The following is a 110,223-nucleotide window of genomic DNA, read 5'->3' as shown; positions in this document are numbered from 1 at the left end:
ATGAGCATGAAGATCGGATTTATCGGACTGGGCAACATGGGCGCGCCTATGGCGACCAACCTCGCCAAAGCGGGCCACGAGGTGACGGGCTTTGACGTCGCGGGCACCACGGCAGAGGGCGTGCGCGTTGCAGACAACCTTGAAGCCGCCGTGGCGGGCATGGACGCGGTGATCACAATGCTGCCCAACGGGTCGATCCTGCGGCAAGTGGCGGCGCAGGCGATCCCCCATATGGCGCAGGGCACGCTGTTCATCGACTGTTCCACCGTGGATGTGGAAAGCGCGAAAAACACCGCGCAAGCTGCTGAAGACGCAGGAATAATGTCCGTTGACGCCCCCGTGTCTGGCGGTATCGGCGGGGCATCTGGCGGCACGCTGACCTTTATGGCCGGCGGGTCGACGCAAGCCTTTGCCAAGGCCAAGCCCCTGTTCGACATCATGGGGCAAAAGGCGGTGCATTGCGGCGATGCCGGTGCGGGGCAAGCGGCGAAGATTTGCAACAACATGATCCTCGGCGTCACCATGATCGCCACCTGCGAGGCCTTTGCACTGGCCGACAAACTGGGGTTGGACCGGCAGAAGATGTTCGACGTGGTCAGCACCTCGTCCGGCTATAGCTGGTCGATGAACGCCTATTGCCCCGCCCCCGGTGTTGGCCCCACCTCGCCCGCAGACAATGGCTATACGCCGGGCTTCGCGGCGGAGCTGATGCTCAAGGATCTTGGGCTGTCGCAGCAGGCAGCAGAGATGGCAGATGCAGACACCCCGATGGGAGAGCTCGCCCGCGCGCTCTATGCGCAATTCGTCGAGAACGAAGACGGAAACGGCAAGGATTTCTCTGCTATGCTGCCCCGTTTCGAAACCCGCGGCCGCAACGGCTGACACGGAAAAGCAAGCGGGTTCCCGCCGTCTCGTCCCAGCGACGGAAACCCGCGCGCCGTTCGTTTGTTACTGTATCGACACTGTAACGGAGAACGAGCATGAAAACCCTTACCCTCGCCGCAAGCGCCTTCGCCGTGCTGGCCTTCAGCCCGGCCGTTCAGGCGGCCTCTGCCTCCTATGGCGCGTCGGGGCATTACGATGTCGCGGCACCACAGGTGATCTTGGCCAAGCATGATAAGCACGATGACAAAAAGCATCAAAAGCAGCACAAGAAAGCTGTTAAAGAATACAAAAAGGCGATCAAGAAACACGAGAAGCAGCACAGCGACAACGGGCGTCATCTTGCCAAAGGGCATGACAAGCACCACCACGCCAAAGGCGACAAGCTGACGCGCTACGTCGTGATCGAACAGCCCCACCGGCATGGGCTGACCCGCTACAACCGCTATGTTCAGGACGACGGCTATGTCTATGCCGTGGACCCGCAAACCAACGACGTACTGGCGCTGATCGGTCTGGCATCGCGCCTTCTAAACTAGACTGCACCGCGAAATCCTAAGATTTCATGAAAAATGCCCCGCCTGAATAGGACGGGGCATTTTTATGTCTACCGCAGTGTTGGAAATGCTATTCGGCAGCAACCTTACGCGGGGCGAGCATCGGCTTGAGGTAGTGGCCGGTATAGCTCCCCTCGACCTCGGCAACCTGTTCAGGCGTGCCGGTTGCAACCACCTGCCCGCCGCCATCGCCGCCTTCTGGACCAATGTCGATGATATGGTCCGCGGTCTTGATGACATCGAGGTTGTGTTCAATGACGACCACAGTATTGCCCTGATCCACCAGCTCGTGCAGCACCTCTAGCAGTTTGCGCACGTCTTCAAAATGCAGACCCGTGGTCGGTTCATCCAGGATATACAGCGTCCGCCCCGTAGAGCGTTTGCTGAGCTCTTTCGACAGTTTGACGCGCTGCGCCTCCCCGCCCGACAGTGTCGTCGCCTGCTGACCCACCTTGATGTAGCCCAAGCCCACACGCATCAGTGCATCCATTTTTTCGCGGATGCTGGGGACCGCCTGGAAGAAGCTCTGCGCATCCTCGACAGTCATATCCAGCACGTCAGCGATGGACTTACCCTTGAACTTCACCTCAAGCGTTTCGCGGTTATAGCGCTGGCCTTTGCAGGTTTCACATTCGACATAGACATCCGGCAGGAAGTGCATCTCGATCTTGATCACACCGTCGCCCTGACAGGCCTCGCAGCGTCCGCCCTTGACGTTAAAGCTGAAACGTCCGGGCCTGTACCCGCGCGCCTTGGCTTCGGGCAGACCGGCGAACCAGTCGCGGATCGGGGTGAAGGCACCGGTATAGGTCGCCGGATTCGACCGCGGCGTGCGCCCGATGGCGCGCTGGTCAATGTCGATCACCTTGTCCAGATGCTCCAATCCCTTGATGGTCTCGCACGGCGCGGGCGTCTGGCGCGCCCCGTTCAGGTTCATCGACGCAGTCTTGAACAAGGTCTCGATCGTCAGGGTCGACTTCCCGCCGCCGGACACACCCGTCACGCAGACGAATTTGCCCAGTGGATAGTCGACCGTGACATTCTGGAGGTTGTTCCCCGTCGCCTTGACCACGCGGATTTTCTTTTTGTTGCCCTTGCGCCGTTTCGCGGGCACCGCGATCTCGCGTTTGCCGGTAAGGTATTGCCCTGTCAGCGAATTCGGATCATTCGCGACCTCTTGCGATGTCCCGTGGCTGACCACCTGCCCGCCGTGCACACCGGCCCCCGGCCCGATATCAAACACATAATCCGCCTCGCGGATCGCTTCTTCGTCATGTTCAACGACGATGACCGTATTGCCCTGATCCCGCAGGTTTTTCAGGGTCTGGAGCAAGCGGTCATTATCGCGCTGGTGCAAGCCGATGGACGGTTCGTCAAGCACGTAAAGCACCCCTGTCAGCCCCGACCCGATCTGCGACGCAAGCCGAATACGTTGGCTTTCCCCCCCGCTGAGCGTCCCGCTAGAGCGTGCCAGCGTCAGATATTCCAACCCGACATTGTTCAGGAATCCCAGACGTTCGCGAATTTCCTTGAGGATCGCGCGCGCGATTTCGTTCTTCTGAACGGTCAGATAATCGGGCACTTTGGTGCACCAGTCAAAAGCTTCGCGGATCGACATTTCAACGACTTGTCCGGCATGCAGCAGCGTATCGCTATCGCCATCCGACGGGCCGATCTTGACAGCAAGCGCTTCTGGCCGCAGGCGGTAGCCGTTGCAGGTGCCACAGGGGCGGTTGTTCTGGTAGCGTTCGAATTCTTCGCGGATCCAGTTGCTATCCGTCTCGCGGTAGCGGCGCTCCATATTGGGGATCACCCCTTCGAACACGCGGCTGACCTCGTACACACGGCCGCCTTCGTCATAGCGGAACTTGATCTCTTCCTTGCCGGAGCCATGCAGGAACACCTGCTGCACCTTCTCGGGCAGGTCTTTCCACCGCGTATTTTCACTAAATTGATAGTGTTTTGCGATGGCTTCGATCGTTTGCTTGAAATACGGGGACTTACCCTTGCGCCACGGGGCCAGCGCACCGTCATAGACCTTGAGGTTCTGGTCGGGCACCACAAGGCGTTCATCAAAAAACAACTCCTTGCCCAGACCATCACAAGACGGACAGGCACCGAAAGGAGCGTTGAATGAAAACAGACGCGGCTCGATCTCGGGGATCGTGAAGCCGCTGACAGGACAGGCGAATTTTTCGCTGAAGGTATGACGCTCGGGCTCGCCCTCGGTCGGGGCGGTTTCCAGCACGGCGATCCCATCGGCCAGATCAAGCGCTGTGCGCAGGGAATCCGCCAAGCGCGTCTCTAGCCCCTCGCGGACCACGATACGGTCGACAACCACGTCGATGTCATGGCGGAACTTCTTGTCCAGCGTGGGCGGCTCGTCCAATTCGTAGAAGTCGCCGTTCACTTTTACCCGCTGAAAGCCCTGCTTGCGCAGCTCAAGAAACTCTTTGCGGTACTCGCCCTTCCGGTCCCGAATGATCGGGGCCAACAGGTAGGCGCGCGTGCCTTCGGGCATGGTCATCACGCGATCAACCATATCCTGCACCTGCTGCGCCTCGATCGGCTTGCCGGTCGCGGGGGAATAGGGCGTGCCGACGCGCGCGAAAAGCAGGCGCATATAGTCATAAATCTCGGTGACCGTCCCCACGGTAGAGCGGGGGTTTTTCGACGTGGTCTTCTGTTCAATCGAAATCGCTGGCGACAGGCCGCTGATGTGATCCACATCGGGTTTCTGCATCATATCAAGGAATTGCCGCGCATAGGCGCTGAGCGATTCCACATAGCGCCGCTGCCCTTCGGCATAGATCGTATCAAACGCGAGGCTCGATTTACCCGATCCGGAAAGCCCGGTAATCACAACCAGCTTGTCGCGCGGAATATCCACGTCGATGTTCTTTAGATTGTGTTCGCGCGCGCCGCGCACTTCGATGTTCTTTAGCTCAGCCATATCGGACCCCCGTTAACGCTTAGTACATAGGTGCGTGCTACGGATTCTCCAACGAAAAAATAAGAACACAAGGGGAACGACATTATCGCGGCGCATTTTGGGCTACCATTACGACGGCAAACGCCCGGCAACATTGAATTTGTCACCGGGCGTTGCAAAGATCAGGACCCCGCTATGCGCGGGCAAAGGCTACATATGAATAACGCGTCCGTAAGCATCCAGCACGGATTCATGCATCATTTCTGACAAGGTCGGGTGCGGGAAGACGGTGTTCATCAGGTCTTCTTCGGTGGTCTCAAGCTGACGCCCCACGACATAGCCCTGGATCAGCTCGGTCACCTCGGCACCCACCATATGCGCGCCAAGCAATTCGCCTGTTTTTGCGTCAAAGACGGTTTTGATCATCCCTTCGGGCTCACCAAGGGCAATCGCCTTGCCATTCCCGATGAAGGGGAAGCGACCCACCTTAACGTCAAAGCCAAGCTCTTTCGCCTTGGCTTCCGTATACCCGACGGATGCGACCTGCGGGTGACAATAGGTGCAGCCGGCGATGGATTCCGGTTTGACCGGGTGCGCGTGTTGACCCGCGATCAGTTCGGCGACCATCACCCCCTCGTGCGAGGCTTTATGCGCCAACCAAGGAGCACCGGCGATGTCACCGATGGCATACAGCCCCTCGACGCCGGTCCGGCAATATTCATCGGTCACGACATGGGTCCGATCAATTTTCACGCCCAGATCCTCCAGCCCAAGATCCTCGACATTGCCGACGATACCCACGGCGGAGATCACCGTGTCAAACTCATGCTTGGTCACCTTGCCGCCCGTTTCGATATGGGCAGTCACCTTGTCATCAGCACGGTCCAGTTGTTTGACAACGGCCTTCTGCATGATCTTCATGCCCTGTTTTTCGAACTGCTTTTTCGCGAATTTGCTGATCTCTTCATCCTCGACGGGAAGGATACGATCCATCACCTCGACAACAGTCGTGTCTGCGCCCAAGGTATTGTAAAAGCTTGCGAATTCGATACCGATCGCGCCAGACCCGATCACCAGCAGCTTTTTCGGCATATGGGGCGGCTGCAAGGCATCCTTGTACATCCACACGCGTTTCCCGTCTGCTTCCAGACCTGGCAGGTTGCGTGCCCGCGCACCGGTCGCCAGTACGATATTCTTGGCGGTCAGCGTCTCTTCCCCGTCTTTCGACTTAACCGACACTTTACCTTTGCCCGCTAACGTCGCCGCGCCCATGAAGACCGAGACTTTGTTCTTTTTCATCAAATGCCCGATACCGCCGGACAGCTGCCCCGCAACCTTGCGCGACCGTTTGACAACTGCCTCCAGATCATAGTCGATATTGTCTGCCTTCAGGCCAAACTCGCTTGCGCGCTGCATCAGGTGGAAGACTTCCGAAGACCGCAAAAGCGCTTTGGTCGGGATACAGCCCCAGTTAAGACAAATGCCGCCTAGATGCTCACGCTCTACAATGGCGACCGAAAGCCCCAGTTGCGCCCCCCGGATGGCCGCAACATAGCCCCCCGGCCCCGCACCAATCACGATCAGATCAAAGGATTTCGCAGCCATTATGCAACCTCGCAGCACGTATTGAAATTTAGTTTAGTGGTAAACTATCTCGCGGGCGTCAGCAACTCGGAGAATTCCGATCCAGGATCAAACTGCCGGACTCGCACTTACGTGAGTGTCCGCAGCGTATAGGCATACCCCCCGTCGTCAAGATATTCGGTTTCAGCGGCGGTGCTTCGCCGACCCAAGGCGTTGTTGCGATACGGAAATCTGCCGAATTGCCGGATCACCTTCCGATGTGCGCGCGCATGCCGAAGCGTCTCCTCGGCCTCGGGCATACGGTCAACGACCAGCCGAACGCAGTGATCCTGATCGGTCAGACTTTCTGAATGCATGAACGGAAGGTAAAAAAATTGCCGTTCAGGCGGCGCGATGAGCCTATCCCATTCGTTGCGCACAGCGGTTTGAGCCGCCCGCAAGGCCCGCAGATCCGTCGAAAACGCCGTCCCCTGCCCGCGAAACATATTGCGCGGAAACTGATCCGCCAGAATGAGATAGGCCAAAGTGCCTTTCGCATCGGTCAGCCAATGGTCCAACCGATGGGTCCCGATGAGCGACCAGGTGTCCAGAAACTGTGACCGGATCGCGGAATCGAGGTCATCATCCACCGCATACCATCCCGCAGGCCCAGTTTCCTCCAGCCAGAACCGACGTACGTCCTCAGGCGTTTTCATAGCCTTGCCTCCTTTGACCACAGAAAAGATTAAACTTTTCTAATTTCATTAGACACAAGATGTAACGAATTAGCAAAACGTCTAGGTCGGCTCCGCTTCGGCGGTTTGTTCGCTCTCGATCGCGTATTCCTGCGCCAGTTCGACCGCGACGGTCGTCGCAGCGGGGTAAATCGGGATGTAGTTACCCGTTTCATCCGCAGGAATGGCCGGACGCACCGTCGCGCGGTAGGACGCGTAGACCGCCAAAGCAAAGAACAGAACCGCCGTGAACAGGTAGAACCCGCCCGGCCCGAGCGCGGTGCCCATCATCCAGCCGGTGATCACCGGACCCAGAATAGCGCCCAACCCGTTAATAAAGATCATGCCGCCGGATGCCGCGGCCATATCCTCGGGTTCAAGGAAGTCGTTCGTGTGCGCAATAAGAAGAGAATACAATGGGTTAGACATGCCACCTACGACAAAGGCGGTCAGCAGCAACACGCTAAAGTTATGCCCCAGCAACATGCCGATGACAGACCCGATACCCCCAATGATGGAGGTGATAACGATCAAAAGGCGACGGTCCATCCGGTCCGAAACCCAGCCGATCGGGTATTGCAAAACCACCGAACCCACGAAAAATGTCGCAACGAAGATCGAAATCTGCGCCACGGTCAGCCCGGCTTCGGCACCGTAGACTGAGGCCATCCCGAACTGCGCCGAAAAGACCCCGCCCAACAAGAACATGCCGACACACCCCAAGGGCGAGAAGCCGGCCAATTCGCGCAAGCTCATCGGTTTGGTGGTGTCAAATGCGGGCGTCGGGCTGATCGACAGCAAAATTGGCGTCACCGCCACACTGACCAATACCGACGGAATAACGAACAGGACAAAGCCTGAAGGGTCCGCGGTGAGCAAAAGCGCTTGCGCAATAACGATGCCAAAGGTTTGCACGATCATATACAATGACAGCGCCTGCCCCCGGTTTTCGTTCGTCGCGGCGTTGTTGAGCCAGCTTTCTGCTGTCACGTAAACCGCAGAAAAACAAAAGCCGATCAACACGCGGCCCACGGACCAGACAGCGACGTTCGGGAAGGTCGGATACAAGATCATGACAGCCGAGATCATCGACGCCAGCGCCGCAAAGACCCGCACGTGACCGACGCGCCGGATCATACCCGGTGCCATACGCGAGCCGCCCAAAAAGCCCACGAAATATGCCGACATCACGATCGACATTTCGAAGGTCGAAAATGCCTCGATCCCGCCGCGAATCCCCAAGAGCGTACCTTGCATGCCGTTGCCCACCATCAGCAAACACATGCCCAACAAAAGCGCCCATGCGCTGCTCAGTACCTGAAACATCTTACGAATCCTTTAACGCGATCAGCCCCCTCCCTGACGGCGATCCCAAGAGGTGTCACCCCCCCGAACGACATTCAGGCGTTTATTTGCGTCTTTGGAAAGAGCAGCGACGCATCGCCATAGGAGAAAAACCGATAATTCGATTCAATCGCGTGATTGTAAATCTTTTGTATAGTTTTCTGCCCCATCAATGCCGAAACCAGCATCATAAGGGTCGACTTCGGAAGATGGAAATTCGTCATCAACGCGTCTGCGACATTGAATTCAAAACCGGGGGTAATGAAAATATCGGTATCCCCTTCCCAGGGTTGGATATTCCCGGACCGCGCAGCGGTCTCGACCAGCCGCAAGGCAGTGGTCCCAACGGGTATGACCCGCCCACCAGCAGCTTTGGTGGCGGAGATTTCGGCAGCTGCCTGCGCGCTCACCTGCCCCCACTCGCTGTGCATTTTATGGTCAGCAATGTCATCGACCTTCACAGGCAGAAACGTCCCCGCGCCCACATGCAAGGTGACGTGGCTAAAGCGCACCCCCATCTCGGCGAGCTGATCCAGAAGCGGCTGATCAAAGTGGAGCGACGCCGTAGGCGCGGCCACTGCGCCCGCATTCTTGGCAAAAACGGTTTGATAATCCGTCATGTCCTGCGCGTCTGCCGGACGCTTGCCCGCAATATAGGGCGGCAATGGCATCGCACCGGCATCATTCAGCGCGGCGTCAAAATCGTCGCCGCTGCAGTTGAACCGCAGTCGACCCTGCCCATCCTCGACGCCAACCAAACGGGCAGAAAGATCGGCGCTGAAGACGACCGTCTCGTCAATCTTGAGCTTTTTCAACGGCTTGATCAGCGCTGTCCAGTCCGCATCGCCCCGTGGCTCCAGCAAGGTTACTTCGATACGCGCCTGTACCGGACCCTGTGCGCTGTCCCGGTGGCGAAGCCCCGACAACCGCGCCGGAATGACCCTTGTGTCATTCAGCACCAGCCGATCCCCGGGACGCAACCAATCGCTCATATTGGCGACAGTCGTGTCAGTGATATGATCCCCCTGCGCAACGAGCATCTTGGCCGACGTACGGGGGACCGCAGGGCGCGTCGCGATCAAACGCTCGGGCAGTTCAAAATCGAAGTCACTGAGTTTCATACGCGCCCGTTAGCGCCCCTCAAAGCGTTGAGCAACAGGTTTTTGTGGCGCGGGGGTGGCAGCCCCCCCATCCTGAGCGGGCGTCGTGCGAGGGGCGCTGCGAAAAATATCCCGCATCGCACCGGGCACAAACCCCGACAGCGGGTTCACCGAGACAGACGGGTTCTGCACCGTCCCGCCGATAGAGTAGTTGAAGCCCAAAAGCCCCTCGCCCTTACGGGTCAGAAAACTGGCTATTCCGTTCAACATATATACAGGAGAGATCACACCCTGCAGCGCCATCTGGCCGGTGTCAGTGGCAAAAAACCCATCCATAGAAATCCCAAGCGACGCCCCCGTCGCGCTGGCTTGGGTCAGGTTGACGCGATTGGAAGACAGGCGGAAATCAGCTTCGACCGTGTCAAAATATATCCCGTCCCCGTTCAACTCGTTGATCAGGCCGACCACGGAGACTGCGTTCACCAGCGCTGCAATCGTCGGGGCGTCCTTGATACGAACGTCTTTAATCTCTGCATGACCGTCGAAAGCCCCGCCCGATCCGGCGGGTACCAGGGTCAACGAAAGCGCGCCGCCGTGGACTTGTTGTGCAATGTTGGCAGACCTCAAAACGTCACCAGCATCGGTTGCCGTCAATTGCACCGCGCTACGACCATCCTTGGGTACGACGCGACCAGAAACCGGCGCGCCCCCGTTCAAGGCTGCCGTGAACCGTCCATCAAGGCCACGCGCGACGTTAAATTCGCCCTGCATTCCTGTCAGGGCAATCTTATCCGTGACCTGCAACCTATCCAGCGACAGCAACATCGGCGGGCTCGCGACCCCGCTAGGCTTGCTTTTTCCGAGCTCCGCCGTGCGCAAATCAAGACGGCCGCCTTTCACGACCAGCTGCACCGGGCGACCTGCCCCCTGCCCGATCAGATCCACAGGCACATCCAGCCAGTTCCCAACCTGCAATCGGTGAAATTGCAATCTGTCCAACGCACCACTTGGGTGCAATGTGACATCTCCTTGCGCCGACAGCCCCGCGGCGCTGATCTTCAAGGTATCGACGTCTGGAACCGGCCCAAGCCGCCCCGATATCTCCAACGTGCCCGTCTGGGATCGCGCTTTGGTCCAGCCGATCTGTGGAACGGTGATGCGCAAACCCCGCAGATCCGATGTGACAGAAAAATCAGGGGGTTGGCCTTTAACCAGATCCATCGCGAACCACGCCCGCCCTTCACCTGCGATCGTATCAGGGGGCAGCGCGATCTTGAAAGTCTCGAGCGTTTTGGCGTTCAGCGCAATATCCGCCCTGACACTGCTCGCAGCGCCCGGCTTCCCGAAGGGTTGGGACCATTCGCCGTCAAAGGGAACGCCGTCCAGCTCGCCCTCGCCCTTGATCGTCAGGCCGCTGTTGGACGCGTTCAATGTCAGCTGGTCGGCGCGCAGCGCGCGATCTTTGACCAGACGGTCGCTTTGAAATTCCGCCAGCGTTCCGTTGATGTCGAAGATCGTCAGCTTCGGGTCAGAGCCTTTTTTCATCGGAAAGGACAAAGTGCCCGCCAACTGGGCCCGTGCATCGACGACGTCAACCGGCAGATTGGCCTTGTCCATCGCCTGCAACGGGGGCCGGTTCAACAGCGCCAGGACCGAGGTGATGTCCGCATCGGCGCGCAACCGAACGATGCCGGGCGGGCCGTCCTTGACCGTGACATCCGGCATGATGAACGAAGACCCATTTACCGACACAGGCGTCTCGTCGGGCGGTGTGATCACCCCGGTATCCACGCTGACAACAAAGCGGTTGCGCGAAAGGCTCGCATGACCGCTGCCGTCGGTGATATTCGGCATGGTGCGCAAAAATCGAACCTCGGCACCCTGAAAATCAAAGTCGAGGTATGCTTGCGGTGCCGCGCCCGGCTTCAAACGAAAGGCAAGGTCAACATCGCTCAACGCGCCGGCGTAGATATTTTCGTCCACCCACTTGCGGGTCTTTGGTTTGACGTTTTCTGGCCAAAGCTCAAGCAGGCGCGCTGGTTTCAACGCGTTCAACCCCGCATCCAGCGCAACTTGCCACCCCTGCGGCCCAGCCCGCAAATCCCCCGACAGGTTCAACGTCGTCCCCCCATCAACGATATCCATACGGCCGACGGACATGTGAAACGGGTTGAACGTGATTTTGGCATCCAGGTCGGCACCCTCAATCGAAACCGGGGCGTCATAAATATCGGCAGGGTCAGCCACCAGATCGCGCAGACGGACCTGTGCGACCAGTTCGCCAAGTTTGCCGCTGTCATCAATACCCAGGCTTGCGGCCCCCTCGATCCGGCCCGACACCCATTTGCTTTCGACCGAAAGCTCGTCAAAACGCAGCAGACGCTGATCTGGATCATAGCTGAAATAGCTGCGGGCCCCGTCAAAGGGGATCGGCGTAGCACGTTCATTAGGCTGAACCACCCCGGCCCCGATTTGCAGCGTCGCGTTCAGCGGCTCGAAGGTGCCGTCCTCGTCAAGGCTGCTGCGCACCGAACCGGAGATAGACGCGCGCAGCACTTTCAACCAAGCAAAGGCAGGGTTCTGCACCGCAATGTCACCCGCGCTCACGCCATCGAAATTCACGCCGAACTGCGACGCGGTATCGCCGATTTTGCTGCTGTAGTTGGCAGAAAGCGTGGCCACATCCGCCCCTCCACCCAAAACGGCGAGCTCGGCCGTCATCCGCAGGTTATCGCCTTCGCGGTCCAGCAACAGCCGCCCGCCATCCACCGTCCACATCCTGTCGGACTGCAGATCGGTGTAGCGCAAGGTCAGGGCGCGCAGCTCTATCGACCGCAGCCGCGACAGCGCCTTCGTCTCGAACACCGTATCAAGCTGGCCGATCAACTGCGGCATCGTGGCCGCCCGCCGCTCTGCCGGGGCAGTCCCGCTCGCCGCGCTCAGCGCGACGCGGCCATCCTTGTCGCGCCGCAGGTTGGCCACAACCCCGGACATGGCAATATCGCGCGGCTGCACATCGCCCGCCAGCAGGCCTTGAATGGAAAAACTGGCCCGCACTTCACGGAAGGCGGCAAAGCTAACCCCTTGGGGGTTGGTGATATTCACGTCGCGCAGCCGAACGCGCGGCCGCCACCCTTCGTCCACGATCAGCACCATCTCTCCAAAGCCGATCCGCGCAAGCGGCATATCTTTGGCAAACCGCTCTTCGATGCGCGTCTCGAGCCATTCCGGCACGACAATAGGGCTGCGGATCATATAGATGGCAACCCCTGCGATGGTGGCAACAATCAGCGAAATAACCAGCAGCGACCATTTGGTGGCTTGCCAAAGTCGTCTCCGCTTGGGGGTACGGGGGGCTGCGCGGGTGTTGGGCATGGGCGTCCGGTTTTTAGGGCGGCTTGGGGTTTAAGTTTCGCCAAGCCCGACTAGTATGACAGTGCAGACAACGGCTTCCAATACATAAGAAAGTGACCCATGCCAGAGATTTCCCAACCTGCACCAGACTTTACGCTTCCTGTGACGGGGGGTGGCGAAATTTCGCTCTCCGATCTGCGGGGCAAGGCTGTGGTTTTGTATTTCTACCCCCGTGACGACACGCCGGGCTGCACCAAGGAGGCCGTGGGGTTCTCCGAACATCTTGAAGCATTTGCCGACGCCGGTGCCGTGGTTTTTGGCGTGTCCCGTGACACGATGGCAAAACACGACCGTTTTGCGGCCAAACATGCCCTGACGGTTCCCCTACTGGCCGATATCGATGGGGCCGTGACCGAAGCCTATGGCGTCTGGGTCGAAAAGAATATGTACGGCAAAAAGTCCATGGGGATCGAACGCGCCACCTATCTGATTGATGCGAGCGGCAATATCGCCCGCATCTGGCGCAAGGTAAAAGTCGCCGGTCACGTGGAAGAGGTACTGGACGCGGTGCGCGCCCTATGATCGCGCTGGCCCAAATGGCGGAAAACGTGCTGCGCACTGCGGATGGCCGTGAAAAAACTGCGCTTTCTCACAAGTACGCGGCCGAGTGGCGGGCTGCCCGCGCCGCAGGCGAGGCACCGGAAATCGGCACGTCAAACCCGCCGTTGCGCCCCGCCCGCCCCGACAAGCCAGAACTTTTGTCGCCCCGCGATGTGCCCCACCGCAAGCCCGGATCGCCCGAAGGGCGCATCGCCTTGCTGCACGCCGTGGCCCATATCGAATTGAACGCGGTTGATCTGCACTGGGATATTATTGCGCGCTTTACCGATGTTAAAATGCCCACGGGATTTTACGATGATTGGGTCAGCGCCGCCGACGATGAATCCAAACATTTCAATCTGATGTGCGATTGTCTTGAAGCTTTGGGCAGCCACTACGGGGCCTTGCCCGCCCATGCTGGTATGTGGCGCGCTGCCGAGGATACGGTGGATGATTTCATGGGGCGTCTCGCCGTTGTGCCTATGGTGCTTGAGGCGCGCGGGCTCGATGTGACGCCCAATATGATTCAGGTGTTCAAAAGCGCCAAGGCCACGCAGGCCGTCGACGCGCTTGAGGTGATTTACGCCGAAGAGGTCGCGCATGTGGCCTATGGGTCAAAGTGGTTTCACTTCCTGTGCGGGCGCCACGAGCTTGACCCGAAAGAGGCGTTCCACGATCTGGTGCGCACCTACTTTCACGGTGTTCTCAAGCCCCCGTTCAACGAAGAGAAGCGGGCAGAGGCCGGGATTCCACCTGATTTTTACTGGCCGTTGACCGAGAGTGTTTAAAATATTCGCCCTTCAAACCGTTGAATCGGCAATTTATTGCCAAATTTGTCGTTAAACTTTCATTAACCGCCGGTGGGAAAGTCTGAAGGGTTGCCCGACGGACCCCCACTGGCTAAGCACGGCGGGTGACAATCAGCGCGCGGTGGGGGCCTTGCGTGCTGTGACAGGGACGGAACAAGGATACCACGCGTGCGGACAAGGTTTGCGATCAAAATTCATTCGGCGCTTGAACGGTTTTTCCCCGAACGCCGCGTTTTTCTGAAATCCGATACCGACACACGCTTTATCCGCCTGCGCCCCGTTACCCAGCTTTTCGTCTTCACCGGGGCCTCCTTGTTTGTGGCCTGGTCGATCGTCGCCACCGCGGTGATCCTGATGGACAGCATCGGGTCGGGCAATTTTCGTGAACAAGCCAAACGCGACCAACGTACCTATCAGGCCCGGTTGAGCGATCTTTCAGCGCAGCGCAATGGGCGCGCGGAAGAGGCCGTCGCCGCGCAGGAGCGGTTTAACGCCGCGCTGAAGCAGATTTCGGTCATGCAGTCCGAGCTGCTGCAATCCGAGACGCGCCGCCGCGAGCTTGAGACCGGCATCGAAGTCATTCAAAGCACCCTGCGCGACACGATGAAAGACCGCGAAGCTGCGCGCACCCAGGTCGCCGAACTGGAAGGGGCCGCCGCCGGCGAAGGTAAAGCGACACGCGCCGCCAACGGGTCCTCCGCCCCGATTTCCCTGCTGGCAGAGGCGCTTGAGCGTACCGCCGCCGAACGCGATCAAGTGGTGATTGATGCGCAAGACGCGCTGATCCAGGCGGATGAACTGAACCAGAAGCTGGCCTTGATGCGCGAACAGAACGACGCGATTTTCCGCCAGCTTGAAGAGGCGATGACCGTTTCTGTTGCCCCGCTTGATAAAATGTTCCGCAGCGCGGGCATGCCGACCGACCGGATGCTGGCCACAGTGCGCCGTGGTTATTCCGGTCAGGGTGGCCCGCTGATGCCGTTAAGCTTTTCCACACGGGGGGAGGCTCCTTCCCCCGACACCCTGCGCGCCAACCGTCTGCTTGGCCAGATGGACAAGCTGAACATGTACCGCATTGCCGCGCAACAAGCGCCCTTTGCGAACCCACTGAAATCCTCCTTCCGCTTCAGCAGCCCGTTCGGCTACCGCCGCGATCCCAAAACGGGGGGCCGCCGGATGCACAGCGGGACAGATTTCGCCGCCGGTATGGGCACGCCCATCCACTCCACCGCCGAAGGGGTTGTGACCCACGCGGGCTGGAGCTCTGGCTACGGGCGACTGGTTAAAATCCAACATGAATTCGGGGTCGAGACACGTTACGCACACATGTCTAAATTGCGCGTAAAAGTCGGCCAAAGGGTATCGCGCGGACAGCGGATAGGTGATATGGGAACATCAGGACGGTCTACTGGTGTCCACCTGCATTACGAAGTCCGTGTCGGTGGCAAGGCTGTAAATCCAATGATCTTTATCAAGGCTGCAAACGATGTTTTCTAAAAGCAAAATCAATGATCCCGCTCCTAAGTCCGACGCAGACACGTCCAGCACCGCTGCACCGTCATCCTCTGCACCGGCTGCGCCCAAGCAAAGCGAATTCAAGGCCAGCGCGCCCAAGGCAAAACCACCTGCCTCCGTGCTGTCCTCCGATCTGCACATCACCGGCAACTTGAAAACAACCGGCGACATCCAGGTTGAAGGCACCGTGGAAGGCGACATTCGCGCCCATCTGCTGACCATCGGCGAAACCGCGACCATCAAAGGCGAAGTGATCGCCGATGACGTTGTGATCAACGGCCGTATCGTGGGCCGCGTGCGCGGTCTGAAAGTCCGCCTGACATCGACCGCCCGCGTCGAAGGCGACATCATCCACAAGACCATCGCCATCGAATCCGGTGCGCATTTCGAAGGCTCCGTCCAACGTCAGGACGACCCGCTGAACCCCGGCGCGAAATCCGCCCCTGCGCAAAAGCCGAACCCCGCGTCCTGATCGGACAAGGGTGATGAATGTGAAAGGGCGTCGCACTGTTGCGACGCCCTTTTTCGTTGTGATATCAAAATCTTCGGTTGCGAAGTGCTGCGCGACCAAAGCGGGGCAAAGGCGCAAGCACCCCTGCCCTTCGCGATGATTATTCGGTCACCTTGACCTCGACCATACGGTCGGGCGTGCCGGTGACAGCACCGTTACCGCCGGTCCCGCGCTTGATCGCGTCCAGCACGTCCAGCCCTTCGGTGACTTTGCCCACAACGGTGTATTGCCCGTTCAGGAAGTGCCCCTGGTCAAACATGATAAAGAACTGCGAGTTCGCGGAATCCGGGCTCTGGCTGCGAGCCATGCCGACGACACCGCGGTCAAAGGGGATGTCCGAGAATTCGGCAGGCAGGTCAGGCAGGTCGGAACCGCCCATGCCCGCGCGGCCTGTGTCCCCACCAGCCTTGCCAAATTCAACGTCACCGGTCTGCGCCATGAACCCGTCGATCACGCGGTGAAATACCACGCCATCGTAGGCCCCTGCTTCGGCCAGCTCTTTCAGCCGTGCCACATGCGCGGGGGCCACATCTTCGGCCAGATCGATCTTGATGGTGCCTTGCGCTTCGCCATCCACGGTGATCGCCAGACCATCCGCAAAAGCCGCCCCTGCCATCACGGCAGAGGCAACGCCTGCTGCAATCAGATTACGCATCAGCGGCAACCTTGACGCTGATCATCCGATCAGGGTTCGCTGGCGGCTCGCCACGGGTGATCGCGTCGACATGCTCCATCCCCGAGATGACCTGACCGTAAACGGTGTACTGACCGTTCAAGAAGTCGTTGTCTTTGAAGTTGATGAAGAATTGGCTGTTTGCGCTATCGGGGTTGGCGGAACGCGCGGCACCGATGCTGCCACGAGCGTGCGGCACTTTGGAGAATTCGGCTGGCAGGTTCGGCATGTCCGACCCACCGGTCCCCGCGGCGCGCAGGTTGAAATTGTCTTCCATGTTGCCGTTGGCCACGTCGCCTGTCTGCGCCATGAACCCTTCGATCACGCGGTGAAAGGCCACGTTGTCGTATTTACCAGCGCGGGCCAGTTCCTTCATACGCTCTACGTGTTTGGGGGCCACATCAGGCAACAGCTGGATGGTGACAGTGCCGCCCTTCAGTTCCATCAGGATCGTGTTTTCGGGGTCTTTGATCTCGGCCATGCCGGTCTCCTTTAAGAATTTCGTTGGCAATTACCTAGGACGTGCAAGCGCAATTGCCAAGCGGGTCCATTGACCCTGACGGCAATAACGGCAAAACACGACGGGAATTGTGGTTTTACACGAGGGACAAGATGGGCTGGAAAGCATTGGATGACATGGACCTGCGCGGCAAGCGGGTTCTGGTGCGCGTGGATATCAACGTGCCGGTTGAAAACGGCAAGGTAACGGACGACACCCGCATCCAGCGGATCATCCCCACCCTGCGCGACATTCTGGAACAGGGTGGCACCCCTGTGTTGCTGGCGCATTTTGGCCGCCCCAAGGGCAAACGCGTGCAGGATCTGAGCCTGCGTGTCGTCCTCCCCGCGCTGGAGGATGCCTTGGGCCGCAAAGTCGTGCTGGCCGAAACGCTCGAGGCCGCCGAGGCGGGCACCGAAGAGATCAACGCCGCCGATGTATTGCTGCTCGAAAACATCCGTTTCTATCCGGGCGAGACCGAGAACGACCCCGATTTTGCCAAACGTCTGGCCGGTTTGGGCGACATCTATTGCAATGATGCTTTCTCTGCCGCGCACCGCGCCCATGCGTCGACCGAAGGGGTCGCGCGGCTCTTGCCCTCTTGTGCGGGCCGCTTGATGCAGGCCGAGCTTTCGGCGCTTGAAGCCGCGCTGGCCACTCCGAAACGCCCCGTCGGCGCGGTGGTGGGCGGTGCCAAAGTATCGACCAAGATCGAGCTGTTGGAAAACCTCGTGAACCGGCTGGATCTGTTGGTGATCGGGGGCGGCATGGCCAATACGTTTCTGGGCGCACAAGGCGCAGATCTGGGCAAGTCCCTGTCTGAACCCGAGTTTTACGACACCGCCAAGGATATTCTGGCACAGGCCGAAAAGGCCGGCTGCCGCGTCTTGCTGCCCGTAGATGGGCTTGTCGCGCGGGAATTCGCCGCCCATGCCGCGCATGAGGTCGCAGCCCTTGGGGCCGATACCGTACTGGCAGCGGACCAGATGGTACTGGACGCAGGCCCGAAGACGGTTGAACTGGTCAAAGACGCGTTTGACGGCCTGAAAACCCTGATCTGGAACGGCCCCATGGGCGCGTTCGAGATCGCCCCCTTCGACACCGCAACCGTCGCCGCGGCCAAGGCAGCGGCTGCGCTGACACGCGACGGCGCGCTGATCTCGGTGGCGGGCGGTGGCGACACCGTGGCCGCGTTGAACCAGGCAGGTGCGGCGGAGGATTTCACCTATATCTCCACCGCGGGCGGTGCCTTTCTCGAATGGATGGAAGGCAAGACCCTCCCCGGCGTCGCCGCGCTGGACGCCTGACCTTATCCCCCGCCAGTCGCGGCACAGCGATGCGACTGGCGGGAAAGATATGCGACATCCTTGCCCAACCCCCTAAAAAGATGAACATTTTCTTGCCAATCGCAAGACGGGGGATTCCCTTCGCGAATCACCTGTGTCATACTGGGAGAACGTCCACTAAGAGACGATTAAAGGCAGATACATGAACCGCAGCAGCAAACCCGCTTTTGGCACTCTCTTGTTTTTCGCGATCGCCTTCGCGCTGAGCCTCTATTTCGCTTTCGCGGCGATTCAGGGCAACTACGGCCTGTTCCGCCGCGCCGAGATCGTGGCCGAAACTCAGGATCTGCGGGTACAGCTTGCACAGGTGCAGATCGATGTGGCGCGGATGGAGAACCTGACCCATCGTCTGTCTGACGAATATCTTGATCTCGACCTGCTGGACGAACAGACCCGCAAGGTGCTGGGGATGATCCGCGCCGATGAAATCGTGATCCGCTGATACCCGCGCATCATCCGGCATAGTCCCCCGCAGCGTCATAAAAAATTCACGTCCCGCCAGCAGGGTATTGCGTGACCTGTAAATGCCTCTCGCCATCATTGCTCGAATCCGATAAGAGATAGTTTAACGCTAAACTATTTTGCGCGTGCGCGGGACAAACTACGGAGGAATTGCCCCATGGCTGCCCAGAAACCGACGAAAAAGACAAACGCCAGCGCCGAAGAGCTCAAGGCCTATTACCGCGATATGCTGCTGATCCGGCGGTTCGAGGAAAAAGCGGGCCAGCTCTACGGCATGGGGCTGATCGGTGGTTTTTGCCACCTTTATATCGGACAAGAAGCGGTGGTCGTCGGGCTTGAAGCCACGGCCAAGGACGGCGACAGCCGCATCACCACCTACCGCGACCACGGGCATATGCTGGCCTGCGGCATGAACCCCGACGGGGTGATGGCCGAACTCACCGGCCGCGAAGGCGGCTATTCCCGCGGTAAGGGCGGGTCTATGCATATGTTCTCTAAGGAAAAGAAATTCTACGGCGGCCACGGCATCGTGGGCGCGAACGTGCCCCTTGGCGCGGGCATCGCCTTTGCGGACAAGTATAAGGGCAACGACAACGTTACCTTTACCTATTTCGGGGATGGTGCCGCGAACCAGGGTCAGGTCTACGAGACGTTCAACATGGCCGCCCTGTGGAAACTGCCGGTGATTTTCATCATCGAAAACAACCAATACGCCATGGGCACCTCGCAGCAGCGCTCTACCTCCAGCGCTGAAATCTGGGAACGCGGCAAGGCTTTCGGCATCCCCGGCGAAGCGGTGGACGGCATGGATGTGCTGGCGGTCAAGGACGCGGGCGAACGCGCGGTGAAACACTGCCGCTCGGGCGACGGCCCCTATATTCTGGAAATCAAGACATACCGCTACCGCGGGCATTCCATGTCGGACCCGGCCAAATACCGGACCCGCGAAGAAGTGCAGAAAATGCGCGACGAACGCGACCCCATCGAACAGGTGCGCAACATCCTGCTGGAACATAAACACGCCAGCGAGGACGATCTGAAAGCGATCGACAAAGAGATTAAGGAAATCGTTAACGCAAGCGCGGAGTTTGCCAAAGAAAGCCCCGAACCCGCGGCGGAAGAGCTTTGGACAGATATCTACGCAACCGAAGTCCCACAGGAGGCTTGAACCATGGCAATCGAAATTCTCATGCCCGCACTGAGCCCCACAATGGAAGAAGGCACGCTTGCCAAATGGCTGGTCAAAGAGGGCGACACCGTGTCCTCGGGTGACATCATGGCCGAGATCGAAACCGACAAGGCCACGATGGAATTCGAAGCCGTCGACGAAGGCACCATCGGCAAGATCCTGATCGACGCCGGCACCGAAGGCGTCAAGGTTAACACCCCCATTGCCGTGCTGCTGGAAGAAGGCGAAGACGCCTCTGACATCGACAGCGCCTCCAGCGCCGCACCGGCGGAACAGACCAAAGCCGACGACAGCGACGACGCCAAATCCGACAAAGCGCCCGCCGCCGCCAAGCCCGACGCCGAGGCCCCGAAAGCCCCAGAAACCGACACCACCCCCGACTGGCCCGAAGGCACCAAGCTGAAACAGCAGACCGTACGCGAGGCCCTGCGCGACGCCATGGCCGAAGAAATGCGCCGTGACGATGACGTGTTCCTGATGGGCGAGGAAGTCGCCGAATACGAAGGCGCCTATAAAATTTCCCAAGGCTTGCTGGACGAATTCGGGGCCAAGCGGATCATCGACACGCCGATCACCGAACACGGGTTCGCCGGTATCGGTGTGGGTGCCGCCTTTGGCGGGCTGCGCCCCATCGTCGAATTCATGACCTGGAACTTTGCCATGCAGGCGATCGACCACATCCTGAACTCCGCCGCGAAAACGCTTTATATGTCCGGCGGTCAGATGGGCGCGCCAATGGTCTTCCGTGGGCCAAACGGTGCCGCTGCCCGCGTCGGCGCGCAGCACAGCCAGGATTACGCCGCGTGGTACATGCAGATCCCCGGCCTCAAGGTGGCGATGCCCTATTCTGCCTCCGATGCCAAAGGCTTGATGAAAACCGCGATCCGCGACCCCAACCCCGTCGTTTTCCTTGAAAATGAAATCATGTACGGCAAATCCTTCGATGTGCCCGATGTCGAGGATTATACCGTCCCCTTCGGCAAGGCCCGCATCTGGCGCGAGGGCACGGATGTCACGATCGTCAGCTTTGGCATCGGCATGACCTATGCGCTGGAAGCCGCTGAAAAGCTGGCCGAAGAAGGCATCGACGCCGAAGTCATCGACCTGCGCACCCTGCGCCCGATGGACACCGCCAGCATCATCAAGTCGGTGATGAAGACCAACCGCCTTGTCACCGTCGAAGAGGGCTGGCCACAAGGCTCCGTCGGGAACTACATCTCAAGCGTGATCATGCAGGAAGCCTTTGACTATCTGGATGCGCCGGTGATCAACTGCACCGGCAAAGATGTGCCCATGCCCTATGCCGCAAACCTCGAAAAACTGGCGCTTGTCACCACGGACGAGGTTATCGCGGCGGTCAAAAAAGTCACCTACAAGTAAGGAGCGGTTCACATGCCCATAGAAATCCTCATGCCCGCCCTCAGCCCCACGATGGAAGAAGGCACGCTGGCGAAATGGCTTGTCTCCGAAGGGGATAGCGTCTCCTCCGGGGATATCCTGTGCGAGATTGAAACCGACAAGGCGACGATGGAATTCGAAGCCGTCGACGAAGGCACAATCGGCAAGATCCTGATCGGTGACGGCAGCGAAGGCGTCAAGGTGAATACCCCCATCGCCGTGCTGCTGGAAGAGGGCGAAGAGGCGTCGGACATTGACAGCGCCTCTGCCCCGGCTGCCAAGGGCAGCGCCAAAGAAGATGCTCCCGACCAGGACGCGGCCCCTGAAAAAGGCTACGGCCGCGGCGAAAGCGACGCCAACGACACAAGCACATCCGTCCCCGCCGCGCCCAAGGGCAGTGACGGCAAACGGCTGTTTGTGACACCGCTGGCCCGTCGCATCGCGGCAGACAAAGGCGTGGACCTGACCGAACTCTCCGGCTCTGGCCCGCATGGTCGCATCATCAAAGCAGATGTGGAGGCAGCCTCCGCCGGTAGCGCCAAAGCCAAACCGGCCGAAAGCACGCAAACCGCCAGCGCCCCCGCGACCACAGCGGCCCCTGCTGCGGGCCCTTCCGCCGACGCCGTGATGAAAATCTACGAAGGCCGCGCGTTCGAGGAAATCTCCCTCAACGGCATGCGCAAGACCATCGCCGCGCGCCTGACCGAAGCCAAACAGTCGATCCCGCATTTCTACCTGCGCCGCGATATCGAACTCGACGCGCTGCTGAAGTTCCGCGGTGAGCTGAACAAACAACTCGAAGCCCGCGACGTGAAGCTGTCGGTCAATGACTTCATCATCAAGGCCTGTGCGCTGGCGCTGCAAACCGTATCTGACGCCAATGCCGTCTGGGCCGGTGATCGCATCCTCAAGCTCAAGCCCTCGGATGTGGCCGTCGCCGTGGCCATCGAGGGCGGCCTGTTCACGCCTGTGCTGAAAGACGCCGAGATGAAATCGCTCTCGACCCTCTCGGCCGAGATGAAAGACCTCGCCACCCGTGCACGCGACCGCAAGCTTGCGCCGCATGAATATCAGGGCGGCAGCTTCGCCATCTCGAACCTCGGCATGTTCGGGATCGACAACTTCGATGCGGTCATCAACCCACCCCATGGCGCGATTTTGGCCGTCGGTGCGGGCGTCAAGAAACCCGTCGTCGGCAAGGACGGGGAGCTCGCCATCGCCACGGTCATGTCCGTCACCCTCTCTGTCGATCACCGCGTCATCGACGGTGCCTTGGGCGCGCAGCTGCTCAGCGCCATCAAGGACAATCTCGAAAACCCCATGATGATGCTGGCGTAACCCCTCTTCCAAATGGGTCCAAATCCTCGGGGGTCCGGGGGCAGACAGCCCCCGGCCTCACAAAAAAAAGGCCGGCCCCTATGACGGGTCCGGCCTTTTCACATCTCGACTAAGGCGCGCGACCTCAATCCCCTAGCATTACATATTAATATCGCCTTGCGGCCCCAGCATGTGATCCATCAGGACCGACGGCTGATCACAGCCCGCCTCCCCCACGACCCGCGCAGGGATGCCCGCGACGGTCTTGCAGGGCGGCACGGATTCAAGCACGACAGACCCCGCCGCAATGCGCGAGCAATGCCCGATAGAAATATTACCCAACACTTTCGCCCCCGCGCCGATCAGCACGCCGTTGCCAATCTTCGGGTGACGGTCCTGCTCTTCCTTGCCCGTCCCGCCCAAAGTGACCGAGTGCAGCATCGACACGTTGTCGCCCACGACCGCGGTTTCGCCAATCACGACGGAATGGGCGTGGTCGATCATGATCCCCTTGCCGATCGTCGCGGCGGGGTGGATATCGACGCCAAAAATCTCGCTCACGCGCATCTGTACGAAATAGGCCAGATCCCGTTTACCTTGTTTCCACAGGTGATGGCCCACACGGTAGGCCTGCACGGCCTGATAGCCTTTGAAATACAGGATCGGTTGCAACAGCCGGTGGCAGGCAGGGTCACGCTCGTAAATCGCCACCAGATCGGCACGTGCCGCCTTGATCAGGTCGGGATCACTGGCAAAGGCCTCCTCCACCATCTCATGGACCACCATCATCGACATTTCGTTCGAGGCCAGCTTCGCCGCGATACGGTAGGATAGCGCTTTCTCGATGGATTTATGGTGCAGAATCGTGGCGTGGACAAAACCGCCAATCAGCGGCTCATCGCGGACAGCATTCTGTGCTTCCGTTTGGATCTGATCCCAAACCGGATCCACCGTGGCGATATTCGTGCGTGCATTTGCCATAAGACCATCCTTCTTTGTCCCCACGATATAGCAGGTTCCGCCCAAGTGCCAAACGCAAAGCCGAGGGGTTACACGCGCAGTTTATCACAAATTGATCTCGCCAAACAGCGCGGGCCCCGCCCCGTATAGCGCAGAAACCTGCGCAACACTGATCAACGCAGGCCCCACCGCCCCGTCACCTGCGCGCATTTGGGCGGTATAGGTCCAGCTTGCGCGGTCCACGAGCTCTTCGCGCAGGACAACACCGTTTTGCAGGATACGCAGCTGATATTGCTCGCTTTCCTCGGCCAGTGGCACATCGAACTCCGTCCACCCGTCGCCATTGATCCGCGTCCGGCGTATCCAGCTAAACCGCAACGCCCCCGCCTCTTCTGTTATTCGCAGGTGGCAGGGCCGATAGGGGCGCAGCCCGTTGCCGTCAAAGCTCTCGGTTTTTTGAACGTAACTTGGGTCGTTTAGCGGGCGGCCCGCAGGCCCGATGCGATAGGTCTGCGCGATCCGCAACAGGTTCGGGCTCAGCTCGATCTGGCGAGGGATTGAATTGAGCAGCACAAACTGCGATCCCGCTGGCCAGACATCCGGCATCACCCCATCCGACCCCGCTTGCCCGCGGAGCCGGTCGCGCAGAAGATAGGTTTGCGGGGCGATCAGATCGGCCCGCGCGAACTGGAACACCTCCCACCGGTCGGCAGAGCCGTCGCCGATAGCCGCCAGATTGGCTCCGCCCAGTAGATCGGCCTCATCAACACTCTCTAACACGCCGCTGGTCAGCATGACCTGCAGCGCCTGCCCGCGATCCACCACACCGGGGCGCGCATGGGCCATGTCGTTTTGCGTGACCCCCATTGTCGCGCGCAGGGGCATCAGAGTGTTCAACCTGAAATTCGTTTCCCCGCCAGAGGCATAGACCGCGACGTTGCCCGGCCATTGCCGTGCGGTGGCCGCAATATGCGGCGCATGGGGCACCTCGTCACCGCGCAGCAGCGGCAGGTCCAGAAACAGCGCGTTCACCGGTACGGGCGCGACAAAGGGTTTCAACGCGACCAATTCGTCATCGAAGGGCGCGGGGTCATAGACCTCGGGCTCGATCCGCACGGCGTCGATCAAAGACATCTCCCCCATCTCGACCCGATCCACGCGGTACAGCGCCTCCCCCTCGCCATCGTCTGGCGGCAAGGCAATCACATCACCCGCGCCGACATCCATCATCGACGGCGGCAAGGCCAGACGCACCCCTTCGCGTGCCACACGCGCCTCTGTCAGCCAGCGTTCAGCTGTCTGGTGCCCCTCCGCCCGAGTGAGCGCCATATTGAACTCTGACATCGCCACCGCATGGGTCGCGTCGTCAGGCAAGATCGCCTCTTCCGCGATCACCTCGTAATCCCCATCCGCCTGCACAAACCGCAAACGCAGACGCCCCGAAAGTTCTGCCTCTGCCTCACGGGACTGTTCCACCGGTGCCTCCAGATCACCCGAAACAGCCAACGTCTCTCTGTTCAGTGGCACGGCATCCAATCCGTCCCGCATGATGAAACGCAACACCCCGTCGCGTTCCACCGCATCAAAGCCATAGCGCAGCATCAACGGCTGCAACGCCGCGCGCGCATCGGCCACCTCGTCCACCACATAGCCGCGGACATAGCCATACAGCCCAGAGGTATCGAAATCGTTAACGCCAGCACGACGGCAGATCGCCGCCACGAGCTCTGACAAGGGCAGCGCCGCACTGCGGCCGTTCAGCCAATGCCCACGGGCGTAATTTCGACCATCGCTCCACAGCGCGCGATTATTGGGAAAGAAAGGATAGGGCCGCGTGTCCCAGGCCCAAACAAAGGCGCGGGTCATATCCACCATCGGCCCGCCATAGGCCGCCGAGATCGGATTATGCGCCGGATCCCGCCAATGATCCGCCACGGCACGCAGATATTGCATCTGCATCAACTCATCCCGCGCGCCCGATGAATAGCGCGGCAAACTGCTTTCAGAGCTTTTGAGGTCAAGAAACTTGTTCGGCTGGTTGGTCCCCTTGTCCACCGCCGCGCAGCCGTATTCCGTAAACCAGATGGGCTTGGACCCGGGCTGCCAGCCTGTCGGCTCCGCTGCGCGCACGCCGCCAATACGATTGTGGTGCAGGTTCTCCCACCAGCCGCGCAGGTCCTTGTAACGGTAAACCCAAGGCTCCCCATGGGTGCCATCGGTGATCGGCGTACGGAGTTGCGCCGCGCGCGCCTCGGGCGAATGGTAATACCAGTCAAACCCTTCGCCCCCCGCAACATTACTTGCCAGATAGTCCAACGCATAAATGCTGTCGCTATGCTGCGCGTCCAGATGATCTGTACCGTCGCGCCAATCGGACAGCGGCATATAATTGTCGATGCCGATGAAATCGATAGTGTCGTCGGCCCACAGCGGATCAAGGTGAAAGAATACATCGCCGCTGCCATCCTGCGGGTGATAGCCGAAATATTCGGACCAATCCGCAGCATAGCTGATCTTGGTGCCCGCGCCCAAAAGCAGCCGCGCCTCTGCGGCCAGCGCGCGAAACGCCTGCACCGCCACAAAGCTGTTCCCCGCCCCGCGGATCTGCGTCAGCCCGCGCATCTCGGTGCCGATGCAAAAGGCCTCTACCCCGCCTGCGGCTTTGCACAGGGCGGCATAATGCAGGATGAACCGCGACATCGACCATTCCTGTGGACCGGAATAGACCACCTGCCCGCCCGCAACGGTAAAATCCGCCGCCGTGACCGTGCCAAAGAACGCCGCTACCTCGTTATGCGCGCTCAGCGTCCCGTCAGAGCTGCCCGCCCGACCCGGCGCTTTCGCCAGCGTGATCCGCCCCCGCCAAGGCAGCTTGGGCTGGGCGCCGGCATCGCTATAGGGGTCGGGCAAGCCATTCCCTTCTAGCTGGTCCATCAGGATGAACGGGTAGAACATCACCGCCTTGCCCGTCGCCTGAATGGCATGAATCGCCTCAATCACCGCGGCATCTGCGGGGGTGCCACCATAGACCGGACGGTCGTCCTCGCGGGCGATCACCTCGGCGGTGCCGCGGGTCAGACCAGCCACCTGCCACGGCATGTTTTCGCCCTCGTCCTCGGCGCTTTCCACCTTGGGGCGCAGGCGGCATTCTCCGCAACGCAGATCATCGCCGAACCACGAGACGACCAGCGACGCGGCAGCCAGCTGCGGCAGGTCCTGCGTGGCGTCCTCAAGCGCGGCGGCGAAATCACTGCGCCCGTCGGGGGTAGAGACATTGGCGCTCCACCGGCCACCCTGTCCGTCGGTATAATGCACCGGAGTCGTCGCTAACGCGTATTCCCCTGTGCCGGGAATCAGCGCGACACCTTTGACCCCATGGGTGACACTGATGTCGGCGGCAGGCGCATCCGGTTCCTCTGCGCGCAGCACCTCGAAGGAAAACTGCGGCACTCGGTTGCCAAAGGGCCCCAGCCCGAGGTTCTCCATCACCACATAGGCCGTGCCACGATAGGCCGGCACCGCATCCGCCCCCTCGATCGCGGCAATCGTCGGGTCGGGCAGTTGATCGCGCGTCCCGCGATAAACCGCCATATTCAGCGCGTGGGCCGAGATTTCCTCCCCATCCGCCCAGATCCGGCCAATGCTGGTGATCTCCCCTTCGCACAGGGCGATGGCGAGGCTGACGCTATAGCTGTATTCCGTCGTCTGCGGGGTCGAGGGCGCGCCCTTGCCACCGCCGCCGCCCGTCACTGTCGTCGTCTCGGCGAAATCCGAGGCCCAGATCACCTGTCCCCCGACACGCATCCGGCCGTAGACCTGCGCAATCGCCGCGCCCTCGCCCGCCTGGGTCAGACGAAAGCGATCGACCTTGCCGGTCTCGACCGCCTGCGCCCCTTGCCCCAGCAGCCGCTGGTCGATCACACGGCCAAGGGTCGCCCCCACGGCACGCCCAATGGCGACCGAAGACAAGCCCGCCATTGTGCCCCCGACAGAGCCGCCAATCGCCGCACCTGCGGTTGAAAGAAGTATCGTCGCCATCAGATCGCCTCCGCCGGGAATTCAAAACGCGCCACAATGCGCCTGCGCCACGGCAGGCTCAGCGGGCTTTCCGTCACCCCATGCCCGCTGTAGCCGTGGATAAAGCTCGCCTGCGCGCCGACCTCTGCCGCCACGCCCAGATGTTTCGCCACCGCCCCGCTGCGCATCCGGAACAGCAGCACGTCGCCGGGGGCCTCATCGATCAGGACCTTGGGCGAGAGGTGACGCAGCGCAGCACGCCAAAGCTGCTCGTCCCCCTGTGGTTCTGACCAGTCCATTGAATAGGAAGGGATCGCCTCCGGCTCCTCCCCCACCACCTCGCGCCAGATACCGCGCAACAGGCCAAGGCAGTCACAGCCCGCCCCCTTGCGCGCCGCCTGATGCACGTAGGGCGTACCGATCCATCCCCGCGCCGCAGCCACCACGGCGGTCCCGCGCGCGCTCATCTCAGCGACCCGCCGGTATTGCTGCCCGAGGATTTCGGCACCGCCATCATCCAATCCGCGCTCGGTACATCAGGAAAGCCCTGAAAGTTCAGCAGGTTGTTGAACTTCAGCCGACAGGTGGTGTGGCGTTTGTCGCAGCCTGCCACCAGTCTCAGCCGTTGCCCGGCGGTGATTGTACCGCGGATCGGCTCCCAGAGCTCGACCTCGCGCCCCCCCTCCAGCACCCGGTCGTGTTTGATCACACCCCAAAGCCCCGCCGCAGGGCCGTCCAGCACCTCAAGCCGCCCCCGCGCGAACCATGCGTCGTCAAACCCGTTGATCCCCTCCCAACGGAACACCCGCCCGTCCTCGTTCTCCTGCGTCGCGAGTGTCACGGCATAGCCCGCCGTCGCCAGATCAAACCCGCAGGCCGCATCCCCCAGCACCGCGGTGCAGGGCTTCTGAAACACCCGCCCCAAGGGCCGGTTCAACGCCTCGGTCAACCCGCGCAGTTCTGCGCGAAAGGCACCGCCCGCGCGCTGCATCTCGCCAATCGTGCCGCGAAAGATCATGCAGCGGGCGGTCACATCGGCCCAGTTCACCCGCCAGCAGCACACCTCCGCCCCGTCAAAGCGCCCCTGCTCGATCTCGTCCTCGCGGATCGCGTCATCGCTCAGCGCGCCCAGCGCCTCTGTGTTATCCACCGACAACCCCGTGCTCTGCGCCAAGGCCCGCGCACTCAGCCCGCTATCCGCACGAAACGCCAACCCGTCAAAGCCGAGCGGCTGATCATGGTCGGTAAACGCCAGCGTCACCCCGTCCCGCCGCCGGATTGCCCACGCCGTGCACAGCGTCGTCAGACCCCTGCGCGCATGCGCCAACACCGCGTCTTTGCCCGCCCCGCTCATACCCGCACCTCGATCACAGGCACATCCGGCACCTGCCCCGCCTGAAAGCTGGCAACGCTGACCAGAATGCGATCCGTGTCAAAGCGGACAGGCACGTCGAATTCGAACCCCGCCGACACCTGCATTTCGGGGTCCGGCGCATGGGCGAAACGGATGACGCCCGTACTCAGGTCAACCTCATAGTCGCACCCCTCTTGCAGGGCGTCCTGCTCTATCCCCACGCGCACGGTTCCGGCAACCGGCTTGGTGATCGGCCTGACGTAGCTATGTCCACCCGAGCTATAGGTCTTGACCAGTTGATAGTCCGTCCGCACACCATCCCCGAAACCAAGGCTCTGATCCTCGAACGTGACCCAGACCGAAGAGGCACAGGATTTGAAATCCGCCCAATCCTTCCAGCGAAACCCGTACATCTGCCCCATACGCGCCTCGAAGAACCCCGTGAGCGCTTGGACATCGTCGATAGAGCGCATGCCCAGCCCCGCATCATACACACGGCGTGAATGGGCCCAGGGGGTGTTGCGCTCCTCATACCCGTTGGCGAGCGTCACCACATCGGTACGGCGTTGCGGCCCCCCAAGGGATCCAAAGCTCAGGCTAGGTGGAAATCTGACATCATGAAAATTCATCGGCTTGCTCCCCTAGCGGTTACGGTTGCCAGTGTTCAGCGCGCGGCTCAGCTGAGCGGCGATCTGGCTTTGACTGCGTTGGAATCCCTGCACATCAGGGGTGGTGATGTTCATGACCACGGTCGTCCCGCCGCTCGCTCCCCCTTTGACACCCAGCTTTCCGTCCGGCCCCCGTGCCAAGGGCATGATCGCCTCCGGTCCGGCCTCGCCCATCAGCCCCATCCCCCCGCGCATGCCAAAGCCAGTGGCGGTGCTGACAATCCCCCCTTGAGCAAAAGGCATCACACGTCCCTGAGAAAACGGGGCCCCATCGGCAAAGGGGAGTATTCCCTGCACCAGTGATCCCACACCTTGACTGATCAGCCCGCCGACGTGATCGGACACCGGCTTCATCGCCGCGTTATAAGTCGTGTTCACCATCGACCGCGCCACAGTGGACAGGGCATCCGACAGCTTCATCCCGTCAAACGCGACACCATCAAAGGCCCTGCGCAATCCACGGCTCAGCCCTTTCTCCAACGTCGCGACATCCTTGCCTGTCGCGGCCAATGCGCTGCGCATACGGCGCAGTTCGGCATCGAAACCGGCCACCAGCGTGGCCGTCGCGCCAAGCGTCTCATTCAACCGCTCTGCGCCATCCTCGAGCCCCTCGAATATATCATCCTGTGCCATCAGTCTTCCTCTCTCTGCCTATCGGGATAAGCCGCCATCAAGGCTGCCAATCCCTCCCCCAACAGCGGAGCCCGCCCCGCCTCGCTCCCCAGCATCAGTTGCAGCTCTGCCGGCGTGAGCGCCCAGAATGCGTCGGGCGTCAGCGACAATCCCCTCAGCCCCGCCCGCAGGAGCGCGGCCCAGTCCATCCCCCGCGCGGTCTCTGTCGTGGTCTTCTTGGGTGGCACGCTCATACCGGCACGACAAAGGCACGCGCCAAAAGCTCTGCGGCGGCCTGAGAGGCGGCAACCGGCCCGCCCTCGATCTCGGCCTGCGCAAGCGTCTCGGCGCTCACCTCGGTCCCCCCTGCACGAAGCCCCGCGGCCAACAGCAACAGCACATCCCGACTGCTGAACCGATGCCCCTCGAACCGCTCGACCAAAGCCACCAGCGACGGCTCCTCCAGCGCGTCCTCCAGCTCGGCTAAAGCCCCCAGGGTCAGCCGTGCCACGCGCCGCTGACCGTTCACCACCAGCGCCACATCCCCTCGCCACCGGTTCACCATGATCAGACCCCGCCCTCGGGTGCGTCTGCCATATCCGCGGTAAAGCTCAGCTGCCCCGCGGATTGCAGGCTCAGCTCATAGGTCGCCTCCCCATTCAGCGACCCGCCATACTCAATGGCCGCCACCTGGAACGGCCCCTCGATAATACCGAAGCTGGGGATCACGATCTGGAAATCCGGCGTCAGCCCGTCAAAAAACAACTGTCGTGCACGTTCATCCGTGCCCGCATCGCGAAACACCCCCGACCCGCTGATTGCGGCAGACCGGACGCCCGCACCCGCCAGCAGCTCCCGCCAGCCCCCCTCACTGTCAAGCGAGGTCACCTCAACCGGCTCCGCGTTAAAGCTCACCCGCGTCGCACGCAGCCCCGCGATCGTTTCGAACTGACCATCGCTCGTCATGTCCACCTTGACCAAAAGATCTTTGCCCGCTTGAACAGCCATATCCACTCTCCTGTTAATTTCCTGAAACTTCGGCTCAGCCGTCCTGAACCCGCGCCCTGAACCGCATCTCTATCTGGCGGCGCGCATCCGCCCCGACCTGTCGTGCGACGGCCCGCTCGAACCGCAAGCTCACCAGCCGCCCGCGGCTCAGGCCAAACTGCCCACCGACCAGCGCATCACTCACCGCAGCGGCCACCTGTTTCGCGGGGGCGAACCCCGCATGATGCGTGACGACAAGAACCGTGAACCGATGCTCCGCCCCGCCGCCCGTCCTGTCAGAGGCATCGCGCACCACTTCGGACCCCAGCTGCACATACAGCGCTGGCACCTCCCCCGCAGGAGCCGCATCAAAAACCGCATCGCCCACAAGCGCCGTGATCTCCTGATCTGTGCTCAACACGCCAAAGACCGCCTGTTGCAGGGCAAACCCCATGCCATAGCTCATACCGCCACCTCCTCATGGGTCAGGCAGGCCAGATACCGCCCTTGTGCGTCCTGCTCGACCACCGACTGGATCTGATAGACCCGTGTGCCCTCGCGAAAGCGCTGCTGCGGCAAGGGGCGCGCGGGATCGCCCACTGGCGCACCGCGTACCGTCACCACATAGACCCCGCGGCTCACCGCAATGCCGCCACGCCCCAAACGCCGGCCCCGCCGCGCCGTGACATCCGCCCAGAGATCCCCCACACGCACCCAGCTCCGGCTCTCTCCGCCCGCGCCATCAGGCTGAGGCACCTGCGCCTCCAACACCAAGCGGCGGCTCAACGACAGTCGGCTCATGCGCGTGCCCCCAAGCCGATCCGCAGTGGGCGGTAGCGCTCGATCAGGCTGCTCACCCCAAAGGGCATGCAGCCATCCCCAAGGCGGGTCTCGTGGCGGTATTCATAGTAATGCGCCGCCAGCATCAGCACGGCCTGCTGCAAATCCGCGGGCACAGCGCCCCAGCTTTCCCCAAGCCCCGCCTCGAACAAGACCTCCACCGACCCTTGCGGCGGAATGAACGGCAGCATCGCCCCTGATGGCTTCAGCAGCGGAGCCTGCATATCGCGCACCAGCCAATAGCGCTGCGGCTCGATCACCGTCTCCATCGCATCCCGCGCCACCACGGTGACGCTCACGATCTGCCGGACCGGCCCCACGGGCAAAGCCTGCGCCTGCGGGTCCGCCCACTCTTGCACGGTCATGGTAAACAACCGCGAGATCAGCGCCTTACCTGTGCGCGCCTCAATCGCGGCAATGGCGGCACGCAAAAAGCTCTCCAAAACGGGCTCTTGTACGGTTTCGGTGCCAAAACCGCTGCCCATCCGCAAATGCGCCTTGAACGGCTCTAGCGGAAGATCGGCCTCCGCCACCCCTGTCTCTTCGATCAACATCTCATCGCTCCAAATCTAGCCCGCCAAAGCCCCCCGAACGCGCACCCCGACTGCATCGCTCGGTCGGAGGCAGCAGCTAGGCAATGCACCCGGCGCATCACGGCGCGCCCGGGGGATGGGGCCAGCCACCGCCAGCCCCCCTATTCGACCCCGCGCCTTAGGCGGTGCCGAATTTCAGCAGCTTGATCGCGGCAAAGTCGCTCACGTCGCCGCCCACCCGTTTGGTGGCATAGAACAGCACATGCGGCTTGGCGCTGAAGGGATCGCGCAGGATCCGCAGGTCGGGCCGCTCTGCTACGGTGTAACCGGCGGCAAAATCACCGAAGGCGACCGAGAATGAATCCGCCGCCACATCGGGCATGTCCTCGGCCACCAGCACCGGATAGCCCATCAGCCGCGCGGGCTGGCCCTGCGTCATCCCGTCAGACCACAAAAACCGCCCGTCCAGATCCTTAAGCTTGCGCACGATCCCTGCCGTCTTCGAGCTCATCACAAAACTCGCCTGCGCGCGGTACTGCGCCCCAAGCGCATAGACCAGATCAACCACCGCATCCGCCGTGATCTCGCCTGCGACGCCGGTGGGCACATAGCCCAGATTGCCCCACTCCCAGATCACATTGTCGACCGTGGCATGGGCCAGAAACCCCTTGGGCTTGTCGATCCCGTCCCCGTGGATAAAGGCCGCGGCCTCTGCCCGCGAGAATTTGTCGGCGATGCGCCCCGCCAACCAGGCTTCGATGTCAAAGGCACTGTCATCCAGCAACCGCTGCGAAGCTTTGGGCAGCGCGCTCAGCTCGTGCAGCGGGATGGTAATACGGTCGATCTGCGGCGTGTCGGTCTCGGACACGGCCCCCGTTTCTGTCGCCCAACCGGCACCCACATCCGCATGATCCACCAGCACGTCGTAAGAGGTCGCCTCGACCTGCACCACCGACGCAATCGCCCGGATAGAGGCCGTGGCATTCAACACCGACTTCACCCGATCCGAGGTCTGCGGGTCCACCAGATAGCCACCATCCGAATTCACCGCCGCCGACAGCGCCTTGCTCTCCAGCTCAAGCCCGCGCAACCCGTCGTCGTCGCCGTTGCGGATATAGGCATGCAGCGCCTTCTGATGCGGCGCACCGCTGTCCACAGCCCCAGCCAATGGTGTGCGCGCCGGCAAAGTCATCTTTCGATCCAACATAGTCATTCGCTCTTCTGTTTGTTGCAACTTGGTCGTCATCTCGTCCTGAAACCCTTTGAAATCCTGCACAAATCCACCCACCGCGCGGCGCATCTCCTCGACCGCGCCTTGGGGCTCGGTGCCCATGTCATCCTCGTGTCGTTCCATCCGCTTACCCTCCGTTCCGTTTGAAATTTTGCCGCGCCTCGTCAAAGACACCGGCCATGCCGCGCAAGACGTCTCCGATGGCGATGAAATCCCCCTTGGCCGCGATCCGCGCCGTGGGGAGCATGGGAAACGTCACCAGCGACACCTCCCATAGGTCCAGGGTCTGCAGCACCCGCTGACCCGCGTCATTCTTGGCCGCCCGCTGCGTGCGATAGCCGATGCTAAGGCCATCAATCGCCCCGGCCTCGATCAAGGCCGCCGCCTCGCGGCCCCGCGCCACACTGTCCAGCAGCCGCCCCTTGACCCATAGGCCGCGCGCATCCTCGCGCAGCTCGTCCCACACGCCGATGGGCTGTGCCGGATCATGCTGCCACAGCATCTTGATCCGACGCCCCGCGGCCTCCGCCGCCGCCAGCGAGGCGCCATAAGCCCCCCGTGCCACCAGATCACCACCCTGATCGACCCGCCCGAACAGGCTGGCATAGCCGCTGATCTCGGTGCCGCCCTCCACCACAAGCCCCTCGTCGAAACGCGCGAACTTATGCTCCAACCCAGCGCCCATATGGGGCAAACCTCTCCCGTTCTCCGACCCGAGGCCGAAGCGCATGCCATCTTCCATGACACCCTCCCTTGCGTTCAAATTGCTACGGCGCGACCACCAGAAACGACTGTACCGCCTGCGCCAAAATCACCGCGACCACACCATAGACGGTCAACCACAACCGCCGCTCCAGCCGCTCCATCATCTCCTCCAGCCGGTCGAGCCGCTGCAAAAGATTCTCGTGGTGGATCGCGCTCACCCTCTCATGCGCCTGCAACCGCAACCCCGGCGCACATTCAAACCGGTCATATCCCATCTCCTCAACCATCCGCCGCCACCGCTGGCAGCCCCAACAAAGACCGCTTTTCCGCCTGCGTCAGAAAATCCGCCCCCGCCACCCGCGCCCATTGCGCGTCACGCTCCTGCGCCAGGGCGGGCACCTGATCCAGATCGGGCTTCAACGTCACTGCCTCATGGGTGAACCCCGCCAGCCACGCACCAAGTGCGGCCGCAACCCGCGTGGCCAAAGGCAGGACCGTCAGCCGGTAGAACGCCCGATGCGCCTCCTGATAATTGGCATAGGTCGCATCCCCCGCGATCCCCAGCAGCATCGGCGGCACCCCAAAAGCCAGCGCCACTTCCCGCGCCGCCGCCTCCTTGGTGCGGTGAAACTCCATGTCCGAGGGCGAAAACCCCATCGGCTTCCAATCCAACCCGCCTTCCAGCAGCATCGGCCGCCCCGCATTGCGCGCGCCTTGATGGTGGCTCTCCATCTCGCTGACCAAACGGTCATACTGATCATCGCTCAGCTTGCCCTGCCCCTCGGTCCCCCGGTAGACAATCGCCCCCGATGGCCGCGCCGCATTGTCCAGCAAGGCCTTGCTCCAGCGCGAAGCCGCGCCGTGCACATCCAAGGCCATCGCCGCCGCCTGCAACGGGCTGAACCCATAATGGTCATCCTGCGGGTGGAAATTCTTGATGTGACAGATCGCGGCCGTATCCCCGGCCACGTCAAACCGATGCTTGCGCCCGCCGACGGCATATTCATAGGCCACCGGCCAGCCATCCGCCCCCGGCACCACCGACATGCGATCCGACCGTAAGACATGCAGCTCCACCGGCACTGGACCCGCGCCAACCGCCTCGATATAGCCGTTGCCCGTCAACAACAGCTGCGCATAAAGCGCCTCCAGCAGCTCCGCACGCCCCTGCGCCCCATTGGGCCGTGCCACCAGATCCAGCAGCGGATGCGCCTCGAACCGTTGCGCGGCATCCTGCAACACCAGCGGCAGGGCCGCCGCGGCCTCCGCAATCAGCTTCACCGACCGAAACCCCACAGGGTTGCCGCAAAACCCGCTGCGCGTCAGGCTGACCACATCGCGCGGGCTCCAGGCCACGCGCCCGCTGGTCTGAACCGCAACGACAGGCCCCGTGGCAGAGGCTTTCTTCTCCGCAACCACCTCAACCGCCCCCCGTTTGAGAAAATCAAAAACCATGCCGCTGCTCTCCCTGCTCATTGACCGCCCCATGAAGATCTCACCAATCCCTTAACGCCGCCCGACCAGAGCGCACGCCCCGCCCGCAACAGCGCTTCATTTTGCCCGTTAAACTCTCCCCGAAGGGCCGCTCTCCTCCGCAACGCGCTCACAATCCACGCACCCCGGGCATCCGCCACTGTGCCGCAGGTTCTATCATCAGCTCATGCAGCGCCCAGACCAGCGCATCGACGCGGTCCGGCGATCCGCCACCCTCGTAGCCCCGCGCTGTCATCCGGCACATCTGGTCCTCCAGCGCGTCCAGCCCCGCCACATGCCCCACGCGCCCCTGCTCATAAAGGGCCGCCACAGGCTCCGCCCGCGCGACCTTGCCACGGCTGGCATGGACCGATTTGACCGGCACCAATGGGTCGACCTGACGCAAGACCTCCGCCACCATCTGCCCGCCCTGATTGACCTCGGCGACAAGGCGATCTGCGCCATCGCGCTGATCGCCGCGCGCGCCCAGCCTGACGGGGTCGCCCCCTGCACCGTGCAATCGGCCAGCACCACGGCGCGCCAATCCTGCGGCGGGCCTTGGGTTTGCGCGCCCACCACCACGATCCCGCATTCATCCGACCCCGCGCCGGCGGTGGTGGCAGGGTCCAACCCCACGACGATCCGGTCCAACAGCGGCACATCCCGCACCCGCCCGGCCTCGATCCGCTCGGATGTCCACAGCGCCCCTTCCGCATCGGCCAGCAGCACACCGTCCAGTTCCTGTCGGCCCAGTCGTGTCCCGCGATAGCGCGCCCGCACCTCTTCGAGGAAAGAGCCCGCAAGGTTCGCGGCATTCGCCTCTGTCGGGGCATGGGTGGTCACGGTCGACGGCGACGCCAGCAGGTTTTTCAATACGCCGACATTGCGCGGAGTCGTGGTCACGCAGACCCGCGGGTCCTCCCCCAGCCGCAAAGCGAACTGCAATTGGTCCCACGTCTCTTCCGCCTTCTTCCACTTGGCCAACTCATCCACCCAGGCCGCGTCAAACTGCGGCCCGCGCAACCCCTCGGGATCATGCGCCGTATGCACCGTCGCCACGGCCCCATTGGGCCAGACCAACCGCTTGCGCGTCGCCTCCCAATCCGGTCGCCGGTCGGCGGGCGAGCACGCCAATATCCCGCTGTCGCCAAAGATCATCACCTCGCGCACCTGCTCGATCGTCTCTCCCACCAGCGCCACGCGGCGACAGCGCCCCGCATCCAAGGGCCGCGACCCTTCGACCTGCGCGCGCACCCATTCCGCCCCCGCACGCGTCTTGCCCGCACCGCGCCCGCCCATGATCACCCAGGACCGCCAGTCGCCTTCGGGGGGCAGCTGATGCGGCATGGCCCAGAACTCGAACAAAAAAGGGAGAGCCAAAAGCTCTCCCTCCTCCAGATCATTCAGGAACCGGTCTTGCACCGCAACATCGGCGGAGCCGATCCAGCTTGCACCCGATGTCAGCCCGCGCCCTTTCCATGTCCAGCGCGTATCCCCCTCGGGCAATGCCCGCTTGTCTGTTTCTGCACTCATTCAGATAGGTCTCCACCTTGACGCAGGTCGCCACCATGCCACTGGCCTTACCCAATGCCTTCGACGCTGCTGTTTCGTTTACTTCCTCCCCGGATCGGGCCTGTTCGCGCAGGCTCTCTATCTCGCGGCGCAAATCGCGGATCGCGACCTGCAACGCCTGAAGCTGCTCTTCGCTGGCAGCAATTTCCTGTTCCGGGGTATTCATCGTCATCTTGCTCTTACCTCTCGTTTTGGACCTCCAACCCGAGCAGACACGAAAAAACGGCCACCGGAACTTAATCCGGGGCCGTTTGCCCATGTCTTCTAGCATGGACGTGTTTCTATTTCAGAGCGGACGCAAAGTCAAGGAAAACAAGGTTACCAAAACCTTCCAAGCCCTTACGATGGTTAACAAATTCCTAACTTAACCCAAATCCGCGCCCGCTCTGACGCTTAGTTTCCGCCCGTCGACGCACTGCCCGCCGCTTCCGCGCCACGCTCCGCCTCGATCTGGCGCCAGCGCGCGACATTGGCGTTATGCTCTTCCAATGTCTCGGCAAAAGCGTGACCGCCGGTGCCATCAGCAACAAAGAAAACATAGTCCTCGCTGGCCGGTTGTGCCGCAGCCATCAGGCTCGCACGTCCGGGGTTCGCAATGGGCGTCGGTGGCAGCGCGTCAATGACGTAGGTGTTGAACGGAGTCTCCTTGCGCAGCTCACTGCGGCGCAGACCACGCCCCAAGACGCCCTGCCCGTTGGTGATCCCGTAGATCACGGTCGGGTCCGTCTGCAGACGCATGCCCTGATTCAAACGGTTGACGAAAACGCTCGCCACCTGTTCGCGCTCTTCCGGTACGCCGGTTTCCTTCTCGACGATAGAGGCAAGGATCAACAGTTCCTCAGGCGTCTCGACAGGCAGCCCCGGATCGCGAGCCTCCCAGGCTTCGGCCAGACGCTGTTCTTGTGCCGCGGCCATACGCGTCAGGATTTCGGCACGGTCGTCCCCTTCCGAGACCTCATAGCTGTCGGGGGCCAAGGATCCCTCCGCAGGCACCGCCGCGATCTCGCCTGACAGCAGGTCAATGGCTTTCAACGCCTCGGCCACCTGCCAGCTTGTCACGCCCTCTGCCATCGCGATGCGGAACCGCGTGTCGGCCTTCGCCTTGGTCTGGGTATAGACCTCTGGCACCTCATCCTCACCGGGGGTGAATTCGGCACGCTCGACGAAACGGCTTGTTACGGGGTCCAGTTCACGCACCTGCGTGCTGATGCGGTTCACACCGATGCGGTAGACAACTTCGGTACCGCAGGTGCTTGCCCCGCCGCGTGTCACCGTGTCCACGATCTCTTTCATCGAGGCTTCGGGCTGGATCAGAAAGCTCCCCGCCTTCAGGTCGCGGGTCTTTTCCTCATACTCCGCCCCAAGACGGAAGATCGCAGCCGAGCTTACGGCCTCTTGCGTAGCAAGATCATCGCCCACGGCACGCATGTTCGACCCGCGCTCCACCTGCAGGCAGATCGCCTGCGACAGCGGACCGGGGGCATCATACTGCCCCCGCCCCCACAGGATAATCCCGCCTAACAAAAACAAGCCTAAAATCAGAAACGTAACAGCGTTAGACGCGATATGACGCCACATTAGGATGCTTTCCCGAAGATCACGCTCGCGTTGGTGCCACCAAAGCCGAAAGAGTTGCTCAGCGCGACATCAATCTTGCGCTCGACCTTCTTGTTCGGGGCCAGGTCGATCTTGGTTTCAACCGCAGGATTGTCGAGGTTGATGGTCGGTGGGGCAACCTGATCGCGGATCGCGAGGATAGAGAAGATCGCCTCGATCGCGCCAGCAGCCCCCAACAGGTGACCGGTGGCGGATTTCGTCGACGACATGGTAACCGTCTCAACCGCGTCGCCCAGCATCCGCTCGACCGCGCCCAGTTCGATCACATCAGCCATGGTCGATGTGCCATGCGCGTTGATATAGTCGATGTCTTTTGGCTCCAGCCCGGCACCACGCAGGGCGTTGCGCATGGACCGTTCGGCCCCGTCGCCATCCTCGGCAGGGGCGGTGATGTGATAGGCATCGCCTGACAGACCATAGCCCAGCACCTCGGCATAGATCTTGGCCCCACGGGCCTTGGCGTGTTCGTATTCTTCCAGCACGACAATACCCGCGCCCTCGCCCATGACGAAACCGTCACGATCCGCGTCATAGGGGCGGCTTGCCTTGGTGGGGTCGTCGCCCCGCTTGGTGGACAGCGCTTTACAGGCGTTGAAGCCCGCCATGCCGATCTCGCAAATCGCGGCCTCGGCCCCGCCGGCAATCATCACATCCGCGTCGCCATGCTGGATCAGACGGCTTGCGTCACCAATCGCATGGGCACCGGTGGAACAGGCGGTCACGACCGAATGGTTCGGGCCGCGGAATCCATAGCGAATCGATACCTGACCCGAGATCAGGTTGATCAGCGCGCCGGGCACAAAGAACGGGCTCACGCGGCGCGGGCCTTTCTCGTGCATCATCACGGCAGTGTTCGCGATAGAGTTCAGGCCCCCGATGCCCGACCCGATCAAGACGCCGGTGCGTTCCAGATCTTCGCGGTCCGTGGGCATCCAGCCGGAATCCTCGACCGCTTGCTGTGCTGCGGCCATGCCGAACAGGATAAAGGTATCCACTTTGCGCTGTTCTTTCGGCTCCATATACTTGTCGCCGTTAAAGGTACCATCCGTACCGTCGCCAAGCGGCACTTCGCAGGCGTATTGAGTGACCAGCTTGCTGGGATCGAAGCCCGTGATCTTGCCCGCCCCGGACTGACCATCCAAAATTCTGGACCAGCTGGCCTCCACGCCATCGGCCAACGGAGTTACCAATCCCAAACCTGTCACTACTACTCTGCGCATATCCAAGCCCCTTGGTGTTTCTTTGCGTTGACCGGCTATACCTTGCCGAGACCGTAAATTTCAAGACGCGAAGCGCCCAAGCCACGGTCAGACCGGCGGGCCTTTGCGCGTCATCAGACGTATCTTGTCGCCGTCAAGCTCTATGTCGCGCAGCGCGGTATATCCCAGGGTCTCGGCCAGACGCAGCGACGATGCATTCGCCACGGCGATCATGCACACCGTGCGCCCCGTCACCACGCGATCGAACCAGTCATGCGCCGCGCGCGCGGCTTCCAGCCCCAGCCCCGTGCCCTGCGCTTCGGGGGCCAGCACCCAGCCGGCCTCGGGAAAGGGATCGAAATCGTCGCCAAACCCGCGGGAACCAAAGAAAAACCCGACCTGACCTTCCATCTCGCGGGTGCCGCGCGACTGGATCGCCCATTGACCAAACCCGACAATCTGCCAATGGCCCGCGTTGCGCAGAAACGCATCCCAGCTTTCGGCCTTGGGTTTGGGCTTGCCGGTAATATGGGTCACCACGGCGGGCGTGGCCCAGATGTCAGCATAACGGGGGAAGTCTTCGGCCCGCATGGCGCGCAGGGTGAGACGGGCGGTATTGATGGTCGGTACTGATCGCGACATGTGGTGAATTACCTTCACGCTTGAATTTCTGTCACCGTCAGTGTCACGCCGCAGCCCGCGCAACACAAGTGACGCGCGGTCCCCCCAAGCAAAAACGGCGCCCTTCCGCTAGGAAGAACGCCGTTCTCTAAATCTCGTGCCGCCGCGACGCCTATGGGGCTGCGGCTGGCGAAAACGTCTTAGGACGCTTCTTTGATGAACTTGACCGCGTCGCCGAAGGTCTGGATGTTCTCGGCTGCGTCATCGGGGATCTCGATGCCGAACTCTTCTTCGAACGCCATAACCAGCTCAACAGTGTCGAGGCTGTCTGCGCCAAGATCGTCGATGAACGATGCGTTCTCAACAACTTTGTCTTCTTCAACACCCAGGTGCTCTACAACGATCTTCTTTACGCGGTCTGCGACGTCGCTCATATTCAGTCCTCATTCATTCGGGCAATCCTGCCCTCTTATGTTTCCGTCAGAACCTTGTGTGGTCCGTATGGATCGTGCCCCGAGGGGCGGCTATGGCCCTTGTTGTCACAAGGTAAGGGGGGCAATCAAGCCTCCCTATGATGGATTCTGCGCCCCATTTAGCACAAGACGCAGATTTGGCAAACGCTTTGCAGCGCAGGGTCACAACATGGCCATGCCGCCGTTCACATGCAAGGTGGTTCCGGTAACATAGGCGGCTTCCGCACTCGCCAGATAGACAACAGCCGACGCGATTTCGGATGCTTCGCCCATACGGCCCGCAGGGATTTGCCCCATGATTCCCGCCTTTTGGTCGTCGGTCAGCTTGTCAGTCATTGCCGTGGTAATGAAACCGGGGGCGACCGCGTTCACGGTGATCCCGCGGCTGGCAACCTCATAGGCAAGTGATTTGGACATGCCCACCATACCGGCCTTGGACGCGGCATAGTTCGCCTGACCGGGGTTACCGGTGGCCCCGACCACGCTCGAGATATTCACGATCCGGCCCCAACGCGCCTTCATCATGCCGCGCATCACGCCTTTGCACAGCTTGAACGTCGCGGTCAGGTTGACGTTCAGGACCGAATTCCATTCATCATCCGACATGCGCATGAACAGGTTGTCGCGGGTGATGCCGGCGTTATTGACCAGAATATCAACCGATCCCATCGCTTCGGCCGCCTGTTTGGGCAGCGCGTCAACGGCGTCCATATCGCTCAGGTTACAGGGCAGCACATGGGCGCGCTCGCCCAGTTCGGCGGCCAGCGCCTCAAGAGGTTCGGTGCGGGTGCCGGACAGGCCCACGGTCGCGCCACGGGCATGCAGGCTGCGCGCGATTTCCGCGCCGATACCACCCGAAGCCCCGGTGACCAGCGCATTTTTTCCAGTAAGATCAAACATATGTAATTCCTTTCGCAGCCTGTCTCAGGCCGTTTTCACGGCAGCGGCATCGGCAGCGGTGCCGATGTTCACGCAGGTGATTTCCTTGTTGATGCGGCGGATCATGCCGGACAGCGCCTTGCCCGCGCCGATTTCCCAGACCTCGGTCACGCCCTGCGCGCCCATCCATTCAACCGACGACATCCAGCGCACCTGACCGGTGACCTGCTCGATCAGCAGCTTGCGGATCTGTTCGGGATCGGTGACCGCCTCGGCCACCACATTCGCCACAACGGGCACGGCAGGGGCGTTCATTGTCACATCCGCCAGCGCACCGGCCATCTCTTCTGCGGCGGGGGCCATCAGGGCACAGTGGAACGGGGCGGACACAGGCAAGAGCAGCGCACGCTTGGCGCCAGCCGCTTTCGCCAGATCAATCGCGCGTTCAACGGCCGCCTTGCTGCCCGAAACGACATTCTGCGCCGGATCGTTCTGGTTGGCGACCTGACAGACCTCGCCCTGTGCGGCCTCTGCGGCGACGGCCTCGGCCTGCTCAAAGCTCAGCCCCAGAAGGGCCGCCATAGCGCCCTGCCCCACGGGCACAGCCGCCTGCATCGCGCGCCCCCGGATGCGCAGCAACCGCGCCGTATCGGCAAGCGAGAATGTCCCCGCCGCGCATAGGGCCGCATATTCACCCAGCGAATGACCCGCGACATAGGCCGCCTTATCGACGGTAACGCCTTCGGCCTTCAACGCCGCCATCGCCGCCATTGATGTCGCCATCAGCGCAGGCTGCGCGTTCTGTGTCAGCGTCAGCTCGTCCGCGTCGCCTTCCCAGATCAGCGTCGACAGCTTTTCGCCCAAGGCTTCGTCCACCTCGTCAAACACGGCCTTTGCCGCCGGATAGGCGTCGGCCAGATCGCGGCCCATACCGATGGTTTGCGCGCCTTGGCCCGGATATACGAATGCAATGGTCATAAAGTCCCCCGAATTTGCGTTTCCAGCGCTTTAGCGCGTGGGTGGCCGTCAAACAAGCCTGCACGGCGACTGTGCGCTGATCCGCATTGGTCCCCAAGCCCCGTTGCAGTATGGAGAAACCACCCCATTTCGCGACGGAGCACCCAGATGGCCTTAACCAATACCTCAATCCGCTACGGCGGGGTGACCAAGTTCCTTCACTGGCTCACCGCCCTGCTGATCCTCACGCTGATCGCCCTTGGCCTTTATGCCAGCGATCTGCCCCACGATACGCAAGCGGCGCTGACCCGCAAAGCGTGGCTGTTCTCGCTGCACAAAACACTGGGCGTGACGGTCTTCTTTGTCGCCCTTGCCCGCATCATCTGGGCCTATACCCAACCCAAACCGGGGCTGCTGAACGCGGATCACCGCCTTGAAAGCTGGCTGGCGGAAACGGTGCATTGGGTGCTGTATGGGTCGCTGGTGATCGTCCCGCTGGCCGGCTGGATCAACCACGCCGCCGCCTCTGGCTTTGCGCCGATCTGGTGGCCGCTGGGGCAGTCGCTGCCGTTTATCCCCAAGAACACAACAGTAGAACACGCCTTTGGCGCGCTGCACGTCATCTCGGGCAAACTGCTGATCGGCGCGTTGATCCTGCATATCGCCGGCGCGGTGAAGCACCACGTTGTGGACCGCGATTCGACCCTGCGGCGGATGCTGCCGGGCGAAGCCATCGTCGGCCCGCTACCTGCGCAGCACCACTCTGCCGCGCCGGTGATCACCGCCACTGTCGTCTGGGTCGCCGCGATTGCGGTCGGGCTGGGCCTTGGCTTGGGCCAACAAAGCGATCAACCCGCCCCGACCGAAACCGCCGCGCTAGAGGATGTCGCCTCCGACTGGCAGGTGCAGGATGGGACCATCGCGCTAGAGGTCACGCAGTTCGGGTCCGTCGTGGCTGGCAGCTTTGCCGACTGGACATCCGCGATCACATTTGACGACACCGTACAATCCGGCAAAGCGGGCGACGTAACGACCACGGTCGCGATCCCGTCGCTGAGCCTCGGGTCGGTGACAGATCAGGCGATGGGGGCCGATTTCTTCAACAGCGAGGCCTTCCCCACCGCGATTTTTCAGGCTGATATCAATGCCACCGCCGACGGCTATGTCGCAGCGGGCAGCCTGACGATCAAGGATCAGACGATGCCGATCGACCTGCCTTTCACCCTGACGTTGCAGGGCGACACTGCCCGGATGACAGGCTCCACCACGCTGGACCGCCGCAACTTCGGCATCGGGGAAACGGTGACGGACGAAAGCACGCTGGCCTTTAGCGTCACGGTGAATATCGACCTCACCGCCACACGCGGGCAGTAATCCCGCCCTATAAACGCAAAAACGCCGGGGTTCTGCCCCGGCGTTCTCGTTTCTTAATAAACGGTGGAAAGCTTACTCAGCCTTCATCGCTTCGATAGAGATGTTCACTTGCACTTCGTCGCTGACGAACGGCGCGAACTGACCAAGGTTAAAATCGGTGCGTGTGACCGTGGTCGTCGCGTCGAAACCGGCCCAAGGCTTCTTGGCCATCGGATGCTCGCCCATCTGGTTCAGCTTGGCATCCAGCACTACGGATTTGGTTACGTCGTTCATGGTCAGATCACCGGTGATCAACGCGGTCTTTTCACCTGTGACCTCGATACCGGTCGATTCAAACGTCACCATGTCGCCATCTTCGGCACCAAAGAAATCAGCGGTCATGAAGTGTTCGGTGCGAGGCTCCCAGCCGGTGATCATGTCTTTGACCGGGAAAGATACGGACACAGAGGAGTTCGCGGGCTCTGCCTCGTCCAGCATGATTTCACCGTCAAAACCGCTGAACATCGACGTGGTGGTCGAGAACCCAAGGTGGTTATAGGTGAAAACGATCTGGCTGTGGCTTGCGTCCAGCACATATTTCTCGGCGGCGAAAGCAGAGGTGGCACCCAGTGTCAGGGCGGTGGCAAGAAGGACAGACTTCATGTTCATTGGAATACTCCTGTTGGCGTTTGTCTGCACCATACATGAAGCATTTCAGCATTTCAGCAACCCAGCAGCGTTCAACAGTTAGTGCGCATTGGCGAACAGTCGCCCGTCAGACTTGCGATAAACACGCACATAACGACCAAGCTACGATCAGATCGCCTGACCCGAGTCGCGCAGGCTAAAGGTCAGGTTATCGACCACGCGGCGCTCTGCGATATGGACATCAACGATGAAATTGCCGCGCCCGTCCCAGAAGTGAAAGTTGCGGCCCACACGCTCCACCCGTCCCAGATCGCCAAAACTGCAGCGTTGCAGCACCCGTTGCGCCCCCATCGTGCGCGGACGCACCAAACGCAGCTCGCGCCGCAGCGTGTCGATCTGGATCTCGGGCAGCGCGGGCTTTTGCCCCGACAGCAAAAGGCTTGCCCCCAACATCACAGACAACGCCGACAGCCCGACCTTGAACAGCATCACATCTGACCCAAAGTTCGACCCCGGCGTCAGCCACAACCCCGACGCCGCCAGTACCAAGGCCGCCCCCAACAACCGCTGGACGCTGCGCACCACCGCCCGAGAGCCATCTACCATCCCGGCCTGTGCCGAAAACTGAAGACTATCCGCCGAGAAATTCGTAACTGCGCCCATTGCTCTGATAAACCTTGCTTAACCGTGTGATCTCCCCTTCAGTTCTCGTATGGGTTCATGACGAAAAAGAGGCGCGACCGTGATCGAAGTGGTACTTTTCAAAGGATCATCCGCCCCAAATCGATAGACGCCCGTGCCATAGCGCCAACGCACCCTTGCCCTGCCTGCAAAACCGTGTATATCGGCCCTTCGTTTTGCATCATCTTTTGAACCGCGCAGACTCTCGTGGTGGGGCCGCAAAACGCAAATGCCCTGCCTATGAAATGCGCCTTGATATAAATAGGAGTGCACATGCCGCTTTATGAGCATGTTATGATTGCGCGTCAGGACTTGTCCAACACGCAAGCAGAAGGCCTTATCGAACATTTTGGCACAGTTTTGGCTGACAACGACGGCAAGCTCGTCGACAGCGAATACTGGGGCGTCAAAACGATGGCCTACAAGATCAACAAAAACCGCAAGGGCCACTATGCCTTCCTGCGTTCGGACGCACCAGCGACCGCCGTACAGGAAATGGAACGCCTGATGCGTTTGCATGATGACGTGATGCGCGTTCTGACCATCAAAGTTGATGAGCACAAAGAGCTGCCATCGGTTCAGATGCAGAAACGTGACGAACGCCCCGAGCGTGGCGAACGCCGCGAACGTCGTTGATCATCAGCTTGCAATAAAGGACATAAACCATGGCCGCTAAACCATTTTTCCGCCGTCGTAAGGTCTGCCCCTTCTCGGGCGACAACGCACCGGCAATCGATTACAAAGACACACGTCTTCTGCAGCGCTACATCTCTGAGCGCGGCAAAATCGTTCCTTCCCGCATCACCGCAGTCTCCGCGAAAAAGCAGCGTGAATTGGCCCGTGCCATCAAACGCGCCCGCTTCCTCGCCCTGCTGCCCTACGCCGTTAAGTAAGGAGAAAGCACATGCAAGTTATCCTTCTGGAACGTGTGGCCAAACTGGGCCAAATGGGCGAAGTCGTGGACGTAAAGCCCGGCTACGCACGCAACTTCCTGCTGCCCCAAGGCAAAGCGCTGTCGGCTTCCAAAGCCAACATCGAAGCCTTTGAAGGTCAGAAAGCCCAGCTTGAGGCACAAAACCTCGAGACCAAAAAAGAAGCCGAAGCGTTGTCCGACAAGCTTAACGGTCAGCAGTTCATCGTCATCCGCTCCGCCTCCGATTCGGGTGCGCTTTACGGTTCGGTTACGACCCGTGACGCGGCAGACGTTGCTACAGCCGAAGGCTTCACCATCGACCGCAAACAGGTCGTTCTGGGCAGCCCTATCAAAGACCTGGGCCTGCATGACGTCACCGTCATCCTGCACCCCGAAGTCGAAGCCACCATTCAGCTGAACGTTGCACGTTCCCCTGAAGAGGCCGAGCTTCAGGCCGCAGGCAAGTCGATCCAGGAACTGGCCGCAGAAGAAGAAGCTGCAGCCGAATTCGAGATCTCTGAACTGTTCGACGATATCGGCTCCGCCGCATCCGACGACGACGATCTGGCAGAAGCTGTCGAGAAAACAGACGAAGACGAAGCGCAAGCCTAAGCCTTCCGATCTGATTCCAAATGAAACGCCGCCGCTGACCTCTCAGCGGCGGCGTTTTTCATTGCGCGATCGGCAATATGCCGCCCTGTGCTAAGCGACCCTCTGCCCATCCGGCGCTGCCCTTGTTGCGCGGTGCCCCCGGCGTTGTAAGCATTTGGCTCCCGTCAACGATGCGAGTCACCCGCATGATCGCCCTCACACGTCGTTCCCTTTGCCAGATGTTGCTTTGCACACCTGCCCTCTCTGCCTGCGCCAGTACCGCACCAGAGCCCGCCCCCGCGCCCCGCAAGCTGCCGCTCTATCCCAACGAGACGCCCGAGCTGCGCGGGCTGATCAACAAATGGGCCGACCACTACGAAGTCCCCCGCCCGTTGGTCCACCGTCTTGCCATCCGTGAAAGCACCCACCGTCCAGAGGCCCGCAATGGGCCCTACTTCGGCCTGCTGCAAATCCTGCCCGCCACCGCACGCGGCATGGGGTTTCGCGGCGATGCCGGCGATCTTCTCGATCCTGATGTAAACTTGAAATACGGCGTCAAATACCTGCGCGGCGCTTGGCTGCTGTCTGATGGCGATCACGCCACAGCAATCAAATGGTACGCCCGCGGCTATTATTACGAGGCCAAACGGCGCGGTATGCTGGTCGAAACCGGTCTGCGCAAAGGCTGAGCCCCCTAAGGCGCGCCGCGCTGCCCCATGGGCGCAGGCGTGCCTCTCTCAGATCCAGTCGAGGTTCACCTGTCGCGCAGGGTATTTCGCAGCAAAGGTTTCGCGCAGCGCGCGGAACCTCGGTCTGAGATCCGCGAACTTGCGCTCATGGGTTTCCACGACCAAGCACCTGATCCCCTTGATCAAATCCGCTGCATCCATCGCCTCAAGCAGATCAAGCTCCGCGCCTTCGATGTCCATCTTCACAAAAGCGATCTCGCCGCGTTTATCGATTTCAGCCCTGATGATTTCCAGAAAATTGAGCAATGCGACATCGACATAATTGTCTGCGTCAATCGTACGACCGCCGTCGACGATTGTGCTTTTGACCGATGCCCCCTTCATATTGTCGTCAAAATTCGCGGCCCGCATCAGCCGCACAGTGCCCGAGCTGGCCCCAACCGCCGCGTTGACAAGACGCACGTTCGCGCGGTCTTTCACAGCCGTCGTGAGCTGTTCAAACGCATAAGGGTCGGGTTCATAGCTGATCACCTCGGCGCCTGTGTCGGCCAACAAACGGGTCACGACACCCACATTGGCCCCGCAGTCCATCGCCAGATCGCCAGGCTTCAGCATCGCCGTCACCCCCTTGAGAAAGCCCATCGCCTCGGCCTGACGCAGGTTCCGCTTCGCACGCCGGCGGGCTTTGCGCTCCTCCTCGGTCAGGGGGGTCTTTGCTCTCGCGGCGCGGCGCGCCCTGTTGCTGACTTGATCTGACATGTGTCTACCACCCTCCCCTTGACCGGAACTGCCGCATTTTGCTGCACTAAAACGGATAACTCCCCAGCCGTCTAACGAAAAAAGCCGCCCCAAACGGGACGGCTTTGATCTTCGTGATACAGAAAAAGGGGAAAGACTTATTCGTCTTCCAGCTCTTCCACGGCTTTCTGCAGGTCTTCTTTCGACACTTCTTTCTCGTTCAATGTCGCCTGTTCAAACACGTGATCAACGACTTTGTCTTCGAACAAAGGTGCGCGCATCTGCTGTTGCATCTGCTGGTTTTGCTGAACGAATTCAAAGAACTGACGTTCCTGACCCGGGTACTGACGTGCCTGGTTCATGATCGCTTGCGTCATTTCCGCGTCGGTGACCTGAACTTCGGCTTTCTGACCCAGCTCGGCCAGCAGCAGGCCAAGACGCACGCGGCGCTCGGCGAGCTTCTTGTGCTCGTCTGTGGTTTCGATTTCCGGGTGATCATGGCCCTGAACATCAGGGTTGTCTTCGTGCCACAGCTGGTGCGCGATCTGGCCTGCTTCGGCTTCGACCAGCGACGGCGGCAGGTCAAAGCTGACCAGCTTGTCCAGCTCGTCCAGCAGACCGCGTTTCATGACAGCGCGCGACGCACCGGCATATTCCGCTTCCAGACGCTCTGCGATCTGGGATTTCAGCGCAGCCAGATCTTCTGCACCGAATTTCTTGGCCAGCTCGTCGTCCACTTTCGCGGCAACAGGCTTTTTCACTTCTTTAACCTTGCACTCGAACACGGCTTCTTTGCCGGCGAGGTGAGGCGCTTGGTAATCTTCCGGGAAGGAAACCGTTACGTCTTTCTCGTCGCCTGCTACAACACCGACCAGCTGCTCTTCGAAACCGGGGATGAAGGAGTTGGAGCCCAGGACCAGCGGGTAATCTTCTGCCGCGCCGCCTTCAAAGGCTTCGCCGTCTACTTTGCCGAGGAAATCGAATGTGATCTGGTCGCCGTCTTCTGCCTTGGCACCCTCTTCGCGGGCTTCAAAGTCCTGTGCGGTCTCTGCCAGGTTGGCCAGCGCTTCCTCAACGGCGGCGTCATCGGCTTTGACAACCATTTTTTCCAGCGTGATGGACGACAGGTCGACTTCTGGGATCTCGGGCAGTGCTTCGTAGGTCATGGTGACCTCGACGTCGTCGCCTTCTTTCCAGTCTTCATTCGCCATTTTAACATCGGGCTGCATCGCAGGGCGATCGCCGGACTTTTCAAAATGCTCTTGCATGGCGCCATCAATGCTTTCCTGCATTGCTTCGCCCATAACCTTTTGGCCGAACTGCTTTTTCAGCAGCGCCATTGGGACTTTACCTTTGCGGAAACCCTTCATCTCGACTTCGGGCTGCGCTTCGGCCAGCTTTTCGTTGACCTTGGCCTCCAGCTCAGCTGCTGTCACAGTGATGGCATAGCCGCGTTTCAGACCTTCGTTCAGCGTCTCGTTGACCTGCATGTTTGCTCCATAGGGTAAGGCCGCGCATTGCGGGGCGCGGGCGGAAAAATTTCCGCTCTTCTATTGGGGCCTGCGCTTGGGCGCAAGCGGATTTGGCGGCGGGGTCCCGTGGGACGGGGCGAATTGCCCCCTGCCCCCGCGTACCGATGGCACTAAACGTCTCGCGCGGCGACCAGTGGGCGCATAATCAGCCCCCCGAGGCACCGCATCCGGCTCAGGACATGCCAAGCGCTTCTTTGTACATCTCAAGCACGGCTTCTTCTTCGGCGATATCATCGGCTTCACGCTTGCGCAGAGCGATTATCTTGCGCAGCACCTTGGTGTCGTAACCACGGGATTTCGCTTCGGCCATGACCTCTTTTTGCTGTTCGGCGAGGTCTTTCTTCTCGGCGTCCAGCCGTTCGATCCGCTCTACGAACTGGCGCAGCTCATTCGCGGTCACGCGATATGTGGCATCACCGATGGCGTCTTGGGATTCGGGATTGGTGGCACTGTCGCTCATCTGGGGCGTCCTATGTCTTGAATGGGTCAGCGCATTGACTACCCGCGTGCCTGCGCTGCCGCAAGCCACTCTTGCCCATTGGGCGGAATTCGGATAGCTCGCGGCCTATGGAAAATGCATCTCTTTCACTCTTTGACGTCCTGATCTGGGCGGGCGCGGCGATCTCCTTTGTAGGGTTGGTCGGGCTTGTCTGGTGTATCCTGCGCGTGGCCCGTGCCAAACGCGCGGCCCTGCCCGAAGAAGAGATGCGGATCGTCCTGCAAAAAGTGCTGCCGATGAACCTTGGCGCATTGCTGCTGTCGGTGATCGGGCTGATGATGGTCGTAGTCGGTATCATCCTCGGCTAAGGCAGGTGACGGCCACTTTCTGCCCCTGTCTCTATAGATAACAAGCGCCCGGAGACCGACACTGCGTCAACCTCGCGCTTGCGGCTTGCCACACATTCAGCATTCATTATATGTTTTCCCGACACCCGCCGCTTACGGCGGTACGAAAGGGCGATATAGCATATGATTGAAGCAGATTGGATTTGGGGCCTGATTGGCGGGCTGATGATTGGCAGCGGCGCTGCGGTCTACCTGTTGGGCAACGGCCGCATCATGGGGGCCAGCGGCATTATCGGCGGGCTGGTGGACGGATCGGCGCGCGGCGCTTGGGCCGAACGCGGCAGTTTTCTGGCGGCGCTGATCATCTTCCCTGCGGTGATCGCAGTCTTTGCCCCCATCCCTGCGACCACCAACCTGACAGAGAACCTGTGGCTGGTCGGCGCGGCCGGTCTTCTGGTCGGGCTGGGCACGCGCATCGGCAATGGCTGCACCTCGGGTCACGGGGTCTGCGGCATTTCGCGGCTGAGCCCACGCGGTATCGTTGCCACGCTCGTTTATATCGCGGCAGGCGCGCTGATGGTTGTCGCCCTGCGCGCCTTGGTCGGAGGGGTCTGAGATGCGCAATATGCTTGCCGCCCTCGCCGGGGCCTTGTTTGGCACCGGGCTATATCTGTCGGGCATGACCGATACCCAAAAGGTCCAGGGGTTTCTGGATTTCTTCGGGGATTGGGATCCGACACTCGCCTTTGTTATGGGCGGGGCCATTTTGCCGATGGCGGTCGCTTGGGCGCTGACCCGTGGGCGGCGGCCCGTGGTGGGCGGTGATTTCCCCGAACGCCCCGACCCGCGGCTGGACCGCAAGCTGATCGTGGGGGCCGTGCTCTTTGGCGCGGGCTGGGGGCTGGTCGGGCTTTGCCCGGGGCCTGCGCTGGCGTCGCTTGGCTTTGGCGGCTTGGGCGGCCTGATTTTTCTGATCACCATGCTGGCGGGTATGATGATCGCCCCCAAAGCGCGGCGGATACTAGACACAACGCGGGCGGCTGGATAAGTCAAACTATGGATATTCGTCAAATCACCCCCCGCTTCTTTGCTGCCCCTCAGATCGACCCCTCCGATATGGAGGCGATCAAAGAGGCTGGCGTTACCTTGATCCTGTGCAACCGTCCCGACGCGGAAGTGCCCCCCAGCCATCAGCATGCCGCCATCCAGGCCGCGGCAGAGGCGGCTGGCCTGCGCTTTGCGGTGCAAGAGCTGACGCACCAAACGATGACCCCAGATGTCATTGCCCGTAACCGCGAGATCGGCGTGGCGCAGGACGAGGTTGTTTTGGCCTATTGCGCCTCGGGCACACGGTCGACCATCGCTTGGGCCTTGGGTCAGGCAGGCGAACAACCGGCAGACGCGCTGATTGAGGCCGCACGGGCCGGTGGCTACGACCTAAGCCACATGCGCGGCGTGCTCAGCGCCCCCTACGCGTAACCGCAACGCGCCACCGGTCAACGCGCCACGGGTCGATCCGCCAAGGATCAGGCCAACCGCGCCGTTGCGGAAGCCATACCAACGGATAGCGCCAAGACGGCGCTGTCTCCCCGCATCTGATGTCACCGGCATCATTTGACGAAACTCACATCCCTTACCCCATCGCACGCCACCTTCACTGCCATTTCACCCCTATGAAATGACGCAGAGAGGTTACGATTCCCTTTAAAGAACCGAAAAAATCGCGCTAGGCCCCGCTCTGCGCCAACGGCAGTTCAACCCGAAAACCGGTGCCCGACACCTCGGTAAGATACGAGATATCCCCCTGTAAACGTTTGATAATCTCGCGGCATATCGCCAGTCCCAGACCGGCCCCCTCGCCGCCCTGCCCGGGCAAACGACTAAATTTTTCGAAAATCAATTCCTGCGAGGCAGCATCGATCCCCGCGCCATTGTCGATCAGGTCCACAATGATGCGCTGCCCCCGCCGGTGGGCGCGGATTGACAGCTGCGGGTCTTCGGCAACGCAATATTTCTGCGCATTTGTGATAAGGTTGATGAAAACCTGCACCAGTCGGTCCAGATCCGTCTCCAACATCACCTCCTCCCCCGGCAGATCGCGGTCGATGGTGATCGCGCGGGTATTGGCGGCGCGCGCTGTGGTCACGGCCTGATCCAGCACATCGCGCAGCGACCCGCGCTGACGGTTCAACGACACCTCGCCGTTTTCCAGCACAGACAGGTCCAGCAGGTCGTCCAGCAACCGCGTCAGCCGGATGGTTTCGGAGTGGATGATCGAGGCATAGCGCGTCTTTTCTTCGGGCCCGAGCCCTTGGGCGTCGCGCAGAATCTCGGAGAACGACCGGATAGAGGTCATGGGCGTGCGCAATTCATGGCTGATCTGGCTCAGAAAACTGTCTTTCTGATGCGACAGTTGCGTCAGCTTGTCATTGGCGCGCCGCAGCTTCGCGGCGGTATCGGTCAGCTCGCGCGATTTGATTTCAAGCTGGCTTGAATACTCCAGCATCTGCGCCGATTCGTCCGCCACCGCCAGCAGATCCTGCACCGAGACAGAGGCACCGCCGACCAGCTGCGACACCATCGCATGGGCCGTCGCCGCCCCGACCGAGGCCGCCAATTCACGCTCCAGCGCCTGAACAAAACGCGGCGTTGGCTCTGGCAAACCATCCGATTTTTCCTGCAACTGGGCTTGCGCGCGGAAAAATCCCTGCGCCTCGGCGGGGCCCAAAATCCGCTGCGCCATGATCATCAGATCCTCGCTGGCCGCGACGGACGCGCTCCACCCGCGGGCGGCGGTGGAATGGTCGAAGATATTGACAAATTGCGCGCCTTGCAGCCGCTCGACAGGGGCCGGAAAGCTGAACAGGGACACGGCGACAAAGACCAGCGCATTGAGCGAAAGGCTCCAGATCACTGCGTGAACAGTGGGGTCCAAACCGTTGATTCCAAACAAGGCTTCGGGGCGCAGCCAGATCATACCGAACAGCCCGTCCTGAAAGGTCGCAACCGATAGCGCCGCGCCTGCGCCAAAGCTGGGCAAGAGCATCGTATAGACCCAGATCGCAAAGCCCACGCTTAGCCCGCAGACGGCCCCCGTGCGCGTGGCTCCGCGCCAGAAGATTCCGCCCAGCAACACCGGCAGGAACTGCGCGACCCCCCCGAAAGAGATCGTCCCGATCGCCGCCAACGCACCGCCGCCGCCCGACAGCCGGTAATAGAAATACCCCAGCGAGATGATCAGCAGGATCGACAGCCGCCGCGACAGGATCACCACATGACGCACATCACCCGATTGCTGCACCGAGTTCTGCCCGTAGGTGAGCCAGATCGGCATGACGATATGGTTGCTCACCATTGTCGACAGCGCCAGAGTCGCCACGATCACCATCGACGTGGCCGAGGAAAAGCCCCCCAGAAAGGCAAACATCGCAAGGCTGTTTTGCCCTTGGCTGAGCGGCAGGCTCAGCACGAACAGATCGGGATTCGACCCTTCGGGCAGCAGGTCCAGCCCGACCACGGCAATCGGCACGACAAACAGGCTCATCAGCATGAGATACAGCGGGAAGGCCCAGCTGGCGGTTTGCAGGTGACGTTCGTCGTCATTCTCCACCACCAGCACCTGAAACATCCGCGGCAGGCAGATGAAGGCGGCAGCGGCGAGCAGCGTCAGCGCGGCCCAACGGCCGCCCTCGACCTGCCATTGACCAAGGGCCGACCGGTCGATCTGCGCCAGCGCCTGATCGACGCCGCCCGCCAGCCCCCAGACCACGAAAACGCCGACGGCCAGTAGGGCCAGCAGCTTGACCACCGCCTCGACAGCGATGGCGATGACCACGCCGTGGTGGCGTTCATTCACGTTGAGATTGCGGGTGCCGAAGAGCACGGTGAATAGCGCCAGCCCCACCGCGACCCAAAAGGCCGCCTGTGCGGAATTCAGCGGGTCGCTGCCCGGTGTCACCCCCGGCTCGGCGCTGGCAAAGATCGACAGGGACAGGGTAACCGATTGAAGTTGCAGCGCGATATAGGGCGTCACCCCGATCACCGCCATGATGGTGACCAAGATCGCCAGCAGGTTCGACTTGCCGTAGCGCGAGGAAATCAGATCCGCGACAGAGGTCACCCGATGCGACCGCCCGATGCGCACCAACCGCCGCAGCACCCACCACCAGCCGATCATCACCAGCGACGGGCCAAGGTAGATCGTCACAAACTCCAACCCCGACCGTGCGGCATAGCCAACGGCACCGTAAAAGGTCCAGGCGGTGCAATAGATCGACAGCGACAGCGTATAGACCAGCGGAGAGCGTAACAGCCAGTCGCCCCGCCCCCGTGCCGCCGCACGCTCTGCCGCGAAGGCCACGGCAAAGAGCCCGACCACATACAGCAGACAGACCGCGACCAACTGGTTCAGTGACACCATCAGTCTTGCGCTTCCTGGGCAATCTGCCGCGCCGTGCGCCGCCAGAGCAGAAAGCACAAGACGATGCCCGCCAGCCAGACGCCAAAGACATAGCGCAGCGCGTGCGACATGGGCACGGCCGCGCCGACGGGGGCATCCTGCACAGGCCAGAGCAGCGGCACCATCCAGAAGGCCAGCACCAGCAAGGGCAGCAGCCGGACGGCATCCATCATGCGGCGAAACCGGTAGCTGCGCCGTTCCAGAAACAGCGGCGAGCCGGGGGGCTTGCTCATGCTTTTGCGGTGCCTGCGGCGGTCAGATCGCGCACGGCTGCCAGCATATCGGCGTTGGAAAACGGTTTGGTCATAAACCGGCTGACCCCGGCCTCTAGCGCGATTTCGCGGTCGCGGGTCTGACCGCGGGCGGTCAGCATCAGGATCGGCAGATCGGCCAGCGCGGCATCCGCACGCAGTTCCTTCAGGATTTCGAAACCGCTTTTGCCCGGCAGCATCACATCCAGCATCACCAGATCGGGGCTGGCGTTGCGGATCACCTCCACGGCTGTCGCGCCATTGGCCAGCGTTTCGACGCGCCAGCCCTCACGGCCGAGTAAAAATCGTATCGCCTCGGCGATGTTCGTCTCGTCTTCCACGAGCACCACATGCTTGCCCATTGGCAAAATCCCTCCCTGTGGCCCTGGTCGCTTGTGCCGCGATCTCGGTAGGCCGAGCGGCAAGATGCACGGAAAACCCTGCCCTGTCAAAAGCCTGTTGCCCCGCGCTAGACCCCGTCATTCAGGATCGACGGTTCGCGCCGCGCCGGACAGGCTGCGCGCGGGCAGACGCGACAGGTGGCCCCCACATCCAGCGCGGGCGCGCTGTCCGGCCCCGCGGGCAGGATCAACATCACCGAATGCAGCAAGGGTACCGCGTTGTAATCGCGCACGCTTTGCGTTTCGCAGGTGGCAAAACAGTCAAAAGCAGAATGACCCCGCCCCAGTTGCGCGACCCGTTGTTTCTGCACCATGCCCGGGCTGCCCAGAACGGCGAACAGCGGCCAAAGCGGGCAACAGGCCCCAAAGCGCGGCACGACGAAGCCGTCGATGGATTTGCGAAAGATCAACGTGCCCGACCGGTCGCAGATCACCAGCCCTGCCCCCAGTTCCGGCACCGTTGCCATGCGCCGCAAGACGCGGGCCACGGGCTGGCGCAGCTCTGCACCAAGCGCCACGGGGTCGGGTCCAAGCCGGTCAAGCGCCTGTGTCAGCCGCGTGATCGGCAGGGCTTCGGCGTCGATGGCGATCTGCTGCAACACATCGCGCGCGATGTGACGCGCGGCCACGCTTTGCAGTTCGGGGGCGGTCTGGATCAGCTTGTCGATGGCATCCGCATCCCCTTCGGTGACCTCAAGCGTGGCAAAACGATAGCGATGTGCGGCCAGAAACGCCTCTACCTCCTCTTGCGGGGAATCGGCGGCGGGGGTGATTTCGGGGTCGGCCTCAAGATAGCCCACAAGCGCCTGCGCGCTATCGGCAAGGCGACGGCTGTCCTGATCGATGTTGATGTGAAACCGGTCGCGCCATTCGGGTTCTAGCGTTTTGGTATCGGCCAAAATCGACGCGGTGGACCGGATCGCGGCAGCGGTCGTCAGCAGTTCGTGCATAGAGGCGGCCAGATGCGGGTCATGGGCCAGCCGGTCGGTCAGGGTTTCGACCGTACGCTCCAACGTGGCGATCCGGCGCTGTGCGTTGGCCAGCACATCGGCCCAGCCCGGGAACCGCCCGGCAAATTCATCGGCGCGGGTCGCCTCCGGCCCGCTGAGCCGCGCATCATCCGCCGCCTCGCGCAGGGTGGCGATCAGCGCCGCCTCGGCCCCTTCGGTCAACGCCGTCGGCTCCACCCCAAGGGCGGCGGCGATATTCAGCAGCAGCTTCCCGCCGATTCTGCGACGGTTGTGTTCAATAAGATTCAGATAGCTGGCCGAGATGCCGATCCGCTTGGCAAGGTCCGCCTGTTTCTGCCCCGCCATCACCCGACGTTCACGGATACGGCTGCCGGTCAGCGCGTCGCGGGTCACGTGGCACCCCCGCGCGAATTATATCGCGTTATCAACGGCTTTCTGCGCTGCAATATCATTAAATTTACAACTCCCCCTCAACCTGTGCGAATATATTTACAGAATAGTTGTTTTTATCAAGGGGCTTGTTGATCGGTTTTCAGTTTTCCTCTCATATCATATTTGCACCTCTGTGCATCATGGACCCGGAAAAATAATCGGGCCGTGATTTCAACATTTGGGAGGAAATACATGTCATTTTCTAACTTGACGCGTCGTGGCGTGATCAAAACCGGCGCTGCTGCCGGGGCCGGTCTGGCGCTGCCGACGTATCTAAGCGCGGCCGCGCATTCCGGCTTTACCAACGCGCCAACGGGCGACACGGTGACGCTTGGCTTTAACGTACCTCAATCAGGCCCCTACGCGGACGAAGGCGCAGACGAGCTGCGCGCGTTCGAGCTGGCGGTCGAGCACCTGAACGGTCAGGGCGACGGCGGTATGCTGAACACCTTCAGCTCGAAGGCGCTGGAAGGTAACGGGATCATGGGCAAGAAAGTCCAGTTCGTGACCGGCGACACGCAGACCAAATCGGACGCGGCCCGCGCATCGGCGCAGTCGATGATCCAGAAAGACGGCGCAATCATGATCTCGGGCGGCTCAAGCTCGGGCGTGGCGGTTGCGGTCCAGGGCCTGTGCCAAGAGGCCGGCGTGATCTTTATGGCGGGTCTGACCCATTCGAACGACACCACGGGTAAAGACAAGAAAGCCAATGGCTTCCGTCACTTCTTCAACGCCTATATGTCCGCTGCCGCTTTGGCACCGGTGCTGAAAAACCTCTACGGCGATGATCGTAAAGTCTATAGCCTGACAGCCGACTACACATGGGGCTGGACGCAGCAGGAATCCATTCAGGCCGCGACCGAAGCCATGGGCTGGGAAACCATCAACGACGTGCGCACGCCGCTCGCCGCGACCGATTTCTCGTCCTATATCGCGCCTGTCCTGAACTCCGGTGCGGATGTTCTGGTCCTGAACCACTACGGCGGAAACATGGTCAACTCGCTGACCAACGCCGTGCAGTTCGGCCTGCGCGAAAAGCAGGTGAACGGTAAGAACTTCGAGATCGTCGTGCCGCTCTATTCAGAGCTGATGGCCCGTGGTGCGGGTGAGAATATCACCGGTATCGTCGGCTCGCAGAACTGGGACTGGAAGCTCGAGAACCAGATGGGCGACCGCTACAAAGGCACCAACGCTTTCGTTCAGTCCTTCGGCGAAAAATACGGCTTCCCCCCCAGCCAGGCGGCTCAGACCTGCTATGCGCAGACGCTGCTGTACGCGGATGCGGTGGCCCGTGCCGGATCGTTCAACCCCTGCGCCGTCGGCGAAGCCCTTGCCGGGTTCGAATTCGACGGTCTGGGCAACGGCCCGACGCTGTACCGCGCCGATGACCACCAGTGCTTCAAGGACGTTGTGGTCGTACGCGGCAAAGAGAACCCCGAGAATGAATTCGATCTCGTGGAAATTGTCGAAGTCACCCCTGCCGATCAGGTCACCTATGCACCTGACCACCCGATGTTTGCGGGCGGCGAGTTGGGCGACTGCAACCCCGGCGCGTAAACCAAGTCTAAGGCAGGGGGCGACCCCTGCCTTACCTTGCCGGCGGGCTTTTCCGCCTTTCACTTCTTAAAAATTCGAGGGCACCGCGATGGACGCCATTCTTTTGCAACTTCTTAACGGGTTGGACAAAGGTTCAGCCTATGCGCTCATCGCGCTTGGTCTGACGTTGATTTTCGGCACGCTGGGTGTCGTGAACTTTGCCCATGGGGCGCTGTTCATGATCGGTGCCTTCTGCGCCGTCACGCTAAGCAAGATTTTCACGCTCAGCCATAAGGCATCGGAACCCTCCGGCGTCGATTTTCTGGGCAAGCCGAAATACGAGGACATTCTCTATATCAAGGACTGGTTCGGAGAGACCGCCGGTGCCTGGATGCTGGATTGGTCCGTTCCCCTGTCGATCCTCTTTGCCGTGCCGATCATGCTGGCCATCGGCTTTGTCATGGAGCGCGGGTTGATCAAACATTTCTACAAGCGCCCCCATGCCGACCAGATTCTGGTAACCTTCGGTCTGGCGATCGTGTTGCAAGAGGTGATCAAGTATTTCTACGGCGCGAACCCGATCCCCACCTCCGCCCCGGAGGCGTTTCGCGGGTCGTTCGACTTTGGCGTGATGCTGGGCTTTGATCCCAATGCGATCATCTACCCCTACTGGCGCCTGATCTATTTCGCCTTCTCGGCGGTGATCATCGGCGGCGTTTTTGCCTTCTTGCAGTTCACCACCTTCGGGATGGTCGTGCGCGCCGGTATGGCCGACCGCGAGACCGTCGGTCTGCTGGGCATCAACATCGACAAACGTTTCACCATCATGTTCGGCATCGCCGCTGCGGTCGCCGGTCTGGCCGGTGTCATGTACGCGCCGATCAATTCGCCCAACTACCACATGGGTATGGATTTTCTGGTGCTGAGCTTTGTCGTCGTCGTTGTCGGCGGCATGGGGTCGCTGCCCGGTGCCGTGCTGGCGGGGTTCTTGCTGGGTATTCTGGAAAGCTTTGCCTCGATGAACGAGGTCAAGAACATCCTGCCCGGCATTGACCAGATCATCATTTACGTTGTCGCGATACTCATCTTGCTGACACGCCCCCGTGGCCTGATGGGCCGCAAAGGCGTGATGGAGGAATAACCCATGCACTCACTCACGAAAAAAGACTTTCTCCTGCTGTTGGTGGTGGCATTCCTGACCATGGCAGCCCCTATCATCCTCAACCCCTTCCCCGCCGGATCAGGGCTGGCGCAATTCAACGCGGGCTACCCCGACTTGATGCAACGCTTTGTGATCTTTGGCATCTTTGCCATCGGGTTCAACATTCTGTTCGGGTTGACCGGATACCTCTCCTTTGGTCACGCGGCCTTTCTGGGGGTCGGCTCCTACTCTGCCGTGTGGATGATGAAGCTCTTGTCGATGAACGTGATCCCCGCGATCCTTTTGTCGGTGATCGTGGCGGGGCTCTTCTCTGTCGTGATCGGCTTTGTCTCGCTGCGCCGGTCGGGGATCTACTTTTCGATCCTGACGCTGGCCTTCGCGCAGATGTCGTTCAACCTTGCCTATTCGGTGCTGACGCCGATCACCAACGGGGAAACCGGCCTGCAAATCGCGCTGAGCGATCCGCGTATCCTTGATGGCGCGAATGCACCCAGCTACCCCAATCTGTTCGGGGCGCAGATGAATGCGGCGACGACGCTGGATTTCGGGGCATGGTCCTTCACCTTCTCGGTCGGCTATTACCTGTGTGCCGTGATCATGCTGCTGGCGTTCTATATCTCGATCCGCGTGTTCCGTTCGCCTTTCGGCATGATGCTGCGGGCGGTGAAATCCAACCAGCAACGGATGAACTACACGGGCCTGAACACCAAACCCTACACGCTGGCGGCCTTTGTCATCTCTGGCATGTATGCCGGTCTGGCCGGTGGCCTGCTGGCCGCGATGGACCCGCTTGCCGGTGCTGAACGGATGCAGTGGACCGCCTCGGGCGAGGTCGTGCTGATGACCATCCTTGGTGGTGCGGGCACCCTTCTGGGGCCGGTTCTGGGCGCGGGCTTTATCAAGTACTTTGAAAACATCTTTTCCAAGATCAACGATAACGTGCTGCACGGTTGGTTCGCCTTTATGCCCGACGGGCTGGAAGACACGCTGATCACGCTGATCCACCCCTTTGTGGGCAAGGGCTGGCACCTGACGCTGGGCCTGCTGTTCATGCTGGTCGTGATCTTCCTGCCCGGTGGTCTGGTCGAAGGCGGTCAACGTATCGGTCGCGTGTTCCGCCGCAAGGACCGGAACGCCGGATCGGTCGAGGCAGACGCCGCCGCACAACGCAACACACCCCCAGCCGAATAAGAAGGAGCTGAACAGATGGCCATTCTCGAAGTCAAAAATGTCGGCAAACGTTTCGGCGGGTTGCAAGCGCTGAGCGACGTGAACCTCAGCGTCGCGGAAAACTCGGTCCATGCGATCATCGGGCCGAACGGGGCGGGCAAATCCACGCTGCTGAACTGTCTGGTGGGCAAGCTGATCCCCGATACCGGATCGGTCATGTTCGACGGGCAGTCGGTGCTGGGGCGCAAACCCTACGAGATCAACCAGATGGGGATTTCCCGCGTATTCCAGACGCCCGAGATCTTTGGTGATCTCAGCGTGCAGGAGAACATGATGATCCCCTGCTTTGCCAAACGTGACGGGGCGTTCCAGATGAACGCGCTCACCGCGATGTCGAGCCAGCGTGACGTGATCGAAAAAGCCGAGGAGATGCTGGTCGAGATGAAGCTCGCCGACAAGCGCCACATGCACGCGGCCTCTATGTCGCGCGGGGACAAACGTCGGTTGGAAATCGCGATGTGCCTGTCTCAAGACCCGCGCCTGCTGCTGCTGGATGAACCCACAGCGGGTATGGCGCGGGCCGATACCAACAATACCATCGACCTGCTGAAACAGATCAAGGACGAACGCGACATCACCATCGCCATCATCGAACACGACATGCATGTGGTGTTCTCGCTGGCGGAACGGATCACCGTGTTGGCCCAAGGCACCCCGCTGGTCGAAGACACCCCCGACAACATCAAAGGCCACCCCAAGGTGCGCGAGGCGTATTTGGGCGAGTCCCAGGACGCCGCCTGACGCGCGGGGGGGCTCCCCCCTCCCGCGTCGCCCCGCACACACGGCTTTGCAAGGACAAGACTATGAACACGAAACCCGATTTCTCGAACAGCGCCAACCACGCCGCTACCGCCCCCGCCTATCTTTCGGTCTGGGACATCCACGCCTATTACGGCGAAAGCTATATTGTGCAGGGCGTCAGCTTTAACGTGCATGAAGGCGAAATTCTGGCGCTTCTGGGCCGCAACGGGGCGGGGAAAACCTCTACCCTGCGGGCCATTGCCCAGATCGGCGATCCCGAGTTGCGCAAAGGCGAGGTCTGGCTCGACCACCAGCCGCTGCACAAGATGGCCAGCCACGAGGCCGCCGCCAACGGTCTGGCGCTGGTCCCCGAAGACCGCCGCATCATCGCGGGTCTCACGGTCGAGGAAAACCTGCAACTGGCGCAGATCGCCCCGCCCATCGGCTGGTCGCTTGACCGCATCTACGAATTGTTCCCCCGCCTCAAGGAGCGCCGCAAGCAAGAGGGCGTGACCCTGTCGGGCGGCGAACAGCAGATGCTGGCGATTGCCCGCGCGCTGGCCCGTGATATTAAGGTGTTGCTGCTGGATGAACCCTATGAGGGGCTTGCCCCCGTCATTGTGGACGAGATCGAAAAGACCCTGTCGCTGATCAAATCCCAAGGCATCACCACCATTCTGGTCGAACAAAACGCGGTGCGTGCGCTTAAACTCGCGGATCGTGCGGTGATCCTTGATACCGGCGGCGTGGTGTTTGACGGCACCGCCGAAGAGGTGCTGAACAACGCCGAACTGCGTGCCGAATATCTGGCAATCTGACGGCCAAGCCTCGACGCGCGCGGGAAAAACAGACGAAACATATGTTTCACACCGGCATTTTCCCGCGCCCGCGTCCCCCTGTCACATCCCACATATCCCTCGCCCCGATCCGCTGCCCGATCCCGCGCTTTGCGCGGCCAAGCTTACGTTAGGCAACTGCTTGCTTTTCATGCCTGCGCCCATGCCCTATAAGGCAGCAATTCAAGGGCACAGGCAGCGCCCGATCGACTTAGACTGGCTGAGGAAAATATGACAAAAAACACCCATGACGCCGATGTGGCTTTTATCCAGGCGCTCGCCGAGTTGCTGAATGAAAACGATCTGACCGAATTGCAGGTCAAGCGGGATTACGCCGAGGATGACAGCCTGAATGTGCGCGTCAGCCGTAAACCCCCACAACAAATCGTCGCGCCGCAACAGGCGCAGTCGGCCCCTGCACAATATGCAGCCCCCGCCCCCGCGGCCCCAGCAGCGGCAGCAGCCCCTGCCGCAGACAACAGCGACCCGGCGGATCACCCCGGCGCAGTCGTCTCTCCGATGGTGGGCACCGTCTATATGCAAGCCGAACCCGGCGCGCCCGCGTTTATCTCTGTCGGGACAAGCGTTTCCGAAGGCGACACGCTGTTGATCGTCGAAGCGATGAAAACCATGAACCACATTCCTGCGCCACGCTCCGGCACGGTCAAGCGGATCCTGGTAGAAGACGGCGCCGCCGTTGAATTCGGCGCGCCTTTGGTGATCCTGGAATAAGGCGAAACCCATGTTCAAAAAAATCCTAGTCGCAAACCGCGGCGAGATCGCGTTGCGCGTGATCCGTGCGGCCCGCGAGATGGGCATCGGGTCTGTCGCCGTCCATTCGACGGCTGACAGCGATGCGATGCATGTGCGCATGGCAGACGAATCTGTCTGCATCGGCCCGCCCTCCTCGCAGCAATCCTATCTGTCGATCCCGTCGATCATCGCCGCCTGCGAGATCACCGGCGCCGAAGCGATCCACCCCGGATACGGTTTCTTGTCGGAAAACGCGGGCTTTGTGCAGATCGTCGAAGACCACGACCTGACCTTTATCGGCCCCACAGCGGAACACATCCGCATCATGGGCGACAAGATCACCGCCAAGGACACCATGAAAGAGCTTGGCGTGCCCTGCGTTCCCGGTTCTGACGGCGGCGTGCCCACATTGGCCGACGCCAAGCGTATCGGCGAGGAAATCGGCTATCCGGTGATCATCAAGGCGACCGCCGGTGGCGGTGGCAAGGGCATGAAAGTGGCGCAATCCGCCGCTGAAATGGAACGTGCCTTCATGACCGCCCGCGCCGAGGGTAAATCGAACTTCGGCAATGACGAAGTCTATATCGAGAAATACCTGACCACACCGCGCCACATCGAGATTCAGGTCTTTGGCGACGGCAAGGGCCGTGCTGTCCACCTGGGCGAGCGTGACTGTTCGCTGCAACGCCGTCACCAGAAAGTTTTCGAAGAGGCCCCCGGCCCGTCGATCACCGCCGAAGAACGCGCGCGGATCGGTAAAGTCTGTGCCGATGCGATGGCCAACATCAACTACATCGGTGCCGGAACGATCGAATTCCTTTATGAAAACGGCGAATTCTACTTCATCGAGATGAACACGCGTTTGCAGGTGGAACACCCTGTGACCGAAGGCATCTTCGGGGTCGATCTGGTGCGTGAACAGATCCGTGTCGCTGCCGGTATGGACATGTCCTTTACCCAAGAAGACCTGCAGATCAACGGCCACGCGATCGAGGTCCGGATCAACGCCGAAAAACTGCCGAACTTCTCGCCCTGCCCGGGCAAGATCACGCAGTATCACGCCCCAGGTGGGCTTGGTGTGCGGATGGATAGTGCGCTGTATGACGGCTATAAGATCCCGCCCTATTACGACAGCCTGATCGGCAAGCTGATCGTCCACGGGCGCGACCGCCCCGAAGCGCTGGCGCGTCTGCGTCGCGCCTTGGGCGAGCTGATCGTGGATGGGGTCGACACCACGGTGCCGCTGTTCCATGCGCTGCTGGACGAACAGGACGTGCTGACAGGGGATTACAACATCCACTGGCTAGAGCATTGGCTTGAAACCAACCTGGGCAATGCCTGACCTCACGCCCGAGCTGTTATTACACGGCTATTCCATCGGGATTTTCCCCATGGCCGAACACCGCGACGACCCAGAGATTTTCTGGGTCGATCCGCGGCGTCGGGGCGTCTTTCCCCTCGACGGGTTCCATATCTCGCGGTCACTGGCGCGCGCGATGCGGCGCACGCGATTTACCATCACCACCAACACCGCGTTCAACGAGGTTGTCACCGGCTGCGCCGACCGCGCCGACACCTGGATCAACGCCGAGATTTTCAGCCTTTATGCCCAGCTACATAGGCTTGGTCATGCTCACGCCCTTGAGGTCTGGGAGGATGACATGCTGGTGGGCGGGGTCTATGGCGTCACGCTGGGGCGTGCGTTCTTTGGAGAAAGCATGTTTTCAAGGCGCGACAACGCGTCCAAGATCGCGCTGGCCTGTCTGGTGGACCGGTTGAACCGCGGCGGGTTCACCTTGTTTGACACGCAGTTCCTGACCCCGCATCTGGCGTCCCTTGGCGCGCAAGAGATCACCCGCGCGGCCTATCACGCACGGCTAGAGATGGCGTTGATGAAAACGGCAGATTTCACAGCGCCCGCTGCGGCCAGCGCTCAGGACGTAGTGCAGCGGATGACCCAGATGTCATAGCGCGGATGCTCCAGCGCCGACAGCGCGGGGGCAGAGGCGATCATCCAGCCTGCAAAAAGCCGGTTCTCGTCGCCCGTCTCGACGATCTCGAGCTCGGCATAGGCGTCGCCCGCAGGGTTGCCCGACGGATAGCGACATTCGTTCATCGTCACATTCAGATTGCCCACGCGCGCGGTTTCGCCGCGGCGCATTTCAACGTCACGCGACACACCCGATACCTTGTCGAGCGCGCGCAAAACTCCGCCTTCAGCGCTGGCCACCTGCTGTGCCTGCACCGGTGCGGCCATTATGGCGAGCATCATCAATATCTTGCGCATCACATGGGTTCCTTGAACGTCAAAGGGCGTTGCCAGCACAGCCGGGCCGCCGCAGCAGCGCGCGCCCGATCACGGGGCGCGCGCGTGGCGTTTATTCGGGCTGCCACGCCTCATAGTCACCGCGGTCCGCAGGCTTTTCGCGGCGGATCGATCCTGCGGGCGCATAGGCCAAGGTGGTGCCGGTCAGGTTCTCTTGGTGGGGCTTTTCCCAGGTCTTATGCGCCAGCGGACGCGCCTCGGGGGTTTCATCCCACGAATGGTGCAGCCAGCCGTGCCAATCCGCGTTGACGCGCGTCGCCTCGATCTCGCCGTTGAAGATCACCCAGCGTTTGCTGCTGTCCGCGTTGCGGTAGTACACATTGCCCTCGGCGTCTTCGCCGACCTTGATGCCCTTGCGCCACGTGAACAGTTGCGTGTTCAGCGTCTGGCCGTTCCACCACGTCACGCCGCGCAAAAGAGAGTTGAGAATGCCCATAGAGGTCTCCTGAAGCTTTGATGGATATATGCACCAAGGCCGCGCAAAGGTCTAGCGGGCTTCGGGGCACATAGCCGCGGTTTTCAGCCGGGTAGGCAGGCGGTGACTTCGATTTCGATGCGGTATTTGTCGTCGATCAGCCCGCATTCGATCATTGTCGCGGCGGGCGGCGCGTCACCAAAGACCTCTGACAGGATCGGCCAGCAGGGTTCGAACTCTGCGCGGTCGGGTAGATAATAGTTCACGCGCACCACATCCGACATGGTGCAGCCTGCCTCGCGCAGGGCCCCTTCGATGGTCGCAAGGGCGGCGCGGCACTGGTCGGTCACGGTATCGCCCTGCCCGACGGTGCCCGCCACATGGACAAAGCCCCCCGCCACAACGGCGCGGCAGTAGCCGATCTTGGCTTCGAATTCACCGCCGGAAAAAATACGTCTTGTCATGATGCGCCTCTTGTCTGTCATGCCTGCCCCCTGTCAAAGCGCCTGCCCTTGCGAAGGTCAAGCGACAAAGCGGCGGCCCCCTGCCAGATACGAAAAAGGCGCACCATCGCTGGCGCGCCTTGATCAGATAACATGCATGCGATGCCTAGCCGGCGGTTGCAGGCTCTTTCTCGGCGTCGGCGTGGATCATCAGCGGTGCCGCGTCAGAGGTCACCGCCTCTTCGTTCACGACCACCTCGGTGACGCTGTCCATGCCGGGCAGATCGAACATCGTGTTCAGCAAGATGTCTTCGAGGATGGAGCGCAGACCACGGGCACCGGTTTTGCGTTCGATGGCGCGTTTCGCGATCGCCAACAGCGCGTCATCGGTAAAGGTCAGCTGCGTATCCTCGATCTCGAACAAGCGCTGGTACTGTTTGACCAACGCGTTTTTCGGTTCGGTCAGGATGGTGACCAGCGCGTCCTCGTCCAGATCCTCGAGCGTCGCCAGAACCGGCAGACGGCCCACAAATTCAGGGATCAAGCCGAATTTCAGCAGATCTTCCGGTTCGAGGTCGGTGAAAATCTCGCCAATGCCGCGGGCATCCTGATCGCGCACATCGGCACCAAAGCCCATGGCCGACCCTTTACCGCGCGCGGCAATGATCCGGTCCAGACCGGCGAAAGCGCCGCCGCAGATGAACAGGATGTTCGTGGTATCCACCTGCAGGAATTCCTGCTGCGGATGCTTGCGCCCGCCCTGCGGCGGGACAGAGGCCACGGTGCCTTCCATCAGTTTCAGCAAGGCTTGCTGCACGCCTTCACCGCTCACATCACGAGTGATGCTGGGGTTTTCGGATTTGCGCGTGATTTTATCAACTTCGTCGATATAGACGATGCCGCGCTGTGCACGCTCGACATTGTATTCAGACGCCTGCAATAGCTTGAGGATAATGTTTTCAACATCTTCCCCGACATAGCCCGCTTCGGTCAGTGTCGTCGCATCGGCCATGGTAAAGGGCACATCCAGAATACGCGCCAGCGTTTGCGCCAGCAGCGTCTTACCGCAACCCGTGGGCCCGATCAGCAGGATGTTGGATTTCGCCAGCTCGATGTCCCCACCCTTTTGGGCGTGGTTCAGACGTTTATAGTGGTTGTGCACGGCAACCGACAGCACCCGTTTGGCCATCGCCTGCCCGATCACGTAATCGTCCAGAACATCACAGATGTCTTTCGGGGTCGGCACACCATCGGTGGCTTTCAGCCCCGAGGCTTTGGTTTCCTCGCGGATGATATCCATGCAAAGTTCGACACATTCGTCACAAATGAAGACAGTCGGACCTGCAATCAGCTTGCGCACCTCATGCTGACTTTTGCCACAAAAGCTGCAATAAAGTGTGTTCTTGCTGTCGCCGCTCGAAGTATTAGCCATTTCAACCCTTTCAGGTCTGTCGTTTGATCGTGTCCGCCATAGGGCAGCCATCTATATATTTTTTTGCTCGGTGCCAGCTTAGGCCAGCGGTGCGTGGTCCACAATCGCAAAATAACGGGCCACGCACGCCTTATTTACTTGCCTTTTTTGTCGCCATCTTTTGGCGCATCAGGATCATCCATCTTGCCGCGGTTCTCGACGATCTCGTCGATCAGGCCCCAGTCTTTGGCTTCTTCGGGCGACATGAAGTTGTCACGCTCAAGCGCTGCTTCGACTTTTTCCAGCGGCTGGCCGGTGTGCTTGACATAGATCTCGTTCAGGCGCGTTTTCAGCTTTTGCGTTTCCTGCGCGTGAATCATGATGTCCGTCGCCTGACCCTGATACCCGCCGGAGGGCTGGTGGACCATAACGCGGCTGTTGGGCAGCGAGAATCGCATGCCTTTTTCGCCCGCTTGCAGCAACAGCGACCCCATGGATGCCGCCTGCCCGATGACCAGCGTGGACACCTTCGGTTTGATGTACTGCATGGTGTCGTAGATCGACAGGCCAGAGGTCACAACGCCGCCGGGGCTGTTGATATACATGGAAATTTCCTTGGAGGGGTTCTCTGCCTCGAGGTGCAGAAGCTGCGCCACGATCAGCGATGACATGCCGTCATGCACAGGCCCGTTAAGGAAAATGATCCGCTCTTTCAGTAGACGCGAGAAGATGTCGTACGCACGTTCGCCCCGGCTGGTTTGTTCAACCACCATAGGGACCAGCGTGTTCATATATGTATCATGTGGATCGTTCATAAAGCCTGCCTGATATTGCCGTTCGCCGGACCATACCCGCGAAACCTTGGCTTAAGATTAATCGCGCCACCTAGGGGGTTCAAGGGGGGCAGGACCGATCATCCCCTTGGCTTTGGATTTGGCCGCGCGCCACCGCCCTGCCCCGCTGATCTGTGCCGCGGATACCGGCAGCCGTTTTTCGCCCACATCCCGCCCGTTCCTGCGCTAGGGTGGCGCGCAGTACGGCCCACCGCCGCGCGCCCTGTCACAGAACTGTCATGAAAGCGGAACACGTTTGTAGCACATCGCGACGACATAAGGCGCAACCGCGAGTCACCTCGCCAAACGCAATGCCAGACGCACTGCCCGACACAATAAAGGAATAGCCATGACACGTCGCCAAATCCTCGATGATCCCGAAATCGGCAACAAGGCCGAAGCTTTCGAAGCCTTCGACGACATCCCCACCAACCCCAATCTGCAGCGCACCATCGGCGATGTGATCAACGCGCGCTACGGACGCCGCGACATCTTGCGCGGCATGCTGGGGGTCACGGCGACAACCGCATTGTTCGGCACCTCGGCAATGGTCGCGCCGCGTCAGGCAAGTGCCGCCACCGCAGACAGCCGCTATGTCTTTGACGAACTGGCATGGGGCAATGACGAAACCCACCATGTGGCCGACGGCTATGACGCCAATGTGCTGCTGCGGTGGGGCGATCCGATCACCGCCGACGCGCCCGAATTCGACGTGATGAACCAGACCGCGGCAGCGCAGCTCAAGCAGTTCGGCTATAACAATGACTACGTGGGTTTTGTCCCGCTGAATGACGATGGCAGCCGCGGGTTGCTTTGTGTGAACCACGAATACACCAACGAAGAGGTGATGTTCCCCGGTCTTGGCCGTCAGGACCGCGCGCAGTTTTCCGGCATGACGCCCGCGCTGATCGACATTGAAATGGCCGCCCACGGTGGTTCGGTGGTCGAGATCGCCAAGGACGACGCCGGGGTCTGGCAGGTGGTGCGCGACGGCAAGATGAACCGCCGCATCACCCCGCTGGACACCGCGATGACCATCGACGGCCCCGCCGCGGGCCATGCGCGGATGAAGACCAACGACGACCCCGACGGGGTGAATGTGATCGGCACGCTGAACAACTGCGCCGGCGGGCTGACCCCTTGGGGGACGTGGCTCATGGCCGAGGAGAACTTCCACGGCTATTTCTGGAGCGACCAGCTGGACGCGGACGGCAAACCCGTGATCGCCGATGACCACCCCGAAGCCGCGTCCTACAAACGCTATGGCGTGCCGGGCATGTGGTACGCCTGGGGCGCGCAATACGACCGTTTCAACATCGATAAAGAACCCCTCGCCCCCAATAAATTCGGCTGGGTGGTCGAGGTGGACCCGATGGACCCGACCTCTACCCCCGTCAAACACACCGCTTTGGGCCGCTTCCGCCACGAAGGTGCGGAAACCACGGTCAGCAGTGACGGGCGTCTGGTGATCTATATGGGCGACGACAACCGTTTTGATTACCAGTATAAATACGTCTCGGGGGGCAAGGTCTCGGACGACCGGGCGGCCAATGCCAAACTGCTGAGCGACGGCACGCTTTATGTCGCGCGCTTTGACGAGGACGGCACGGTGGCTTGGCTGCCCCTGACCCACGGCACCGGCCCGCTGACGGCTGAAAACGGTTTCAATGACCAAGGTGACGTGATGATCGACACGCGGATCGCGGCCGATCTGCTGGGCGCGACCCCGATGGACCGCCCCGAAGACGCGCAGCCCCGTGGTGACGGCACGGCCTATATCATGCTGACAAACAACACAAAACGCACAGAGGATGAGGTGAACGCCGCCAACCCGCGTGCCGACAGCAGCTTTGGCCACATCATCGAGATCAAGGAAGACGGCGGCAACCACGCGGCGACGCAGGGGCGCTGGTCGATCCTTGTGAAATGCGGCGATCCGTCGGTGTCGGACGTGGGCGCGCAATGGAACCCCGAAACCTCCGAAAACGGGTGGTTCGGCAGCCCCGACAACTGCGCCATCGACGCCGATGGCCGCCTGTGGGTCAGCACGGATCAGGGCAGCAACTGGGCCAAGACGGGCAAGTCGGACGGGCTCTATGCGGTCGAAACCGAAGGCGAGGCGCGCGGCACGTCCAAGCTGTTCTTCCGCTGCCCCGTCGGCGGAGAGATGTGCGGCCCCTACTTTACCGACGACGGCGAGACGCTGTTTGTCGCCGTGCAGCACCCCGGCACGGACGGGACCAAGAACATCCCCGGGTTCGAGCGTGAAAGCACCTTTGAAGATCCCGCCACCCGCTGGCCCGATTTCGATCCCAAGATGCCCCCGCGCCCTGCGGTGGTTGTGGTCACCAAACAGGGCGGCGGCAAGATCGCCGTCTGACGCCCCCGACCCTATTCCAACCAAATTCATTTCAAAATCTCTGCGCCCAAGGGTTCCCCCCCTTGGGCGCAATTTCTTTGTCGCGCCGGCAAATGCGAATCATCTTTACAAAACTAGTTTTATAGTTTTGTCTGATGCTATGACAGAACATCAAACAACTGCCCGCGCCCTCGCCGCCCTTGGCCATGATACCCGCCTCGCGATCTTTCGCCTGCTTGTCCGCGCCGGTGAAGACGCGCTGACCGTGGGGGAGATCGGTGCCCATCTCAATGCGGCCCCCTCCACCCTTGCCCATCACCTTGGGGCATTGGTCGATGCGGGGTTGATCATCCAGCGCCGCGACGGGCGCAACATCGTCAACCGCGTCGATTTCGACGTGATGCGGGCGACGCTTTCATTTCTCACCTCGGAATGCTGCACCGGTGTTTCACTTTTGAAGGAGACCGCCGCATGACCGACCTGCCCCACCCCGCGCGCAGCCCGCTCAGGTCGCTGGCCCATCACATCTGGACGCGAGAACGCGTGTGGCTGGTCTGTATCGCGGTGCTGGCCGCTGTCGCAGCGCTCGATGCGCCGCTTGCCGTGACCAGCGCGCAATTTACCGCGACCAACCTGCTGGATGTCGCACCGTTTCTGATCCTGTCCATTGCGGTTGCCGCCTACGCGGGTGCCACGGGGGCCGACGGGCTGATCGCGCGGGCCTTTACCGGATCACCCGCCGTGATGATCGCCATCGCGGCACTCGCCGGCGGGGTCTCGCCCTTTTGTTCATGCGGGGTGATCCCCTTGATCGCGGCGCTGCTGGCGATGGGGGTGCCCCTGTCCGCCGTCATGGCCTTCTGGCTGGCGTCGCCCGTCATGGATCCGTCGATGTTCGTGCTGACCACTGGCGTTCTGGGGGTGGAGTTCGCGGTGGCCAAGACCATCGCGGCCGTCGGGCTCGGGGTATTTGGCGGGATCATTGTGCATCTGCTGTCCCGCGCGGGTGGCTTGACCGACCCGCTGCGCGACGGCGTGGGCAATGGCGGCTGCGGCGCGTCGAAGGTCCGCACATCGCACCCTGTGGTTTGGGCCTTCTGGCACGACAAGACGCGATCCGCCAAATTCCTGCGCGAGGCCGCCAAGACCACGATCTTCCTGACCAAATGGCTGACGCTGGCGTTCCTGCTGGAAAGCCTCATGCTGGCGTGGATTCCCGCAGAGACGGTGACCCGCGCCCTTGGCGGCAGCGGTCTGGCCCCGATCGGGATTGCGACCTTGGTGGGGGTGCCGGCCTATCTGAACGGCTATGCCGCGCTGCCGCTGGTGGGCGGGCTGATCGGACAGGGCATGGCCCCCGGTGCGGGTCTGTCGTTTCTGGTCGCGGGCGGGGTGACCTCCCTGCCCGCGGCCATCGCCGTCTGGGCCTTGGTCAAACGCCCTGTCTTCGCGCTGTATATCGGGATCGCACTGACAGGGTCATTTGCCTCGGGGCTGCTGTTTCAACTTTGGGCGTCGCTGTGACGCCCAAAGCAGGGCTTATTCTGCCAGACAGCTGCTAAAGGCTGCGGCCAGATCGCGCAGCAAAGCAGGGTACATGTCCACCCCCGGCTCAAGCGCGGCACCAATCGGATCAAGCGAGGCGGATTTCAGCGCCGTGCCGTCTTGCAGCGCCTCGACCAGACCGGCGTTGAACTGGGGCTCGGTAAAGACGCAGGCGGCCTGCGTGTCCTTTACCACATCGCGTACCTCGGCCAGACGCGCGGCACTGGGGGCAGCCCCATCGCTCAGCGAGATCGCAGCGCTTGCCTCGACATCAAAGCGGGCTTCGAAATAGTGATAAGCGTCGTGGAAGACGACAAACTTCTGCCCCCGAAGCGGCGTCAGCTCGGCCTGAATATCGGCTTGAAGATCTACCAGCTGCGCTTGGGCCTGCGCAGCGTTATCTGCGTAAAGCTCTGCGTTTTCAGGGTCTTGCGCGGATAATCTTGCAGCGATGGCATCCAACCAGACCATTGCGTTTTGCGGATCCAGCCAGATATGCGGGTCCAGCGCGCCGGGTGCATGATTGTGCCCTTCGTGAGCGTCTGCCTCTTCATGTGCGTCATGGTCGTGGTCGTCATGATCTGCGTGGTCATCGTGACCTTTGTGGTCGTCGTGATCATGGCCTTCGTGGTCGCCGTGATCGTCATGCTTGGCATGGTCGTGCCCTTCATGATCCCCGTGATCCTCGTGGTCTTCATGCGCGTCGTGGTCGTGACCCTCGTGACCCTCGTGATCCTCGTGGTCGCCATGCCCCTCATGAGCTGAATGGTCGTGCCCTTCGTGATCCTCGTGCTCCGCGTGGTCCGCGTAGTCGTCATGACCGTCGTGATCATCGTGACCTTCATGATCTCCGTGATCATGGGCTTCGAACGCAACGCCGCTGCGGTTGGTCAGCAGGCGGATACCCTCTACGTCTTGCAAGGTCAGACGTTCGGCCCCCTGCGCCAGACTGCTCATCGGCTCTTCAAGCCACGGAGCCAGCGACGGGCCGACCCAGACCACCAGATCGGCCTTGGCCACCGCGCGCGCCTCGCTGGGGCGCATGGCATAGCTGTGGGGCGACGCGCCGGGCGGGATGATCAGATCGGGGCTGCCTGCACCCTGCATGACCATAGAAACCAACGAATGTACCGGCGCGATATCGGTGGCGACACGGGGCACCTCTGCATGTGCCAGACCGGCAGAGAAAAGAAGGGTTGTGCAAAGCAGGCGGCGCATTGGCGGGCTCCTATTAATGTTATACTATAACCTTGATAGATCACACGTTATAACATATCAACACCGAACCCTGCTACGGAGGCGAAATATGTCGACCATTGGATTTGAAACGCATGATCACGGGGCCTGCGTCGACGACGCGATGGCCGCCGCAGAGGCGCGTTGCGCGGCCTCGGACCTTCGGCTGACACCGATACGTCGCCGCGTGCTGGAACTGCTGCTGGCCGAACACCGCGCCTTGGGGGCCTATGATATTCTGGGGCATCTCTCTGCCGAAGGGCTCGGGGCGCAGCCGCCCGTCGCCTATCGCGCGCTGGACTTTCTGGTGAAGGCGGGGCTTGCCCACCGGATCGAGGCATTGAACGCCTATATCGCCTGCAGCCACGTCGGTGCCGATCACACGCCGGCCTTCCTGATCTGCCGCAGTTGCCAATCGGTTGCCGAAAGCGACACGACGCTGACCCAAGGGCGTTTGGGCGATGCGGCCCGCGCGGCGGGGTTCCAGATTGAACGCACGGTGATCGAGGCGCAGGGCCTCTGCCCCTCCTGTCAGGACGGAGCCACCGCATGAGCCTGATCGCCACCCGGAACCTGACCCTGCGCATTGGCGGGCAAACGGTGCTGCGCGACGTTGATATCGCCGTAGAGCGCGGCGAGATCGTGACCATCGTCGGCCCCAACGGGTCGGGCAAGTCGAGCTTGCTGCGGGCGTTGATCGGCGCGCTGAAACCCGCGTCGGGGACGATCACCCGTGCTGCGGACCTGCGCATCGGCTATGTCCCGCAAAAGCTGCAAATCGACGCGACGCTACCGCTGACGGTGCATGGCTTTTTGAACCTGCCCCGCCGCCAGCCCCGCGAGACCATCGCGCAGGCGCTGCTACAGGCGGGGGTCACGGATCTGGCGAAAAAGCAGATGACCGACTTGTCGGGTGGCCAGTTCCAGCGCGTATTGCTGGCACGCGCCCTGCTGAACAAACCCCATATCCTGATCCTCGACGAGGCGACGCAGGGGCTGGATCAACCCGGCTCTGCCGCGTTTTACCGCCAGATCGAAGAGGTCCGCCGCGACATGGGCTGCGCCGTCTTGATGGTCAGCCATGATCTGCATGTGGTGATGGCGGCTTCGGATCGGGTGCTATGCCTGAACGGTCATGTCTGCTGCGAAGGCACCCCCGAGATTGTCGCCGATGCGCCGGAATACCGCGCGTTGTTCGGCACCGGCACCCAAGGGGCACTGGCGCTTTACCGGCACGAACATTCGCATTCGCATGATCATGCACATGATCATAGCCACATGCACGACCACACCCACGACCATGCGCAGGGCCATACCCATGGTGCCGGCTGCAACCACGCCCATGGGGACCAAGATGCTTGATGACTTTTTGATACGTGCCGGGCTTGCCGGTATCGGTGTGGCCTTTGCAGCCGCGCCTTTGGGCTGTTTCGTCGTCTGGCGGCGCATGGCCTATTTCGGCGATGCAACCTCGCACGCGGCGTTGCTGGGGGTCGCGCTGGCCTTGGCGTTCGAGCTGCCGATTTTCGCGGGGGTGCTGTTGGTGGCCCTGTCGATGGCGCTGATCGTGACGGCGCTGAACGGGCGCAGCCTTGGCACGGATACGCTGCTGGGGGTGCTGGCCCACGGGGCCTTGGCCATCGGCCTTGTGGCGGTGTCGCTGCTGCCGAACCAGCGTGTCGACCTCAGCGCCTATCTGTTCGGAGAGATCCTGGCCGTGACCAAGACCGACCTTGCGATCATCTGGAGCGGGGCCGTCCTGTCGATCGCGCTGCTGGTCTGGCGCTGGCAGGCATTGCTGTCGTCCACGCTGAACCCCGATCTGGCGACGGCCAGCGGGGTCAATCCGCGCCGTGAACAGCTGATATTGACGCTGGCGCTGGCAGTGACGGTCGCGGTCGCGATCAAGGTGGTCGGCGCGCTGCTGATCGCGGCGATGCTGATCATCCCCGCCGCCGCCGCCCGCCCCTTTGCCCGCACGCCCGAAGTCATGGCCATGGCGGCCTGTATCATCGGGATGATCGCCGCCTTGGGCGGTCTGGCCGCGTCCTTCACGCTCGACACGCCGACGGGGCCCAGCATCGTCAGCGTGGCGGCGGTGCTGTTCATGTTGTCCTCTGGCGTAGCCCCGTTGCTGAAACGCTAGGCGCGGATCTGCACACAGCAAGGGCCGCAGCATCACGCTGCGGCCCTTGCTGTTTCGGGGGTGGCCCTATTCGGTCAGGCGGCTGCCGCGAAAGACTGCGACGGGTGCCCGGTGCTCACCAGACTATGCGGGAAGAAGACCGAGAATTTGGTGCCCTTGCCCACCGTGCTGGAGACCGAGATATCGCCCCCATGCGCCAGCGCCAGTTTCTTACAGATCGCCAGCCCGAGCCCTGTACCGCCTTCTGACCGGTTGTCGGCGCTTTCGATCTGGGTGAAGGCCTGGAAGATCGATTCCAGATCTTTCTGCTGCATCCCGACACCATTGTCTTCGACCTCGAAGCGGAAGCCGCCACCGTCCACTTCGGCCCTCAGGAAGATATCCTTGCCCTTGGAAAACTTGAGCGCATTGCCCACCAGATTGATCAGGATCTGCAAGCAGCGGCCACGGTCGGCGATCACGTCAAGGCTGCCGTCGGGGATATGAAGGGTCACATCCTTGCCCTGCGCCATGCCCTGAAACTGGTCCTCGACCTGCGCCAGCAGCGCCCGTGTGGGGAATGTCGTCTTGGCCAGTTTGATGTCGTTCAGCTCGATGCTGGTATAGTCGAGAATATCGTTGATGATCGTCAGCAGGTGGTTGCCCGCGAATTTGACGCGCTGGCCGTAAAGCTCTGCCTGATCCCCGATGATATTATAGTGTTTTTCGGTGATCGGCTCACCCGGCGACAGTTTGGCCGTGGTCGTGGTCTTGAGCTTGGTCAGGAAGCCCGCATAGCCGATCACAATCGTCAGCGGCGTGCGCAATTCGTGGCTGAGAACGCTCATGAATTCGGATTTCGCGCGGCTCGCCCCTTCGGCAGCGTCGCGGGCCTTGCGCAACTCCTCGATGCTTTCCATGCGGGTCCGGTTTTCGATGAAATAGGTGAACAGGCCGCCAAGGGTGATTGTCGTCGCCGTGCCCGCGATCACCAGTGCCAGCAGCTTGTATTCTTCGGGGTTGGTATAGCCGGGTTTCAGCCCGATGCAGTCCACGCTGAACGCGGCCATGCCGGTGAAATGCAGCCCGATGATGGCGAGCGTCAGGACGCCCGTCATTTGCAACCCGCTCCACCGTGCGCTGCGGCTGCCCAGATACAGCGCGGCAGTCGACAGGACCACCGCCAGAATAACAGACCCGATGAGGTAGCCACGGTCCCAGGTCACCACACCTTCGACGCGGTAGGCCACCATGCCGGTGTAATGCATCGCCGATACCGCAACGCCAAAGATCGTGCCGCCGATGATCGTGCTCGCGAGCGACCGGAACATGCCCGCCACCATGATGCCCACGGTCGACCCTGCAATCGCGATCAACAGCGAGACAAAGGTCAGTTGCAAGTTAAACGTTACCGGTGCCGAAGGCTGATACGCGAGGATTGCGATAAAATGCGTACACCAGACCGCAACGCCCGCCGTGATCGCCGTGAGGAAGTACCAGATCAGCGCCTGCCTGCGCGGTCGCCCCAAGGCGTGCTGATACAAACGCGACACCACCCAGCAGCCAAAGGCGCAAAGCAGCCCGGCCAGAAGCACGAGACCAAGGTCGTGATCATGATGGATCGTATGGGCTACTTTGAACATGTCGGCGCACTCTACCTGTTGATTACCGGACAGTTAATCGGCGGAGAAAACGGCAGATTTGAGGCGTGTTTACGTTATACTGGTGGTAACCAAGAAAAATTACCGGTCTTTTTTACCATGGGAAACAACAGCTTGCAGGGTGCCAATCCGGCGGAAATGGCCAGTATATAAGGGCTGATGCCGCCGCGACGACTGCACTGCAAGCAAGGCGTAGGGGGCTGAACGCCCCGCCTATTGCCCTTTGATCTTGATAGAATACTGCCGCCGCGCGCCAGCGGGGGGACGCGGGAAAGGGGCGGCCTTGCGGATCACCGATACCGCCGCCCGGTCCAGCGCGGCAGAGCCGGACCCCCGTGCGACTGACACAGAAGCCAACCCGCCATTGCTGGCGATGGCAAAAGAGATCGTCGCGGTGCCCGTGGTCCGGACCCGCGGCTTGCCCGCCCGCGAGATGCGGCGCATGACCTGACCGGGGTAGTTGCTGGCGGCGGCATTGCCTTGCGCCGATGCGGCGGCTTGGCGTTTGCCGGTGCTCGTGGATTTGGCCGATGCGCTTTGACCCGACGAAGACCCTTTGGTCGCATTGCGCTGCGCATTGCCACGTGCGGCGGCTTGCTGCGTTGCTTTCTTCTTGGCGGCTTGCTGCTCTGCCTGACGGCGTTCACGCTCCGCCTGCTCTTGCTTGGCGCGGGCCTCAGCGATTTTGGCAGCGGTTTCAGGGTTCTTGCGCATGGGTCGGCGCGACAGGACGGGGGCGTCGCTGTCGGGGTCTTGCGCCTGCAGGGTTTCAGGCGGCGGCGCGACTTGCGCGCTCTCGGAGGGGGGTACGGCCAGCGGTGTGGGTGCCAAGGCGGCGGGTGCTGCGGGGGCCGCAGGCGTCACCGCTGCCACATCGGGCGGGGTCACGGGCTGCGCCTGTTCAGGCGGGGTCACGGGCTCGGCCTGCTCGGGCGGCGTTTGCTCTGCTGTGGTGGGGCGCAGGGGTTCTGCGGCGGTAGGAGCCTCGGCCACGGGCGTCTCTGCCGGTTCTGCCGGTTCCGGCGTGAGCGTGCCCACGGCCATATCCTCGAAACTGCTGCCCATCATCGCCTCGACCGGCGCACCGCCCCCTTCGATGGCGATCTCTTCTTGCGGCAGCCCTATGGTGACCGCCCCCGCGACGATCCCGACCGCCAAGGCGAAGGAGACCCCTTTGGCTGTAGGAGAATGCGATATCATTGCAGTGCCCTTTGCGTGACGAGCATCACCTTCTGCGCCCCCGCCGCGCGCAAGTCGCGGGTCAGCGTGACCAGCGTCTCGGCCGGCAAGGCGCGATCCGGCACAAGGCGTATGATCTCGCGGTCTTCGTCAGACAGGCTGGCGACATAGGACGCAGCATCCACCTGCTCCGCGCCTTGGTAGGTCAACCGCCCGTCGGGGTAGATCACCAAAGCGTCCGGCGGGGCCTGACCCTCAAGCGCGCGGGTCTCGACCAGTTTCAGATCGGGGTCCAGCGGCTGCGCCAGCGTGCCCGCGACCATGAAGAAGACGAGCATCAGAAAGACGATATTGATCAACGCGATGGTCGGTTCACGCTGCGGTTTGGATTTGGCAAATCGGCGCATCTGTCAGCCCCCCAATACCGACACCTGCAAGGCAGGCATCTCGCGCAGTTTGACCAGCACATCCGTCAACCGCTGCGCATCCACATCCGCCCCGAGCGAGACCAGCAGCACGGTGCCTGTCTCGGCCTCGGCCAAGGATGATCCGGCCAGCGCGTCCAATGCGATTTCGTCGCCATTCAGACGCAGGGTATCGGGGCCAAGCTGCAAGAACACCGGCTTGGCATCGCTGGCCTGCGCGACCGCGCCCGAACCGGCAGCGGCCAGCGGCACCTCGGAGAACTTCGAGAAGGTCGAGGTCAGCATAAAGAACAGCAGCAGCAGAAAGATGACATCAATCAAGGAGGTCATCGACAGCCGCCGTCTGCGCGTGCGCGGCCTAGCCATGTGCGGCGACCATTTCAGGTGTCGGCGCTGACGCCGCGGCGGCAGGGGCCGCGATGTCGTTGGACGGGTTCAGCACCGTCAGGATCGCCTTATCCGCGATCACCCGCTCTGCCTCCATCCGCTGTTCCAGCCAGCTGAGGATCAGTGCCGTGGGCATCGCCACCACCAGACCGACAGCCGTGGTCAGCAGCGCCACCCAGATACCACCCGCAAGGATCGACGGATCCACCTGCGATCCGGCGGCTTGCAGCGACCGGAAAGCCTCGATCATGCCCAGAACCGTACCGAACAGGCCCAACAAGGGGGCCAGCTGCGCCACGGAATCGAGCAGGCGGAAACCGGTTTCGAGCTTGGCAAAACGCGTCTCTGCCTCGGCTTGCAAACGCTCTACGCCTGCGCCGTTGCCCTTGCCGTTCGACACCATCGCCATCTTGATCACGGGGGCGAGGTAGCTTTTCGACCGGCCCAAAGCTTCGCGGGCGACGGGTCTGTCGCCACGGTCCCATGCCTCTACCGCTTCGGTCAGCGCCTTGTGCCGCCCCACGGCAGAGCGCCAGAACTGCCAGACCTTATAGATCGCCACTGCCAGCGTCAGCACGGCGACGCCCATCAGGACAACAACAACCGGCCCGCCGGTCTCGGCGATCTGGTGGAACGACGCGATCAGTGCAGAGAACATATCCATCAGCCCAGAACCTCGATTGACGTGCGTGATGTAGGCAGCAGGCCGGTGTCACAGACGCCGCTGGCGCTGCCGCCCGTTTCGCAGGCGTTGGCCCCGTTGAACAGGATGCGGCCCAGCCCTTCGCAGGTGGTTTGCGGCACGACGAACTGGCGCACGCGCGGGCGGGCCGGTGGCAGGGTGCCGAAATCAAACAGCGTCAGCCGGTCCACCTGCCCTTCGGTGTCAAACAGCACCGCCTCGTAGATGATCTTGTCGACCGGCGTCTCCAAGCCATTGGTGATCATGAAGGTCAGCTTGCAGGCATCTTCGGTGGTCTCTGCCGCGTTCAACTCGACCGAGATTTGATCCTTGATATCGGTCTCTTGCGCGGCGACCAGCGGGGCTACGATCACAAGGGGCAGCGACAGAATAGCGGTACGGAAACGGGACATGGGACCTCCTGACCGTGGGAAATGACGATAAGATTTTTGGCTAAGGCGCTATTGGCACCTTTGGCTCTGGCGCGGCGCAGCGGGCAAACAGCCCTTTTGGCACAGCGCGATTGCGCCGTGCCTAGCAAAGATCACGACAAGGCGCAATCCTGACTTTAACAATCAACTATTCAGGAATGCACGCGCCGGCGATAAACCGCAAAGGTAGCCCCTGCGCCGCCCGCGTTACCGAAGCTTGCGCAGATAGGCCCAGGACACGTGACCGCGCACGCGGCGGGCCTGATCAAGCGAGACGTCGCACCAGCGCGTGCCGCCGGTTTGCTGACAGTCGTGCACCTGCAAAATGGTGCCGTTGGGCAGACCAAGCAGCACGATGAACCCCGTCCCCGGCCCTGCCCGCATCTTGAGCATGTCATCCTCACCCACGCCCGTTACCTCGAAACGGCCCAGCGATCCTGCGGTGGCGGGGGTGGCCCCCAAGGTGGTCGCGATCACGATTGCCGATATGGCGGCGGTCACTGCTTTGCGCATTTTTCTTGCCCTTGTTCTGATAGCCTCGGGTCCGGTGGTAGCCTGTGGGGGCCACAAAATAAACCGTGATATCGCCCAAGGGGTCATCATCCGCCGATCCGCCGATGCGCGGGCGTCAGATGTTGGGGACGATGAAATCGGGCGACAGACCGGCCTGCGCGATGGCATCCGTCACATCCAGCCCCGTGAGCGCGCCATAGCCCGTGACCAGCGCCGTGGCAAAGCCCGCCTGCGCGCCGCCCAGAATATCGGTATGCAGCGTATCGCCGACCATCAGCACCCGTTCGGGACGCAGGGCGCGATTGAACCGGCCGAGGGCGATGTCAAAGACCTGCCCGAACGGCTTGCCCAGAAACACAGGCATCACACCAGTGCGATCGGCCAGCCGGTGCGCAAACCAGCCCGGTTCCCGCGAGAGGCCCGTTTCACGCGGTGCCACCAGATCGGGGTTGCCCACCAGCACCGGACGGGGCGCGCGTTTCAGCGACGCCTCCAGCAATGTCTGCCGACGGTCGGTCCAGCCGTCTGCGCCCACCAGCAAGAACCCGTCCTGCGCATCGTAGCTTTCGGCGTCATCCCCCAGCACAGTCGTGTTCAGCGTCGCCAGTTCCCCCAGATCGACGGCGGGGTTGATCATCACGCCCCATCGGCACGGCGGCAGCCCCGCGATATGCGCGGTCAGCGCCTCGCGGCTGGTGGTCACCTCGGAGGCCGAAAAATCGAACCCCAGACGGGCGTAGCGCGCCATCATATGCGCCTTGGGATAGGCAGCGGAGTTTGACACCACGCCAACCGCCTTGCCCGCCGCGCGCAGCGCCGCGATGGTATCGGTCGCACCGGGGATCGCGGTTTCGCCGACGTTCAGCACGCCATAGGCGTCAAACAGGATCAGATCGAAGCGCGCCGCGATGTCGGTGAACATGCCGGTTTCCGCCAGACCGCCCGCCGCGGTGCGCGGCAGACGGTCGGCGATTTGCAGATAGCGCGCAAAGGCGCTTTGCGGGTCGACGCCGATGCTCTGGGTCACAGGATACGGCGGCGCAGATAGGCAGAGATGACTTCCCCCACCACCACAAGCGCGATGATCGCCAGCAGGATGGTCGCCACCTCGGGCCAGTTGAACGTGTCGATGGCACCTTGCAGGATGATCCCGATGCCGCCAGCGCCCACCAGACCCAGCACGGTGGATTCGCGCAGGTTGATATCCCACCGCAGAATGGCCACCGCCCAGAAGGTCGGCATGACCTGCGGCACGATCGCATAGAAGATCACCTTGAAGCGCGACGCGCCCGTCGCCTCAAGCGCTTCGACGGGGCGTGTGTCGATCTCCTCGATGGCCTCGCCCAGCAGTTTACCGATGAACCCGATAGAGCGGAACATGATCGCCACGATACCGGCCACAACACCGGGCCCGAAGATCGCCACAAACAGCAGCGCCCAGATGATCGTGTTCACCGACCGCGAGGTCACAAGAATCAGCCGCCCCAGCCATAGGGTCACACGGTTGGGTGTGGTGTTCTGCGCCGAGATATAGGCGACCGGCAGCGACAGCAGCACCGCAAAGGTGGTGGCGAATGTCGCGATGTTCACCGTGTCCCACAGCACCTTGAGGATGGTCTCCAGATTACTAGGGTCCGGCGGATACATCCGGCCAAACAGATCGGCGATCTGTTCAGGGGCACCCCAGACCCACGGCCAGATCACCTCTATCGAGGTGAGCGCCCAGGCGATGGCAAGTGCACAACCCAGAAAGATCGCATAGCGCGTCATACGTTGCTTGAACGTAAAGCGGGACCAGTCGTCGCGCCCGAATTGCGTAGAAAGTGAGGTCATTGGATACGCTTTCGGATGACGCCGCTGACGGCCTCGGAGAAAAGGATTACCCCGACGATGACGATGGTGATGGCAAGGGCAAAATCATAGTCATAGCGGCCGAAGGCATTGGCGAGCGTCGCACCGATGCCCCCTGCCCCCACGATCCCCACCACGGCAGAGGCCCGCAGGTTGGAATCAAGCTGGTAGATGGTCAGACCGATCTGGCGCGGCATGATCTGAGGGAAGATCGCGTAGGACAGCGTCGAGAAATACGGCGCACCGGCGGCGCGCATAGCCTCGACCTGCCCAAAGTCGATCTCCTCGATCCGCTCGGCCAGCATCTTGGCGACAAAGCCGATGGAATAGACGGTCAGGGTCAGCACTCCGGCGAACGGCCCGAAGCCAACGGCCTTGACGAAGAGGATCGCGACAATGACCGGATGGAAGCTGCGTGCGATGATGATAAGGGCGCGGCCCAGATAGAACACCGGCTTGGGGGCCACATTGCGCGCGGACATAAAGGCGATGGGGATCGACAGCAGTACGCCAAGCGCCGTGGCCAGCACCGCGATCTTGAGGCTTTCGAGAAACCCGTCGATCAGCAGACCGCTGCGTTCAAAGCTCGGGGGAAAGGCCCCGCCAAAGATCTTGCCTGCGCGGCCGATACCTTCGGCGACGCGATCCCAGTCGATGGGCATGGTCAGCCCGACCCAGCCGAAATAGGCGATGGCCCCCAGATACACGGCCCAGCGGAGCGCCGGATTGGCGATGAAGGGCGGCTTGACCCAAGTGTCGCGCGGCGCGGTCATGATGCGGCTGCCTTGTCATCCGGACCGCCGCTGCGGTCGGCATGGGGGCTGCCCGCATAGATCGCCTCCATCGCGGCGGGGTCCAGCATGTCGGGCTTGTCGTCAAAGATGATCCGGCCATAGCGCATGCCGACGATGCGGTCGGTGTATTCCTTGGCCTCGTTCACATTGTGGATGTTGATCAGCACCGGCAGCTTGAGCTCGCGCGACAGGTCGCGCAGCAGGCCCATGATCTGTTCCGATGTCTTGGGGTCAAGCGATGCGGTGGGTTCGTCCGCCAGCAGGATATCGGGCTCCTGCATCAGGGCGCGGACCACGCCGACACGCTGACGTTCACCGCCCGACAGCTGGTCGGCGCGGGTGTCGGCGTAATGGGCGATGCCGACCCGTTCCATCAACTCGTAAGCGCGGCGGATGTCTTGCTTGGGATAGCGCCGTGTGATGGCGGACCATGTTGAAATATACCCCAGACGGCCCGACTGGACGTTCTCCATCACGGTGAGACGATCCACGAGGTTGAACCCCTGAAACACCATCCCGATCTTGCGCCGTGCGGCCCGCAGGTTCTTGCCCCGCAGGCGGGTCAGATCGGTGCCGTTCAGCTCGATCGTGCCGGAGGTGGGTTCAACCAAACGGTTGATACACCGCAGCAACGTGCTTTTGCCCGCACCGGAAGACCCGATGATCGACACGACGCTTTCGCCCTCGATGGTCAGGTCAAGATTCTTGAGGACCGGATCGCCAGAGCCGTAGCGTTTGACGAGGTCAGTAATTTTCAACATGTAGGATACCTTATGCGTGAGGCCGGCCCATTGGGACCGGCCTCGACGGGAAAATCATTCAGCAGCAAGGCCTTGTGGCGTGTACTCAACACCGTTGGCAGACTGGATCTGGCGAATGACGGCCCATTGGTCTTTATAGGTGATCGGGACGAATTTGCTCACGCCCGAAAACTCTTCGCCCAATGCGGTGCCGGTGAAATCGTAGCTAAAGAAAGCTTCCTTGATCTTGTCCTTCAGCTCGGGCGTCAGGTCGTGGGCCACGCCGTAGGATGTCGTGGGGAACGGATCGCTTTCCCAGACAATACGCACCTCGGCAGGATCATAAAGCCCGCGTTCCGCCATGCGGTCCACCACTTCGGACGCAACCGGTGCCGCATCATAGTCACCCGCGACCACACCCAGCATGGATTGGTCGTGGCTGCCCGAGTATGTCACTTCGTAGTCCTGATCCGGCACGACGCCCAGATCAGGGAACAGCGCACGCGGTGCCTGATTGCCGGAGTTCGACGTGGGCGATGTATGCGCGACGCGTTTGCCAGCAAGGTCGGCCATCTCTTTGATATCGCTGTCGGCTTGGGTGTAGACCTGCAACTTGTAGCCGAACTGCCCGTCTTCGGAGCCCATGATCGCGAAAGGTTCAACGCCCGCAAGGTTCACAGCAAAGGGTGTGGGTCCGGTCGAGAAGCCCGCGATATGCAAACGGCCCGAGCGCATCGCCTCTACCTCGGCAGAGTTGGATTGCACAGCAAAGAACTGCACCTTCTTGCCGGTCACCTCGGACAGGTGGTCAATGAAGGGCGTCCAGATGTCTTCGTAGATCGCGGGATCTTCGACCGGTGTATAGGCAAAGACCAGCGTCGACGGGTCTTTGAGCATGCTTTCGTCCGTGGGCGCATCGGCTACCAGATCGCCGTTGGCGTCACAGAACATCGCGTCCAGCGCGCCGCGCTCGGCGCATTCTTCGGCCAGTGCGGTGGTGCCGGTCATGGCAAAAGCGGCCATCAGGCCCGCCGTGATAAAGCTGCGTTTGATCATCTTGTTTCTCCTCCCCGAGAATACCCGCGCAGAGTGTACTGCGCGATTAATTACGCGATACGAGCATTGAAGCTTTCGATTCGCAACATTTTCCGCCTAGTAATTTGGCAAGTGCCAAATATTGACGGTCGGATGCATCGCCCCGACCGCCGAAAGGAACCGCAGAATGGATACCGGAACGGAACGCCGAAACCTGCGCAAAGCAGAGCGCCACGCACAAATATTGCTGGAACTGCGCCTTGCCCCGCATGTGCGTGTATCGGACCTTGCGGCCAGCTTTGATGTGACCACCGAAACCGTCCGCCGCGATATTGCCGAGCTCAGCGCGCAGGGGCTTTTGCAGAAATCCTACGGCGGGGCCTCCTCCCGCGCGCCGGGGGCGCAAAGCGTGCTGGATGAACGTCAGCGCGAACATGTGGATGAACGTCGCCAGATGGCGCAGCTTGCCGCAAAACGGGTGACAGACGGGCAAACCCTGATGATCGACGCAGGCGCCACGATGATGGAATTCGCGCGGGCGCTCACCCTTTCCGGCGTGGCGGCGACGGTATTAACCAACAGCCTGCAGGTCGCGATGATCTTGGGGGCCTCGGACAGGGTGCGGGTGATCATGACCCCCGGCGACTATATGAATGCAGAGGCCGCGCTGACCGGCACTGCCACCTGCGACTTTCTGCGCGGTTTCAATGTCGACGCGTGTTTTCTTGGGGCCTCCGCGCTGGATGAAACCGGCGTGAGCGAGGCCATCGCAGGCTTTGCCGAGGTGAAACGCGCCATGCTGGACCAAAGCCGCGCCGCGCATTTCCTGATTGATGCCAGCAAGTTCGGCAAACGTCACCTGACGCAGGTAACCCCGCTGGAGCATCTGGGCCATCTGATCACCGATGCAGCCCCCAAGGACGGGCTTGCCCTAGCGCTTCGACATCATCGCACCCCCGTGATCACCCCCGAAAACGCCTGACAGTAACCGGCATGACCGCTTTGCGCAAAAGTCTACAAAATGCCTCGATTGCGCCCGTATTTTGTCCGTTCGATAAACAATGATGCAGTCAATAAAGGGGACAAAGGCAGGCAAACCAGCAACGACAGAAAGTCGTGCGGCGGCCTACCTGGACGGAAGAGGGTGGCACTTTGCTCAACAAGTTCACGGGGTATTTAGCCTCTAAGGTATTCGTCGTTCTGACGATTGTCCTGCTCGCAAGTATCGGCGGGATTGCCTATTCTATTGTAAAGCTCGACCGCGACAATCACCTCGCCGCGCTGCGCCTCGAGGTAGAGCAGGCCCTGCATTCGGTGGCCGACCAGATCCAGCTGCGTTTCTTCGAAGCCGTGCTGGTGGCCAAGAACATCGAGAATACGCTTGCCGTGGCGGGTGAGATCAACGAGCGTCAGATCGCGCGTACCGTAAGCGACCTGCAACGCCACAACCCTGACGTGATTGCCGTCGCTTTGGCCCCTAACCTGTCGATTACACACAGTTTCCCGCAAACCGATAACCGCGAGACGATCGGCGTCAAATACTGGCAACTGCCCGCCCAGATGGCGAGCGTTGCCCAAGCTTACCGCACCCGCGCGCCTGTGGTGGATGACCGTGTGAACCTTGTGCAGGGCGGGACCGGCTATATCATGCACTACCCTGTGTTTCTTCCGAACGCCGAGCTGAACACCGATCAATTCTGGGGCGTCATCTCTGTTGTGATGGATCAGGAAGGTCTGCTGCAAGCCCCGCAACATGATTTCTCGGACCCCGAACAATACAGTTTCGAGCTGCACCCGCTCAAAGCCTCCGGACTGGTAGAGGCCCTGCCCGACCACCGGTTGAGCGCGCTCAAAGACAAGCCCGTCGTGACCACGTTCAACGTTCTGGGCACCACATGGGAAGCCGCCGTGCGCCCCGCCGCGGGATGGCCCGCCTATTCACCACAAAGCCGGAACCTGGTGGGTTTCGCCCTCATTTCCGCCATATTCCTGCTGGGCGTGCTGTTGGCGTTCCGCCGGTTGGCGCTGAACCAGACCAACGCGCACGCCCTGCTAGCCGAGGCCATCGACGCGATCGACGAAGGCTTTATCGCGTTTGACGACAAAGAACGGGTGATGGTGGTGAACCAGAAGTACCGCGACTATCACCCCCAGATCGCCGATCTGATCGTCCCCGGTGCCACCATGGGAGAGCTTGTGGTCAACTGGGCCAACCGGACCGAAAGCCTCAGCGGCTCGAAAAGCAAACAGGCCTGGGTACGCGAGCGGCTGCAACGTTTCCGCAATCCGGGTCAGGCGTTCTTGCAAGACATCGGCAACGACAACTGGCTCAAGGTGACAGAGGCAAAGACCCCCCACGGTTATACCGTCGGCATCTGGACGGATGTGACCGCCGAGAAGCGCGCGCAAGAAGCCGCTGAAGCCGCCGACCGCGAGAAGACCGAGTTCCTGAACAACGTATCGCACGAGCTGCGCACCCCGCTGACCGTGATCTTTGGCCGTGCGTCGTTCATGCGGCACAGTGATAAGATGCCTCAGGCGCAGCGTTTGATGTCGGCGCTGACCGCCGATGGCAGCGGCTGTCCGAAATCAGCCGCCGCCGCGATAGAGTACCAGAAGTTCATCACCGATCAGGGTGCCGGAATCGCGGAATCCTCACAGCATATGATCCGCCTTGTCGAAGATCTGCTGGACTGGACCAAAGTGTCCCGCGGCCAGCTAGAGCTGGACATGGCCCCCACCCAGCTGGACGATATTGCCCGTACGGTCACGCAAGAACTACAACCCGCCGCAGAGGCAAAAGGGCTGACCCTCACCTATGCCGGCGACGGCCCTGCTGCGACCGTAGCGGATAAGGTGCGCGTCAAACAAATCCTGTACAATCTGATTACAAATGCGATCAAATTCACCAGCGAAGGCAAAATCCACCTGTCGATGCTACATTCCGCCGACGAGATCGTGTTCAGCGTCACCGACACCGGCAACGGCATCGCAGAGGAGGACGCGAGCCGCGTGTTCCAGCGGTTCCAACAGGTTGACGGGTCCATGACACGGCAAAACGGCGGTTTGGGGCTGGGGCTGGCCATCTCCGAGCAGCTGGCAGAGCTGCACGGCGGATCGCTGTCACTGGAAAGCAAACTGGGCGTCGGCAGCACCTTTAGTCTGACGCTGCCCTGCACCGGCGCGACCGATATCCAGAAGACGGCTTGAAGCGCAGAGGGGCGCGGTACTTTAAATTCTAACGATAAATATTTGGGCAAGCGCCGGTTTCGCGCTTATGATGAGCTAGCGTAACGATGATCCTGTTTATGACCTTAAATTTTTCCAAGGGCATTTTCATTGGACCTCAAGACAAACAGCTATGTCGTGGACAGCAAGGATCGGATCATCTCTGTCGGGTCCGAATGGGATGCCTTCGCCATAGAGAATGACGCGCCGGGGGCGACCTCCACCCATGTGCTGGGGCGGGAGATTTGGGATTTCGTCGAAGGGGCCAACACCCGTACCTATCTGTTCGGCGTGTTTCAGGCCTGCCGGATCGAACAGCAACTGTTCAGTATCCTTTACCGCTGTGACGGGCCGGATGTGCGGCGGTTGTACCGGCTGACGATCTGGCCCTCCCCCGACGATAGCCTGACCATCGGCAGTATGCTTGTCCATGCGATCACCAGCTCCCCTCACCCTACGGTCAGCGCCTTCGAGGAATACTACGATACCACGCGATGTTCGGTCTGCTGCGCGTTCCAGATCGGCGACAAATGGATCGATCTGCGCACCCCGCCGGATGCAGATAACTTCGCCAAAAGCTATTCCATCTGCCCCACCTGCAAAGACGCCGCCCAGGTGGAGTTTGCGCGGATGAAACGAAAATCCAACATCATCCCCCTCCCGCGCGCCAAGCAGTGAGGCACGCACAAATGTGGGAAATGCATCGCGGATGCGGCGACGCCTAAAGTTGTCAATGTATTGAAATCAGGGAAGAAGTGGTGCCCCCACACGGACTCGAACCGCGGACCTACTGATTACAAATCAGTTGCTCTACCAGCTGAGCTATAGGGGCACTGAGGGAGCGTTTAAGAGATTGCTGCGGGCCGTGCAAGAGGGGAAATGTCAATTTTTTGCAGTTTTACACAAGTCGCAGGAAAGGCTATTGGAAAGCCGGTATCAGTAAGGGTGAGAAGACGTTCATGCAGTTGATTTTGCACACAGGTGCCCATTACACCGAAGAAGACAGGTTGCTGAAAAGCCTCCAGTCGAACCACGATCTTTTGGCGCAGGCGGGCACCCATGTGCCGAGCCCCGCAACCTATCGTGGTCTGTTTCGCGATACGTTGAATGCGATGTATAAAACATCCGCCTCGGACGGGGCGCGGGATGTCTTGCTGGACGCGGTCATGGGAGATTCTGACGCGGATCGGGTGATCTTTTCCGACGCGAACTTCTTTCGCACCCCTGCGACGGCTGTTGTTGAAGGGATGCTTTATCCCGCAGCACCTGTGCGGATGATGCGCATGGCGCAGCTTTTCCCCGAGGATGAACTGCAGATTTTCATGGGCATCCGCAATCCCGCGACCCTGCTGCCGGTGCTGTATGGTGTGTCGGCCGATAAATCTCCGCCGCAGTTCTGGGGCGACAAGGATCCGCTGGATGTGCGCTGGTCCGACACGCTGGCGCTGCTACGTGATTCTGCGCCCGAGATTCCCGTGACCGTATGGTGCAACGAAGACGCCCCCCTGATCTGGGGGCAGATCATGCGCGAGATGGCGGGCCTGCCCACGATGGCACCGTTGGACGGGGAATTCGACCTGCTGGAAACGATCATGCGCCCCGAAGGCATGAAACGGTTCAAATCCTATCTCGCCTCGCATCCCGAGATGACAACGGCAGAGCACCCGCGAGTGATCGCGGCGTTTCTGGACAAATACGTGATCGACGACGCGCTCGAGGAAGAGCTGGACATGCCCAGCTGGACCGAAGAGCTGGTCGAAGAGATGACAGAGGTTTACGACGAAGACGTTGCGCGCATTCAGGAAATTCCCGGCGTGCGGGTGATCCTGCCATAACGGCGGGACCACCGTCTAAGGTCAGCTTTCAAATGGCAGGCTGCGCAGGGTTACGTTGCGGGCCTCGTCCCCAATGACAACGTGCAGCGACGCTTGCGTTGCATCCGATGCGATCATCCCGACGCCGATATTGGCCTCGAAACGTTTGGAATAGACGTAGTCGCTAAGCACGCCGCGCGGCTGGCCTTTGTCGTCCAGCACGGAGATCGAATGTGCCGCCCCCGTCAGTGGCGCGCCCGCGATGACAAAGCCTGACCTTTCCCGTTGTGCGCCTTCATCGGCGATGCGGCGTAGCGCCTCTTTGCCGATAAAATCGTCGGGGGTCTCAAGATCGACCAGCTTGCCCAGGCCGATGTCATACGGGGTGCAGGGGTTGGTCTGAAGACGACCATCCGCACCATAGGACACCAGCCCGCTTTCGATCCGTTCAACGTCATTGGGCGCACCGGGACGGATGCCAAAGGGCGCGCCTGCGGCCTTTACCTTTGCCCATAGCTCCCCCCCGCGGCTGCTGTCCTGGAGATACATCTCGAAGCCGCCCTGTTTCGACCAGCCCGACCGCGCCAGCACCAGCGGGATATCCCCCAGCTGCGTTTGCTTGAAGCCGAAATACCTCAGATCGCGCACCCAGTCGCCGAACAACGCGGTGATCACCGCCTCGGCCTTGGGGCCCTGAACCGCCAGCGGGGAGACGTCTGGCTCAGCCACGGTCACGTCCCACCCGCGCTCTGCCGCGATGGCGCTGGCCCATAGGGCGATGTCACTGTCCGCAATCGACAGCCAATAGCGATCCTGCGCCAGCATGAGCAGCACGGGGTCGTTGATAAGCCGCCCCTGATGGTCGCACATGGGCACATAGCGTCCCTGCCCGATCCGGGTTTTCGACATATCGCGCGTGGTCAGATACTGGATCAGCCGCGCGGCATCCGGCCCGGACAGTTCGACCTGCCGTTGCGCCGCGACATCCCACATGGCCACCCCGTTCATCAGCGCGTCATATTCGCCCTCGGGGTCGCCGTAATGCGCTGGTATGAACATGTGATTATAGACCGAGAAACAAGCCACACCCTCTGCGACAGTCGCGTCGAAATAGGCGGATTTGCGATTATTCGGGCCAATGCCGATCTGAAACGTCATGGGGGCGATCCTTTTACCAAGGCCCACCGTACCACCCCTGTGCCCTGTCCCAAGGCGCGGGGGTCAGGGAACGGCGATGCCATCGGGCGGGCGTTCGCTTTTTCTGACACGGCAAAGCCCCGCACATCAACCGGCATCCTCCCAAAGGTTGGGGGCGCGCGGGCAATGGCGGGGCCTGGGGTGTGTCTAGGGTGTGAAACGCCCCCTCGGCATCCTTTGCCGAAAGGGCGCGTCGGGTTACTGCGCGGCCAGCAGTTCGGGCACGCTCAGCAGCACCACTTCGTTATCTGCAGCGGCATCCAGCTTGCGCCCGGATGAGAACGGCAGGTTGTTGTCCACGGCGACCATGATATGCGTCTCGTCCACCCGCATCACGTCCTCGATGGTGAAGAACGGCAGGCTGAACCGCCCTGCCTCGCCGCCATCGGTTTCGATGCGGGCCTTACCCGCGGGGTCGGCGATGTTCATCAGGTCGATCTGGCCGATGCGGCGCACATAGCCCTCTGCATCCACATCGGCGGTATCGATCAGGACCACATGCTTGACCATCGCGGGGTTCGGGAAACAATCTGCCTGCGGGTCACCGGCGCATTTCAACGAAGGCTCGCCCTCGCCATTGTCACGTTCGATCACCAGCGCGCGGGTCTCGTCGATGAAGTTGAAGTCACCGATCGCCGTGGCCCCTTCGGCCAGCTTGAACTTGAAGCCCTCGCCCGTCCAGTCGCGTGCCTCGGGGTCAAAGGCCATGACGCGCAGGAAATCACCTTCGTTCTCGCCGCTCGCAGCCAGCAGAGGTTTCTCGAGCATGGCCCACAGCAAACCCGTTTCAGGCTGCAGCGCCATGCCCTCGTACCCACCCGAGCGTGGCACGGTCCAATCCGTCCCCTTCACCGATGTGGCCGAGATACCGGGCGTGTCCGGCCCTTTCAGTTGAACACCATCCACCATCGTCGGATAGACGCCCTTGATCCGCCCGTCCAATGTGGCCTCGATCAGATAGGGGCCGAACTCCTCGCCGATCCAGATGCTGTCGCCGACGCGCTGGATGCTCTCCAGATCGAAATCCGAGCCGGTCAGATAGCGGCTGTCTGTCCCGCCATAGGAAATGCGGAAGGGCACTTTGAAATCGGGGTCATGGAGAAAAACCGTTTCCTTGATCTCGACCTCGCCTGTGTCGAAATCAGCGTCCATCCGGCTGAAGAACAACAGCGTATCGGGACTGTTCGCCTTGGAGCCAAAGCCGTTGTCCGTCAGCACATAGACCGACCCATCTTCGGCACGGTTCATCGCGAAACCGGAAAACCCCTGCAACGGCTGGCCAATGAAGGGCAGGTTCAGCCCCGTCAGCCGTTTGCCATGCAGCCTGCCCGTATTGCCCTGCACCGACATCGGCACGCCATTACGCGCGCCACCAGTGAACTTACCACTGATCCACGCATCCTTCGGCGCATCCGCAGGCGGCGCGACAAGGCTCAGCGCAGGCAGGTAGGCATGGCCCGCAAGCGTGGCATCAAACGTCTCTTGCGCGGCAGCAGGGGCGGCCAGAAGGGACAGGGCAAGGGGAAGAATAGGGTGTTTCATAAGGGCTCTCCGTTAAAGACGGTCCCTGATGCACGATTCTGGTAACAGCCGCGTAACGCAAAGGTGACGGTTCCACGACAGGCGCGGAATTGGGGAGAGGCGTAGTGAGAGGGTGGGATATTGGCGGAGGAGGTGGGATTCGAACCCACGGTACGCTCTCACGCACGCTGGTTTTCAAGACCAGTGCATTCGACCACTCTGCCACTCCTCCGCAGCAAGCACCGCATAGAGGGGTGTCAGCGATTCTGCAAACCTGGAAATGACGCGCACTGTGGCACCGTAACGCAAGACAGCGGCAGCCCGTGTTGGGCGGGTTCCGGCCGGGTGGGGAAATTTGCCGATGCCGTCCTGTCAGCCTTTCCAAAACCCCTGTACCCGCGTTAGTGTAGCGCAAAGACCCCGGCAATGGGGCATCAAACATGCCGTATTGACGGCGCGATCAGGCGGCGGCGGACAACGCCGCGCCAGCAGGCAAGGACGACGGACATGAACAGCCTCAGGCTACACCCTTTTTCTGGCAACCGGCCGCTGCGGTGCACGGTAGGGGTTTTGCTGATGATGACAACTTTGGCGGGCTGCGATGCGGTCGGCAATCTGACCGGCGGTCAGAAAGGCTCTGCTGCGGTGGCGTCCAGCTCGACCAAGCTGGTGGAGCGGGACGTCGAAGCGCCCGAGGTTTTCTCGGTCAGTGATCAGGGGCTTTGGGACGGACGCCCCAGCCTTGGCGGTGTCTGGGTCGCGCATCCCGATGTCACCGATCCCGAACGGGTGATCATCCGCAACGAGGCCAATGGCAAATTCGTCATCGGCGCGTTGTTCCGCCGTGAACGCGATCTGCCCGGACCCAAGCTGCAGATGTCTTCTGATGCGGCGGCGGCCCTTGGTATTCTGGCCGGTGCCCCTGCGCCATTGAACGTCACTGCCCTGCGCCGTCAGGAAGTCGATGACACCCCTGCCCCCGACGCAGCCCCCGAAGGCACGATCGAAACCCCGTCGGAAGTGACAGAAACCGCGCTTGATCCAGTCGCTGTCACTGCCGGTGCCGCGATTGACGCCGCCCCCGCTGCGGCGAAACCCGCTGCCCCTACGGCCCCGAAACCCGCAGCCCCCAAACCTGCGTCTTCGCTGGCAAAGCCCTTTGTCCAGATCGGTATCTTCAGCGTAGAGGCAAATGCCGAACGCGCGGCCAACCAGATGCGCAGCGCGGGCATGTTGCCCACCGTCAAACGGAGCGAGATCAACGACAAGCCGTTCTGGCGCGTGGTCGTCGGCCCTGCGGCGACGAAATCCGAACTGACCAATTTGCTGAAATCCATCAAGACCGAAGGGTTCTCTGACGCCTACGCCGTGTCGAACTGACCCACCGCCAAAGGAAACTGCCATGATCCGTATTTTTGCAGCCACGATTGCGACCCTTCTGTTGGCCCTGCCCGCGCAGGCGTTCGAGACACAGGCCCGCGCGGCATATGTGGTCGACCAGACCACCGGCACCGTGCTGCTGACCAAGAACGCGGATGAACCGCTACCGCCGGCCTCCATGTCGAAACTGATGACGCTGTATATGGCGTTCGAGGCGATCGAACGGGGCAAAAGCAATGGCGGGCTGGATCTGACAGAGGAACTGCCCGTGTCGCAGCACGCCATGTCCTACGGCGGGTCGACCATGTTTCTGGACACCACCGACCGCGTAAAGGTCGAAGACCTGCTGCGCGGCATCATCGTGCTGTCTGGCAATGACGCCTGTGCCGTTATCGCCGAAGCGCTGAGCCCCGATGGGTCAGAGGCCGGTTTTGCCCGCCTGATGACCCAGCGGGCGCAGCAAATGGGCATGACCAACTCGACCTTCGCGAACTCCAACGGCTGGCCTGCCGCCGGTCACCGCATGTCGCTGCGCGATCTGGGGCTGCTGGCCACCCGCCTGATCGAGGATTACCCGCAGTACTACCCGATGTTCTCGCAGCGCGAATTCCTGTTTGACGGGCGCGCACCGCAGAACAAGACCAACCGCAACCCGCTGCTGGGGCTTGGCATCGGCGCGGACGGGCTGAAAACCGGCCACACCGAAGAAGCAGGCTACGGGCTTGTCGGCTCTGCCAAACAGGGCGACCGCCGCGTTGTGTTTGTTCTGTCCGGTCTCGAAAGCGCCGCGGCCCGCGCGCAGGAATCGGAATCGATTGTGAACTGGGCCTTTCGCCAATTCTCGCAACGGTCCATGGGCAAAGCCGGCACAATGATTGCCGAAGCCCCCGTGGCGCTTGGCGCGCAGGGTGCCGTTGGCCTTGAACTGGAAAGCGATCTGTCGGTGCTGGTGCCTGTGTCCGGCGGCAGCGATGTCTCGGCCGAGGTGGTTTATACCGGCCCGCTGCGCGCGCCCATCACCAAGGGCCAGAACATCGGCGAACTGGTGCTGACCCGCGGTGACCTGCCAGAGGTACGTGCCCCGCTGGTTGCCCGCGACAGCGTTGCCGCAGGGGGGTTCATGGTCAAACTTGAAGCCGCCGCCCGCCATCTGCTGACCCGGTTGAACGAAGGGCCAGAGGCCGCTTCGTGAGCACCGCGGCCAAGGGCCTGTTCATCAGCTTCGAAGGTATCGACGGCTCGGGCAAATCGACCCAGACCAAACTACTGAAAGACCGGCTTGAGGCCGACGGGCATCAGGTCGTGCTGACACGCGAACCCGGCGGCTCCGCCGGGGCCGAGGAAATTCGCGCATTGGTCTTGCAGGGCGATCCCGACCGCTGGTCCGCCCGAACCGAGATCCTGCTGTTCACCGCCGCCCGTCGGGATCACCTTGAACGCACGATCCTGCCCGCGCTCGAGGCGGGCAAGATCGTGATCTGCGACCGCTTTGCCGATTCCACCCGCATGTATCAGGGGCTCAGCCGGGGTGACCTGCGCGGTGCCGTGGACCAGCTGCACAGCCTGATGATCGGCGTCGAACCCGATGTCACCGTGCTGATTGATATGGACCCCGGCGAAGGGCTCAGCCGCGCGCTGTCGCGCAACACGGTCGAGGAACGGTTCGAGGATTTCGGCGAAAGCCTGCAGGTCGCCATGCGCGCCGGCTTCCTGTCGCTTGCCGCTGAGTTCCCCGACCGTTTCGTCACCATCAACGGCGCACAATCCATCGATGCGGTGGCGGCGGATGTCTTTGCGCAGGTGCGCCCGCGTCTTGATGCGCGCTGACCCCTTTTCCTGCCGCCGCAATCTGCTAGACCACGTGACATGAGTGATGACGCCCCCCAGCCCGACCGTATCGACGGCGCGCGCCACCCGCGCGACACGCCGCAGCTTTTCGGCCAGTCGGCGGCAGAGGCCGCGTTCCTCGATGCTTTCAACTCGGGCAAGCTGCACCACGGCTGGCTGCTGACCGGCCCGCGTGGGGTGGGCAAGGCCACATTGGCGTGGCGTATTGCGCGGTTCCTGCTGGCCACCCCCGATGCAGAGGACGGCGGCATGTTCGACACCCCCGCCCCCACCAGCCTTGATATCGATCCCGACCACCCCGTCTCCCGCCGTATTGCGGCCGGGGGCGAAGGCGCGCTGAAGGCGATCACGCGCTCTGTTGACGAGAAAACCAAACGGCTGCGCAAGCAGATCGTCGTGGATGACATCCGCAAGCTGAACGGGTTCTTCCAGATGTCCGCTGCCGATGGCGGGCGCCGTGTCGTGATCGTCGATGACGCCGACCTGATGAACCCAAATGCCGCGAACGCGCTGCTCAAGATGCTGGAAGAGCCGCCCGCCCGCGCAATCATGCTGCTGATCAGCCACCGCCCCTCCGGCCTGCTGCCCACCATCCGCTCGCGCTGCCGGACCCTGCGGCTTGGCACCCTGACGCCGGATGATATGGCGCAGGCCCTCGGGCAGTCCGAGGTGGATATTCAGGGCGATCCCGCAGCGCTCGCGGCGCTTTCCGGCGGGTCTGTCGGCGGCGCGCTGTCCCTGTCGCTGATGGGCGGGCTCGCAATGTATGGCGAACTGGTCGCCCTGCTTGATACGATGCCGCGGCTGGACCGCGCCCGCGCGCTCAAACTGGCAGAGGCCGCAGCGGCCCGCGGAGCCGAGGAAAAACTGTCACTGCTGTTCACGCTGGTGGATCTGCTGATGCTGCGATTGGCCCGCACCGGTGCCCTTGGCCGCCCACCCGAAACCGCCGCCGCCCAGAACGAAGCCGCGGTGCTGACCCGCCTGTCGCCCACCCCCGCCCAAGGACGGGTCTGGGCCGAGACCGCGCAAGACATCGGCACCCGCGCGCGCCACGGGATGGCGGTCAACCTTGACCCTGCCGCACTGGTCCTAGATACCCTGTTCAAGATGGGCGACGCCGCACCGCGCTAGCCCACGCAAGACGAACAGGCAGGACCCCAGGCATGACAGACAGCACCCGCGACATTCACCCGATCACCGACAGTCACTGCCACCTGGACTTTCCCGATTTCGACGGTGAACTGCCCGATGTGATCGCCCGCGCCCAAGCCGCAGGGGTGACACGCATGGTCACCATCTGCACCAAGCTCAAGAACGAACCCGCCGTGCGCGCCATTGCCGAGGCGCATGCCCCGGTTTTCTATGCCGCCGGCACCCACCCGATGAGCGTCGCGACAGAGCCGATGGCCAGCTATGACGATCTGATGGCGCTGACCAAACACCCCAAGATGGTGGGCATCGGCGAAACGGGGCTGGATTACCACTACACCGCCGACAGCGCCGAGGCGCAGCAAGCCAGCCTGCGCACCCATATCGCCGCGTCCCGTGACAGCGGCCTGCCCCTGATCATCCACGCCCGCGACGCCGATGACGATATGGCCCGTATCCTCAGAGAGGAACATGCCAACGGGGCCTACCCTTGCGTGATGCACTGCTTCTCCTCGACGCAGGCGCTTGGCCGTGCGGCACTGGATCTGGGGTTCTACCTATCGATGTCGGGCATCACCGCCTTCCCCAAATCCCAGGACCTGCGCGACATCTTTGCCGACGCCCCCCTGGACCGGATATTGGTCGAAACCGACAGCCCCTATCTGGCCCCGCCGCCCCATCGCGGCAAACGCAACGAACCCGCCTTTACCGCCCATACGGCGCGGCGTGGTGCCGAAACCTTCGGCATCGATTATGCCAGCTTTGCCGCTCAGACGCAGGCGAATTTCGACCGGCTGTTTACCAAGGCCGCCCAATATCAGGACGCCGCCTGATGGCCGAGATGAAGATCACCATCCTGGGCTGCGGCTCGTCTGGCGGGGTGCCGCGCCTTGGCGGGCACTGGGGGGCCTGCGATCCGGCCAACCCCAAGAACGCAAGACGCAGATGCTCCATCCTGGTCGAGCGGATCACGGATGCGGGAACGACATCGGTGCTGATCGACACCTCCCCCGATATGCGCAGCCAGCTGCTTGATGCGGGCGTCGGACGGCTGGACGCGGTGCTTTATACCCACTCCCACGCCGATCATGTGCACGGGCTGGATGACCTGCGGATGATCGTGATCAACATGCGCCAACGTCTGCCGGTCTGGGCCGATACGCCCACGCGCGAGGCGCTGCTGGACCGTTTCGGCTACGTGTTCATCCAGCCCCCCGGATCGTCCTACCCGCCGATCCTCGAGATGAACCATATTGACGGCGACGTGGCGATCGACGGGCCCGGCGGCACGCTCTGCTTCACGCCCTTTCTGGTGAACCACGGCGGGATGGACGCGCTTGGCTTCCGCGTCAATGATGTGGCCTATCTGCCCGATGTGGCGCAGATCCCCGATGACATCTGGCCCCACCTCAAGGGCCTGCGCTGCTGGATCGTCGACGCGCTGCGCCGTGACCCGCATCCAACCCACAGCCACCTGGCCCAGACCCTGGGCTGGATCGAACAGATGGCACCGCAAACCGCTGTGCTGACCAACATGCACAACGACCTCGACTATGACACGCTGGCCGCAGAAACCCCCGACCATATCGAACCCGCCTTTGATGGCATGACCCTGAGCTTTCCGGTCTAGCCCCCGCCCGCGGGGTCCGGACTTCATTTTGCCCTATAAACTCCACGGGGGCGTGGGGGTGTGAAACCCCCACTCCGACAGCGCCACCCGCACCCAAGGCCATATTTCTCGTGCAAACGCTTCTCGAAGTCATCCTGCCCGTCTTCCTTGTCATCGGCTTTGGCTATGTCTCTGTCTGGCGAGGGTATTTTCCGGTGTCGGGCATCGACGGGGTCATGCGGTTCGCGCAAAGCTTCGCGATCCCCTGCCTGCTGTTCCAATCGATCGCGCATCTGGATCTCTCGGCCTCGTTCGACCCGCGACTGCTGTTCAGCTTCTACACCGGCGCGGCGGTCTGTTTCACGCTGGGTCTGTTCGGCGCGCGCATCCTGTTCAAACGCGACTGGGAAGACTGTGTGGCCATCGGGTTCTGCAGCCTCTTTTCCAACTCGGTCCTGCTGGGGCTGCCGATCACGGAACGCGCCTATGGGCCCGAGGCGCTGATCGGGAACTTTGCGATCATCGCCATCCACTCGCCGTTTTGCTACGGGCTGGGGATCACGGTGATGGAGTTCGTGCGCAACCGGGGCCAATCCGGTCCGGCCTTTGCGCGCAATGTGGCGCGGGCGATGTTCCACAATCCGCTGGTTCTGGGCATTCTCGCGGGCTTTGCCGTGAACTTTAGCGGGCTGGCGATCCCCGGTGTGATCGACGACGCGCTGTCGCTGATCGTACGCGCTGCCCTGCCCGCGGCCTTGTTCGCCTTGGGCGGCGTGTTGATCCAGTACCGCCCCGAGGGCGACAGCAAGACCATCGCCATGGTCTGCCTTTTGGCACTGATCGTCCATCCCGCGATTGTCTGGTTCATGGGCAGCGGCTTTGGCCTGCCGCAGGATCTGTTCCGCTCGGGCGTGCTGACGGCAGCGATGGCACCGGGGTTCAACGCCTATATCTTCGCCAATATGTATGGCCGCGCGCGGCGGGTCGCGGCAAGCTCGGTGCTGGTGGCGACGGTGGGGTCGGTGCTGACCGCGTGGCTCTGGCTCAGCGTGCTGCCATGATGCCCGTGCTCTATTCTTTCCGGCGCTGCCCCTATGCTATGCGCGCGCGGCTCGCGCTGCGGTCGGCCCGCCAGCAGGTGCAGCTGCGCGAGGTCGTGCTGCGCGACAAGCCCGCCGCCTTTCTCGCGACCTCGCCCAGTGGGACAGTGCCCTGTCTGGCGCTGGATACGGGCGAGGTCATTGACGAAAGCCTCGACATCATGATCTGGGCACTGCGCCGACACGATCCCGAAGGGCTGCTGCAGATGCCTGACGCGGGATGGGACTGGATTAACCGCTGCGACGGGCCCTTCAAACAGGCACTGGACCGCACGAAATACGCCACCCGCTACCCCGACGCCGATCCGGAGGCAGAGCGGGCCAAAGCCGCCGCCCATCTGGCGGCGCTGGACGCGCAAATTGGCACCTATATTTTCGACACCCCCAGCCTTGCCGACATGGCGATCGCCCCCTTCGTGCGGCAGTTCGCCTTCATCGACAAACCCTGGTTCGACGCGCAGCCCTGGCCGCAGTTGCAGGCGTGGTTGGACCGCTTCCTGACCGCGCAGGCCTTTACCGCCGTGATGGATAAATACCCGCAATGGGCAGAGGGCGACGCGCCTACGGTCTTTCCTGCCTAGGCCGACAAACCCTTCGCCCCGCCCCCGCGTACGCTGCATTGCGGCACAAGTTACCCTACGTCACAAAGTCGCACCGCTGCCCTGACAGCCGTCAGGCAGGTTGCCACAGCGGCGTGCACACTCCTAACCTTGGGTCGTGGTCCCACCGGATCACAACAACCGGGAGGAGATATAATGAAACATTTCAGATCAGGTCTGGTCGCCGGGGCGCTGGCCCTTGGCACCGCCTTTGCCACCCTAACCCCCGCATGGGCCCAAGAGCTGCCCCGCGGCGATGCGACCGCCTTGGGGTTCGACCCTGACCGACTGGCGCGGATGGATGCCACCTTTGGCGCGCTGGTGGACAAGGGGATGACGCCGGGGGCCGTGCTGATGCTGATCCGCGACGGTCAGATCGCGCATCTGTCCACCATGGGCAAACGCACCCCCGACGGGGAGCCGATGACCGAAGACACGCTGTTCCGCATCTACTCCATGACCAAACCCATCACATCCGTCGCCGCGATGATGCTGGTCGAAGAAGGCAAACTGCTGCTGAACGCGCCCGTCTCGACCTATCTGCCCGCCTATAACACCCTGACCGTGGTCACCGGCGAGAAAGACGCCGAGGGCAAGCCCGTGACCCGCCCCGCCAAAGGCGTGATGACGGTGCGCGACCTGATGCGCCATACCTCGGGGCTGACCTATGGCTTCTTCGGGGCCGGTCCCGCGCGCGAGGCCTATAACGCGGCCGGGGTCGCCTCGCCCGAGAACACGGCGATCGAACAGGCCAATCTGCTGGCGTCCCTGCCGCTGGAGCATGACCCCGGCACCACATGGGAATACTCCCGCGCGACAGATGTTCTGGGCGCGGTGGTAGAGGTCGCCTCAGGCCAGACGCTTGAAGAATTCATGAAGGCGCGTATTTTCGATCCGCTGGGGATGGAGGATACGGCCTTCTACATCGATGACGCGGCGGATTTCCCACGGATCGCCGAACCCTTTGCCGATCAGGCCAAACTGGGCAGCCGCGATGTCTTTGACCCGCGCGTGCGCAAGCCGAACCAGTCGGGCGGCGGCGGGCTGATGTCCACGGTGCATGACTACGCCAAATTCGCGCAGATGATGCTGAATGGCGGAGAGTTGAACGGCACGCGGCTGCTGTCGCCTAAGTCGGTGCAGCTGATGACCTCGAACCACCTTGAGGGCATCAAACCCGGCAAATACTACCTGCCCGGCCCCGGCTACGGCTTTGGTCTGGGGTACGGTGTGCGACTTGAAACCGGCAATGCCCCGTCAATGGGCTCCGCCGGTGAATACAACTGGGGCGGTGCCGCGGGAACCGGCTATCACGCGGACCCTGCCGAAGATATGATCGCGCTGCTCATGATCCAGTCCCCTGCCAATCGTGGGCCGCTGCGGCTGATCTTCAAGAACCTCGCCTTTAGCACGCTGGCCGACAGCCGCGTCGACGACTGACCCGGCGGGGCCACGCGCCCCGCCCCATACCCTCGCGCAAAAGGCCCCTGACGTCGGGGCCTTTTGTCGTTCAGCACGACAGATCGCTGGCTTGCGACAGGGAAACCCCCTAAAATTTCACACCGGCCATTGTCAGCGGGATGGTCCGCGTTACGTCATCGCTTTGATTATAAAGGATTCACATTGTGGCAACAGAAACACTCGGCGCGCTAAATCCTGTAACTGCGATCGCATTGGTCGGCGCGATCGGGGTGGGGTCTCAATGGATCGCATGGCGGCTGCGCATGCCCGCGATCGTGCTGATGCTGGTGGCCGGTATCCTGATCGGACCGGTTCTGGGCATCTTCGACCCCGCACGGGATATCGGGCCGTTGATGGGGCCGATGATCTCTATCGCCGTGGCGATTATCCTGTTCGAGGGCGGTCTGTCGCTGAACTTTCACACGCTGCAGGACGCGGTCGGCGGTGTGCGCCGGCTGGTCTATATCGGCGCGCCCCTTGGCTGGCTGATGTCGGCGCTGTCGCTGCATTATGTGGCGGGGCTCAGCTGGTCCAGCGCGGCCGTCTTTGGCGGGATCATGATTGTGACCGGCCCCACGGTGATCGCGCCGCTGCTGCGCACCGCGCGGCTGTCGCGCCGCCCTGCCACCCTGTTGCAATGGGAGGCGATCCTGAACGACCCCATTGGCGCGCTGGCCGCCGTGCTGGCCTTCGAGGTCGTGATCGCGCTGAACACCGCCACCACCGCGTCCGAGGCGATGCTGGAGCTGTTTATCGGTGCCGCCGTCGCCACTGCCGCCGGTGTCGCTGCGGGGATCGGCCTGTCGCGCGCCTTCAAACGCGGCTGGGTGCCCGAGTATATGAAGGTGCCCGTGCTCTTTGCCCTGCTGCTGGGGGTCTTTGCCGCGTCCGATGCCGTGCTGCATGAAAGCGGGCTGCTGGCGGTGACCATCATGGGGATCGTGATCGCGAACTCCAAACTGCCCAGCTACGAGGAAATGCGCCGCTTCAAGGAACATGCCACCGTGCTGCTGGTGTCGGGCGTGTTCATCCTGCTGGCCGCAGGGCTGGATGTCGAAGCGCTTGGCAATCTTGACTGGCGCGCGGCGGCCTTTGTGGCTGTGGTGGTGCTGGTCGCACGGCCTGTGACGGTGTTTATCTCGCTCGTCGGGTCGGGCATCCCGTTTCGCGAAAAATTGCTGGTGGCCCTGACCGGACCACGCGGCGTCGTGCTGGTCGCGGTCGCGGGTCTGTTTGGCGAACGCCTGCTGAGCCTCGGGTTCGAGGACGCCGCCCTGATCGCGCCGCTTGCCTTTGCGCTTGTGGCGGTGACCGTGGTGGTCAACGGCTTCACCCTCGCACCCTTTGCACGGCTTTTGGGGCTGACCGGTGCGGACACGCCCGGCGTGGTGATCATCGGCGGCTCGGATTGGACAACGCAGCTGGCCGAAGTGCTCAAGAAAGCGAAGATTCCGGTGCTGATGACCGACCCCAACTTCATCCGCCTGCGCAAGGCGCGTGCGGCGGGGATCGACACATTCTCGGGCGATATTCTGTCAGAAGCGGCAGAGCAGCGCGTGGAACTCGTCAGCTATGCCACGCTGATCGCTGCCACGGATAACGACGCTTACAACACGCTGGTCACCACCGACCTGGCGCCGGAATTCGGCCGCGAGAATGTGTTTCAGGTGATGCGCGAGAAATCCGAAAGCAGCCGCCACCAACTGCCCCGCACCCTTGGCGGTCGGCCCTTGGGGCTAGAGGCGACCCATGCCGAACTGCGTGATCTGATCGCCCAAGGCTGGCGCTTCCGCAGCACGCGTCTCTCCGAGGAGTTCACGCTGGAAGACTGGCGCGCCGAAAGCCCCGAGGCGCGGTTGCTCGCCCAGATCACCACCAGCGGCGAGATCAAGTTCATGCGCAAGAACGAAGAGTTCAAGGGCGGCGACGGCATCCATGTTATCGCTCTGCGCCCGCCGGAGGAGTGATCAGACCACACCCACCCGCGCAGCATACTATCTGCGCGGGTATTTCAGCTTTGCATTAACCTTAATTGGACCATTTTTTCGCCACACCGGTCAGGCAGTTGCTTCAGTCATGTAGGTAACCAACTGAAAAGGCACATCTATGTTAATAAGTTCACTTTTCTCTGGCGGCAGCCAGCAGTCTCAGCCCAAAGGGGCCGAGAAACAGAAAGATAAGTCGGAGACCGGTAACACCGAAAAGAACAACGCCAAAGCCAAAGACGAACAGCCGGCCGCGCAAGAAACGCAGCCCACCGCTGAAACTGCCCCTGCGCAGTCGTCTCAGGCCGCCGCCCCTGCGCAGAAAGCGCAAGCCCCCGCTGCGGAGGCTCCGGCTCCCGTCGCCCCAACCCCGGTTGCCACCTCGGACGCCGAAGACAGCGGCATGAGCGAGGCGCAAGCCCGCGCCGCAGCCGAAGCCCGGATCGAAGCCGCACAGGCCCGCAGCCTGATCGACTCGATTGCGCCGGTCAGCAGCTCGCCCCAGCAGGCCAGCAAATCCTACCTGTCGGCCCTGCTGAAATCGAACGCGCCAACAGAGGCCGCATCAACGGCCAAATCCGCCGCTGAGCCCGTCGCCGACAAGGCCGACAAAGCGCTGAAAGCCGCCGCGTAACCCACGCAGCCCCGCCGCGCCCGAACACCCTTCGGGCGCGGCGCATGGTTCACAACCAAGACAGACATCAAAACGCAGGCGCTGAAGCGCGCGAATTATGTATGATTATCAATGAGTTGAAGTGGTGCGGGTGAAGGGACTCGAACCCCCACGCCATAGGCGCCAGAACCTAAATCTGGTGCGTCTACCAATTCCGCCACACCCGCATTGCGCGTTCACTATCAAAGAAATTTCCCAGTGGCGAGGGGGAAAAACGCGCATGACGTATAGTTTTTCTCACCTGCCACGCGTGCCTGCACCCGACGGCCGCTAGAGGTCCAGCGCCTTGAAGACGCGGGGGATTTCTTCGACCAGATCTTCGGCGATCAGCCCCGGTCCGAACTGACGTGCGGCCTCTACATGCAGCCACGTGGCATATTGCGCCGCCTCGAAAGGCGCGATGCCGCGGGCCAGCAGACCGGTGATCATGCCCGACAGCACATCCCCCGCGCCTGCGGTGGCAAGCCACGGGGCCGCGCGATCGCCCGTGCCGTGATGCGCCGCGACGCGGCCGTCGGGATGCGCGATCAGGGTTGTCGCCCCCTTATACAGAACAACCGCCCCCGCCTTTTGCGCCGCCATCAGACAGGCCTGCGCCTTATCGGCGTCACTCTCGGATATCTGCTTGAAAAGGCGCGCGAACTCTCCGCCATGCGGGGTCAGCACGCAGTGCGGGCCAAGGCGCTCCCACAGGGTGGGCTCCTGCGCGATCAGGGTCAGCGCGTCGGCGTCCAGCACGCAGGGCTTGCCGCATTCAAGCACTGCCCGCACCAGCGCCACATGGGCCGGTTTCATCCCCAAGCCCGGCCCGATGCACATTGCCCGCACGCGTTTGTCACCGGCCAGCTCTGCCAAATCCTCGGGGCCTGTGACGCGCGACAGCATCAGGGCGGTGATCTGCATCGCCACCTCCATCTGCGCGGCGGGCGGTACGGCCAGTGTGACCAGCCCCGCCCCCATCCGCAAAGCCGCACGCCCGGACAGCCGCGCAGCACCTGTGCGCCCGGCCCCACCGGTCACGACAATCGCGTGCCCGTGGTCGAACTTATGCCCCTGCCCCTTGGTCAATTGATCAAAGTCCAGCGTGTCTGCGGTGATGGCACTCGGTTGCATGGCAGCCCCTTTCCGGTCCGTCTTTTGCCCAAAGATAAACCACCTGCCCAAGCGATAGCCAAGCCTGTCAGCACATGGATTTTCAAACTGCACAAATTTTAATCGCCACGCACATAAAACAGCCGATGCGCACAAATTTTCGCCTCTTTCGGTGGACTCCATCGCGCGTCTGGTAGACCGTCGGCCCGCACGGTGAGATGACACCGATGTAGACCGAAAATCACCCGTCTGGCAGGGAGGCCTCAGATGAAAAAGATCGAAGCTGTAATCAAGCCGTTCAAGCTTGATGAAGTCAAGGAGGCGCTCCAAGAGGTTGGCGTTCAGGGCCTTAGCGTTATCGAAGTCAAAGGCTTCGGGCGTCAAAAGGGCCATACAGAATTGTACCGTGGCGCTGAATATGTCGTGGATTTTCTGCCCAAGGTAAAAATCGAAATCGTGTTGGACGACGATCAGGTAGACGCCGCCATCGAGGCCATCGTATCGGCCGCGAAGACCGAAAAGATCGGCGACGGCAAAATCTTCGTCAGCCCCATCGAACAAACAATCCGCATCCGTACCGGCGAGACCGGGTCAGACGCGCTTTAATCGAATTTACGAGATTCAAGAAAAGGATATCATCCAATGAGCACCAAGGACTTCCTGAAGAAGATCAAGGACGAGGACATCGAATACGTTGATGTACGTTTCACCGATACACGCGGTAAACTGCAGCACGTGACAATCGTCTCCGATCTTGTTGACGAAGATTTTGTCGAAGAAGGGTTCATGTTTGACGGCTCCTCCATCGCGGGTTGGAAAAGCATCGAAGCCTCCGACATGAAGCTGATGCTCGACACGGACACCGCTTATGTTGATCCGTTCTATGCCGAAAAAACCATCTGCGTGCACTGCTCTGTTGTAGAGCCCGACACAGGCGAAGCCTATGAGCGTGACCCCCGTGGCACCGCGCAAAAAGCCGAAGCCTATCTGAAAGCCTCCGGTATCGGTGATGTGGCCTATATGGGTCCGGAAGCCGAATTCTTCCTGTTCGATAACGTCAAATTCTCGAACTCGATCAACAAGGTATCCTACGAAGTTGATGCGTCCGACGCGTCCTGGAACACCGACACCGACTATGAAATGGGCAACATGGGCCACCGCCCGGGCCTCAAGGGCGGCTACTTCCCCGTGAACCCCACGGACGAAGCACAGGACCTGCGCGCCGAAATGCTTTCGACCATGAAACGTCTTGGCATGAAGGTCGACAAACACCACCACGAAGTGGCGTCCTGCCAGCACGAACTGGGCCTGATCTTCGGCACGCTGACCGAACAGGCGGACGAGCTGCAGAAATACAAATACGTGATCCACAACGTGGCGCACGCCTATGGTAAATCCGCAACCTTCATGCCCAAGCCGATCTATGGCGACAACGGCTCCGGCATGCACGTGAACATGTCGATCTGGAAAGACGGCAAGCCCCTCTTCGCAGGCGACAAATATGCCGACCTAAGCCAGGAAGCGCTGTATTTCATCGGCGGTATCCTGTCCCACGCGAAATCGCTGAACGCCTTCACCAACCCGGCGACCAACAGCTACAAGCGTCTGATCCCCGGTTTCGAAGCCCCCGTTCTGCGCGCCTATTCCGCACGCAACCGCTCGGGCTGTGTCCGTATCCCATGGACCGAATCCCCCAAGGCAAAACGCGTAGAGGCCCGCTTCCCCGATCCGGCGGCAAACCCCTACCTGTGCTTTGCCGCGCTGCTGATGGCCGGCCTTGACGGGATCAAGAACAAGATCGATCCGGGCGAAGCCATGGATAAAAACCTCTATGATCTGCCGGCCGAAGAACTGGCCGATATCCCAACCGTTTCCGGTTCCCTGCGCGAAGCGCTGGAAGAGCTGCAGTCGGATATGGATTACCTGCTGGCCGGTGACGTATTCACCAAAGACCAGATCGAAGGCTATATCGAACTCAAGATGGAAGAAGTGCACAAATACGAGCACACCCCCCACCCTGTTGAATTCGGCATGTACTACAGCTGCTAAACGCGGTCTCCACCCGGACGGGTGGCCAGACCAACAGCAAAGGGCGTCCCTATCGGGGCGCCCTTTCGCTTGGAATGCGTCTTGCTATTTGAAGTTCGAAACAGCTGAGCTAGAGTCAGCCGAAGTTTAATATAGTCAGAGGTTATTTCATGCGCCCCACCAAACGTCTTGCCACGGCACTTATGCTTTCTTTGGGCTTCGCCGCCCCAGTTGCAGCGGCCCAATGTGGCAACAACGCGGGAGGCTTCGACGCCTGGAAACCCGCCTTCGCGAAAGAGGCCGCCGCCGCGGGTGTCGGTCAACGGGGGCTCGATGCACTGGCAAACGCGCGCTATGCCAGCAGCACCATCGCCGCCGACCGCAACCAGAAATCCTTCAACTATTCGCTCGATAAATTCATGCAGGTGCGCGGTGCCGATACGATCGTCGCCCAAGGCCGCAAGCGCAAGGCCCGCAATGCAAGCTTCTACCAGTCACTCGAAGCGCGCTACGGCGTGCCAGCGGGGGTGATCATCGCGATCCACGGGATGGAAACCGCCTTTGGTGGCTTCATGGGCGATACCTCGGTGGTGTCTGCGATCACAACGCTGACCTATGACTGCCGCCGCTCCGATTTCTTTGCCCCCCACGCCATCGGCGCGCTGAAACTGGTTGATACCGGCGCGATCAACGGCGGCACCAAAGGCGCAAAACATGGCGAGCTTGGCCACACCCAATTCCTGCCCGGCAATGCCCTGCGCTATGGGGTGGACGGTAACGGCGACGGCCGCGTTGATTTCTACAACCAGACCGATGCGCTGGCTTCGACCGCGAACTTCCTGCGTCAGAAAGGCTGGCAACCCGGGGCCGGCTATCAGGAAGGGCAAACCAACTTCAATGTGATCAAACAGTGGAACGCTGCCGGCGTGTACCAGAAAGCCATCGCCATCATGGCCGCC

Annotated in this window: 115 protein-coding genes, 3 tRNA genes and 1 pseudogene (1 of these 119 only partly in view); 54 read left to right on the top strand and 65 right to left on the bottom strand. The window is 61.5% G+C overall.

Translation table 11 applies throughout. The features are described 5' to 3' along the window. The 3 genes from ACTRWK_RS11855 to ACTRWK_RS11845 all read left to right on the top strand — a co-directional run. On the top strand, window positions 1-4 hold the final stretch of the coding sequence (locus tag ACTRWK_RS11855; RefSeq protein WP_304950609.1) for an enoyl-CoA hydratase/isomerase family protein. It extends 1,040 nt beyond the left edge of the window; only the last 4 of its 1,044 coding nucleotides appear in the window; its start codon lies off the left edge, out of view; its stop codon occupies window positions 2-4. A 2-nt stretch (window positions 5-6) separates the two neighbouring features. Then, complete coding sequence (gene mmsB, locus ACTRWK_RS11850; protein ID WP_304950612.1) at window positions 7-882, top strand: 3-hydroxyisobutyrate dehydrogenase; 876 nt, start codon at window positions 7-9, stop codon at window positions 880-882. 98 nt (window positions 883-980) lie between these two features. Then, window positions 981-1,421: a hypothetical protein gene (locus ACTRWK_RS11845; protein WP_005852967.1), complete on the top strand. Its 441-nt coding sequence runs from the start codon at window positions 981-983 to the stop codon at window positions 1,419-1,421. Window positions 1,422-1,509: 88 nt separating this feature from the next. Here ACTRWK_RS11845 and uvrA read toward each other — a convergent pair whose 3' ends face one another. From uvrA to ACTRWK_RS11815, 6 genes are all read right to left on the bottom strand, one after another. Further along, window positions 1,510-4,392, bottom strand: a complete 2,883-nt coding sequence (uvrA, locus tag ACTRWK_RS11840; protein WP_304950610.1) for an excinuclease ABC subunit UvrA — start codon at window positions 4,390-4,392, stop codon at window positions 1,510-1,512. 189 nt (window positions 4,393-4,581) lie between these two features. Further along, a complete protein-coding gene (lpdA, locus tag ACTRWK_RS11835) occupies window positions 4,582-5,976 on the bottom strand; it encodes a dihydrolipoyl dehydrogenase (protein WP_037944025.1) in 1,395 nt (464 codons plus the stop codon). A gap of 107 nt (window positions 5,977-6,083) precedes the next feature. Continuing rightward, the gene (locus ACTRWK_RS11830; RefSeq protein WP_289081774.1) at window positions 6,084-6,650 is read right to left on the bottom strand and encodes a DUF924 family protein; all 567 of its coding nucleotides are present in this window, start codon (window positions 6,648-6,650) and stop codon (window positions 6,084-6,086) included. Window positions 6,651-6,731: 81 nt separating this feature from the next. Then, window positions 6,732-7,994: an MFS transporter gene (locus tag ACTRWK_RS11825; RefSeq protein ID WP_005852959.1), complete on the bottom strand. Its 1,263-nt coding sequence runs from the start codon at window positions 7,992-7,994 to the stop codon at window positions 6,732-6,734. Window positions 7,995-8,068: 74 nt separating this feature from the next. Continuing rightward, a complete protein-coding gene (queA, locus tag ACTRWK_RS11820; RefSeq protein WP_462843940.1) occupies window positions 8,069-9,133 on the bottom strand; it encodes a tRNA preQ1(34) S-adenosylmethionine ribosyltransferase-isomerase QueA in 1,065 nt (354 codons plus the stop codon). A 9-nt stretch (window positions 9,134-9,142) separates the two neighbouring features. Next, window positions 9,143-12,487: a YhdP family protein gene (locus ACTRWK_RS11815; protein ID WP_462843939.1), complete on the bottom strand. Its 3,345-nt coding sequence runs from the start codon at window positions 12,485-12,487 to the stop codon at window positions 9,143-9,145. Between the two features lie 99 nt (window positions 12,488-12,586). Between ACTRWK_RS11815 and ACTRWK_RS11810 the strand changes: the two genes are divergently transcribed. From ACTRWK_RS11810 to ACTRWK_RS11795, 4 genes are all read left to right on the top strand, one after another. Beyond that, the gene (locus ACTRWK_RS11810; protein WP_005852954.1) at window positions 12,587-13,048 is read left to right on the top strand and encodes a peroxiredoxin; all 462 of its coding nucleotides are present in this window, start codon (window positions 12,587-12,589) and stop codon (window positions 13,046-13,048) included. After that, complete coding sequence (locus ACTRWK_RS11805) at window positions 13,045-13,854, top strand: ferritin-like domain-containing protein (RefSeq protein WP_289081770.1); 810 nt, start codon at window positions 13,045-13,047, stop codon at window positions 13,852-13,854. Before ACTRWK_RS11810 ends, ACTRWK_RS11805 begins: the two co-directional genes overlap by 4 nt. 189 nt (window positions 13,855-14,043) lie before the next feature. Then, window positions 14,044-15,372: a M23 family metallopeptidase gene (locus ACTRWK_RS11800; protein WP_289081769.1), complete on the top strand. Its 1,329-nt coding sequence runs from the start codon at window positions 14,044-14,046 to the stop codon at window positions 15,370-15,372. Further along, a complete protein-coding gene (locus ACTRWK_RS11795; RefSeq protein WP_005852949.1) occupies window positions 15,362-15,862 on the top strand; it encodes a bactofilin family protein in 501 nt (166 codons plus the stop codon). Before ACTRWK_RS11800 ends, ACTRWK_RS11795 begins: the two co-directional genes overlap by 11 nt. A gap of 139 nt (window positions 15,863-16,001) precedes the next feature. On the opposite strand, the gene ACTRWK_RS11790 is transcribed toward ACTRWK_RS11795, so the two are convergent. Together ACTRWK_RS11790 and ACTRWK_RS11785 are read right to left on the bottom strand one after the other, a co-directional pair. Beyond that, window positions 16,002-16,556: a peptidylprolyl isomerase gene (locus tag ACTRWK_RS11790; protein ID WP_064216830.1), complete on the bottom strand. Its 555-nt coding sequence runs from the start codon at window positions 16,554-16,556 to the stop codon at window positions 16,002-16,004. Continuing rightward, a complete protein-coding gene (locus tag ACTRWK_RS11785) occupies window positions 16,549-17,055 on the bottom strand; it encodes a peptidylprolyl isomerase (RefSeq protein WP_009826761.1) in 507 nt (168 codons plus the stop codon). The genes ACTRWK_RS11790 and ACTRWK_RS11785 overlap by 8 nt, the downstream gene beginning before the upstream one ends. A gap of 131 nt (window positions 17,056-17,186) precedes the next feature. Here ACTRWK_RS11785 and ACTRWK_RS11780 point away from each other — a divergent pair, with 131 nt between their 5' ends. The 5 genes from ACTRWK_RS11780 to ACTRWK_RS11760 all read left to right on the top strand — a co-directional run bounded on the left by ACTRWK_RS11780 (window position 17,187) and on the right by ACTRWK_RS11760 (window position 22,806). Continuing rightward, the gene (locus ACTRWK_RS11780; RefSeq protein WP_289081768.1) at window positions 17,187-18,380 is read left to right on the top strand and encodes a phosphoglycerate kinase; all 1,194 of its coding nucleotides are present in this window, start codon (window positions 17,187-17,189) and stop codon (window positions 18,378-18,380) included. Window positions 18,381-18,561: 181 nt separating this feature from the next. Further along, window positions 18,562-18,861: an FtsB family cell division protein gene (locus tag ACTRWK_RS11775; protein WP_037962694.1), complete on the top strand. Its 300-nt coding sequence runs from the start codon at window positions 18,562-18,564 to the stop codon at window positions 18,859-18,861. Window positions 18,862-19,038: 177 nt separating this feature from the next. Continuing rightward, a complete protein-coding gene (pdhA, locus tag ACTRWK_RS11770) occupies window positions 19,039-20,049 on the top strand; it encodes a pyruvate dehydrogenase (acetyl-transferring) E1 component subunit alpha (RefSeq protein WP_005852939.1) in 1,011 nt (336 codons plus the stop codon). Window positions 20,050-20,052: 3 nt separating this feature from the next. Further along, window positions 20,053-21,450 carry a pyruvate dehydrogenase complex E1 component subunit beta gene (locus tag ACTRWK_RS11765; protein WP_168592229.1) on the top strand — a complete coding sequence of 466 codons (1,398 nt, stop codon included), beginning with the start codon at window positions 20,053-20,055 and terminating at the stop codon, window positions 21,448-21,450. A 12-nt stretch (window positions 21,451-21,462) separates the two neighbouring features. Then, window positions 21,463-22,806: a pyruvate dehydrogenase complex dihydrolipoamide acetyltransferase gene (locus tag ACTRWK_RS11760; RefSeq protein ID WP_289081767.1), complete on the top strand. Its 1,344-nt coding sequence runs from the start codon at window positions 21,463-21,465 to the stop codon at window positions 22,804-22,806. A 138-nt stretch (window positions 22,807-22,944) separates the two neighbouring features. On the opposite strand, the gene cysE is transcribed toward ACTRWK_RS11760, so the two are convergent. The 24 genes and pseudogenes from cysE to fabD form a co-directional block, all read right to left on the bottom strand. Next, window positions 22,945-23,766, bottom strand: coding sequence for a serine O-acetyltransferase (gene cysE, locus ACTRWK_RS11755; protein WP_005852922.1), 822 nt, complete (start codon window positions 23,764-23,766; stop codon window positions 22,945-22,947). Between the two features lie 84 nt (window positions 23,767-23,850). After that, entirely contained in the window at window positions 23,851-27,783 is a 3,933-nt protein-coding gene (locus ACTRWK_RS11750; protein WP_462843938.1) for a baseplate multidomain protein megatron, read from the bottom strand. Further along, window positions 27,783-28,229 (bottom strand): C40 family peptidase, encoded by a 447-nt coding sequence (locus ACTRWK_RS11745; protein WP_243250005.1) that lies wholly within the window; start codon window positions 28,227-28,229, stop codon window positions 27,783-27,785. The genes ACTRWK_RS11750 and ACTRWK_RS11745 overlap by 1 nt, the downstream gene beginning before the upstream one ends. Next, on the bottom strand, window positions 28,226-29,116 hold the full coding sequence (locus ACTRWK_RS11740) for a DUF2163 domain-containing protein (protein WP_289081765.1): 891 nt from the start codon (window positions 29,114-29,116) through the stop codon (window positions 28,226-28,228). The genes ACTRWK_RS11745 and ACTRWK_RS11740 overlap by 4 nt, the downstream gene beginning before the upstream one ends. After that, window positions 29,113-29,745, bottom strand: coding sequence for a phage distal tail protein, Rcc01695 family (locus ACTRWK_RS11735; RefSeq protein ID WP_462843937.1), 633 nt, complete (start codon window positions 29,743-29,745; stop codon window positions 29,113-29,115). The genes ACTRWK_RS11740 and ACTRWK_RS11735 overlap by 4 nt, the downstream gene beginning before the upstream one ends. 12 nt (window positions 29,746-29,757) lie before the next feature. Continuing rightward, window positions 29,758-30,417, bottom strand: a complete 660-nt coding sequence (locus tag ACTRWK_RS11730) for a phage tail tape measure protein (protein WP_289081763.1) — start codon at window positions 30,415-30,417, stop codon at window positions 29,758-29,760. Next, window positions 30,417-30,650 carry a rcc01693 family protein gene (locus tag ACTRWK_RS11725; protein ID WP_289081762.1) on the bottom strand — a complete coding sequence of 78 codons (234 nt, stop codon included), beginning with the start codon at window positions 30,648-30,650 and terminating at the stop codon, window positions 30,417-30,419. Before ACTRWK_RS11725 ends, ACTRWK_RS11730 begins: the two co-directional genes overlap by 1 nt. Beyond that, window positions 30,647-30,961, bottom strand: coding sequence for a gene transfer agent family protein (locus ACTRWK_RS11720; protein ID WP_009826749.1), 315 nt, complete (start codon window positions 30,959-30,961; stop codon window positions 30,647-30,649). The genes ACTRWK_RS11725 and ACTRWK_RS11720 overlap by 4 nt, the downstream gene beginning before the upstream one ends. 2 nt (window positions 30,962-30,963) lie before the next feature. Then, a complete protein-coding gene (locus ACTRWK_RS11715) occupies window positions 30,964-31,404 on the bottom strand; it encodes a phage major tail protein, TP901-1 family (RefSeq protein ID WP_074635098.1) in 441 nt (146 codons plus the stop codon). Between the two features lie 34 nt (window positions 31,405-31,438). Further along, the gene (locus ACTRWK_RS11710) at window positions 31,439-31,849 is read right to left on the bottom strand and encodes a DUF3168 domain-containing protein (RefSeq protein WP_289081761.1); all 411 of its coding nucleotides are present in this window, start codon (window positions 31,847-31,849) and stop codon (window positions 31,439-31,441) included. Further along, window positions 31,846-32,184: a head-tail adaptor protein gene (locus ACTRWK_RS11705; RefSeq protein WP_289081760.1), complete on the bottom strand. Its 339-nt coding sequence runs from the start codon at window positions 32,182-32,184 to the stop codon at window positions 31,846-31,848. The genes ACTRWK_RS11710 and ACTRWK_RS11705 overlap by 4 nt, the downstream gene beginning before the upstream one ends. Continuing rightward, a complete protein-coding gene (locus tag ACTRWK_RS11700; RefSeq protein ID WP_037944004.1) occupies window positions 32,181-32,777 on the bottom strand; it encodes a head-tail connector protein in 597 nt (198 codons plus the stop codon). The genes ACTRWK_RS11705 and ACTRWK_RS11700 overlap by 4 nt, the downstream gene beginning before the upstream one ends. A gap of 157 nt (window positions 32,778-32,934) precedes the next feature. After that, entirely contained in the window at window positions 32,935-34,110 is a 1,176-nt protein-coding gene (locus tag ACTRWK_RS11695; protein ID WP_289081759.1) for a phage major capsid protein, read from the bottom strand. A gap of 4 nt (window positions 34,111-34,114) precedes the next feature. Next, complete coding sequence (locus tag ACTRWK_RS11690; RefSeq protein WP_462843936.1) at window positions 34,115-34,729, bottom strand: HK97 family phage prohead protease; 615 nt, start codon at window positions 34,727-34,729, stop codon at window positions 34,115-34,117. Window positions 34,730-34,754: 25 nt separating this feature from the next. Further along, on the bottom strand, window positions 34,755-34,979 hold the full coding sequence (locus ACTRWK_RS11685) for a GTA head formation protein, RCAP_rcc01685 family (protein ID WP_005852894.1): 225 nt from the start codon (window positions 34,977-34,979) through the stop codon (window positions 34,755-34,757). Beyond that, window positions 34,972-36,147 (bottom strand): phage portal protein, encoded by a 1,176-nt coding sequence (locus tag ACTRWK_RS11680; protein WP_184582351.1) that lies wholly within the window; start codon window positions 36,145-36,147, stop codon window positions 34,972-34,974. Before ACTRWK_RS11680 ends, ACTRWK_RS11685 begins: the two co-directional genes overlap by 8 nt. A 148-nt stretch (window positions 36,148-36,295) precedes the next feature. Continuing rightward, window positions 36,296-37,629: pseudogene (locus ACTRWK_RS11675) on the bottom strand (DNA-packaging protein). Beyond that, on the bottom strand, window positions 37,565-37,909 hold the full coding sequence (locus tag ACTRWK_RS11670) for a hypothetical protein (protein WP_240790778.1): 345 nt from the start codon (window positions 37,907-37,909) through the stop codon (window positions 37,565-37,567). Before ACTRWK_RS11670 ends, ACTRWK_RS11675 begins: the two are co-directional and overlap by 65 nt. A gap of 221 nt (window positions 37,910-38,130) precedes the next feature. Then, window positions 38,131-39,315 carry an endolytic transglycosylase MltG gene (mltG, locus tag ACTRWK_RS11665; RefSeq protein WP_462843935.1) on the bottom strand — a complete coding sequence of 395 codons (1,185 nt, stop codon included), beginning with the start codon at window positions 39,313-39,315 and terminating at the stop codon, window positions 38,131-38,133. After that, window positions 39,315-40,574: a beta-ketoacyl-ACP synthase II gene (gene fabF / locus ACTRWK_RS11660; protein ID WP_074635104.1), complete on the bottom strand. Its 1,260-nt coding sequence runs from the start codon at window positions 40,572-40,574 to the stop codon at window positions 39,315-39,317. Before fabF ends, mltG begins: the two co-directional genes overlap by 1 nt. An 87-nt stretch (window positions 40,575-40,661) precedes the next feature. After that, window positions 40,662-41,195: a GNAT family N-acetyltransferase gene (locus ACTRWK_RS11655; RefSeq protein ID WP_005852883.1), complete on the bottom strand. Its 534-nt coding sequence runs from the start codon at window positions 41,193-41,195 to the stop codon at window positions 40,662-40,664. Between the two features lie 179 nt (window positions 41,196-41,374). After that, window positions 41,375-41,608, bottom strand: coding sequence for an acyl carrier protein (locus tag ACTRWK_RS11650; protein WP_005852881.1), 234 nt, complete (start codon window positions 41,606-41,608; stop codon window positions 41,375-41,377). Between the two features lie 201 nt (window positions 41,609-41,809). Further along, window positions 41,810-42,547, bottom strand: a complete 738-nt coding sequence (gene fabG, locus ACTRWK_RS11645; RefSeq protein WP_005852879.1) for a 3-oxoacyl-[acyl-carrier-protein] reductase — start codon at window positions 42,545-42,547, stop codon at window positions 41,810-41,812. A 24-nt stretch (window positions 42,548-42,571) separates the two neighbouring features. Then, window positions 42,572-43,504 (bottom strand): ACP S-malonyltransferase, encoded by a 933-nt coding sequence (fabD, locus tag ACTRWK_RS11640; protein ID WP_462843934.1) that lies wholly within the window; start codon window positions 43,502-43,504, stop codon window positions 42,572-42,574. Window positions 43,505-43,651: 147 nt separating this feature from the next. On the opposite strand from fabD, the gene ACTRWK_RS11635 reads away from it, so the two are divergent. After that, the gene (locus tag ACTRWK_RS11635; protein ID WP_462843933.1) at window positions 43,652-44,857 is read left to right on the top strand and encodes a cytochrome b/b6 domain-containing protein; all 1,206 of its coding nucleotides are present in this window, start codon (window positions 43,652-43,654) and stop codon (window positions 44,855-44,857) included. Window positions 44,858-44,929: 72 nt separating this feature from the next. Here ACTRWK_RS11635 and ACTRWK_RS11630 read toward each other — a convergent pair whose 3' ends face one another. Further along, entirely contained in the window at window positions 44,930-45,499 is a 570-nt protein-coding gene (locus tag ACTRWK_RS11630; protein ID WP_174226624.1) for a YceI family protein, read from the bottom strand. Window positions 45,500-45,652: 153 nt separating this feature from the next. After that, the gene (locus tag ACTRWK_RS11625; RefSeq protein ID WP_288960681.1) at window positions 45,653-46,147 is read right to left on the bottom strand and encodes a hypothetical protein; all 495 of its coding nucleotides are present in this window, start codon (window positions 46,145-46,147) and stop codon (window positions 45,653-45,655) included. Between the two features lie 291 nt (window positions 46,148-46,438). Between ACTRWK_RS11625 and rpsF the strand changes: the two genes are divergently transcribed. The 4 genes from rpsF (at window position 46,439) to ACTRWK_RS11605 (ending at window position 48,358) form a co-directional block, all read left to right on the top strand. Further along, a complete protein-coding gene (gene rpsF / locus ACTRWK_RS11620; protein ID WP_005852867.1) occupies window positions 46,439-46,801 on the top strand; it encodes a 30S ribosomal protein S6 in 363 nt (120 codons plus the stop codon). A 29-nt stretch (window positions 46,802-46,830) separates the two neighbouring features. After that, on the top strand, window positions 46,831-47,058 hold the full coding sequence (gene rpsR / locus ACTRWK_RS11615) for a 30S ribosomal protein S18 (RefSeq protein ID WP_005852865.1): 228 nt from the start codon (window positions 46,831-46,833) through the stop codon (window positions 47,056-47,058). An 11-nt stretch (window positions 47,059-47,069) separates the two neighbouring features. Further along, window positions 47,070-47,690, top strand: coding sequence for a 50S ribosomal protein L9 (rplI, locus tag ACTRWK_RS11610; RefSeq protein ID WP_037943995.1), 621 nt, complete (start codon window positions 47,070-47,072; stop codon window positions 47,688-47,690). Between the two features lie 218 nt (window positions 47,691-47,908). After that, the gene (locus ACTRWK_RS11605) at window positions 47,909-48,358 is read left to right on the top strand and encodes a transglycosylase SLT domain-containing protein (RefSeq protein ID WP_005852857.1); all 450 of its coding nucleotides are present in this window, start codon (window positions 47,909-47,911) and stop codon (window positions 48,356-48,358) included. Window positions 48,359-48,406: 48 nt separating this feature from the next. Here ACTRWK_RS11605 and ACTRWK_RS11600 read toward each other — a convergent pair whose 3' ends face one another. The 3 genes from ACTRWK_RS11600 to ACTRWK_RS11590 all read right to left on the bottom strand — a co-directional run bounded on the left by ACTRWK_RS11600 (window position 48,407) and on the right by ACTRWK_RS11590 (window position 51,088). After that, complete coding sequence (locus tag ACTRWK_RS11600; RefSeq protein ID WP_289081757.1) at window positions 48,407-49,117, bottom strand: FkbM family methyltransferase; 711 nt, start codon at window positions 49,115-49,117, stop codon at window positions 48,407-48,409. 137 nt (window positions 49,118-49,254) lie between these two features. After that, complete coding sequence (gene tig, locus ACTRWK_RS11595; RefSeq protein WP_037943993.1) at window positions 49,255-50,586, bottom strand: trigger factor; 1,332 nt, start codon at window positions 50,584-50,586, stop codon at window positions 49,255-49,257. A gap of 214 nt (window positions 50,587-50,800) precedes the next feature. Then, window positions 50,801-51,088 carry a DUF2312 domain-containing protein gene (locus ACTRWK_RS11590; protein ID WP_009826729.1) on the bottom strand — a complete coding sequence of 96 codons (288 nt, stop codon included), beginning with the start codon at window positions 51,086-51,088 and terminating at the stop codon, window positions 50,801-50,803. A gap of 107 nt (window positions 51,089-51,195) precedes the next feature. On the opposite strand from ACTRWK_RS11590, the gene ACTRWK_RS11585 reads away from it, so the two are divergent. From ACTRWK_RS11585 to ACTRWK_RS11570, 4 genes are all read left to right on the top strand, one after another. After that, window positions 51,196-51,435: a hypothetical protein gene (locus tag ACTRWK_RS11585; RefSeq protein WP_005852805.1), complete on the top strand. Its 240-nt coding sequence runs from the start codon at window positions 51,196-51,198 to the stop codon at window positions 51,433-51,435. A 162-nt stretch (window positions 51,436-51,597) separates the two neighbouring features. Further along, window positions 51,598-52,029 carry a YeeE/YedE family protein gene (locus tag ACTRWK_RS11580; RefSeq protein ID WP_289081756.1) on the top strand — a complete coding sequence of 144 codons (432 nt, stop codon included), beginning with the start codon at window positions 51,598-51,600 and terminating at the stop codon, window positions 52,027-52,029. 1 nt (window position 52,030) lies between these two features. Then, window positions 52,031-52,462, top strand: a complete 432-nt coding sequence (locus ACTRWK_RS11575) for a DUF6691 family protein (RefSeq protein ID WP_132996774.1) — start codon at window positions 52,031-52,033, stop codon at window positions 52,460-52,462. Between the two features lie 8 nt (window positions 52,463-52,470). After that, window positions 52,471-52,893, top strand: coding sequence for a protein tyrosine phosphatase family protein (locus ACTRWK_RS11570; protein WP_005852802.1), 423 nt, complete (start codon window positions 52,471-52,473; stop codon window positions 52,891-52,893). 247 nt (window positions 52,894-53,140) lie between these two features. Here ACTRWK_RS11570 and ACTRWK_RS11565 read toward each other — a convergent pair whose 3' ends face one another. The 4 genes from ACTRWK_RS11565 to ACTRWK_RS11550 form a co-directional block, all read right to left on the bottom strand. Further along, window positions 53,141-55,834 (bottom strand): sensor histidine kinase, encoded by a 2,694-nt coding sequence (locus ACTRWK_RS11565; RefSeq protein ID WP_289081755.1) that lies wholly within the window; start codon window positions 55,832-55,834, stop codon window positions 53,141-53,143. Beyond that, complete coding sequence (locus ACTRWK_RS11560; protein WP_009826724.1) at window positions 55,834-56,106, bottom strand: hypothetical protein; 273 nt, start codon at window positions 56,104-56,106, stop codon at window positions 55,834-55,836. The genes ACTRWK_RS11565 and ACTRWK_RS11560 overlap by 1 nt, the downstream gene beginning before the upstream one ends. Then, window positions 56,103-56,486: a response regulator transcription factor gene (locus ACTRWK_RS11555; protein WP_005852799.1), complete on the bottom strand. Its 384-nt coding sequence runs from the start codon at window positions 56,484-56,486 to the stop codon at window positions 56,103-56,105. The genes ACTRWK_RS11560 and ACTRWK_RS11555 overlap by 4 nt, the downstream gene beginning before the upstream one ends. A gap of 107 nt (window positions 56,487-56,593) precedes the next feature. Next, window positions 56,594-57,889, bottom strand: coding sequence for a helix-turn-helix transcriptional regulator (locus ACTRWK_RS11550; protein WP_289081754.1), 1,296 nt, complete (start codon window positions 57,887-57,889; stop codon window positions 56,594-56,596). A gap of 231 nt (window positions 57,890-58,120) precedes the next feature. Here ACTRWK_RS11550 and ACTRWK_RS11545 point away from each other — a divergent pair, with 231 nt between their 5' ends. From ACTRWK_RS11545 to aat, 8 genes are all read left to right on the top strand, one after another. Next, entirely contained in the window at window positions 58,121-59,485 is a 1,365-nt protein-coding gene (locus ACTRWK_RS11545) for a substrate-binding protein (protein WP_037943985.1), read from the top strand. A gap of 88 nt (window positions 59,486-59,573) precedes the next feature. Further along, on the top strand, window positions 59,574-60,605 hold the full coding sequence (locus ACTRWK_RS11540) for a branched-chain amino acid ABC transporter permease (protein ID WP_009826721.1): 1,032 nt from the start codon (window positions 59,574-59,576) through the stop codon (window positions 60,603-60,605). Window positions 60,606-60,608: 3 nt separating this feature from the next. Further along, on the top strand, window positions 60,609-61,817 hold the full coding sequence (locus tag ACTRWK_RS11535) for a branched-chain amino acid ABC transporter permease (protein ID WP_005852794.1): 1,209 nt from the start codon (window positions 60,609-60,611) through the stop codon (window positions 61,815-61,817). A gap of 15 nt (window positions 61,818-61,832) precedes the next feature. Further along, window positions 61,833-62,597, top strand: coding sequence for an ABC transporter ATP-binding protein (locus ACTRWK_RS11530; RefSeq protein WP_005852793.1), 765 nt, complete (start codon window positions 61,833-61,835; stop codon window positions 62,595-62,597). A 62-nt stretch (window positions 62,598-62,659) separates the two neighbouring features. Continuing rightward, window positions 62,660-63,415: an ABC transporter ATP-binding protein gene (locus ACTRWK_RS11525; protein WP_005852792.1), complete on the top strand. Its 756-nt coding sequence runs from the start codon at window positions 62,660-62,662 to the stop codon at window positions 63,413-63,415. A 249-nt stretch (window positions 63,416-63,664) separates the two neighbouring features. Continuing rightward, window positions 63,665-64,165, top strand: coding sequence for an acetyl-CoA carboxylase biotin carboxyl carrier protein (accB, locus tag ACTRWK_RS11520; RefSeq protein ID WP_009826719.1), 501 nt, complete (start codon window positions 63,665-63,667; stop codon window positions 64,163-64,165). A 10-nt stretch (window positions 64,166-64,175) separates the two neighbouring features. After that, complete coding sequence (gene accC, locus ACTRWK_RS11515; protein ID WP_037962751.1) at window positions 64,176-65,528, top strand: acetyl-CoA carboxylase biotin carboxylase subunit; 1,353 nt, start codon at window positions 64,176-64,178, stop codon at window positions 65,526-65,528. Continuing rightward, window positions 65,521-66,156 carry a leucyl/phenylalanyl-tRNA--protein transferase gene (aat, locus tag ACTRWK_RS11510; protein WP_289081753.1) on the top strand — a complete coding sequence of 212 codons (636 nt, stop codon included), beginning with the start codon at window positions 65,521-65,523 and terminating at the stop codon, window positions 66,154-66,156. Before accC ends, aat begins: the two co-directional genes overlap by 8 nt. On the opposite strand, the gene ACTRWK_RS11505 is transcribed toward aat, so the two are convergent. The 5 genes from ACTRWK_RS11505 to ACTRWK_RS11485 form a co-directional block, all read right to left on the bottom strand. Further along, the gene (locus tag ACTRWK_RS11505) at window positions 66,120-66,473 is read right to left on the bottom strand and encodes a DUF2155 domain-containing protein (RefSeq protein ID WP_005852788.1); all 354 of its coding nucleotides are present in this window, start codon (window positions 66,471-66,473) and stop codon (window positions 66,120-66,122) included. The two genes, aat and ACTRWK_RS11505, sit on opposite strands and share 37 nt — an antisense overlap. Window positions 66,474-66,564: 91 nt before the next feature. Beyond that, a complete protein-coding gene (locus tag ACTRWK_RS11500) occupies window positions 66,565-66,948 on the bottom strand; it encodes an NADH:ubiquinone oxidoreductase subunit NDUFA12 (RefSeq protein WP_289081752.1) in 384 nt (127 codons plus the stop codon). Between the two features lie 83 nt (window positions 66,949-67,031). Then, window positions 67,032-67,391 (bottom strand): RidA family protein, encoded by a 360-nt coding sequence (locus ACTRWK_RS11495; RefSeq protein WP_132996780.1) that lies wholly within the window; start codon window positions 67,389-67,391, stop codon window positions 67,032-67,034. Window positions 67,392-67,536: 145 nt separating this feature from the next. Continuing rightward, window positions 67,537-68,802 carry an ATP-dependent Clp protease ATP-binding subunit ClpX gene (gene clpX / locus ACTRWK_RS11490; RefSeq protein WP_005852783.1) on the bottom strand — a complete coding sequence of 422 codons (1,266 nt, stop codon included), beginning with the start codon at window positions 68,800-68,802 and terminating at the stop codon, window positions 67,537-67,539. Between the two features lie 134 nt (window positions 68,803-68,936). Beyond that, complete coding sequence (locus ACTRWK_RS11485) at window positions 68,937-69,596, bottom strand: ATP-dependent Clp protease proteolytic subunit (protein ID WP_009826714.1); 660 nt, start codon at window positions 69,594-69,596, stop codon at window positions 68,937-68,939. 367 nt (window positions 69,597-69,963) lie between these two features. Here ACTRWK_RS11485 and ACTRWK_RS11480 point away from each other — a divergent pair, with 367 nt between their 5' ends. The 3 genes from ACTRWK_RS11480 to ACTRWK_RS11470 all read left to right on the top strand — a co-directional run bounded on the left by ACTRWK_RS11480 (window position 69,964) and on the right by ACTRWK_RS11470 (window position 73,497). Then, the gene (locus ACTRWK_RS11480) at window positions 69,964-71,994 is read left to right on the top strand and encodes a PhoX family protein (protein ID WP_462843932.1); all 2,031 of its coding nucleotides are present in this window, start codon (window positions 69,964-69,966) and stop codon (window positions 71,992-71,994) included. A gap of 139 nt (window positions 71,995-72,133) precedes the next feature. After that, a complete protein-coding gene (locus tag ACTRWK_RS11475) occupies window positions 72,134-72,448 on the top strand; it encodes an ArsR/SmtB family transcription factor (protein ID WP_005852780.1) in 315 nt (104 codons plus the stop codon). Continuing rightward, on the top strand, window positions 72,445-73,497 hold the full coding sequence (locus ACTRWK_RS11470) for a permease (protein WP_462843931.1): 1,053 nt from the start codon (window positions 72,445-72,447) through the stop codon (window positions 73,495-73,497). The genes ACTRWK_RS11475 and ACTRWK_RS11470 overlap by 4 nt, the downstream gene beginning before the upstream one ends. 15 nt (window positions 73,498-73,512) lie before the next feature. Here ACTRWK_RS11470 and ACTRWK_RS11465 read toward each other — a convergent pair whose 3' ends face one another. Beyond that, window positions 73,513-74,736 (bottom strand): zinc ABC transporter substrate-binding protein, encoded by a 1,224-nt coding sequence (locus ACTRWK_RS11465; protein ID WP_462843930.1) that lies wholly within the window; start codon window positions 74,734-74,736, stop codon window positions 73,513-73,515. Window positions 74,737-74,824: 88 nt separating this feature from the next. On the opposite strand from ACTRWK_RS11465, the gene ACTRWK_RS11460 reads away from it, so the two are divergent. From ACTRWK_RS11460 to ACTRWK_RS11450, 3 genes are read left to right on the top strand one after another with little or no spacing between them, the layout of a single operon-like run. Beyond that, window positions 74,825-75,307, top strand: a complete 483-nt coding sequence (locus ACTRWK_RS11460; RefSeq protein WP_005852777.1) for a Fur family transcriptional regulator — start codon at window positions 74,825-74,827, stop codon at window positions 75,305-75,307. Next, entirely contained in the window at window positions 75,304-76,116 is an 813-nt protein-coding gene (locus tag ACTRWK_RS11455; protein WP_289082136.1) for a metal ABC transporter ATP-binding protein, read from the top strand. The genes ACTRWK_RS11460 and ACTRWK_RS11455 overlap by 4 nt, the downstream gene beginning before the upstream one ends. Beyond that, a complete protein-coding gene (locus tag ACTRWK_RS11450) occupies window positions 76,109-76,900 on the top strand; it encodes an iron chelate uptake ABC transporter family permease subunit (RefSeq protein WP_180827530.1) in 792 nt (263 codons plus the stop codon). The genes ACTRWK_RS11455 and ACTRWK_RS11450 overlap by 8 nt, the downstream gene beginning before the upstream one ends. A gap of 74 nt (window positions 76,901-76,974) precedes the next feature. On the opposite strand, the gene ACTRWK_RS11445 is transcribed toward ACTRWK_RS11450, so the two are convergent. After that, entirely contained in the window at window positions 76,975-78,522 is a 1,548-nt protein-coding gene (locus ACTRWK_RS11445) for an MHYT domain-containing protein (RefSeq protein WP_289082135.1), read from the bottom strand. Between ACTRWK_RS11445 and ACTRWK_RS11440 the strand changes: the two genes are divergently transcribed. Further along, the gene (locus tag ACTRWK_RS11440; protein ID WP_289082134.1) at window positions 78,493-78,693 is read left to right on the top strand and encodes a hypothetical protein; all 201 of its coding nucleotides are present in this window, start codon (window positions 78,493-78,495) and stop codon (window positions 78,691-78,693) included. The two genes, ACTRWK_RS11445 and ACTRWK_RS11440, sit on opposite strands and share 30 nt — an antisense overlap. A 60-nt stretch (window positions 78,694-78,753) precedes the next feature. Here the strand turns inward: ACTRWK_RS11440 and tolA are convergent, their stop codons facing one another. The 11 genes from tolA to phnD form a co-directional block, all read right to left on the bottom strand. After that, window positions 78,754-79,740, bottom strand: a complete 987-nt coding sequence (gene tolA / locus ACTRWK_RS11435) for a cell envelope integrity protein TolA (RefSeq protein ID WP_289082133.1) — start codon at window positions 79,738-79,740, stop codon at window positions 78,754-78,756. After that, window positions 79,737-80,126, bottom strand: coding sequence for an ExbD/TolR family protein (locus ACTRWK_RS11430; protein ID WP_289082132.1), 390 nt, complete (start codon window positions 80,124-80,126; stop codon window positions 79,737-79,739). Before ACTRWK_RS11430 ends, tolA begins: the two co-directional genes overlap by 4 nt. A gap of 3 nt (window positions 80,127-80,129) precedes the next feature. Beyond that, on the bottom strand, window positions 80,130-80,474 hold the full coding sequence (locus tag ACTRWK_RS11425) for an ExbD/TolR family protein (RefSeq protein WP_289082131.1): 345 nt from the start codon (window positions 80,472-80,474) through the stop codon (window positions 80,130-80,132). 28 nt (window positions 80,475-80,502) lie between these two features. Next, complete coding sequence (locus ACTRWK_RS11420) at window positions 80,503-81,195, bottom strand: MotA/TolQ/ExbB proton channel family protein (protein WP_289082130.1); 693 nt, start codon at window positions 81,193-81,195, stop codon at window positions 80,503-80,505. Beyond that, window positions 81,195-81,626, bottom strand: coding sequence for a hypothetical protein (locus tag ACTRWK_RS11415; protein ID WP_289082129.1), 432 nt, complete (start codon window positions 81,624-81,626; stop codon window positions 81,195-81,197). The genes ACTRWK_RS11420 and ACTRWK_RS11415 overlap by 1 nt, the downstream gene beginning before the upstream one ends. A 225-nt stretch (window positions 81,627-81,851) precedes the next feature. After that, window positions 81,852-82,157 (bottom strand): SH3 domain-containing protein, encoded by a 306-nt coding sequence (locus ACTRWK_RS11410; protein ID WP_005852768.1) that lies wholly within the window; start codon window positions 82,155-82,157, stop codon window positions 81,852-81,854. 115 nt (window positions 82,158-82,272) lie between these two features. Further along, complete coding sequence (locus ACTRWK_RS11405; protein WP_289082128.1) at window positions 82,273-83,184, bottom strand: HAD-IIA family hydrolase; 912 nt, start codon at window positions 83,182-83,184, stop codon at window positions 82,273-82,275. Further along, complete coding sequence (phnE, locus tag ACTRWK_RS11400; RefSeq protein WP_289082127.1) at window positions 83,181-83,990, bottom strand: phosphonate ABC transporter, permease protein PhnE; 810 nt, start codon at window positions 83,988-83,990, stop codon at window positions 83,181-83,183. Before phnE (ACTRWK_RS11400) ends, ACTRWK_RS11405 begins: the two co-directional genes overlap by 4 nt. Then, window positions 83,987-84,781, bottom strand: a complete 795-nt coding sequence (gene phnE, locus ACTRWK_RS11395) for a phosphonate ABC transporter, permease protein PhnE (RefSeq protein WP_005852762.1) — start codon at window positions 84,779-84,781, stop codon at window positions 83,987-83,989. The genes phnE (ACTRWK_RS11400) and phnE (ACTRWK_RS11395) overlap by 4 nt, the downstream gene beginning before the upstream one ends. Next, complete coding sequence (gene phnC, locus ACTRWK_RS11390) at window positions 84,778-85,563, bottom strand: phosphonate ABC transporter ATP-binding protein (protein WP_005852760.1); 786 nt, start codon at window positions 85,561-85,563, stop codon at window positions 84,778-84,780. Before phnC ends, phnE (ACTRWK_RS11395) begins: the two co-directional genes overlap by 4 nt. A gap of 54 nt (window positions 85,564-85,617) precedes the next feature. After that, on the bottom strand, window positions 85,618-86,598 hold the full coding sequence (gene phnD / locus ACTRWK_RS11385; RefSeq protein ID WP_005852758.1) for a phosphate/phosphite/phosphonate ABC transporter substrate-binding protein: 981 nt from the start codon (window positions 86,596-86,598) through the stop codon (window positions 85,618-85,620). A 166-nt stretch (window positions 86,599-86,764) separates the two neighbouring features. Here phnD and ACTRWK_RS11380 point away from each other — a divergent pair, with 166 nt between their 5' ends. The 3 genes from ACTRWK_RS11380 (at window position 86,765) to ACTRWK_RS11370 (ending at window position 90,483) form a co-directional block, all read left to right on the top strand. Next, on the top strand, window positions 86,765-87,559 hold the full coding sequence (locus ACTRWK_RS11380; protein WP_289082126.1) for a DeoR/GlpR family DNA-binding transcription regulator: 795 nt from the start codon (window positions 86,765-86,767) through the stop codon (window positions 87,557-87,559). Window positions 87,560-87,693: 134 nt separating this feature from the next. Next, window positions 87,694-89,787, top strand: a complete 2,094-nt coding sequence (locus tag ACTRWK_RS11375; protein ID WP_289082125.1) for an ATP-binding protein — start codon at window positions 87,694-87,696, stop codon at window positions 89,785-89,787. Between the two features lie 129 nt (window positions 89,788-89,916). Continuing rightward, window positions 89,917-90,483: a hypothetical protein gene (locus ACTRWK_RS11370; protein WP_289082124.1), complete on the top strand. Its 567-nt coding sequence runs from the start codon at window positions 89,917-89,919 to the stop codon at window positions 90,481-90,483. Between the two features lie 78 nt (window positions 90,484-90,561). On the opposite strand, the gene ACTRWK_RS11365 is transcribed toward ACTRWK_RS11370, so the two are convergent. Continuing rightward, a tRNA-Thr gene (locus tag ACTRWK_RS11365) sits at window positions 90,562-90,637 on the bottom strand. A 127-nt stretch (window positions 90,638-90,764) separates the two neighbouring features. Between ACTRWK_RS11365 and ACTRWK_RS11360 the strand changes: the two genes are divergently transcribed. Beyond that, window positions 90,765-91,640 carry a hypothetical protein gene (locus ACTRWK_RS11360; protein ID WP_289082123.1) on the top strand — a complete coding sequence of 292 codons (876 nt, stop codon included), beginning with the start codon at window positions 90,765-90,767 and terminating at the stop codon, window positions 91,638-91,640. A 21-nt stretch (window positions 91,641-91,661) separates the two neighbouring features. Here ACTRWK_RS11360 and ACTRWK_RS11355 read toward each other — a convergent pair whose 3' ends face one another. The 3 genes from ACTRWK_RS11355 to ACTRWK_RS11345 all read right to left on the bottom strand — a co-directional run bounded on the left by ACTRWK_RS11355 (window position 91,662) and on the right by ACTRWK_RS11345 (window position 94,569). Then, window positions 91,662-92,777 (bottom strand): aminomethyltransferase family protein, encoded by a 1,116-nt coding sequence (locus ACTRWK_RS11355; RefSeq protein ID WP_037943961.1) that lies wholly within the window; start codon window positions 92,775-92,777, stop codon window positions 91,662-91,664. Between the two features lie 237 nt (window positions 92,778-93,014). Then, the gene (locus ACTRWK_RS11350; protein WP_037943960.1) at window positions 93,015-94,358 is read right to left on the bottom strand and encodes an esterase-like activity of phytase family protein; all 1,344 of its coding nucleotides are present in this window, start codon (window positions 94,356-94,358) and stop codon (window positions 93,015-93,017) included. Between the two features lie 121 nt (window positions 94,359-94,479). Further along, window positions 94,480-94,569, bottom strand: a tRNA-Ser gene (locus ACTRWK_RS11345). Window positions 94,570-94,913: 344 nt separating this feature from the next. Between ACTRWK_RS11345 and ACTRWK_RS11340 the strand changes: the two genes are divergently transcribed. From ACTRWK_RS11340 to ACTRWK_RS11290, 11 genes are all read left to right on the top strand, one after another. Continuing rightward, complete coding sequence (locus ACTRWK_RS11340; RefSeq protein ID WP_260001898.1) at window positions 94,914-95,717, top strand: SPOR domain-containing protein; 804 nt, start codon at window positions 94,914-94,916, stop codon at window positions 95,715-95,717. Window positions 95,718-95,739: 22 nt separating this feature from the next. Next, window positions 95,740-96,909 (top strand): D-alanyl-D-alanine carboxypeptidase family protein, encoded by a 1,170-nt coding sequence (locus tag ACTRWK_RS11335; protein ID WP_005852693.1) that lies wholly within the window; start codon window positions 95,740-95,742, stop codon window positions 96,907-96,909. Then, window positions 96,906-97,544, top strand: a complete 639-nt coding sequence (tmk, locus tag ACTRWK_RS11330) for a dTMP kinase (protein WP_005852690.1) — start codon at window positions 96,906-96,908, stop codon at window positions 97,542-97,544. The genes ACTRWK_RS11335 and tmk overlap by 4 nt, the downstream gene beginning before the upstream one ends. A 39-nt stretch (window positions 97,545-97,583) precedes the next feature. After that, window positions 97,584-98,699, top strand: a complete 1,116-nt coding sequence (locus tag ACTRWK_RS11325; RefSeq protein ID WP_289082122.1) for a DNA polymerase III subunit delta' — start codon at window positions 97,584-97,586, stop codon at window positions 98,697-98,699. Between the two features lie 32 nt (window positions 98,700-98,731). Next, window positions 98,732-99,550, top strand: a complete 819-nt coding sequence (locus ACTRWK_RS11320) for a TatD family hydrolase (RefSeq protein WP_009826687.1) — start codon at window positions 98,732-98,734, stop codon at window positions 99,548-99,550. Further along, entirely contained in the window at window positions 99,550-100,347 is a 798-nt protein-coding gene (locus ACTRWK_RS11315; RefSeq protein ID WP_289082121.1) for an MBL fold metallo-hydrolase, read from the top strand. Before ACTRWK_RS11320 ends, ACTRWK_RS11315 begins: the two co-directional genes overlap by 1 nt. 110 nt (window positions 100,348-100,457) lie before the next feature. After that, entirely contained in the window at window positions 100,458-101,387 is a 930-nt protein-coding gene (locus tag ACTRWK_RS11310) for an AEC family transporter (protein ID WP_005852681.1), read from the top strand. Beyond that, the gene (locus ACTRWK_RS11305) at window positions 101,384-102,007 is read left to right on the top strand and encodes a glutathione S-transferase (protein ID WP_289082141.1); all 624 of its coding nucleotides are present in this window, start codon (window positions 101,384-101,386) and stop codon (window positions 102,005-102,007) included. The genes ACTRWK_RS11310 and ACTRWK_RS11305 overlap by 4 nt, the downstream gene beginning before the upstream one ends. A 174-nt stretch (window positions 102,008-102,181) precedes the next feature. Beyond that, entirely contained in the window at window positions 102,182-103,465 is a 1,284-nt protein-coding gene (locus ACTRWK_RS11300) for a serine hydrolase domain-containing protein (protein WP_289082120.1), read from the top strand. A 185-nt stretch (window positions 103,466-103,650) separates the two neighbouring features. Beyond that, window positions 103,651-105,453 (top strand): cation:proton antiporter, encoded by a 1,803-nt coding sequence (locus ACTRWK_RS11295; protein WP_278375287.1) that lies wholly within the window; start codon window positions 103,651-103,653, stop codon window positions 105,451-105,453. Window positions 105,454-105,592: 139 nt separating this feature from the next. Further along, window positions 105,593-106,105: a hypothetical protein gene (locus ACTRWK_RS11290; RefSeq protein WP_037943951.1), complete on the top strand. Its 513-nt coding sequence runs from the start codon at window positions 105,593-105,595 to the stop codon at window positions 106,103-106,105. A gap of 122 nt (window positions 106,106-106,227) precedes the next feature. Here the strand turns inward: ACTRWK_RS11290 and ACTRWK_RS11285 are convergent. Then, window positions 106,228-106,311: transfer RNA gene (locus ACTRWK_RS11285), tRNA-Leu, on the bottom strand. 103 nt (window positions 106,312-106,414) lie between these two features. Next, entirely contained in the window at window positions 106,415-107,257 is an 843-nt protein-coding gene (locus ACTRWK_RS11280) for an NAD(P)H-hydrate dehydratase (RefSeq protein ID WP_289082119.1), read from the bottom strand. Between the two features lie 246 nt (window positions 107,258-107,503). On the opposite strand from ACTRWK_RS11280, the gene ACTRWK_RS11275 reads away from it, so the two are divergent. From ACTRWK_RS11275 to ACTRWK_RS11265, 3 genes are all read left to right on the top strand, one after another. Then, window positions 107,504-107,842 carry a P-II family nitrogen regulator gene (locus ACTRWK_RS11275; protein WP_005852659.1) on the top strand — a complete coding sequence of 113 codons (339 nt, stop codon included), beginning with the start codon at window positions 107,504-107,506 and terminating at the stop codon, window positions 107,840-107,842. Between the two features lie 36 nt (window positions 107,843-107,878). Continuing rightward, window positions 107,879-109,285, top strand: coding sequence for a type I glutamate--ammonia ligase (glnA, locus tag ACTRWK_RS11270; RefSeq protein WP_005852657.1), 1,407 nt, complete (start codon window positions 107,879-107,881; stop codon window positions 109,283-109,285). Window positions 109,286-109,434: 149 nt separating this feature from the next. After that, a partial coding sequence (locus tag ACTRWK_RS11265) for a lytic murein transglycosylase (RefSeq protein WP_462843929.1) occupies window positions 109,435-110,223 on the top strand: 789 nt, incomplete at its 3' end.

Source organism: Sulfitobacter sp. G5_S2_6_S6, from assembly GCF_054968505.1.
The sequence above is the reverse complement of the archived record's forward strand: the minus strand, read 5'-3'. Positions and strand labels throughout refer to the sequence as shown.

What these genes read in the sequence shown, in the direction of transcription:
- ACTRWK_RS11410 (WP_005852768.1), bottom strand. Translation starts at nt 82,157, where the DNA reads ATGCGCAAAGCAGTGACCGCCGCCATATCGGCAATCGTGATCGCGACC.
- ACTRWK_RS11775 (WP_037962694.1), top strand. Translation starts at nt 18,562, where the DNA reads ATGAACCGCAGCAGCAAACCCGCTTTTGGCACTCTCTTGTTTTTCGCG.
- ACTRWK_RS11320 (WP_009826687.1), top strand. Translation starts at nt 98,732, where the DNA reads ATGACAGACAGCACCCGCGACATTCACCCGATCACCGACAGTCACTGC.
- ACTRWK_RS11540 (WP_009826721.1), top strand. Translation starts at nt 59,574, where the DNA reads ATGGACGCCATTCTTTTGCAACTTCTTAACGGGTTGGACAAAGGTTCA.
- ACTRWK_RS11315 (WP_289082121.1), top strand. Translation starts at nt 99,550, where the DNA reads ATGGCCGAGATGAAGATCACCATCCTGGGCTGCGGCTCGTCTGGCGGG.
- ACTRWK_RS11475 (WP_005852780.1), top strand. Translation starts at nt 72,134, where the DNA reads ATGACAGAACATCAAACAACTGCCCGCGCCCTCGCCGCCCTTGGCCAT.
- ACTRWK_RS11570 (WP_005852802.1), top strand. Translation starts at nt 52,471, where the DNA reads ATGGATATTCGTCAAATCACCCCCCGCTTCTTTGCTGCCCCTCAGATC.
- ACTRWK_RS11465 (WP_462843930.1), bottom strand. Translation starts at nt 74,736, where the DNA reads ATGCGCCGCCTGCTTTGCACAACCCTTCTTTTCTCTGCCGGTCTGGCA.
- ACTRWK_RS11525 (WP_005852792.1), top strand. Translation starts at nt 62,660, where the DNA reads ATGAACACGAAACCCGATTTCTCGAACAGCGCCAACCACGCCGCTACC.
- ACTRWK_RS11280 (WP_289082119.1), bottom strand. Translation starts at nt 107,257, where the DNA reads ATGCAACCGAGTGCCATCACCGCAGACACGCTGGACTTTGATCAATTG.
- ACTRWK_RS11415 (WP_289082129.1), bottom strand. Translation starts at nt 81,626, where the DNA reads ATGTCCCGTTTCCGTACCGCTATTCTGTCGCTGCCCCTTGTGATCGTA.
- ACTRWK_RS11805 (WP_289081770.1), top strand. Translation starts at nt 13,045, where the DNA reads ATGATCGCGCTGGCCCAAATGGCGGAAAACGTGCTGCGCACTGCGGAT.
- ACTRWK_RS11430 (WP_289082132.1), bottom strand. Translation starts at nt 80,126, where the DNA reads ATGCGCCGATTTGCCAAATCCAAACCGCAGCGTGAACCGACCATCGCG.
- ACTRWK_RS11455 (WP_289082136.1), top strand. Translation starts at nt 75,304, where the DNA reads ATGAGCCTGATCGCCACCCGGAACCTGACCCTGCGCATTGGCGGGCAA.
- uvrA (WP_304950610.1), bottom strand. Translation starts at nt 4,392, where the DNA reads ATGGCTGAGCTAAAGAACATCGAAGTGCGCGGCGCGCGCGAACACAAT.
- ACTRWK_RS11585 (WP_005852805.1), top strand. Translation starts at nt 51,196, where the DNA reads ATGGAAAATGCATCTCTTTCACTCTTTGACGTCCTGATCTGGGCGGGC.
- ACTRWK_RS11305 (WP_289082141.1), top strand. Translation starts at nt 101,384, where the DNA reads ATGATGCCCGTGCTCTATTCTTTCCGGCGCTGCCCCTATGCTATGCGC.
- tolA (WP_289082133.1), bottom strand. Translation starts at nt 79,740, where the DNA reads ATGATATCGCATTCTCCTACAGCCAAAGGGGTCTCCTTCGCCTTGGCG.
- ACTRWK_RS11680 (WP_184582351.1), bottom strand. Translation starts at nt 36,147, where the DNA reads ATGGTTTTTGATTTTCTCAAACGGGGGGCGGTTGAGGTGGTTGCGGAG.
- aat (WP_289081753.1), top strand. Translation starts at nt 65,521, where the DNA reads ATGCCTGACCTCACGCCCGAGCTGTTATTACACGGCTATTCCATCGGG.
- rpsR (WP_005852865.1), top strand. Translation starts at nt 46,831, where the DNA reads ATGGCCGCTAAACCATTTTTCCGCCGTCGTAAGGTCTGCCCCTTCTCG.
- ACTRWK_RS11325 (WP_289082122.1), top strand. Translation starts at nt 97,584, where the DNA reads ATGAGTGATGACGCCCCCCAGCCCGACCGTATCGACGGCGCGCGCCAC.
- ACTRWK_RS11470 (WP_462843931.1), top strand. Translation starts at nt 72,445, where the DNA reads ATGACCGACCTGCCCCACCCCGCGCGCAGCCCGCTCAGGTCGCTGGCC.
- ACTRWK_RS11700 (WP_037944004.1), bottom strand. Translation starts at nt 32,777, where the DNA reads ATGTTGATCGAAGAGACAGGGGTGGCGGAGGCCGATCTTCCGCTAGAG.
- fabF (WP_074635104.1), bottom strand. Translation starts at nt 40,574, where the DNA reads ATGCGCAGAGTAGTAGTGACAGGTTTGGGATTGGTAACTCCGTTGGCC.
- ACTRWK_RS11785 (WP_009826761.1), bottom strand. Translation starts at nt 17,055, where the DNA reads ATGGCCGAGATCAAAGACCCCGAAAACACGATCCTGATGGAACTGAAG.
- ACTRWK_RS11690 (WP_462843936.1), bottom strand. Translation starts at nt 34,729, where the DNA reads ATGGAAGATGGCATGCGCTTCGGCCTCGGGTCGGAGAACGGGAGAGGT.
- ACTRWK_RS11825 (WP_005852959.1), bottom strand. Translation starts at nt 7,994, where the DNA reads ATGTTTCAGGTACTGAGCAGCGCATGGGCGCTTTTGTTGGGCATGTGT.
- ACTRWK_RS11720 (WP_009826749.1), bottom strand. Translation starts at nt 30,961, where the DNA reads ATGGTGAACCGGTGGCGAGGGGATGTGGCGCTGGTGGTGAACGGTCAG.
- cysE (WP_005852922.1), bottom strand. Translation starts at nt 23,766, where the DNA reads ATGGCAAATGCACGCACGAATATCGCCACGGTGGATCCGGTTTGGGAT.
- fabG (WP_005852879.1), bottom strand. Translation starts at nt 42,547, where the DNA reads ATGTTTGATCTTACTGGAAAAAATGCGCTGGTCACCGGGGCTTCGGGT.
- ACTRWK_RS11715 (WP_074635098.1), bottom strand. Translation starts at nt 31,404, where the DNA reads ATGGCTGTTCAAGCGGGCAAAGATCTTTTGGTCAAGGTGGACATGACG.
- ACTRWK_RS11290 (WP_037943951.1), top strand. Translation starts at nt 105,593, where the DNA reads ATGTTAATAAGTTCACTTTTCTCTGGCGGCAGCCAGCAGTCTCAGCCC.
- ACTRWK_RS11545 (WP_037943985.1), top strand. Translation starts at nt 58,121, where the DNA reads ATGTCATTTTCTAACTTGACGCGTCGTGGCGTGATCAAAACCGGCGCT.
- ACTRWK_RS11535 (WP_005852794.1), top strand. Translation starts at nt 60,609, where the DNA reads ATGCACTCACTCACGAAAAAAGACTTTCTCCTGCTGTTGGTGGTGGCA.
- phnD (WP_005852758.1), bottom strand. Translation starts at nt 86,598, where the DNA reads ATGATCAAACGCAGCTTTATCACGGCGGGCCTGATGGCCGCTTTTGCC.
- ACTRWK_RS11845 (WP_005852967.1), top strand. Translation starts at nt 981, where the DNA reads ATGAAAACCCTTACCCTCGCCGCAAGCGCCTTCGCCGTGCTGGCCTTC.
- ACTRWK_RS11760 (WP_289081767.1), top strand. Translation starts at nt 21,463, where the DNA reads ATGCCCATAGAAATCCTCATGCCCGCCCTCAGCCCCACGATGGAAGAA.
- mltG (WP_462843935.1), bottom strand. Translation starts at nt 39,315, where the DNA reads ATGTGGCGTCATATCGCGTCTAACGCTGTTACGTTTCTGATTTTAGGC.
- ACTRWK_RS11560 (WP_009826724.1), bottom strand. Translation starts at nt 56,106, where the DNA reads ATGAGCAAGCCCCCCGGCTCGCCGCTGTTTCTGGAACGGCGCAGCTAC.
- ACTRWK_RS11745 (WP_243250005.1), bottom strand. Translation starts at nt 28,229, where the DNA reads ATGAGCGCGCGCGGGACCGCCGTGGTGGCTGCGGCGCGGGGATGGATC.
- tig (WP_037943993.1), bottom strand. Translation starts at nt 50,586, where the DNA reads ATGCAGGTCAACGAGACGCTGAACGAAGGTCTGAAACGCGGCTATGCC.
- ACTRWK_RS11565 (WP_289081755.1), bottom strand. Translation starts at nt 55,834, where the DNA reads ATGGTGTCACTGAACCAGTTGGTCGCGGTCTGTCTGCTGTATGTGGTC.
- ACTRWK_RS11695 (WP_289081759.1), bottom strand. Translation starts at nt 34,110, where the DNA reads ATGGAACGACACGAGGATGACATGGGCACCGAGCCCCAAGGCGCGGTC.
- lpdA (WP_037944025.1), bottom strand. Translation starts at nt 5,976, where the DNA reads ATGGCTGCGAAATCCTTTGATCTGATCGTGATTGGTGCGGGGCCGGGG.
- phnE (WP_289082127.1), bottom strand. Translation starts at nt 83,990, where the DNA reads ATGACCTCACTTTCTACGCAATTCGGGCGCGACGACTGGTCCCGCTTT.
- ACTRWK_RS11575 (WP_132996774.1), top strand. Translation starts at nt 52,031, where the DNA reads ATGCGCAATATGCTTGCCGCCCTCGCCGGGGCCTTGTTTGGCACCGGG.
- clpX (WP_005852783.1), bottom strand. Translation starts at nt 68,802, where the DNA reads ATGGCTAATACTTCGAGCGGCGACAGCAAGAACACACTTTATTGCAGC.
- ACTRWK_RS11380 (WP_289082126.1), top strand. Translation starts at nt 86,765, where the DNA reads ATGGATACCGGAACGGAACGCCGAAACCTGCGCAAAGCAGAGCGCCAC.
- ACTRWK_RS11480 (WP_462843932.1), top strand. Translation starts at nt 69,964, where the DNA reads ATGACACGTCGCCAAATCCTCGATGATCCCGAAATCGGCAACAAGGCC.
- ACTRWK_RS11795 (WP_005852949.1), top strand. Translation starts at nt 15,362, where the DNA reads ATGTTTTCTAAAAGCAAAATCAATGATCCCGCTCCTAAGTCCGACGCA.
- ACTRWK_RS11450 (WP_180827530.1), top strand. Translation starts at nt 76,109, where the DNA reads ATGCTTGATGACTTTTTGATACGTGCCGGGCTTGCCGGTATCGGTGTG.
- phnE (WP_005852762.1), bottom strand. Translation starts at nt 84,781, where the DNA reads ATGACCGCGCCGCGCGACACTTGGGTCAAGCCGCCCTTCATCGCCAAT.
- ACTRWK_RS11355 (WP_037943961.1), bottom strand. Translation starts at nt 92,777, where the DNA reads ATGACGTTTCAGATCGGCATTGGCCCGAATAATCGCAAATCCGCCTAT.
- pdhA (WP_005852939.1), top strand. Translation starts at nt 19,039, where the DNA reads ATGGCTGCCCAGAAACCGACGAAAAAGACAAACGCCAGCGCCGAAGAG.
- ACTRWK_RS11685 (WP_005852894.1), bottom strand. Translation starts at nt 34,979, where the DNA reads ATGGTTGAGGAGATGGGATATGACCGGTTTGAATGTGCGCCGGGGTTG.
- ACTRWK_RS11485 (WP_009826714.1), bottom strand. Translation starts at nt 69,596, where the DNA reads ATGAACGATCCACATGATACATATATGAACACGCTGGTCCCTATGGTG.
- ACTRWK_RS11600 (WP_289081757.1), bottom strand. Translation starts at nt 49,117, where the DNA reads ATGTCAGATCAAGTCAGCAACAGGGCGCGCCGCGCCGCGAGAGCAAAG.
- ACTRWK_RS11710 (WP_289081761.1), bottom strand. Translation starts at nt 31,849, where the DNA reads ATGAGCTATGGCATGGGGTTTGCCCTGCAACAGGCGGTCTTTGGCGTG.
- ACTRWK_RS11790 (WP_064216830.1), bottom strand. Translation starts at nt 16,556, where the DNA reads ATGCGTAATCTGATTGCAGCAGGCGTTGCCTCTGCCGTGATGGCAGGG.
- ACTRWK_RS11650 (WP_005852881.1), bottom strand. Translation starts at nt 41,608, where the DNA reads ATGAGCGACGTCGCAGACCGCGTAAAGAAGATCGTTGTAGAGCACCTG.
- ACTRWK_RS11420 (WP_289082130.1), bottom strand. Translation starts at nt 81,195, where the DNA reads ATGGATATGTTCTCTGCACTGATCGCGTCGTTCCACCAGATCGCCGAG.
- ACTRWK_RS11460 (WP_005852777.1), top strand. Translation starts at nt 74,825, where the DNA reads ATGTCGACCATTGGATTTGAAACGCATGATCACGGGGCCTGCGTCGAC.
- rpsF (WP_005852867.1), top strand. Translation starts at nt 46,439, where the DNA reads ATGCCGCTTTATGAGCATGTTATGATTGCGCGTCAGGACTTGTCCAAC.
- ACTRWK_RS11625 (WP_288960681.1), bottom strand. Translation starts at nt 46,147, where the DNA reads ATGGGCGCAGTTACGAATTTCTCGGCGGATAGTCTTCAGTTTTCGGCA.
- ACTRWK_RS11830 (WP_289081774.1), bottom strand. Translation starts at nt 6,650, where the DNA reads ATGAAAACGCCTGAGGACGTACGTCGGTTCTGGCTGGAGGAAACTGGG.
- glnA (WP_005852657.1), top strand. Translation starts at nt 107,879, where the DNA reads ATGAGCACCAAGGACTTCCTGAAGAAGATCAAGGACGAGGACATCGAA.
- ACTRWK_RS11725 (WP_289081762.1), bottom strand. Translation starts at nt 30,650, where the DNA reads ATGAGCGTGCCACCCAAGAAGACCACGACAGAGACCGCGCGGGGGATG.
- ACTRWK_RS11590 (WP_009826729.1), bottom strand. Translation starts at nt 51,088, where the DNA reads ATGAGCGACAGTGCCACCAATCCCGAATCCCAAGACGCCATCGGTGAT.
- ACTRWK_RS11505 (WP_005852788.1), bottom strand. Translation starts at nt 66,473, where the DNA reads ATGCGCAAGATATTGATGATGCTCGCCATAATGGCCGCACCGGTGCAG.
- ACTRWK_RS11630 (WP_174226624.1), bottom strand. Translation starts at nt 45,499, where the DNA reads ATGAAGTCTGTCCTTCTTGCCACCGCCCTGACACTGGGTGCCACCTCT.
- ACTRWK_RS11500 (WP_289081752.1), bottom strand. Translation starts at nt 66,948, where the DNA reads ATGGGCATTCTCAACTCTCTTTTGCGCGGCGTGACGTGGTGGAACGGC.
- ACTRWK_RS11730 (WP_289081763.1), bottom strand. Translation starts at nt 30,417, where the DNA reads ATGGCACAGGATGATATATTCGAGGGGCTCGAGGATGGCGCAGAGCGG.
- ACTRWK_RS11530 (WP_005852793.1), top strand. Translation starts at nt 61,833, where the DNA reads ATGGCCATTCTCGAAGTCAAAAATGTCGGCAAACGTTTCGGCGGGTTG.
- ACTRWK_RS11810 (WP_005852954.1), top strand. Translation starts at nt 12,587, where the DNA reads ATGCCAGAGATTTCCCAACCTGCACCAGACTTTACGCTTCCTGTGACG.
- ACTRWK_RS11815 (WP_462843939.1), bottom strand. Translation starts at nt 12,487, where the DNA reads ATGCCCAACACCCGCGCAGCCCCCCGTACCCCCAAGCGGAGACGACTT.
- ACTRWK_RS11580 (WP_289081756.1), top strand. Translation starts at nt 51,598, where the DNA reads ATGATTGAAGCAGATTGGATTTGGGGCCTGATTGGCGGGCTGATGATT.
- ACTRWK_RS11350 (WP_037943960.1), bottom strand. Translation starts at nt 94,358, where the DNA reads ATGAAACACCCTATTCTTCCCCTTGCCCTGTCCCTTCTGGCCGCCCCT.
- rplI (WP_037943995.1), top strand. Translation starts at nt 47,070, where the DNA reads ATGCAAGTTATCCTTCTGGAACGTGTGGCCAAACTGGGCCAAATGGGC.
- ACTRWK_RS11495 (WP_132996780.1), bottom strand. Translation starts at nt 67,391, where the DNA reads ATGACAAGACGTATTTTTTCCGGCGGTGAATTCGAAGCCAAGATCGGC.
- ACTRWK_RS11445 (WP_289082135.1), bottom strand. Translation starts at nt 78,522, where the DNA reads ATGTTCAAAGTAGCCCATACGATCCATCATGATCACGACCTTGGTCTC.
- queA (WP_462843940.1), bottom strand. Translation starts at nt 9,133, where the DNA reads ATGAAACTCAGTGACTTCGATTTTGAACTGCCCGAGCGTTTGATCGCG.
- mmsB (WP_304950612.1), top strand. Translation starts at nt 7, where the DNA reads ATGAAGATCGGATTTATCGGACTGGGCAACATGGGCGCGCCTATGGCG.
- accC (WP_037962751.1), top strand. Translation starts at nt 64,176, where the DNA reads ATGTTCAAAAAAATCCTAGTCGCAAACCGCGGCGAGATCGCGTTGCGC.
- accB (WP_009826719.1), top strand. Translation starts at nt 63,665, where the DNA reads ATGACAAAAAACACCCATGACGCCGATGTGGCTTTTATCCAGGCGCTC.
- ACTRWK_RS11335 (WP_005852693.1), top strand. Translation starts at nt 95,740, where the DNA reads ATGATCCGTATTTTTGCAGCCACGATTGCGACCCTTCTGTTGGCCCTG.
- ACTRWK_RS11705 (WP_289081760.1), bottom strand. Translation starts at nt 32,184, where the DNA reads ATGAGCCGACTGTCGTTGAGCCGCCGCTTGGTGTTGGAGGCGCAGGTG.
- phnC (WP_005852760.1), bottom strand. Translation starts at nt 85,563, where the DNA reads ATGTTGAAAATTACTGACCTCGTCAAACGCTACGGCTCTGGCGATCCG.
- ACTRWK_RS11340 (WP_260001898.1), top strand. Translation starts at nt 94,914, where the DNA reads ATGATGACAACTTTGGCGGGCTGCGATGCGGTCGGCAATCTGACCGGC.
- ACTRWK_RS11425 (WP_289082131.1), bottom strand. Translation starts at nt 80,474, where the DNA reads ATGACCTCCTTGATTGATGTCATCTTTCTGCTGCTGCTGTTCTTTATG.
- ACTRWK_RS11740 (WP_289081765.1), bottom strand. Translation starts at nt 29,116, where the DNA reads ATGAGCGGGGCGGGCAAAGACGCGGTGTTGGCGCATGCGCGCAGGGGT.
- ACTRWK_RS11605 (WP_005852857.1), top strand. Translation starts at nt 47,909, where the DNA reads ATGTTGCTTTGCACACCTGCCCTCTCTGCCTGCGCCAGTACCGCACCA.
- ACTRWK_RS11275 (WP_005852659.1), top strand. Translation starts at nt 107,504, where the DNA reads ATGAAAAAGATCGAAGCTGTAATCAAGCCGTTCAAGCTTGATGAAGTC.
- ACTRWK_RS11555 (WP_005852799.1), bottom strand. Translation starts at nt 56,486, where the DNA reads ATGGGCAAGCATGTGGTGCTCGTGGAAGACGAGACGAACATCGCCGAG.
- ACTRWK_RS11300 (WP_289082120.1), top strand. Translation starts at nt 102,182, where the DNA reads ATGAAACATTTCAGATCAGGTCTGGTCGCCGGGGCGCTGGCCCTTGGC.
- fabD (WP_462843934.1), bottom strand. Translation starts at nt 43,504, where the DNA reads ATGACCATTGCATTCGTATATCCGGGCCAAGGCGCGCAAACCATCGGT.
- ACTRWK_RS11765 (WP_168592229.1), top strand. Translation starts at nt 20,053, where the DNA reads ATGGCAATCGAAATTCTCATGCCCGCACTGAGCCCCACAATGGAAGAA.
- ACTRWK_RS11360 (WP_289082123.1), top strand. Translation starts at nt 90,765, where the DNA reads ATGCAGTTGATTTTGCACACAGGTGCCCATTACACCGAAGAAGACAGG.
- ACTRWK_RS11780 (WP_289081768.1), top strand. Translation starts at nt 17,187, where the DNA reads ATGGGCTGGAAAGCATTGGATGACATGGACCTGCGCGGCAAGCGGGTT.
- ACTRWK_RS11735 (WP_462843937.1), bottom strand. Translation starts at nt 29,745, where the DNA reads ATGAATTTTCATGATGTCAGATTTCCACCTAGCCTGAGCTTTGGATCC.
- ACTRWK_RS11655 (WP_005852883.1), bottom strand. Translation starts at nt 41,195, where the DNA reads ATGTCGCGATCAGTACCGACCATCAATACCGCCCGTCTCACCCTGCGC.
- ACTRWK_RS11440 (WP_289082134.1), top strand. Translation starts at nt 78,493, where the DNA reads ATGATGGATCGTATGGGCTACTTTGAACATGTCGGCGCACTCTACCTG.
- ACTRWK_RS11750 (WP_462843938.1), bottom strand. Translation starts at nt 27,783, where the DNA reads ATGGCGACGATACTTCTTTCAACCGCAGGTGCGGCGATTGGCGGCTCT.
- ACTRWK_RS11635 (WP_462843933.1), top strand. Translation starts at nt 43,652, where the DNA reads ATGGCCTTAACCAATACCTCAATCCGCTACGGCGGGGTGACCAAGTTC.
- ACTRWK_RS11670 (WP_240790778.1), bottom strand. Translation starts at nt 37,909, where the DNA reads ATGACGATGAATACCCCGGAACAGGAAATTGCTGCCAGCGAAGAGCAG.